The 109,340-nt window shown below is 71.6% G+C and carries 119 protein-coding genes (1 of these 119 running past the window's edge); 77 read left to right on the top strand and 42 right to left on the bottom strand.

Annotated elements, in window-relative coordinates; translation table 11 throughout:
• Positions 1-51 precede the first annotated feature (51 nt).
• Together ACGFI1_RS21620 and ACGFI1_RS21615 are read right to left on the bottom strand one after the other, a co-directional pair.
• The gene (locus ACGFI1_RS21620) at positions 52-393 is read right to left on the bottom strand and encodes a hypothetical protein (protein WP_392787312.1); all 342 of its coding nucleotides are present in this window, start codon (positions 391-393) and stop codon (positions 52-54) included.
• Positions 387-782 carry an ATP-binding protein gene (locus tag ACGFI1_RS21615; RefSeq protein WP_392787310.1) on the bottom strand — a complete coding sequence of 132 codons (396 nt, stop codon included), beginning with the start codon at positions 780-782 and terminating at the stop codon, positions 387-389. Before ACGFI1_RS21615 ends, ACGFI1_RS21620 begins: the two co-directional genes overlap by 7 nt.
• 160 nt (positions 783-942) lie before the next feature.
• Between ACGFI1_RS21615 and ACGFI1_RS21610 the strand changes: the two genes are divergently transcribed.
• Both ACGFI1_RS21610 and ACGFI1_RS21605 read left to right on the top strand, forming a co-directional pair.
• The gene (locus ACGFI1_RS21610) at positions 943-1,758 is read left to right on the top strand and encodes a helix-turn-helix domain-containing protein (RefSeq protein ID WP_392787307.1); all 816 of its coding nucleotides are present in this window, start codon (positions 943-945) and stop codon (positions 1,756-1,758) included.
• A complete protein-coding gene (locus ACGFI1_RS21605) occupies positions 1,749-1,931 on the top strand; it encodes a DUF397 domain-containing protein (protein ID WP_392787305.1) in 183 nt (60 codons plus the stop codon). Before ACGFI1_RS21610 ends, ACGFI1_RS21605 begins: the two co-directional genes overlap by 10 nt.
• Positions 1,932-2,042: 111 nt before the next feature.
• Here ACGFI1_RS21605 and ACGFI1_RS21600 read toward each other — a convergent pair whose 3' ends face one another.
• The 11 genes from ACGFI1_RS21600 to ACGFI1_RS21550 form a co-directional block, all read right to left on the bottom strand.
• The gene (locus ACGFI1_RS21600) at positions 2,043-2,630 is read right to left on the bottom strand and encodes a hypothetical protein (RefSeq protein ID WP_392787303.1); all 588 of its coding nucleotides are present in this window, start codon (positions 2,628-2,630) and stop codon (positions 2,043-2,045) included.
• Positions 2,630-3,745: a helix-turn-helix domain-containing protein gene (locus tag ACGFI1_RS21595; protein ID WP_392787301.1), complete on the bottom strand. Its 1,116-nt coding sequence runs from the start codon at positions 3,743-3,745 to the stop codon at positions 2,630-2,632. The genes ACGFI1_RS21600 and ACGFI1_RS21595 overlap by 1 nt, the downstream gene beginning before the upstream one ends.
• A gap of 170 nt (positions 3,746-3,915) precedes the next feature.
• Entirely contained in the window at positions 3,916-5,058 is a 1,143-nt protein-coding gene (locus tag ACGFI1_RS21590; protein ID WP_392787299.1) for a serine hydrolase domain-containing protein, read from the bottom strand.
• Between the two features lie 32 nt (positions 5,059-5,090).
• Positions 5,091-5,723 carry a hypothetical protein gene (locus tag ACGFI1_RS21585; RefSeq protein ID WP_392787297.1) on the bottom strand — a complete coding sequence of 211 codons (633 nt, stop codon included), beginning with the start codon at positions 5,721-5,723 and terminating at the stop codon, positions 5,091-5,093.
• Between the two features lie 155 nt (positions 5,724-5,878).
• The gene (locus tag ACGFI1_RS21580) at positions 5,879-6,532 is read right to left on the bottom strand and encodes a response regulator (protein WP_392787294.1); all 654 of its coding nucleotides are present in this window, start codon (positions 6,530-6,532) and stop codon (positions 5,879-5,881) included.
• A complete protein-coding gene (locus ACGFI1_RS21575; RefSeq protein WP_392787292.1) occupies positions 6,529-7,701 on the bottom strand; it encodes a sensor histidine kinase in 1,173 nt (390 codons plus the stop codon). Before ACGFI1_RS21575 ends, ACGFI1_RS21580 begins: the two co-directional genes overlap by 4 nt.
• A gap of 36 nt (positions 7,702-7,737) precedes the next feature.
• Positions 7,738-8,184: a DUF6069 family protein gene (locus ACGFI1_RS21570; protein ID WP_392787289.1), complete on the bottom strand. Its 447-nt coding sequence runs from the start codon at positions 8,182-8,184 to the stop codon at positions 7,738-7,740.
• Between the two features lie 86 nt (positions 8,185-8,270).
• The gene (locus ACGFI1_RS21565) at positions 8,271-9,269 is read right to left on the bottom strand and encodes an RNA polymerase subunit sigma-70 (RefSeq protein WP_392787287.1); all 999 of its coding nucleotides are present in this window, start codon (positions 9,267-9,269) and stop codon (positions 8,271-8,273) included.
• A 500-nt stretch (positions 9,270-9,769) separates the two neighbouring features.
• A complete protein-coding gene (locus tag ACGFI1_RS21560) occupies positions 9,770-11,074 on the bottom strand; it encodes an FAD-binding oxidoreductase (RefSeq protein WP_392787285.1) in 1,305 nt (434 codons plus the stop codon).
• Positions 11,071-12,534, bottom strand: coding sequence for an MFS transporter (locus ACGFI1_RS21555; protein WP_392787283.1), 1,464 nt, complete (start codon positions 12,532-12,534; stop codon positions 11,071-11,073). The genes ACGFI1_RS21560 and ACGFI1_RS21555 overlap by 4 nt, the downstream gene beginning before the upstream one ends.
• Positions 12,535-12,572: 38 nt before the next feature.
• Positions 12,573-13,082 carry a nuclear transport factor 2 family protein gene (locus ACGFI1_RS21550; RefSeq protein ID WP_392787280.1) on the bottom strand — a complete coding sequence of 170 codons (510 nt, stop codon included), beginning with the start codon at positions 13,080-13,082 and terminating at the stop codon, positions 12,573-12,575.
• A 122-nt stretch (positions 13,083-13,204) separates the two neighbouring features.
• Here ACGFI1_RS21550 and ACGFI1_RS21545 point away from each other — a divergent pair, with 122 nt between their 5' ends.
• A complete protein-coding gene (locus ACGFI1_RS21545; protein ID WP_392732653.1) occupies positions 13,205-14,095 on the top strand; it encodes a LysR family transcriptional regulator in 891 nt (296 codons plus the stop codon).
• Between the two features lie 154 nt (positions 14,096-14,249).
• Here ACGFI1_RS21545 and ACGFI1_RS21540 read toward each other — a convergent pair whose 3' ends face one another.
• On the bottom strand, positions 14,250-15,452 hold the full coding sequence (locus ACGFI1_RS21540; protein WP_392787278.1) for a CU044_5270 family protein: 1,203 nt from the start codon (positions 15,450-15,452) through the stop codon (positions 14,250-14,252).
• Positions 15,445-16,023 (bottom strand): RNA polymerase sigma factor, encoded by a 579-nt coding sequence (locus ACGFI1_RS21535; RefSeq protein WP_138637349.1) that lies wholly within the window; start codon positions 16,021-16,023, stop codon positions 15,445-15,447. The genes ACGFI1_RS21540 and ACGFI1_RS21535 overlap by 8 nt, the downstream gene beginning before the upstream one ends.
• A 172-nt stretch (positions 16,024-16,195) precedes the next feature.
• Between ACGFI1_RS21535 and ACGFI1_RS21530 the strand changes: the two genes are divergently transcribed.
• From ACGFI1_RS21530 to ACGFI1_RS21380, 31 genes are all read left to right on the top strand, one after another.
• Complete coding sequence (locus tag ACGFI1_RS21530) at positions 16,196-17,176, top strand: aldo/keto reductase (protein WP_386874521.1); 981 nt, start codon at positions 16,196-16,198, stop codon at positions 17,174-17,176.
• Positions 17,177-17,417: 241 nt separating this feature from the next.
• Positions 17,418-18,929 carry a hypothetical protein gene (locus ACGFI1_RS21525; RefSeq protein ID WP_392787276.1) on the top strand — a complete coding sequence of 504 codons (1,512 nt, stop codon included), beginning with the start codon at positions 17,418-17,420 and terminating at the stop codon, positions 18,927-18,929.
• 672 nt (positions 18,930-19,601) lie between these two features.
• Complete coding sequence (rpsL, locus tag ACGFI1_RS21520) at positions 19,602-19,976, top strand: 30S ribosomal protein S12 (protein ID WP_089324469.1); 375 nt, start codon at positions 19,602-19,604, stop codon at positions 19,974-19,976.
• Positions 19,976-20,446, top strand: a complete 471-nt coding sequence (gene rpsG, locus ACGFI1_RS21515; RefSeq protein ID WP_067806994.1) for a 30S ribosomal protein S7 — start codon at positions 19,976-19,978, stop codon at positions 20,444-20,446. Before rpsL ends, rpsG begins: the two co-directional genes overlap by 1 nt.
• A gap of 40 nt (positions 20,447-20,486) precedes the next feature.
• Positions 20,487-22,598, top strand: a complete 2,112-nt coding sequence (fusA, locus tag ACGFI1_RS21510; RefSeq protein ID WP_138636312.1) for an elongation factor G — start codon at positions 20,487-20,489, stop codon at positions 22,596-22,598.
• An 83-nt stretch (positions 22,599-22,681) separates the two neighbouring features.
• Positions 22,682-23,875, top strand: coding sequence for an elongation factor Tu (gene tuf, locus ACGFI1_RS21505; RefSeq protein ID WP_301173918.1), 1,194 nt, complete (start codon positions 22,682-22,684; stop codon positions 23,873-23,875).
• 108 nt (positions 23,876-23,983) lie between these two features.
• Positions 23,984-24,292 carry a 30S ribosomal protein S10 gene (gene rpsJ / locus ACGFI1_RS21500; RefSeq protein ID WP_018657599.1) on the top strand — a complete coding sequence of 103 codons (309 nt, stop codon included), beginning with the start codon at positions 23,984-23,986 and terminating at the stop codon, positions 24,290-24,292.
• A gap of 15 nt (positions 24,293-24,307) precedes the next feature.
• Positions 24,308-24,958, top strand: coding sequence for a 50S ribosomal protein L3 (rplC, locus tag ACGFI1_RS21495; protein WP_138636310.1), 651 nt, complete (start codon positions 24,308-24,310; stop codon positions 24,956-24,958).
• The gene (gene rplD, locus ACGFI1_RS21490; protein ID WP_138636309.1) at positions 24,955-25,557 is read left to right on the top strand and encodes a 50S ribosomal protein L4; all 603 of its coding nucleotides are present in this window, start codon (positions 24,955-24,957) and stop codon (positions 25,555-25,557) included. Before rplC ends, rplD begins: the two co-directional genes overlap by 4 nt.
• Before the next feature lie 12 nt (positions 25,558-25,569).
• Entirely contained in the window at positions 25,570-25,869 is a 300-nt protein-coding gene (rplW, locus tag ACGFI1_RS21485; RefSeq protein WP_089324464.1) for a 50S ribosomal protein L23, read from the top strand.
• Positions 25,870-25,911: 42 nt separating this feature from the next.
• Positions 25,912-26,745 carry a 50S ribosomal protein L2 gene (gene rplB / locus ACGFI1_RS21480; RefSeq protein ID WP_089324463.1) on the top strand — a complete coding sequence of 278 codons (834 nt, stop codon included), beginning with the start codon at positions 25,912-25,914 and terminating at the stop codon, positions 26,743-26,745.
• 12 nt (positions 26,746-26,757) lie between these two features.
• Complete coding sequence (rpsS, locus tag ACGFI1_RS21475; RefSeq protein WP_067807019.1) at positions 26,758-27,039, top strand: 30S ribosomal protein S19; 282 nt, start codon at positions 26,758-26,760, stop codon at positions 27,037-27,039.
• A gap of 35 nt (positions 27,040-27,074) precedes the next feature.
• Positions 27,075-27,458 (top strand): 50S ribosomal protein L22, encoded by a 384-nt coding sequence (gene rplV, locus ACGFI1_RS21470; RefSeq protein ID WP_138636308.1) that lies wholly within the window; start codon positions 27,075-27,077, stop codon positions 27,456-27,458.
• Entirely contained in the window at positions 27,458-28,312 is an 855-nt protein-coding gene (gene rpsC / locus ACGFI1_RS21465; RefSeq protein WP_392787273.1) for a 30S ribosomal protein S3, read from the top strand. The genes rplV and rpsC overlap by 1 nt, the downstream gene beginning before the upstream one ends.
• Positions 28,313-28,319: 7 nt before the next feature.
• Positions 28,320-28,739, top strand: a complete 420-nt coding sequence (gene rplP / locus ACGFI1_RS21460; RefSeq protein WP_089314943.1) for a 50S ribosomal protein L16 — start codon at positions 28,320-28,322, stop codon at positions 28,737-28,739.
• A complete protein-coding gene (rpmC, locus tag ACGFI1_RS21455) occupies positions 28,739-28,984 on the top strand; it encodes a 50S ribosomal protein L29 (RefSeq protein ID WP_089324460.1) in 246 nt (81 codons plus the stop codon). The genes rplP and rpmC overlap by 1 nt, the downstream gene beginning before the upstream one ends.
• Positions 28,981-29,253, top strand: a complete 273-nt coding sequence (gene rpsQ, locus ACGFI1_RS21450; protein ID WP_138636306.1) for a 30S ribosomal protein S17 — start codon at positions 28,981-28,983, stop codon at positions 29,251-29,253. Before rpmC ends, rpsQ begins: the two co-directional genes overlap by 4 nt.
• Positions 29,254-29,351: 98 nt before the next feature.
• The gene (gene rplN, locus ACGFI1_RS21445; protein ID WP_067629407.1) at positions 29,352-29,720 is read left to right on the top strand and encodes a 50S ribosomal protein L14; all 369 of its coding nucleotides are present in this window, start codon (positions 29,352-29,354) and stop codon (positions 29,718-29,720) included.
• A complete protein-coding gene (gene rplX, locus ACGFI1_RS21440) occupies positions 29,720-30,028 on the top strand; it encodes a 50S ribosomal protein L24 (RefSeq protein ID WP_138636305.1) in 309 nt (102 codons plus the stop codon). Before rplN ends, rplX begins: the two co-directional genes overlap by 1 nt.
• Positions 30,029-30,033: 5 nt before the next feature.
• Positions 30,034-30,609 (top strand): 50S ribosomal protein L5, encoded by a 576-nt coding sequence (gene rplE, locus ACGFI1_RS21435; protein WP_138636304.1) that lies wholly within the window; start codon positions 30,034-30,036, stop codon positions 30,607-30,609.
• A gap of 2 nt (positions 30,610-30,611) precedes the next feature.
• Positions 30,612-30,797, top strand: a complete 186-nt coding sequence (locus ACGFI1_RS21430; protein ID WP_138636303.1) for a type Z 30S ribosomal protein S14 — start codon at positions 30,612-30,614, stop codon at positions 30,795-30,797.
• A gap of 145 nt (positions 30,798-30,942) precedes the next feature.
• The gene (rpsH, locus tag ACGFI1_RS21425) at positions 30,943-31,341 is read left to right on the top strand and encodes a 30S ribosomal protein S8 (protein ID WP_138636302.1); all 399 of its coding nucleotides are present in this window, start codon (positions 30,943-30,945) and stop codon (positions 31,339-31,341) included.
• A gap of 16 nt (positions 31,342-31,357) precedes the next feature.
• On the top strand, positions 31,358-31,894 hold the full coding sequence (gene rplF / locus ACGFI1_RS21420; RefSeq protein WP_138636301.1) for a 50S ribosomal protein L6: 537 nt from the start codon (positions 31,358-31,360) through the stop codon (positions 31,892-31,894).
• A 2-nt stretch (positions 31,895-31,896) separates the two neighbouring features.
• On the top strand, positions 31,897-32,283 hold the full coding sequence (rplR, locus tag ACGFI1_RS21415) for a 50S ribosomal protein L18 (protein WP_138636300.1): 387 nt from the start codon (positions 31,897-31,899) through the stop codon (positions 32,281-32,283).
• A 34-nt stretch (positions 32,284-32,317) separates the two neighbouring features.
• Complete coding sequence (gene rpsE, locus ACGFI1_RS21410) at positions 32,318-32,938, top strand: 30S ribosomal protein S5 (RefSeq protein ID WP_386874519.1); 621 nt, start codon at positions 32,318-32,320, stop codon at positions 32,936-32,938.
• The gene (gene rpmD / locus ACGFI1_RS21405) at positions 32,935-33,117 is read left to right on the top strand and encodes a 50S ribosomal protein L30 (RefSeq protein ID WP_089324452.1); all 183 of its coding nucleotides are present in this window, start codon (positions 32,935-32,937) and stop codon (positions 33,115-33,117) included. The genes rpsE and rpmD overlap by 4 nt, the downstream gene beginning before the upstream one ends.
• A 1-nt stretch (position 33,118) precedes the next feature.
• Complete coding sequence (gene rplO, locus ACGFI1_RS21400) at positions 33,119-33,595, top strand: 50S ribosomal protein L15 (protein WP_138636299.1); 477 nt, start codon at positions 33,119-33,121, stop codon at positions 33,593-33,595.
• Positions 33,596-33,822: 227 nt separating this feature from the next.
• Complete coding sequence (gene secY, locus ACGFI1_RS21395) at positions 33,823-35,118, top strand: preprotein translocase subunit SecY (protein ID WP_138636314.1); 1,296 nt, start codon at positions 33,823-33,825, stop codon at positions 35,116-35,118.
• Positions 35,118-35,768 (top strand): adenylate kinase, encoded by a 651-nt coding sequence (locus tag ACGFI1_RS21390; RefSeq protein ID WP_386874517.1) that lies wholly within the window; start codon positions 35,118-35,120, stop codon positions 35,766-35,768. The genes secY and ACGFI1_RS21390 overlap by 1 nt, the downstream gene beginning before the upstream one ends.
• Before the next feature lie 67 nt (positions 35,769-35,835).
• Entirely contained in the window at positions 35,836-36,675 is an 840-nt protein-coding gene (gene map, locus ACGFI1_RS21385) for a type I methionyl aminopeptidase (protein ID WP_364546120.1), read from the top strand.
• Between the two features lie 14 nt (positions 36,676-36,689).
• Entirely contained in the window at positions 36,690-37,136 is a 447-nt protein-coding gene (locus ACGFI1_RS21380) for a DUF1707 SHOCT-like domain-containing protein (protein WP_138636296.1), read from the top strand.
• Positions 37,137-37,140: 4 nt separating this feature from the next.
• On the opposite strand, the gene ACGFI1_RS21375 is transcribed toward ACGFI1_RS21380, so the two are convergent.
• Complete coding sequence (locus tag ACGFI1_RS21375) at positions 37,141-37,956, bottom strand: phosphodiesterase (protein ID WP_392787270.1); 816 nt, start codon at positions 37,954-37,956, stop codon at positions 37,141-37,143.
• A 198-nt stretch (positions 37,957-38,154) separates the two neighbouring features.
• On the opposite strand from ACGFI1_RS21375, the gene ACGFI1_RS21370 reads away from it, so the two are divergent.
• Positions 38,155-38,775, top strand: coding sequence for a GNAT family N-acetyltransferase (locus ACGFI1_RS21370; RefSeq protein ID WP_392787267.1), 621 nt, complete (start codon positions 38,155-38,157; stop codon positions 38,773-38,775).
• A 63-nt stretch (positions 38,776-38,838) separates the two neighbouring features.
• On the opposite strand, the gene ACGFI1_RS21365 is transcribed toward ACGFI1_RS21370, so the two are convergent.
• Complete coding sequence (locus ACGFI1_RS21365; protein ID WP_387072226.1) at positions 38,839-39,396, bottom strand: hypothetical protein; 558 nt, start codon at positions 39,394-39,396, stop codon at positions 38,839-38,841.
• A gap of 258 nt (positions 39,397-39,654) precedes the next feature.
• Between ACGFI1_RS21365 and infA the strand changes: the two genes are divergently transcribed.
• The 8 genes from infA (at position 39,655) to truA (ending at position 44,528) form a co-directional block, all read left to right on the top strand.
• Entirely contained in the window at positions 39,655-39,876 is a 222-nt protein-coding gene (infA, locus tag ACGFI1_RS21360) for a translation initiation factor IF-1 (RefSeq protein WP_067629441.1), read from the top strand.
• 66 nt (positions 39,877-39,942) lie between these two features.
• On the top strand, positions 39,943-40,056 hold the full coding sequence (gene rpmJ / locus ACGFI1_RS21355) for a 50S ribosomal protein L36 (protein ID WP_021596712.1): 114 nt from the start codon (positions 39,943-39,945) through the stop codon (positions 40,054-40,056).
• A 182-nt stretch (positions 40,057-40,238) separates the two neighbouring features.
• Positions 40,239-40,619 (top strand): 30S ribosomal protein S13, encoded by a 381-nt coding sequence (gene rpsM / locus ACGFI1_RS21350; protein ID WP_138636292.1) that lies wholly within the window; start codon positions 40,239-40,241, stop codon positions 40,617-40,619.
• Positions 40,620-40,667: 48 nt separating this feature from the next.
• Positions 40,668-41,069, top strand: coding sequence for a 30S ribosomal protein S11 (gene rpsK / locus ACGFI1_RS21345; protein WP_021596710.1), 402 nt, complete (start codon positions 40,668-40,670; stop codon positions 41,067-41,069).
• Between the two features lie 20 nt (positions 41,070-41,089).
• Positions 41,090-41,716, top strand: coding sequence for a 30S ribosomal protein S4 (gene rpsD / locus ACGFI1_RS21340; protein WP_138636291.1), 627 nt, complete (start codon positions 41,090-41,092; stop codon positions 41,714-41,716).
• Between the two features lie 112 nt (positions 41,717-41,828).
• A complete protein-coding gene (locus tag ACGFI1_RS21335) occupies positions 41,829-42,842 on the top strand; it encodes a DNA-directed RNA polymerase subunit alpha (RefSeq protein ID WP_131741171.1) in 1,014 nt (337 codons plus the stop codon).
• Between the two features lie 95 nt (positions 42,843-42,937).
• The gene (gene rplQ / locus ACGFI1_RS21330; RefSeq protein ID WP_392787265.1) at positions 42,938-43,456 is read left to right on the top strand and encodes a 50S ribosomal protein L17; all 519 of its coding nucleotides are present in this window, start codon (positions 42,938-42,940) and stop codon (positions 43,454-43,456) included.
• A gap of 175 nt (positions 43,457-43,631) precedes the next feature.
• The gene (gene truA, locus ACGFI1_RS21325) at positions 43,632-44,528 is read left to right on the top strand and encodes a tRNA pseudouridine(38-40) synthase TruA (RefSeq protein ID WP_392787262.1); all 897 of its coding nucleotides are present in this window, start codon (positions 43,632-43,634) and stop codon (positions 44,526-44,528) included.
• 54 nt (positions 44,529-44,582) lie between these two features.
• On the opposite strand, the gene ACGFI1_RS21320 is transcribed toward truA, so the two are convergent.
• From ACGFI1_RS21320 to ACGFI1_RS21310, 3 genes are all read right to left on the bottom strand, one after another.
• Entirely contained in the window at positions 44,583-46,139 is a 1,557-nt protein-coding gene (locus ACGFI1_RS21320; protein WP_392787259.1) for a hypothetical protein, read from the bottom strand.
• 24 nt (positions 46,140-46,163) lie between these two features.
• The gene (locus ACGFI1_RS21315) at positions 46,164-47,258 is read right to left on the bottom strand and encodes a hypothetical protein (RefSeq protein WP_392787256.1); all 1,095 of its coding nucleotides are present in this window, start codon (positions 47,256-47,258) and stop codon (positions 46,164-46,166) included.
• A 118-nt stretch (positions 47,259-47,376) separates the two neighbouring features.
• Positions 47,377-48,138: a CAP domain-containing protein gene (locus ACGFI1_RS21310; protein WP_392787253.1), complete on the bottom strand. Its 762-nt coding sequence runs from the start codon at positions 48,136-48,138 to the stop codon at positions 47,377-47,379.
• 736 nt (positions 48,139-48,874) lie between these two features.
• Here ACGFI1_RS21310 and rplM point away from each other — a divergent pair.
• The 3 genes from rplM (at position 48,875) to glmM (ending at position 51,439) form a co-directional block, all read left to right on the top strand.
• Positions 48,875-49,327 carry a 50S ribosomal protein L13 gene (gene rplM / locus ACGFI1_RS21305; protein WP_301175482.1) on the top strand — a complete coding sequence of 151 codons (453 nt, stop codon included), beginning with the start codon at positions 48,875-48,877 and terminating at the stop codon, positions 49,325-49,327.
• Between the two features lie 127 nt (positions 49,328-49,454).
• Complete coding sequence (gene rpsI / locus ACGFI1_RS21300) at positions 49,455-49,961, top strand: 30S ribosomal protein S9 (protein WP_089324437.1); 507 nt, start codon at positions 49,455-49,457, stop codon at positions 49,959-49,961.
• Between the two features lie 134 nt (positions 49,962-50,095).
• Complete coding sequence (glmM, locus tag ACGFI1_RS21295) at positions 50,096-51,439, top strand: phosphoglucosamine mutase (protein ID WP_364546143.1); 1,344 nt, start codon at positions 50,096-50,098, stop codon at positions 51,437-51,439.
• Here the strand turns inward: glmM and ACGFI1_RS21290 are convergent.
• Both ACGFI1_RS21290 and ACGFI1_RS21285 read right to left on the bottom strand, forming a co-directional pair.
• Complete coding sequence (locus ACGFI1_RS21290; protein WP_364546146.1) at positions 51,436-51,756, bottom strand: hypothetical protein; 321 nt, start codon at positions 51,754-51,756, stop codon at positions 51,436-51,438. The two genes, glmM and ACGFI1_RS21290, sit on opposite strands and share 4 nt — an antisense overlap.
• Before the next feature lie 50 nt (positions 51,757-51,806).
• The gene (locus ACGFI1_RS21285) at positions 51,807-52,688 is read right to left on the bottom strand and encodes an HNH endonuclease family protein (protein WP_392787251.1); all 882 of its coding nucleotides are present in this window, start codon (positions 52,686-52,688) and stop codon (positions 51,807-51,809) included.
• Positions 52,689-52,811: 123 nt separating this feature from the next.
• Here ACGFI1_RS21285 and ACGFI1_RS21280 point away from each other — a divergent pair, with 123 nt between their 5' ends.
• From ACGFI1_RS21280 to ACGFI1_RS21260, 5 genes are all read left to right on the top strand, one after another.
• On the top strand, positions 52,812-53,768 hold the full coding sequence (locus ACGFI1_RS21280) for a DUF389 domain-containing protein (protein ID WP_386874508.1): 957 nt from the start codon (positions 52,812-52,814) through the stop codon (positions 53,766-53,768).
• Between the two features lie 85 nt (positions 53,769-53,853).
• Complete coding sequence (locus tag ACGFI1_RS21275; protein WP_364546154.1) at positions 53,854-54,822, top strand: ABC transporter ATP-binding protein; 969 nt, start codon at positions 53,854-53,856, stop codon at positions 54,820-54,822.
• Positions 54,819-55,697, top strand: a complete 879-nt coding sequence (locus ACGFI1_RS21270) for an ABC transporter permease (RefSeq protein ID WP_364546157.1) — start codon at positions 54,819-54,821, stop codon at positions 55,695-55,697. The genes ACGFI1_RS21275 and ACGFI1_RS21270 overlap by 4 nt, the downstream gene beginning before the upstream one ends.
• 23 nt (positions 55,698-55,720) lie before the next feature.
• Positions 55,721-56,659: an ABC transporter ATP-binding protein gene (locus tag ACGFI1_RS21265; protein WP_392787247.1), complete on the top strand. Its 939-nt coding sequence runs from the start codon at positions 55,721-55,723 to the stop codon at positions 56,657-56,659.
• The gene (locus ACGFI1_RS21260; protein WP_138637906.1) at positions 56,656-57,372 is read left to right on the top strand and encodes an ABC transporter permease; all 717 of its coding nucleotides are present in this window, start codon (positions 56,656-56,658) and stop codon (positions 57,370-57,372) included. The genes ACGFI1_RS21265 and ACGFI1_RS21260 overlap by 4 nt, the downstream gene beginning before the upstream one ends.
• Positions 57,373-57,396: 24 nt before the next feature.
• Here ACGFI1_RS21260 and ACGFI1_RS21255 read toward each other — a convergent pair whose 3' ends face one another.
• The 5 genes from ACGFI1_RS21255 to ACGFI1_RS21235 form a co-directional block, all read right to left on the bottom strand.
• Positions 57,397-58,029: a response regulator transcription factor gene (locus ACGFI1_RS21255; RefSeq protein WP_364546162.1), complete on the bottom strand. Its 633-nt coding sequence runs from the start codon at positions 58,027-58,029 to the stop codon at positions 57,397-57,399.
• 1 nt (position 58,030) lies between these two features.
• Positions 58,031-59,206 carry a sensor histidine kinase gene (locus tag ACGFI1_RS21250; protein WP_392787243.1) on the bottom strand — a complete coding sequence of 392 codons (1,176 nt, stop codon included), beginning with the start codon at positions 59,204-59,206 and terminating at the stop codon, positions 58,031-58,033.
• Positions 59,207-59,211: 5 nt separating this feature from the next.
• Entirely contained in the window at positions 59,212-61,368 is a 2,157-nt protein-coding gene (locus ACGFI1_RS21245; protein ID WP_392787241.1) for an MMPL family transporter, read from the bottom strand.
• Positions 61,369-61,460: 92 nt separating this feature from the next.
• Positions 61,461-63,680 carry a DUF4132 domain-containing protein gene (locus ACGFI1_RS21240; protein ID WP_392787239.1) on the bottom strand — a complete coding sequence of 740 codons (2,220 nt, stop codon included), beginning with the start codon at positions 63,678-63,680 and terminating at the stop codon, positions 61,461-61,463.
• Between the two features lie 62 nt (positions 63,681-63,742).
• Complete coding sequence (locus ACGFI1_RS21235) at positions 63,743-64,654, bottom strand: LLM class flavin-dependent oxidoreductase (protein ID WP_392787236.1); 912 nt, start codon at positions 64,652-64,654, stop codon at positions 63,743-63,745.
• Positions 64,655-64,705: 51 nt separating this feature from the next.
• Between ACGFI1_RS21235 and ACGFI1_RS21230 the strand changes: the two genes are divergently transcribed.
• Complete coding sequence (locus tag ACGFI1_RS21230; protein WP_386875984.1) at positions 64,706-65,173, top strand: MarR family winged helix-turn-helix transcriptional regulator; 468 nt, start codon at positions 64,706-64,708, stop codon at positions 65,171-65,173.
• 130 nt (positions 65,174-65,303) lie between these two features.
• Entirely contained in the window at positions 65,304-66,668 is a 1,365-nt protein-coding gene (locus ACGFI1_RS21225) for an alkaline phosphatase PhoX (protein WP_392787232.1), read from the top strand.
• A 43-nt stretch (positions 66,669-66,711) separates the two neighbouring features.
• Here ACGFI1_RS21225 and coaA read toward each other — a convergent pair whose 3' ends face one another.
• Positions 66,712-67,653, bottom strand: coding sequence for a type I pantothenate kinase (gene coaA / locus ACGFI1_RS21220; RefSeq protein ID WP_138637914.1), 942 nt, complete (start codon positions 67,651-67,653; stop codon positions 66,712-66,714).
• A 122-nt stretch (positions 67,654-67,775) separates the two neighbouring features.
• On the opposite strand from coaA, the gene glmS reads away from it, so the two are divergent.
• The 3 genes from glmS to ACGFI1_RS21205 all read left to right on the top strand — a co-directional run bounded on the left by glmS (position 67,776) and on the right by ACGFI1_RS21205 (position 71,626).
• Entirely contained in the window at positions 67,776-69,620 is a 1,845-nt protein-coding gene (gene glmS, locus ACGFI1_RS21215) for a glutamine--fructose-6-phosphate transaminase (isomerizing) (RefSeq protein ID WP_138637915.1), read from the top strand.
• A gap of 71 nt (positions 69,621-69,691) precedes the next feature.
• Complete coding sequence (locus ACGFI1_RS21210; protein WP_392787230.1) at positions 69,692-70,648, top strand: ABC transporter ATP-binding protein; 957 nt, start codon at positions 69,692-69,694, stop codon at positions 70,646-70,648.
• Positions 70,649-70,654: 6 nt separating this feature from the next.
• Positions 70,655-71,626 carry an ABC transporter permease gene (locus ACGFI1_RS21205; protein ID WP_392787228.1) on the top strand — a complete coding sequence of 324 codons (972 nt, stop codon included), beginning with the start codon at positions 70,655-70,657 and terminating at the stop codon, positions 71,624-71,626.
• A 94-nt stretch (positions 71,627-71,720) separates the two neighbouring features.
• Here the strand turns inward: ACGFI1_RS21205 and ACGFI1_RS21200 are convergent, their stop codons facing one another.
• The 3 genes from ACGFI1_RS21200 to ACGFI1_RS21190 all read right to left on the bottom strand — a co-directional run bounded on the left by ACGFI1_RS21200 (position 71,721) and on the right by ACGFI1_RS21190 (position 73,310).
• Entirely contained in the window at positions 71,721-71,927 is a 207-nt protein-coding gene (locus ACGFI1_RS21200; RefSeq protein WP_392787226.1) for a DUF397 domain-containing protein, read from the bottom strand.
• Between the two features lie 260 nt (positions 71,928-72,187).
• Positions 72,188-72,559 carry a DUF397 domain-containing protein gene (locus ACGFI1_RS21195; RefSeq protein WP_138637919.1) on the bottom strand — a complete coding sequence of 124 codons (372 nt, stop codon included), beginning with the start codon at positions 72,557-72,559 and terminating at the stop codon, positions 72,188-72,190.
• The gene (locus tag ACGFI1_RS21190; protein ID WP_138637920.1) at positions 72,450-73,310 is read right to left on the bottom strand and encodes a helix-turn-helix domain-containing protein; all 861 of its coding nucleotides are present in this window, start codon (positions 73,308-73,310) and stop codon (positions 72,450-72,452) included. Before ACGFI1_RS21190 ends, ACGFI1_RS21195 begins: the two co-directional genes overlap by 110 nt.
• A gap of 226 nt (positions 73,311-73,536) precedes the next feature.
• Between ACGFI1_RS21190 and ACGFI1_RS21185 the strand changes: the two genes are divergently transcribed.
• The 8 genes from ACGFI1_RS21185 to tsaD all read left to right on the top strand — a co-directional run bounded on the left by ACGFI1_RS21185 (position 73,537) and on the right by tsaD (position 81,269).
• On the top strand, positions 73,537-75,012 hold the full coding sequence (locus ACGFI1_RS21185; RefSeq protein ID WP_392787223.1) for an NAD(P)H-hydrate dehydratase: 1,476 nt from the start codon (positions 73,537-73,539) through the stop codon (positions 75,010-75,012).
• Between the two features lie 60 nt (positions 75,013-75,072).
• A complete protein-coding gene (gene alr / locus ACGFI1_RS21180; RefSeq protein WP_392787220.1) occupies positions 75,073-76,197 on the top strand; it encodes an alanine racemase in 1,125 nt (374 codons plus the stop codon).
• A gap of 11 nt (positions 76,198-76,208) precedes the next feature.
• Complete coding sequence (locus tag ACGFI1_RS21175; RefSeq protein WP_392732621.1) at positions 76,209-77,297, top strand: alpha/beta fold hydrolase; 1,089 nt, start codon at positions 76,209-76,211, stop codon at positions 77,295-77,297.
• Between the two features lie 35 nt (positions 77,298-77,332).
• A complete protein-coding gene (gene tsaE, locus ACGFI1_RS21170) occupies positions 77,333-77,764 on the top strand; it encodes a tRNA (adenosine(37)-N6)-threonylcarbamoyltransferase complex ATPase subunit type 1 TsaE (RefSeq protein WP_138641406.1) in 432 nt (143 codons plus the stop codon).
• 125 nt (positions 77,765-77,889) lie between these two features.
• Positions 77,890-79,032, top strand: coding sequence for a hypothetical protein (locus tag ACGFI1_RS21165; protein WP_392787217.1), 1,143 nt, complete (start codon positions 77,890-77,892; stop codon positions 79,030-79,032).
• A gap of 46 nt (positions 79,033-79,078) precedes the next feature.
• Entirely contained in the window at positions 79,079-79,747 is a 669-nt protein-coding gene (tsaB, locus tag ACGFI1_RS21160; RefSeq protein WP_138641408.1) for a tRNA (adenosine(37)-N6)-threonylcarbamoyltransferase complex dimerization subunit type 1 TsaB, read from the top strand.
• A complete protein-coding gene (gene rimI, locus ACGFI1_RS21155; protein WP_301175475.1) occupies positions 79,744-80,235 on the top strand; it encodes a ribosomal protein S18-alanine N-acetyltransferase in 492 nt (163 codons plus the stop codon). The genes tsaB and rimI overlap by 4 nt, the downstream gene beginning before the upstream one ends.
• Complete coding sequence (gene tsaD, locus ACGFI1_RS21150; RefSeq protein WP_171069437.1) at positions 80,235-81,269, top strand: tRNA (adenosine(37)-N6)-threonylcarbamoyltransferase complex transferase subunit TsaD; 1,035 nt, start codon at positions 80,235-80,237, stop codon at positions 81,267-81,269. Before rimI ends, tsaD begins: the two co-directional genes overlap by 1 nt.
• A 252-nt stretch (positions 81,270-81,521) precedes the next feature.
• On the opposite strand, the gene ACGFI1_RS21145 is transcribed toward tsaD, so the two are convergent.
• From ACGFI1_RS21145 to ACGFI1_RS21135, 3 genes are all read right to left on the bottom strand, one after another.
• On the bottom strand, positions 81,522-82,466 hold the full coding sequence (locus tag ACGFI1_RS21145) for a phosphotransferase family protein (protein WP_392787214.1): 945 nt from the start codon (positions 82,464-82,466) through the stop codon (positions 81,522-81,524).
• Positions 82,467-82,666: 200 nt separating this feature from the next.
• Positions 82,667-84,283 (bottom strand): hypothetical protein, encoded by a 1,617-nt coding sequence (locus ACGFI1_RS21140; RefSeq protein ID WP_387072264.1) that lies wholly within the window; start codon positions 84,281-84,283, stop codon positions 82,667-82,669.
• Between the two features lie 628 nt (positions 84,284-84,911).
• Entirely contained in the window at positions 84,912-86,138 is a 1,227-nt protein-coding gene (locus tag ACGFI1_RS21135) for a class I SAM-dependent methyltransferase (protein ID WP_392787212.1), read from the bottom strand.
• A 235-nt stretch (positions 86,139-86,373) separates the two neighbouring features.
• Between ACGFI1_RS21135 and groES the strand changes: the two genes are divergently transcribed.
• The 4 genes from groES to ACGFI1_RS21115 all read left to right on the top strand — a co-directional run bounded on the left by groES (position 86,374) and on the right by ACGFI1_RS21115 (position 90,207).
• Positions 86,374-86,682 (top strand): co-chaperone GroES, encoded by a 309-nt coding sequence (gene groES / locus ACGFI1_RS21130; protein WP_089324409.1) that lies wholly within the window; start codon positions 86,374-86,376, stop codon positions 86,680-86,682.
• Positions 86,683-86,767: 85 nt separating this feature from the next.
• Positions 86,768-88,396 (top strand): chaperonin GroEL, encoded by a 1,629-nt coding sequence (gene groL / locus ACGFI1_RS21125; RefSeq protein WP_138641517.1) that lies wholly within the window; start codon positions 86,768-86,770, stop codon positions 88,394-88,396.
• A gap of 279 nt (positions 88,397-88,675) precedes the next feature.
• Positions 88,676-89,371 carry a sigma-70 family RNA polymerase sigma factor gene (locus tag ACGFI1_RS21120; protein ID WP_364551043.1) on the top strand — a complete coding sequence of 232 codons (696 nt, stop codon included), beginning with the start codon at positions 88,676-88,678 and terminating at the stop codon, positions 89,369-89,371.
• Positions 89,368-90,207, top strand: a complete 840-nt coding sequence (locus ACGFI1_RS21115; protein WP_392787209.1) for a hypothetical protein — start codon at positions 89,368-89,370, stop codon at positions 90,205-90,207. Before ACGFI1_RS21120 ends, ACGFI1_RS21115 begins: the two co-directional genes overlap by 4 nt.
• A gap of 30 nt (positions 90,208-90,237) precedes the next feature.
• On the opposite strand, the gene ACGFI1_RS21110 is transcribed toward ACGFI1_RS21115, so the two are convergent.
• Positions 90,238-90,627, bottom strand: coding sequence for a DUF5319 domain-containing protein (locus ACGFI1_RS21110; RefSeq protein ID WP_089324405.1), 390 nt, complete (start codon positions 90,625-90,627; stop codon positions 90,238-90,240).
• 244 nt (positions 90,628-90,871) lie between these two features.
• Between ACGFI1_RS21110 and guaB the strand changes: the two genes are divergently transcribed.
• From guaB to glpD, 3 genes are all read left to right on the top strand, one after another.
• Positions 90,872-92,368 (top strand): IMP dehydrogenase, encoded by a 1,497-nt coding sequence (gene guaB, locus ACGFI1_RS21105; protein ID WP_138640125.1) that lies wholly within the window; start codon positions 90,872-90,874, stop codon positions 92,366-92,368.
• A 205-nt stretch (positions 92,369-92,573) separates the two neighbouring features.
• Positions 92,574-93,689 (top strand): GuaB3 family IMP dehydrogenase-related protein, encoded by a 1,116-nt coding sequence (locus tag ACGFI1_RS21100; RefSeq protein ID WP_364551093.1) that lies wholly within the window; start codon positions 92,574-92,576, stop codon positions 93,687-93,689.
• Positions 93,690-93,787: 98 nt separating this feature from the next.
• Complete coding sequence (gene glpD / locus ACGFI1_RS21095; protein ID WP_138640124.1) at positions 93,788-95,527, top strand: glycerol-3-phosphate dehydrogenase; 1,740 nt, start codon at positions 93,788-93,790, stop codon at positions 95,525-95,527.
• 27 nt (positions 95,528-95,554) lie between these two features.
• Here glpD and ACGFI1_RS21090 read toward each other — a convergent pair whose 3' ends face one another.
• Positions 95,555-96,292, bottom strand: a complete 738-nt coding sequence (locus ACGFI1_RS21090) for a helix-turn-helix domain-containing protein (RefSeq protein WP_392787207.1) — start codon at positions 96,290-96,292, stop codon at positions 95,555-95,557.
• Between the two features lie 274 nt (positions 96,293-96,566).
• Here ACGFI1_RS21090 and ACGFI1_RS21085 point away from each other — a divergent pair, with 274 nt between their 5' ends.
• Positions 96,567-98,147 carry a succinic semialdehyde dehydrogenase gene (locus tag ACGFI1_RS21085; protein WP_138640122.1) on the top strand — a complete coding sequence of 527 codons (1,581 nt, stop codon included), beginning with the start codon at positions 96,567-96,569 and terminating at the stop codon, positions 98,145-98,147.
• 10 nt (positions 98,148-98,157) lie between these two features.
• Entirely contained in the window at positions 98,158-99,909 is a 1,752-nt protein-coding gene (locus ACGFI1_RS21080) for an FAD-dependent oxidoreductase (protein ID WP_386876015.1), read from the top strand.
• A 67-nt stretch (positions 99,910-99,976) separates the two neighbouring features.
• Here the strand turns inward: ACGFI1_RS21080 and ACGFI1_RS21075 are convergent, their stop codons facing one another.
• The gene (locus tag ACGFI1_RS21075; RefSeq protein ID WP_392787204.1) at positions 99,977-100,870 is read right to left on the bottom strand and encodes a zinc metalloprotease; all 894 of its coding nucleotides are present in this window, start codon (positions 100,868-100,870) and stop codon (positions 99,977-99,979) included.
• 168 nt (positions 100,871-101,038) lie between these two features.
• Here ACGFI1_RS21075 and ACGFI1_RS21070 point away from each other — a divergent pair, with 168 nt between their 5' ends.
• Positions 101,039-101,767, top strand: coding sequence for a DNA alkylation repair protein (locus ACGFI1_RS21070; protein ID WP_392787202.1), 729 nt, complete (start codon positions 101,039-101,041; stop codon positions 101,765-101,767).
• Positions 101,768-101,791: 24 nt separating this feature from the next.
• Here the strand turns inward: ACGFI1_RS21070 and ACGFI1_RS21065 are convergent, their stop codons facing one another.
• Positions 101,792-102,787 (bottom strand): zinc metalloprotease, encoded by a 996-nt coding sequence (locus ACGFI1_RS21065; RefSeq protein ID WP_392732614.1) that lies wholly within the window; start codon positions 102,785-102,787, stop codon positions 101,792-101,794.
• A 239-nt stretch (positions 102,788-103,026) separates the two neighbouring features.
• Here ACGFI1_RS21065 and guaA point away from each other — a divergent pair, with 239 nt between their 5' ends.
• Positions 103,027-104,595 (top strand): glutamine-hydrolyzing GMP synthase, encoded by a 1,569-nt coding sequence (guaA, locus tag ACGFI1_RS21060; RefSeq protein WP_240807217.1) that lies wholly within the window; start codon positions 103,027-103,029, stop codon positions 104,593-104,595.
• A gap of 70 nt (positions 104,596-104,665) precedes the next feature.
• Here the strand turns inward: guaA and ACGFI1_RS21055 are convergent, their stop codons facing one another.
• The 3 genes from ACGFI1_RS21055 to ACGFI1_RS21045 all read right to left on the bottom strand — a co-directional run bounded on the left by ACGFI1_RS21055 (position 104,666) and on the right by ACGFI1_RS21045 (position 107,021).
• Positions 104,666-105,208 carry a carboxymuconolactone decarboxylase family protein gene (locus tag ACGFI1_RS21055; protein WP_138634509.1) on the bottom strand — a complete coding sequence of 181 codons (543 nt, stop codon included), beginning with the start codon at positions 105,206-105,208 and terminating at the stop codon, positions 104,666-104,668.
• A 70-nt stretch (positions 105,209-105,278) separates the two neighbouring features.
• Positions 105,279-105,839 carry a peroxiredoxin gene (locus tag ACGFI1_RS21050; RefSeq protein WP_138634512.1) on the bottom strand — a complete coding sequence of 187 codons (561 nt, stop codon included), beginning with the start codon at positions 105,837-105,839 and terminating at the stop codon, positions 105,279-105,281.
• A 324-nt stretch (positions 105,840-106,163) separates the two neighbouring features.
• Positions 106,164-107,021, bottom strand: coding sequence for an SDR family oxidoreductase (locus tag ACGFI1_RS21045; protein WP_392787199.1), 858 nt, complete (start codon positions 107,019-107,021; stop codon positions 106,164-106,166).
• Between the two features lie 101 nt (positions 107,022-107,122).
• On the opposite strand from ACGFI1_RS21045, the gene ACGFI1_RS21040 reads away from it, so the two are divergent.
• A complete protein-coding gene (locus tag ACGFI1_RS21040; protein WP_386876026.1) occupies positions 107,123-107,830 on the top strand; it encodes a TetR/AcrR family transcriptional regulator in 708 nt (235 codons plus the stop codon).
• Positions 107,831-107,843: 13 nt separating this feature from the next.
• Here the strand turns inward: ACGFI1_RS21040 and ACGFI1_RS21035 are convergent, their stop codons facing one another.
• Positions 107,844-108,479, bottom strand: a complete 636-nt coding sequence (locus ACGFI1_RS21035) for a TetR/AcrR family transcriptional regulator (RefSeq protein WP_392787197.1) — start codon at positions 108,477-108,479, stop codon at positions 107,844-107,846.
• 71 nt (positions 108,480-108,550) lie between these two features.
• Between ACGFI1_RS21035 and ACGFI1_RS21030 the strand changes: the two genes are divergently transcribed.
• On the top strand, positions 108,551-109,340 hold the 5' portion of the coding sequence (locus ACGFI1_RS21030; RefSeq protein ID WP_392787195.1) for a carotenoid oxygenase family protein. 665 nt of this gene lie beyond the right edge of the window; 790 of the gene's 1,455 nt are visible here — the first part of the coding sequence; its start codon is at positions 108,551-108,553; the stop codon falls past the right edge of the window.

Raw genomic sequence — 109,340 nt, 5'->3', positions numbered from 1 at the left:
CAAGGGGCCCGTCCGGGGGGGACGGGCCCCTTTCCATGTGCGGATCGCGTCCTACCAGGTGGCCGGGTACATCCGGTGCTTGAGCAGCCCGCCGACGACCTCGGCCGCCGCCTTCGCGTCCCCGCACGGGCACAGGTAGCCGCGCCGCCCCCGCCGGGCGTCGTGATAGGCCCACGCGCCATGCGGGACGGCCAGCACGCTCACCACGATCCCGACGCCCTCGCCGCCGTTCGCGTAGACCCAGAGCAGCGGGATCGGCGCGGGCCGGTAGACCTTGATGAAGCGCCAGCCCTGCGGCCGGAGCGCCACAGAGAGTGCGTCGAGGTGCCGGACGGCGGTCGCCCGCCCCAGCCGCGTCCGCCAGTACAGGGCGGACCGTTCCAGACTCAGCACTTCGCCCACGTGATCTTCCCGCCTTCGAGCAGCGGCCGCGTCCCCCACGCCACCGCGAGCCGCGACACCATCAGCAGCCCGCGCCCGCCCAGGGCCGCGTGATCCTCCGGCTGGACCTCCGGCATCCCGTCGCCGCCGTCCCACGCCTCGATGACAGGACGCCCGTCGTCCTCGTCCCGCAGCACCCGGAGGACGATCGGCCCCTTGCCGTGCACCAGCGAGTTCGTGACCAGTTCGGATGCGACGACCCGCGCGTCCGAGTCGTCCGAGATCCCCCACTCCCGGAACCACTCGGCCACGAACCGCCGCGCGAGCGCCGGCGCCTGCTCGTCCGGGTCGAGAACGATCGTCGTCCGCCCCTCATCAGGCGCGACCACTATCGGAGGCATCACCCACCACCTTTGACCGAGTCGTGAATCTTCGACGACAGTCAACCACAGGCGATGTACTCTGCGTTACAAACCACAGTACATGTGAGGCAAGTCAGGTTCCGTGCGCCCGTCCCGCTTGGGTATTGGTTGGGCGCCCTTTGCGAGGGAGGATGAGGACATGGCTCCACAGCGGATGCGCGGGACGGTCTCGCCGACGCTGCTCGCATTCGGACGCCGCTTCCGGCGGCTCCGCGAGGCCAAGGGCTGGACCCAGGACGCCCTGGCCCGCCGCGCGAACGGCGGCCAAGGCGTAAAACCGCAGTACATCGGTGCCATCGAGAACGGCCGCACCCGCTGCACCCGCGACTTCGCCGAGACGATGGACCACCACCTCGACGCGAACGGCGAGCTGCTCAACCTCTACGACGACTTGGTGAAGGACGCCAAGTTCCCCACGTGGTTCGACTGGCACACCGTCGAAGCCGAAGCGGACATGCTCCAGTCCTACCAACCGCTCCTGATTCACGGCCTACTCCAAGTCCCTGCGTACGCTTCTGCGCTTCTCAAGGGCGACAAGGATGCGGTTGAGGCGCGCCTCAACCGACAGAGCATCCTGACCAGGAAGAACCCGCCCCCGCCTGACTTCTCGGTCCTGCAGGACGAGGTCTCACTGCACCGGCTCACCGGCAGTCCAGAGATCATGAAGGAGCAACTGGAGCACGTTCTGCAGCTTGCCGAGGGAGGCATCGTCACCGTGCAGGTGGTCCCGAGTAGAGGAGAACACCTCGGCAACCTGGGCGCCTGTGCTCTCGCTACCATGCCTGACAGGAGCGAAATCGCTCACGTAGACATGACCGTACGTGGGATGACTCTCACCGATGCTGACGATATCGCGGGCGTAAGCAAAGCCCTCCTATCGGTTCGCTCGCTTGCTTTGCCCGTAGACCAGTCACTGCAAATGATTCGTAAGGTGGTAAGGGAACAATGGACCTGACCAAGGCTGCCTGGCGTAAGTCGAGCTACACCGGTCCTAACGGCGGCGACTGCGTGGAACTGGCCTCGGCCACCATGACGGTGGCTGTTCGTGACAGCAAGGACCCGGACGGCCCGAAGCTGCTGGTGACGCGCCGCGCTTTCGCGGCGCTGTTGACCGACTTGAAGCGGTAGGGGAACATGCGGCTGAGCGACGGTCTGTGGAGCGGTCGGCCCCATGCCCTTGCCGAGCAGGTGGTGTTCGCGGGCTCGCCGGGCGGTGGCACACCATCCATTTGAAGCGGATCAGGTTGGGGACAGTTCTTCGGTGGGCGGTGTCTGGGGCGGTTCCATGCCCAAACCGAGGTGCTCGCGCGCCCAGAGCTTGAACTCGCCTGGAGCGAAGGGAAGGCGGTAGTCGCCTTCCAACAGGTGATCGGCCAGCTCTGACACCAGGTCTAGGGTGAGCAGGCCTTCACGGACGCTGGCGCAGAGCAGGCCGAGGGTTCCTTGGTGGGGAACCTGGTGGTCCTTCGCAGCCTTTCGGGCTGCACCGTCATCGATGATGGCCGTGGCGCCATGCGCCTTCGCGTACGCGAGGACCCCTGCCTCGCCGACGTTGCGCCCGTCCGAGCCGACCAATAGGGCGCTGAAGGTGGCGAACTCCTCCAGCTCGGTCGTGAGGTCGCGCTGCTCGATCCATGGAGCGGCGAGTACGGCTCGGAGGTGCGGATGCTGGTGACCGCCGTCCCTTAACTCCCTGACGACCGTGTCGGGGATGACGGCCCGCCGCCTGCCGACAACGGCGCGCAGGCAGCCGAGCCAGCCCTCCTTCGCGAAATGACTGAGCGGGCCGGTGTCGAAGACGAGCACTTCCTGGCCGGTGCCCTCCATCAGACGAACTGCCAGATCTCACCCTCGGAACGCCTGGGGAGCGTAGGCAACGGCTCGTCTCCCCAGGTGTCGAACAGCAGGTCCAGCGCCCGTGCACTTGAGATCGTTTCCTCTCGGTACAACGAGAGGACCGCGCGCTCGTAGACGCGTGGAAGAGCCGGCGAAGCCAGTTCGTCGGCCACGACGAGGTCGTACTCGACGATGTCGGCGCGTGTCGTCCTGGTCTCACGAACCTTCTGCGCATCGGCGCCATCGATGATGGCGAGTTCGGCGAGCCGTCGCGCAAGAGTCGCCATGTCGACGCGGTAGGAACTGGCCATGCGGACCGCTGCTGAGCGGAGCCCGCCGTCGCCTGACGCGAACCGGTGCCAGTCCTCCTCGATGCTCGTCGGCGGTAGCAGGACGGCTCGGGCGAAGCGGTCGAGAAGGCTCTCTCGCCGTTCGGCATCTTGTGCTTCGGCGACGCGCCAGTCGACGGCGTACTCGTCCGCTACCAGGTAGTGGCCCAACTCGTGGGCGAGAGCGAGGCGCCTGCGGCCGACAGGTCTGTCTCCATTGATGATCGCCACCCCGCCGTGGCGGAGCAGGATTGTCGCGGCGTCGGCCGAATCCCTGCCGAGGTCGAACGAGAACGCCAGCAGTCCGATCGCCGCGAATGGCCCGGCCAGGTCTGTGATCGGTCCGCCTGGAGCAGCGCCAAGGAGTGAGCGAGCGTTCGCGGCCAGTTCCTCCGCTTGTTCGCGATCTCGGGGCATCGCTGCTTCCGGTGGGCTCGTGAGAGGCAGACGCCGCGAGCGCTCGGAAACGAACTCCACTGCCCGTGCGACTCGTTCGACCACGAGATCGATTCCGGGGCTTGGCGCGCCCGGATCCTGGGCGTTCCGCCGTGAGACGATCGCCTCCGGCGCGTCCTCCAGGAACCATTCGATACGGGTGCCCAACTCCTCCGCTACCCGCGCCAGCTCCAGCGCCGTCACGCGGCGGCTGCCACCCTCGATCTTGGCCAGGGACGAGCGTGCCAGAGCGAGCCGATCGGCCAGCGCCTCCTGCGTCAAACCGGCTCTGCCGCGCGCCTCGGCGATCCGCCGACCGATCTCCTCCGCGTCCACCGTCATGTGTTCCATAATAGAACATGGCGATGCGGGTGTCCGTGGGCACGGGAAGCCTTTCGTTGGCATAACCAATGTTGGCCGTGCCTGTGAAACATGGTTTTGTTGGTTGCGCCAACGACGTTGAGGGGCCGGGCCACTCGGGGAGTGGCCCGGCCCCTCGGGGGTGGGGACGATTATTGGCAGAGGGCTGTTTGGACGGCGGTCTCCATGTCGTCGCTCTGGGCGTCCGTGCCGCCCGGGTCGACGTTCACCATGACGGTCGCCTGGCGGCCGCTGGTCGTCGCGCCGCCGACGGTCTCGTAGCCGAGGATGTCGCCGCTGTGGCCCCAGTACAGGCCGCCGCAGGGGAGCGAGTGGCTCTCAAGGCCGAGGCCGTAGGCGCGGTGGTCGCCGTCACTCGGGTCGTCGGGGTTGGTCGGGCGGGTCTTCATCATTTCCCGTAGCTGGGCCGGGCGCAGCAGCCTGCCGCGCACGAGGGCGCCGAGGAACCGGTTGAGGTCCGGACCGCTGGAGATCATCGAGCCGCCCGCACCCGCGGCCGAGGGGTTGAACGCGGTGACGTCGAGGAGCGGCGCCGTGGGGCCCGGGCGCGCGTAACCCCGCGGGTGCGGTCCGGAGATCGTGGACGCGTCGGTCGGCACGGAGGTGTCGCGCAGGCCGAGCGGCTTGATGACGCGCCGGCGGATCTCCTCGCCGTAGGTGCGGCCGGTTACCTTCTCGATGAGCATCCCGGCCAGCAGGTAGTTGGTGTTGGAGTAGCGCCAGCCTTCACCGGGCTCGAAGACGCGCGGGTGGGCGAGCGCGAGGTCGACCAGGTCGCGGGTGTCGTGGTGGGCGAGTGGGTCCTTCAGGACCTCCCGGGGGTCGAGGTAGGTGAGGTAGTCGGGGATTCCGCTGGTGTGCTGGAGCAGTTGGCGGACGGTGATGACGCGCCCGTCGTTGCCGTTCCCGCGCACGACGCCGGGCAGGTAGCGCTCGACCGGCGCGTCCAGGATGACCCGGTGCTCTCCCACCAGCTGGAGGACGACCGTGGCCACGAACGGCTTGGTCATGCTGCCGATGCGGAACCTGCTGCCTGCGCGCATGGGCGCACCGCTCGTCACGTCCGCGACGCCGCTGGTCAGAGCGGTGCGGGTGCGGCCGTCCCGGACGTGGAGTAGCGCTCCCGGGCCGCCGTCGACCGTGGTCAGGCGGTGCATCAGTTCCCGCAGCGGAGCCTCGTCGGCGGTGGCGTCGGCTGCTGGTCCGCTCAGCGCGACACCGGCTGCCAGGGACAAGGCGAGTGCGCCGCGCAAGGTGCGCTTCTGCTTGGTCATGTGCTTCTCCTGTGAGCTTCGAAGAGTTCTGGTCAGGCCGTGGCGCGGGCGCCGGCGCCGGCGCGTGCTGGGGAGGACGAGCGCTGGCCGCGGGTGGGCGGGGCGAGGGCGACCCAGATGAGCGCCGCGCCCGCCGGGAGCAGGTCCAGGTTGACCGTGATGGCGACGAATCCGAGGGCGACCAGGACCGGGCTCAGGACGGCCACGGCCTTGCGGCCGGGGGTGGCGACCGCGAACTGGACGAGCAGCGCCACCAGCCCGAGCATGAAGAACACCGGCCCGATCTCGTAGATCGCCTGCGGGAGAACGGCCGGGACGTCGGCGTACCGGTCGGCGAGCATGCTCTTCTCGGCGGGGTCCGCGGCCTCCAGGCCGACGAAGATGTCGATGATCGCGACGCGGACGAACGTGAGCAGCCCGAACGCGGCGACCGCGCTCGTGACGCCCGCCGCGACCCGGCCGGCGGCGCCACCGGCCGTGGTCCGGATGCGGCCGTGCACGCCCGCGATCACCCCCGCGTACAGCAGGAGGGCGCCGAGGAAGAGCAGGTGACCCACGGTCCAGGCGGGTCCTGGCCCGTGCTGCCCGTCGCGGCCGTCGATGAGCCGGACGACCCCGTAGGCGAGCATGAGGGCGGGCGCGAGATGGAAGGCGATCCTGGACATGAGCGGTTCTCCCGGAGTTCGAGATCTGCGTTGTTGTGATCTCGATCTTCGCGAGAGACCGGTGGCCGGCGGATCGCCGCCGCGAGCGGTCTTCGGACATCGGTCGCGCGGGGGAGGACCGGGGCCCGGCTCCCTCGTGTGAGGGAGGCGTCCGGTCAGGAGGGCTCGATCAGCCGGGTCTCGTACGCGACGATCACTGCCTGGACGCGGTCGCGGATGCCGAGCTTGGACAGGACGTTGCTCACGTGCGTCTTCACCGTGTGCTCGCTGACGACCATCGCCGCGGCGATCTCCGCGTTCGACAGGCCGCGGCCGAGCAGCCGCAGCGTCTCGCGCTCCCGCTCGGTCAGCACCGACAGGCGGTCGGAGGCGGTGGCGCCCGAGCGCGGGCGGTCGCGGGTGATGTCGGAGATGAGGCGGCGGGTGACGGCGGGCGCGAGCAGCGAATCCCCCGCCGCCACCACCCGCACCGCGTGCACCAGGTCGTCGCGGCGCACGTCCTTCAGCAGGAACCCGCTCGCACCGGCGTAGAGCGCGTCGTAGACGTAGTCGTCCTGGTCGAACGTGGTCAGCATGATCACGCGGGTGGAGGTGTCGGCGCACACGACCTTCGCGGCCTCGATGCCGTCCAGGCCCGGCATGCGGATGTCGAGCAGCGCCACGTCGGGCGCGTGCTCGCGCACGGCGGCGATCGCGGCGGACCCGTCGCCCGCCTCGCCCGCCACCTCGATGTCGGGCTGCGCGTCCAGGATCATGGCGAAGCCGCTGCGGACCAGCTCCTGGTCGTCGGCGAGCACGACCCGGATCACGCGGTCACCGCCGCGTAGGGGAGCCGCGCCAGGACGCGGAACCCGCCGCCCGGCAGGGGACCGGCCTCGGCCGTCCCGCCGCAGGCGGCGACGCGCTCCCGGATGCCGATGAGGCCGCTGCCCCCGCGCCGCCATCCCGCGTCGGCGCCGCCACCGCCCTGCCCGTCGTCGGTCACCGTGATCTCCAGTTCGTGGTCGGTCCAGCGGAGCCGGACCTCGGCCTCCCGCGCGTTGGCGTGCTTCACCGTATTGGTGAGCGCCTCCTGGACGATGCGGTAGGCCGCCAGATCGGCGTCGGCGGGGAGCGCGCGGCTCGCGCCCTCCACCGTGAGCCGCACCCGGACCTGCGTGCGGTCGACGTGCTCGACCAGCTCCGGCAGCGCGCCGATGGTGGGCTGCGGCGCGCGGACGCCGTGGTCCTGCTCCTCCTTGAGGACGCCCAGCGTGCGGCGCAGCTGGGCCATCGCGTCCCGGCCCGCGTCGGCGATGGCGTCGAAGACACGTTCCGCCCGGTCGGGATCAGTGCGGACCACGACCGGACCGGCCTCGGCCTGCACGACCATGATGCTGACGGCGTGCGCGAGCACGTCGTGCATGTCGCGGGCGATGCGGGACCGCTCCTCCGCCGCCGCCCGCGCCGCCTCGGCCTCGCGTTCGCGTTCGAGCTGCGCCGAGCGCTCCACCAGCGCGTCCGACCGCTCCCGCGCGGTCCGTGCGAGCGTGCCCAGCAGGAACGCCGTCATGGGCAGGAGCAGCGTGAACATGAACTCGGCCGCGTCGTTGTCCTTGATGAGCAGCGCGCCGGGCGGGATCGTCGCCACGAGCACGGCGATGAAGCCCCAGCGCTGCCAGCGGTACCGCCCGAGGTCGGCGAGCGTGTAGACGGCCACCAGCGCGCCGTACTGCAACGCCTGGCCGGGCCGGTCGTACAGCGACACGGCCATGGCGAAGGACGCCACGACCAGCGCGACCGCGAACGGCGCCCGCCGCCGCCACACCAGCGGCACGACCGTGCCGAGGTTGACCACCACGCCGAGCGGCGACACCTCCGGCGCCGTGGCGAACGGCACGAACACCGGCACCGCGACGGCGGCGGCGACCAGCACGTCCACGAGACGGCCGGCCCCCGCGCGCGGGGAGAGACCGAAACCACGGAGCCGATCGGACATTCCCCCAGTATCGCGGCCGGACCGGGCATGATCGCCTCAGTCGTGCGAGGGATATCCCGTCCGGCGACCGGGGACGCGGAGGCCGCGCGCCAGCGCGGGGATCATCACCGCCGCGGGGACGAGATGCAGCACCAGAAGGGTCACGGTGGTGGCGGTGCCCGCCCCCGAGACGAGGGGCGGGACCAACGAGATCGCCGTCAGCGATACCGCCGTCCACACGAACCGCGCGGCGGGACGAGCGCTCCAGCGGAGGAGGGCGGCGGCGATGGCGATGCCCACGACCGAGAAGAAGCCGGTCACCACGGCGAATCCGGGCAGCGGGATCTGCTCGCCGCCGTCGGGGATCTCGAAGTCGACGCCGGCGGCCTGAGCGAGTGCGGCGGCGAGGGTGGTGGCCGCCATCGCCGCGAGCGCGGCGACGAGGCCGGTACCGGTGAGTCTGCGGAATCGGTGGGGCGATGCGGGGGCTGCGATGACGTTCATGCCGTCCTCCAACGGGCGGTGCCTGGCACAGTGCGGGGCGGAGCGCACCCCGCGCCGTGCGACGGCGGGGGCTGCGCAGGGCGGAGCTACTCCGTGCCGTCGGCCGGCAGGCGCTTGGGCAGCCCGAGGCGCGGGAACTGGTCGGCGTGGAACGTCGTGATCTCGGTGATCGCGCCGCCGGTGATGCGCAGGACGTCGACCGTGAGCGGCAGGTAGGCGCCCTCACGCTCCCGCCACTGGTAGAAGCCGAGGGCGGGCTGCCGGTTCACGGAGGTGGGGACGGCGCGCAGGCCCGTCATGCCCACGAAGCCGTCCTCGACCCAGTCGTTCACCACCGCGTCGCGGCCGACCTGCAGGCCCGGAGTGGGCGGCATCGAGCACCGGACGTCGTCGCGCAGCAGGGCGGCGAGCGCGTCGATGTCGGTGGCCACGCTGGCTTCGGTGAAGCGGCGCACCACCTCGCGCGTCCCGGTGTCCTCCTCGCCGCCGGTCCAGTCCTGCCGCTCGGCGGGCAGGTGCTCCCGCATGCCGGCGCGGGCCCGCTGCAGCGCGCTGTTCACGGAGTTGACCGAGTCGCCGAGCAGCTCCGCGACGTCCTTCGCCGGCCAGCCGACCACGTCCCGCAGGATCAGCGCGGCCCGCGGCCGCGGTGCCAGGTGCTGGACCGCGACCAGGTAGGCCAGCTCGATCGTCTCCCGCGCGAGCGCGACGGCCTCCGGCTCGTCCGCGTCGCCTGCGGGCACCTCGTCCAGCAGCCGGTCCGGGTAGGGCTGCAACCACGGCACCTCACCGCCGGTCGCGGGTTCCGGGCGGCGCTTGGCGAGCAGGTCCAGGCAGGCGTTGGTGGCGATCCGGTACAGCCAGGCCCGGAACGTCGACCGCCCCTCGAAGGTCTCGCGCCGCCGCCAGGCGCGCAGGAACGTCTCCTGCACGGTGTCCTCGGCGTCCTCGAACGACCCGAGCATCCGGTAGCAGTGCACGTGCAGCTCCCGCCGGTGCCGCTCCGCCAGCCCCGTGAACGCCGGCTCGTCGACCTCGCCCAGACCGCTCACGCTCAGCTCCTCCAGCCACGTGTCCGCCCTCATCGCGTCATCCTTCCCCTCGTCGTGTTCCGTCACAGGTATGACGGGGGCGGGCGCGACAACTCATCACTCGTACGCTGAGCCCGCTCATGCCCGGCCGCAGAGCACCGTCCAAGGGATGTCGAGCGCGGAGCAAATGCCGGTGGGAACGCGTGCCTCGGGTGACGGAAGCCCTCCGGAGGAAGGGGCCCCACCACGGCGAAGCCGCGCGAGCGCCAGAGGGTGACGGCTCGCGCGTTGGTCTCCACGACGCCGTTCTACTGGATGGCCCGGAACCCGTCGGCCCGTGCCTGTTCGAGCACGTGATCGCAGAGCGCCGATCCCGCGCCCCGCCCCGAGGCGCGCCGGATCCACCATGAAGCTCGCACTGGCGATGTGGGCGGCTCCCCCGCGATGGTTGCGGACGCCGTTGGCGGTGCCGAGGACCTTCCCGTCGGAGCGGTCATGCGTTTCCCCTCCTTCCTCGTCATGACGTGGGTGTCGCCTGGTGGCAGGTCGGGCGGTCAGAACGTGACGGGGTAGTTGCTGCGGATCGTGTGGTGCGGATCGTGGCCGTGCTTGACGGCGCGCAGCCGGGCCAGGGCGTCGGGTGCGAAGGCGTCGGCGGCGGTCTCTCCCGGAGTCAGGAAGGTGTAGGGCTTGCGTCCGCTGATCGCGGGCGCGAGACCCTGGACGAGGTCGCGCTGCCGTGCCCGGATGGCAGCGCGGGACTCGGGTGAGGTCGGCACGCCGAACAGGTAGAGGGCGTACGGCTCGGTGAGGGGCCCGTGCGGGCTGTCGGAGGGGCGGGTGAGGGCGCCGCCGAGATGGCGGACCTGCACGCTCATCAGCGGGTCGATGGGCTCCGCCAGCAGGGCCTTGGCCGTCTGGTCGTCCATCGTGGTGAGCAGCTCTCCCCGCGAGATCCCGGCTCCGGGCTCGGTCGGCTCGGCCGTGATGGAACCGAGTTCGGCGACCGGCAGGGGTCCGCGGCCGTCGGACAGTGTCGCGCCGAGCCGCTCCAGCGGGCGCAGCAGGTCCCTGCCCTCGGCTGGATCGCCCAGGTAGGTCGCGTCCACGGCGGCCATCGGTGTGGTCCCGGGGAAGCTCAGCAGGTCGAACCAGACGGTGAGGGCGTCCGGTGCCGTGGCGGTGATCTCCCGGTAGGCGTCCAGGACGTCGGCGGCCCGGTCGGCGGGCCACAGCATCCGCCCGCCGTAGAGTTCGGGCGCGGGGTGCAGGTCGAACTCCAGTGCGGTGACGACCGCGTGGTCGCCGCCCCCGCCGCGCAGGGCCCACAACAGCTCGGAGCCGGCCGTCGCGCGGAAGCGCTCGCCGTCGGCGGTCACGCCCTCGAACGCGGTGACGCTGTCGGCCGCCCAGCCGTAGGCCCGGGAGAACCAGCTGAGCCCGCCGCCGAGGGTGTAGCCGGTCACGCTCACCACGGGGGAACTGCCGGGCAGCCCCGTCAGGCCGTGCTCGCCGGCGACCCGCTGGACCTCGCCCCAGCGCACGCCCGCTCCGACCCGCGCGGTCCGGGCGGCGGGATCGACCGACACCTCGTCCAGGTGCCGGGTGCGCAGCAGGAGCGCACCGTCCAGGTCGCCGGTGGCGCCGTGCCCGCTGGGCTGGGCCGACACCCGCAGCCCGCGGGCGCCGGCGTACCGGACCAGCGCGGCGACGTCGTCGGCGTCCACCGCCTCGACCACCGCGGGCACATCCTGCTCGACGGCCAGGTTCCACGGGCGGCGGGCCGGGTCGAAGCCGCCGTCTCCGGGAAGCAGCACCCGGCCGCGGACGAGTTCGCGCAGTTCGCTGAGAGCGTTCACAGCGGTGTCTTCTCCAAGGTCGTTTCGGTGGCCGGTGAGGATTCGGCCGGGGAGGTGGAGGCGTGCTCGCGGGCGGGGGTGAAGCCGAGCGCGGCCAGGGTGGTCAGGGCGATGCCCGCCGCGGCGACGAGCATCGCCGTCCGCAGGCCGTCGGCGGTGGCCGCGCGCAGCGCCGGGCCGGTGAGCCCGTCGGTGCCGGCGTTGGCGACGGCCACCAGGACGGCCAGGCCGACGGCGCCGCCGATCTGCTGGGTGGTGGAGACGACCCCGGAGGCGACGCCCTGCTGGTCGGCGGGGGTCTGGGAGGTCGCCGCGCCGAACATCAGGGTGTAACCGGCGCCCTGTCCGACCCCGAGGACCACCAGCCCCGGGACCAGCGCGAGGTAGGACGCCCCGGTGGCCAGCGTCATCGCGAGGACGACCGTTCCGGCCAGGCCGACGAGCAGACTGCCGATCATGGTGGGCCGCACGCCGCGCGCGGTGGCGAGCCGTCCGGCCAGCTGCGATCCGGCGACGATCGCGGCCATCGGGACCAGGAAGGCCAGACCGGTGCGCAGCGCGCTGTAGTCGTGCACCGCCTGGAAGTAGACGGTCAGGAAGTACAGCAGGGTCCCGAAGGTGCCCATGTACAGGAAGGTGACCAGCGCTCCCGCGCCCAGGTCCCGGCCGCGCAGCAGCCCCGGCGGCAGCAGCGGATCATTGCCGCGCCGCTCGATGGCCACGAACGCCGCCAGCAGCAGCCCCCCGGTCACCGCCGCGACGACCACCAGCGGGGACGTCCAGCCCGATTCGGGGCCCTGCACCAGCGCGACTACCAGCAGCGTGGTCCCGGCGGTGGCGGTCAGCGCCCCGGCCGCGTCGAACCGGCGCCTCGCGCCCCCGCGTTGCCGGGGCCGGGTGGGGATCAGCGGCAGCGCGGCCAGTGCGGCCGCGCCGGCGAGGGGCACGTTGACGAAGAAGACCGCCGTCCAACCGAACGCGTCGGTGAGCACCCCGCCCAGCAGCGATCCCAGGATCATGCCGCTGCCGCCGGCGGTGCCCCACACCGCGAAGGCGCGGTTGCGTTCCCGGCCCGGCGCGAATCCGGTGCTGATCAGTGTCAGGGTCGCGGGGAAGAGCAGCGCCCCGCCCAGGCCCTGGGCGGCCCGCGCCGCCACCAGCGGCCAGGCCGCCTCGGCCAAGCCGCCGACCAGTGAGGCCACCGCGTACAGACCGAGGCCGGTCACGAACATCCGCCGCGGGCCGAGCAGATCGCTGGCGCGGCCGCCCAGCAGCAGGAATCCGCCGAAGGCCACCGCGTAGGCGCTGACCACCCACTGGAGGGTCTGCGCCGAGAAACCGAGGCCGTCGCCGATCTCCGGCAGCGCCACATAGACGATGTTGTAGTCGAGGGAAATGATCAGTTGGGCGAACGCGAGCAGGGCCAGCGCGGGCCCGGGACGCGGGAAGGTCGTCGACATGGGGATTCTTCCTTGGCGGGGTACAGGGACGTGGACGGTCAGGCGGCGAAGATCGCGGCGGGGTCGCCGGTGTACCAGGCGTTGTCGATGCGCAGCCGGCGGATCACCCAGCGGTCGCCGTCGCGGACCAGGTCGACGGCGTAGGGGTTCTTCAGCAGGGCGAAGGTGCCCCGGTCGGCGGCGAGCAGGTGCTGGGCCTCCACCAGCGCGGTCAGGCGCGCGGTGTCGCCGTCGACCACGATGCGCGGGTTGGTGACCTGGTGGGTGGTGTCCACCCGTCCGGTGAACAGGCCCAGGATCGTGGTGACGATCGTGTCGCGTCCCACCATCAGCGGCGGCCGGCCGCCCCACTTCGCCGCAGCGGGAGCGAAGTCCAACTCGGCGTCGGCGGTGAACGAGGAGCCGAACAGCTCCGCGTCCTTCAGGTCCTGCCCCAGCCCGAACCGGTACAGCGCGTCGACGATCTCGGTGCGGTCGCGCAGCTCCGCCACGGTCTTCTCGTGCTCGGTGGCGGGGGCGGACAGGGCGTGGGCGTCGGTGACGTACATAGCGGGCTCCCGTGCAGGTCAGGTTGTCGGTGAACTGCTCCAACCCTTGCCGGGCACCGACGCCTGATCAACGCCGCCCTGTGCAATGATCGTGAAGTCTGGATTCACGATGCGGGGTGGGGATGCTGGAACGACACGAGCTAGACGCCTTTCTCACCCTGGCCGAGGAACTGCACTTCGGGCGGACCGCCGAGCGGCTGCACATCTCCACCACCCGGGTCAGCCAGACCATCGCCAAGCTGGAGCGCCGCGTCGGGGTGCCGCTGTTCAACCGCACCAGCCGCCGCGTCGAGCTGACCGCGGTCGGCCGGCGGCTGGAGGCGGAGATCCGGCCCGCCTGGACCGAGATCGGCGCCGCGCTCCAGCGCGCCATCGACGCCGGCCGCGGCCTCACCGGCACCCTGCACGTCGCCTTCGTCGGCGCCGCCGGAGGCCAGCTCTGCGTCGGAGTGACCGAGGAGTTCGGCAGGCGGGAACCCGGCTGCGAGGTCCGGCTGCGCGAGGCGCAGATGTCCGACGTCTTCCCCTGGCTCCGCGACGGCGAGGTCGACATGATCCTGGCCCCCCTGCCCGTGGACGAGCCCGGCATCGCTCGCAGCCCTGTGCTCGTCCGTGAGGCGCGGCTGCTGGCCGTCCCCTCAGATCATCCCTTCGCCCGCCGGGAGTCGGTGTCCCAGGAGGATCTGGCCCGGGTGCGGCTTTTCCGACGTCCCGAAACCGTGCCGGAGACCCTGCAGCGGAGCTTCACCCCGCGCGCCACCCCGGCCGGACACCCGATCGAACACGCCCCCGGGACCTCGACGTTGAATGAGACCCTCACTCTCGTCGGCGCGGGCCAGGGCTGCTTCGTCGTTGGTGCGCAGGTCCGGCGCTATTACGCTCGCCCCGACGTGTCCTACATCCTCTTCAACGACGCTCCGCCCATGGAATGGGCCCTGTGGTGGCGTGCGGACGCCGCCACCGCCCGCGTCCGCGCCTTCAGCAAGGCCGCCGTCACGCTGCTTCGCGGTTGACCCGGGCCCTCTTCGGCCGCGCGTGACCCACTCAATCGGTTTCGGACGTCTGTTGGAAGGGGCGGACCCGAGCAGGCGGGCCGGCCGCAACCGCTCGACAAGGGAGAAGGCGCGAAGGGCCCGTCCCGGGTGGGACGGGCCCTTCAGGCAGGGGTCAGCGCGGGGGCTGGGCGTTGGTCCATTCGGCGACCTCGAACGCCTGGTACGCGGCCAGCTCGCCGGGCTTGTGGAAGCGGTCGGGCATGTTCTCCGCCTTCAAGGAGCGCGGCTTGCCGTTGTCGCCCGGGGGGAGCGGCCGGCTGCCGTGCGGCGGGGTCGCGACCAGGTCGCGGATCGCCAGCAGGGAACCGGTGCCCGGGGCGACGATGAACTGGCGCCGGTAGGTGCCGAGCTGCTTCGGCGCCGTGAACAGGCCGAGCGGCGCGGTCGTCTTCAGCGGCAGCGACACCGCCGTCCCGGGCCGGCCGAGCGGGTCGGTCGCCGGGCCCTCGGCCTTGACGCCGGGCAGGCCCGCCAGCATCCGGAACACCGCCGCGCGCACCGCGGGCGGCGCGGGCGCGGTGGACAGCAGCGTCCCGGCCACATCGCTCAGCGCCCGGATCCGCTCCTGCCCCCGCAGGGCGCGGATCGGCTCCTCCTTCTCACCGTCCTTGGAGACGGCGTGCCAGTGCCCCTTGAGGTTCAGCAGCACCTTCTCCAGTTCCTCCGGGCTCGTGGGCAGCTCGGCGATCTGGCGCGGCGTCATGCCGTAGAACCGTTCGACGGACTCCGGCCACGGCATACGGCCGCTGGTGCGCTCCGACATGTCCAGGCGGAACCCGGCGTCTCCTCCTTCCGGGTTCGGAATGGTGACCCATTCGGGCGAACCCGCCGCCCGCCACTTCTCCTTGTCCTGCGCGGTGAGGGGGACGTCGGGCATGTCGATGTGGGTGAGGCGGCTGCGCCCGGCGGCGTCGATCCACGTCTCATTGCCCTGCCGCGAATCCACCTTGTAGTGGTTCGACGCGCTCTTGCCGACCGCGTAGACGTCGCCCATGACTGTCTTGGTGTGCCAGTAGCGCCCATTGGGCGCCTTCTGCGCGTTGGTCGCGGCCACCAGCAGGGCGTTGCCGGGGGTGATGACCGTGGTCCCGTGCCGGCCGGGTGTTGGGTCCTCTCCGGGCTGCAGGACGACGGCGGTGACCGCCCCGGCGGTGACGGCGGCGGTCGCCGCGACCGCGATCAGCGGCATCTTCAGGCCGCGCCGGGGCCGCTCCCGGGCGCCGCTGCGCCAGTCGGTGCGCAGGGCGAGGCGCTCCGGGCTCTCCTCCTCCGCCAGCGCCGTCCGCATGCCCCGCAGGGCGTCGAGCTCATCCATGGGTCTCCTCCTGGGGAAGGGCCTTGCGGAGCTTCTTCCGGGCCCGGTGGATCTTGGCCTTGACGGTGCCGAGCGGCAGGTCGAGCGTCGTCGCGATCTCGGCGTAGGACAGCTCGGCCCACGCCAGCAGCAGGACGGCGTGGCGCTCCTGCGCGTTCAGCGACGCGAGCGCCTTGGCGAGGCCCGGACCGAGCGCGGCGGCCGACGCGCGGTCGCTCGCCACGTCGGCGACGCCGTCCTCGGCGGGGTCGGTCCCGGTCCGGGCGAACGCCCGGTACATGCGGGTCTCCTGGCGGTGGTGCCGGGCGATCAGGTTGGCGGCGATGCCCCACAGCCAGGCGCCGAACTCCCGGCGCCCGTCGAACCTCGCCCGCTGCCGGAACGCGGTCGCGAACGCCTCCGACACCAGGTCGTCCGCGAGGGCCGGCCCCAGCCGCCGCTTTATATAGGCGTGCAGCCGCGGCGCGTGGCGGCGGAACAACTCGCCGAACGCCTCCGGGTCGTCCAGCGATGCGGCGACGATCCGGGAATCGTCGAGCTGTTCGCCCTCGGCACGGCTCACCGCGTGCATGCGCGTGTCTCCATGGAGTGCCTCTCCGGGCCTAGAGGATGCTGACACCCTCCTCTATCCCGAAGCCCCCGCCCCGGTTGCGGCCGTCGCGGGACGGGCGCGGAAGTCGGCCGGCGGGGGTGGTGATGTGCCGGGCGGCGCGGCACCGTGGAGGGGTTGAGAGGAGTTGCCCATGGAACAGGTACGGCTCGGCACCACCGGACTGAAGGTCTCGCGGATCTGCCTCGGGATGATGAGCTACGGCGACCCCGCGGTGCGCAAGTGGGCGCTCGGCGAGGACGAGGCGGAGCCGATCGTCCGGCGGGCCGTCGACGGCGGGGTCACCTTCTTCGACACCGCCGACGTCTACTCGCTGGGCGTGAGCGAGGAGATCACCGGGCGCCTGCTCCCGAAGCTCTTCGCCCGGCGCGACGACTACGTCCTGGCCACCAAGGTCTGCATGCCCATGGGGGACGGGCCCAACGACCGCGGGCTGTCCCGCAAGCACATCATGGCCGGCATCGACGCCTCGCTCAGGCGGCTGGGCACCGACTACGTCGACCTCTACCAGATCCACCGCTGGGACTACGAGACGCCCATAGAGGAGACCATGGAGGCCCTGCACGACGTGGTGCGGGCGGGCAAGGCGCGCTACATCGGTGCGTCCAGCATGTACGCGTGGCAGTTCGCCAAGGCCCAGCACACCGCCGAGACGCACGGCTGGACGAGATTCGTCTCAATGCAGAGCCACTACAACCTCCTCTATAGAGAGGAGGAGCGGGAGATGAATCCGCTCTGCGTCGACCAGGGGGTGGGCCTCATCCCGTGGAGCCCGCTGGCGCGCGGCATGCTCGCCGGGAACCGGGAGCGGGGCGGCGAGCGCAAGACCGTCCGGTCACGGAACGACGCCTTCGGCGACGGCCTCTACACCGACGACGACTTCGACGTCGTCGACGCCGTCCGCGAGGTCGCGGGGGAGCGGGGCGTCCCGGCCGCGCGGGTGGCGCTCGCGTGGCTGCTCGGACGGCCCGGGGTGACCGCGCCGATCGTGGGAGCGACGAAACTCACTCACATGGACGACGCGATCGCCGCGGAGCGCCTCGAACTGGACGAGAAGGAAGTGGCGCGACTGGAGGCCCCGTACCGTCCGCACGCGGTCTCCGGGCACTCCTGACGAGGCGGGACGAACCCGCCCCCGGGCCGGGAACTGCCCGGGGGCGGTCGGCGTCTATCAGGGGTGGTGATTTGCGATCCTGCGGGCGATCGGGGCAGGCTGTGGACGAGAACGCCCACGCATGGCAAGACCGCCACGTGGTGACATGGGTGAAGGTTCGGAGGCGGCGACAAGCGCCGCCCGCCTCCGGGCCCCCGGGAGCTGAGGAGCCCCGGACCGACGGCGCTGAAGGAGCCCGACGATGACCGAGAACGACGGCACGCAGGGACCGCAGAGGCCGTTGCCGGAGGACGAGGGGCAGCAGGCGCAGGAGCGGCAGGAGCCGCCCGCCCGCCCGCTCGGGGACCGCACCGTGGTGTTCGGCGCCCCGCAGCTCGGCGGCCAGCCCGGCGCGCCCGCGCCGCCGCCCGAGCCGCGCGAGGAGGAGCGGCCCGCGCCGCCTCCGCCGCCGCCCACCATGGTGGAGCAGCCGATGCCGCAGTTCGGCGAGCAGCCTCCGCCGCCGCCCCCGCAGCCCTACGGCGCCCCGCAGGAGCAGCCGCAGTACGGGCAGCCGCCCGCCTACGGTTCGCCCGGCGGCCCCGGTGGCCCCGGCGGCTTCACGCCCCCGCAGGACCCGCAGCAGTACGTCCCGCCGGGTGAGCAGCAGCAGTACGGCCAGCCGCAGCCCGGCTACGGGCAGCAGCCTCCGCAGCAGCAGTCCGGGTACCCGCAGCAGCCGTACGGGCAGCAGCAGTACGGCCAGCCCGGCCAGTTCGCGCCGCCCGAGCCGCCCGCCGCCCCGCCCGCGCCCGCCGAGCAGTCGCTCCCGCAGCCCGAGCAGCCGCAGGAGGGCATCGGCGACCGCACGGTGATCGTCCCCGGTCCCGGCACCGGCGCGCCCGAGCCCGAGCAGCCGCAGCGGCCCGCGATCGACGACCAGGCGACGCTGCACTGGTCGCCCGGCACCGACGTCCCGGTCGCCACCGGTCCCGAGCGGCGGCAGGAGCCGCCGGCCGAGCCGTGGCAGGCGCCCGCGCCGCCGTCGACGCCGGAGCCCTGGTCGCCGGAGGCGCCGCAGCCGGGACAGGGCCGCGAGCAGGCCGACCACGAGCGGACGATGATGGTGCCGCCGCCCGAGTCCGGCTTCGGCGCCGGCTCGACGACGTCCGGCCCCTCGCCCTCGGTGGACGACCTGTACCGGCCGCCCGGTGAGAGCGGCGTCGAGGACGCGCGCCCCACCGAGGCGTTCGACCCGTCCGCCCCGTCGCAGGGCCGGCACGCCGCCGCCCCCGAGGCGGGCGGCCTCGGCGACGCCACCCGGCTCGACATCGGCCAGCAGCAGTGGGGCCAGCAGCAGCCGCAGCAGCCCCAGCAGCAGGCGCAGCAGCAGTTCGGGCAGCAGCAGTACGGCCAGCCCGAACAGCAGCAGGGCTACGGCCAGCAGCAGCCGGGCGAGCAGCAGCGCGGGTTCGGGCAGCCCGAGCAGTACGGCCAGCCGTACCAGCAGCAGGGCTACGGGCAGCAGGGCCAGCAGTTCGGCCAGCCCGGCGAGCAGCAGCAGTACGGCCAGCAGGGCTTCGGCCAGCCCGAGCAGCAGGGGTACGGCCAGCAGGGCCAGTTCGGGCAGCCGGGCCAGTACGGCCAGCAGCCCGGCGGCTACGGCGCCGGCGCCGAGGAGGGCAAGGGCGGCAAGAACATGCTCTGGCTCATCGTCGGTGGCGTCGCCGTCGTGGTGATCCTCGTCGTCCTGGTGGTCGCCTTCGTCATCTAGCGGCGGCACCGGCGCGGGTATGACGCGCGTCACAGAGCGGTAGGGGGCGGCCTCCGTCCGAGACTCCCAGTGGACCCACTGAGAGGCCCGGACGGAGGCCGTCTCGCTGCCGCTGACGGCCGTCCGCCATGCGCCGGTCCTCACCGCGGGCCGCGCCGCCGCAGGCCGGCGGCCGAGGCGTAAAAGTTGGCCCATGTCTTCCCCGCGGCGGGAACGTGGGACACAATGCCGACAGACGCCCACCCCGGACGGACGCCTCCGGGTGGGGGAACATCCGTCGGTATTTCGTCGTTTACCGTCCCAGGGAGAAGGCTCCCTACCTGTCCCGCGGCTTGCGTCGCAGGGGCGCGCGCGGTAGTGCGCGCTCGCTTTGCACTTTGGTCTGTGGATAGGTAACCTCTTCACTTGCGCCCGCTCTGCGGGCCACTGTGCGTGCGCGTCGGCGAGGCCGGTCGGCCAGCCCCAGCGCCGCATCTACTCCCCGGCTTGATTCGGCCCTTTCAGGGGCCGGGCGGTCTGTGTCGGTTTCGCGCGGGTGTATTTCCGTGAGGCGGCGACACGCCCGACCGCGTGGGTCGGAGAGGTCGGGAAACCGGCAGGTCACAGCCTCGCCTGAGGTGGTGATTGCAGCAATAAGACTTACCGGCTCGGTACGAGGAAGACGGAGACGCGGTGCCCACGATCCAGCAGCTGGTCCGAAAGGGCCGCCAGGACAAGGTGACCAAGAACAAGACGCCCGCGCTCAAGGGCAGCCCCCAGCGCCGGGGCGTCTGCACGCGCGTCTACACGACGACGCCCAAGAAGCCGAACTCCGCGCTTCGCAAGGTCGCCCGTGTCCGCCTGACCAGCGGGATCGAGGTCACTGCCTACATCCCCGGCGTCGGTCACAACCTGCAGGAGCACTCGATCGTGCTCGTGCGCGGCGGCCGTGTGAAGGACCTCCCGGGCGTTCGGTACAAGATCATCCGCGGGGCCCTCGACACCCAGGGCGTCCGGAACCGCAAGCAAGGGCGCAGCCACTACGGCGCGAAGAAGGAGAAGAGCTGATGCCGCGCAAGGGCCCTGCTGGCAAGCGCCAGCTGATCGCTGACCCGGTGTACAACTCGCCGCTGGTCACCGCGCTCATCAACAAGGTTCTCCTGGACGGCAAGCGCTCGATCGCGCAGAGCATCGTGTACGACGCCCTTGAGGGCGCGCGCGAGAAGACCGGCAACGACCCGGTCGTCACGCTGAAGCGCGCGCTCGACAATGTCAAGCCCACCCTGGAGGTCCGCAGCCGCCGCGTCGGTGGCGCGACCTACCAGGTCCCCGTCGAGGTGCGGCCGGCCCGCAGCACCACCCTGGCCCTGCGCTGGCTGGTGCTCTACGCCCGGCAGCGCCGCGAGAAGACCATGACCGAGCGGCTGATGAACGAGCTGCTCGACGCGAGCAACGGTCTTGGCGCGTCTGTCAAGAAGCGCGAGGACACGCACAAGATGGCGGAGTCCAACAAGGCCTTCGCCCACTACCGCTGGTAACCCCGGCGATCTGCAACGACGAGACGACGCGAGGACGACAGTGGCTACCAAAACCGGTGTAGACCTGGCCAAGGTCCGCAACATCGGGATCATGGCCCATATCGACGCGGGCAAGACCACGACGACCGAGCGCATCCTGTTCTACACGGGGATGAGCTACAAGATCGGCGAGACCCACGACGGCGCGGCCACCATGGACTGGATGGAGCAGGAGCAGGAGCGGGGGATCACCATCACCTCCGCCGCCACCACCTGCCACTGGGCCGTGAACGACGACGATCACACGATCAACATCATCGACACCCCCGGGCACGTCGACTTCACCGTTGAGGTGGAGCGCAACCTGCGGGTGCTCGACGGTGCGGTCGCGGTGTTCGACGGTGTCGCCGGCGTGGAACCGCAGTCGGAGACCGTGTGGCGCCAGGCCGACCGGTACGACGTGCCCCGCATGTGCTTCGTCAACAAGATGGACCGGGTCGGCGCGGAGTTCCACCGCTGCCTCGACATGATCGAGAACCGGCTCAACGCGACCCCGCTCGCGCTGCAGCTGCCGATCGGCGCCGAGGCCGACTTCAAGGGCGTCATCGACCTCGTCAACATGAAGGCCCTCGTGTGGAACGAGGAGGCCAAGCTCGGCGAGATGTACGACACGGTCGACATCCCCGAGACGCACGCCGAGGCGGCGCGCGAGTGGCACGACAAGCTGGTCGAGACCCTCGCCGAGAACGATGACGAGATCATGGAGCTGTACCTGGAGGGCAACGAGCCCTCGGTCGAGCAGCTCCACGACGGCATCCGCCGCGCGACGGTCGCCGCCAAGCTCACCCCGGTGATGTGCGGCACCGCGTTCAAGAACAAGGGCGTGCAGCCGCTGCTGGACGCGATCGTCCGCTACCTGCCCTCCCCGCTCGACGTCGAGGCCATCGAGGGCCACGCCGTCCGGGACGAGGAGAAGGTGCTCGTGCGCAAGCCGAGCGAGGACGAGCCGTTCTCCGCGCTCGCGTTCAAGATCATGAGCGACCCGCACCTGGGCAAGCTCACCTTCGTGCGCGTGTACTCCGGCGTCATGGAGTCCGGTGCCAGCGTCATGAACTCCGTCAAGGAGCGCAAGGAGCGCATCGGCAAGATCTACCGGATGCACGCCAACAAGCGCACCGAGATCGAGCGCGCCGGCGCCGGCGACATCGTCGCGGTGATGGGTCTCAAGCAGACCACCACCGGCGAGACGCTGTGCGACGACAAGGACCCGATCGTCCTGGAGTCGATGAACTTCCCGGCGCCGGTCATCCACGTCGCGATCGAGCCGAAGACCAAGGCCGACCAGCAGAAGCTGGGCACCGCGATCCAGCGGCTCGCCGAAGAGGACCCGTCCTTCCAGGTCCGCACCGAGGAGGAGACCGGGCAGACCGTCATCTCCGGCATGGGCGAGCTCCACCTGGAGATCCTCGTCGACCGGATGAAGCGGGAGTTCAAGGTCGACGCCAACGTCGGCAAGCCGCAGGTCGCCTACCGGGAGACGATCACCCGCAAGGTCGAGAAGGTCGAGTACACCCACAAGAAGCAGACCGGTGGCTCGGGCCAGTTCGGCCGCGTGATCATCGACCTGGAGCCGCTGGGCGGCGGGTCCGACGGCTACGAGTTCGAGAACAAGGTCACCGGCGGCCGCATCCCGCGGGAGTACATCCCGTCGGTCGACGCGGGCTGCCAGGAGGCCGCCGAGTTCGGTGTCCTCGCCGGCTACCCGATGGTGGGCGTGAAGGTCACCCTGCAGGACGGCGCCTACCACGAGGTCGACTCCTCGGAGATGGCGTTCAAGGTCGCCGGTTCCATGGCGTTCAAGGAGGCCGCCCGCAAGGCGTCCCCCACGCTGCTGGAGCCGATGATGGCGGTCGAGGTCACCACGCCCGAGGAGAACATGGGCGACGTGATCGGCGACCTCAACAGCCGCCGCGGTCAGGTCCAGTCCATGGACGAGCGGCACGGCATGCGCGTCATCAAGGCGCTCGTGCCTCTGTCGGAGATGTTCGGCTACGTGGGTGATCTGCGCAGCAAGACCCAGGGCCGGGCTGTTTTCACGATGCAGTTCGACTCCTACGCGGAGGTTCCCTCGAACGTCGCGCAGGAGATCATCGCCAAGGCGCGGGGCGAGTAAGCACCCCGGCCTGCCCACAGATCACCAGGACGTACATCGAAGCGGTCGTCTAGACGGCCGAGGATCGCAACAAGGAGCAACCAGTGGCGAAGGCCAAGTTCGAGCGGACGAAGCCGCACGTGAACATCGGCACCATTGGACACATCGACCACGGTAAGACCACGCTTACCGCGGCGATCACCAAGGTGCTCCACGACAAGTACCCGGACCTCAACCCCTTCACGCCGTTCGAGGACATCGACAAGGCGCCGGAGGAGCGCGAGCGCGGCATCACGATCTCGATCTCGCACGTCGAGTACCAGACCGAGGCCCGCCACTACGCGCACGTCGACTGCCCGGGTCACGCCGACTACATCAAGAACATGATCACCGGTGCGGCGCAGATGGACGGCGCCATCCTGGTGGTGGCCGCCACCGACGGCCCGATGCCGCAGACCAAGGAGCACGTGCTCCTGGCCCGCCAGGTCGGCGTGCCCTACATCGTCGTCGCGCTGAACAAGTGCGACATGGTGGACGACGAGGAGATCCTGGAGCTCGTCGAGCTCGAGGTCCGCGAGCTGCTGTCGGAGTACGAGTTCCCCGGTGACGACGTCCCGGTCATCCGCGTCTCCGCCTACCAGGCGCTGCAGGGCGACGAGAAGTGGGCCGAGTCCATCGTCGAGCTCATGACCGCCGTCGACGAGAACGTGCCGGAGCCGGTGCGCGACACCGACAAGCCGTTCCTGATGCCGATCGAGGACGTCTTCTCGATCACCGGCCGCGGCACCGTCGTGACCGGCCGCATCGAGCGCGGTGTCGTCAACGTCAACGAGACCGTCGACATCATCGGCATCAAGCCCGAGTCCACCTCGACCACCGTCACCGGTGTCGAGATGTTCCGCAAGCTGCTCGACCAGGGCCAGGCGGGCGACAACGTCGGCCTGCTCCTGCGCGGCATCAAGCGCGAGGACGTCGAGCGCGGCCAGTGCGTCATCAAGCCGGGCACCAACACCCCGCACACCGAGTTCGAGGCGCAGGTCTACATCCTGTCCAAGGACGAGGGCGGCCGCCACACGCCGTTCTTCAACAACTACCGTCCGCAGTTCTACTTCCGGACCACGGACGTCACCGGCGTGGTGAACCTCCCCGAGGGCACCGAGATGGTCATGCCGGGCGACAACACCGAGATGCGCGTCGAGCTGATCCAGCCCGTCGCCATGGAGGAGGGCCTGAAGTTCGCCATCCGCGAGGGTGGCCGGACGGTGGGCGCCGGTCGCGTCACCAAGGTCATCAAGTAACACCTCTCGTCACGCGGCGGCCCGGCCGCTGGGACTCCCCAAGCCGGGCCGCCGCGTCACGACTCTGAAGTAAACAGCGGCACTACAGCAAAGGACACCGAGGCCACCATGGCGGGACAGAAGATCCGCATCCGGCTCAAGGCCTACGACCACGAGGTCATCGACACCTCCGCGAAGAAGATCGTTGAGACGGTGACGCGGACGGGCGCCAAGGTCGCGGGCCCGGTGCCGCTGCCGACCGAGAAGAACGTGTACTGCGTCATCCGCTCGCCGCACAAGTACAAGGACAGCCGCGAGCACTTCGAGATGCGCACGCACAAGCGGTTGATCGACATCATCGACCCGACGCCCAAGACGGTCGACTCGCTGATGCGGCTCGACCTTCCGGCCGGCGTTGACATCGAGATCAAGCTCTAAGGGACGCACCGAGAGATGAGTACGCAGAGGAAGGGCGTCCTGGGCGAGAAGCTCGGCATGACCCAGGTCTTCGACGATGAGGGCCGGATCGTTCCGGTGACCGTCGTCCAGGCCGGGCCGTGTGTCGTCACCCAGCTCAAGACCCAGGAGAAGGACGGCTACGCCGCCGTCCAGATCGGGTACGGGCAGATCGACCCGCGCAAGGTGAACAAGCCGAGCACGGGTCACTTCGAGAAGGCCGGCGTCACGCCGCGCCGTTTCCTCGTCGAACTGCGGGCTGACGACACCACCGAGTACGAACTCGGCCAGGAGATCACCGCCAGCGTCTTCGAGGCCGGCCAGAAGATCGACGTTACCGGCACGAGCAAGGGCAAGGGCACCGCCGGTGTCATGAAGCGCCACGGGTTCAAGGGCCTCGGCGCCTCGCACGGCACCCAGCGCAAGCACCGCTCGCCGGGCTCGATCGGCGGCTGCGCGACCCCGGGTCGCGTCTTCAAGGGCCTCCGCATGGCGGGACGGCACGGCAACGCCCGTACCACCGTGCAGAACCTGACCGTCCACGCCATCGACGCGGAGAAGAACCTGCTGCTCATCAAGGGCGCGGTTCCCGGTCCCAACGGCGGCGTGGTGCTGGTCCGCGACGCAGTGAAGGGGACGGGCAAGTGACCTCCAAGCTCGACATCGACCTGCCCGCCGAGGTCTTCGACGCGAAGACCAGCGTGCCGCTGATCCACCAGGTCGTGGTGGCGCAGCTGGCCGCGGCGCGCCAGGGCACGCACGCCACCAAGACCCGCGGCGACGTCCGCGGCGGCGGCAAGAAGCCGTACCGGCAGAAGGGCACCGGCCGCGCCCGCCAGGGCTCGACCCGCGCGCCCCAGTTCGCCGGCGGCGGCACCGTGCACGGCCCGCAGCCGCGGGACTACGCGCAGAAGACGCCCAAGAAGATGAAGGCCGCCGCGCTGCGCGGCGCCCTGTCCGACCGCGCCCGGTACGGCCGGGTGCACGTCGTGGACGGGCTCATCGAGGGCGACACCCCGAAGACGAAGACGGCGCTGAAGGCCCTGCGCGAGGTCACCGAGGCCAAGCGCGTCCTCCTGGTCCTGGACCGCGAGGACGAGCTGACCTGGAAGAGCCTGCGCAACGAGCCGAGCGTGCACGTGCTCGTCTCCGACCAGCTCAACACCTACGACGTGCTGGTGAACGATGACGTCGTCTTCACGAAGGCGGCGTACGACGAGTTCATCTCGCGCGCGGCGAAGAAGTAAGGAGGGTCGCACATGAACAAGATCGCTGACCCCCGCGACGTCATCATCGCGCCGGTCGTCTCGGAGAAGAGCTACGGGCTGCTGGACGAGAACAAGTACACGTTCGTCGTCCGCCCGGACGCCAACAAGACGCAGATCAAGCAGGCCGTCGAGGCGGTGTTCGGCGTCAAGGTGACGAACGTGAACACGCTCAACCGCCCGGGCAAGCGCAAGCGGACCCGGTTCGGCTACGGCAAGCGCAAGGACACCAAGCGCGCCATCGTCAGCCTGGCTGAGGGCGAGCGGATCGACATCTTCGGCGGCCCGGCCTAAGCAGGCCGAGGTCCCGAAGCAGACAAGGGATGAACGAAAAAGATGGGCATCCGTAACTACAAGCCGACGACTCCGGGGCGTCGCGGCTCCAGCGTGGCCGACTTCGTCGAGATCACGCGCGACGAGCCGGAGAAGTCGCTGCTGCGTCCGCTCCCCAAGAAGGGCGGCCGCAACAACCACGGCCGCATCACGACCCGGCACCAGGGCGGCGGGCACAAGCGCGCCTACCGCCTGATCGACTTCCGCCGGCACGACAAGGACGGCGTGCCGGCCAAGGTCGCGCACATCGAGTACGACCCGAACCGCACCGCGCGGATCGCGCTGCTGCACTACGTGGACGGCGAGAAGCGCTACATCCTCGCCCCCCGCGGCCTCAAGCAGGGCGACCGGGTGGAGAACGGGCCGGGCGCGGACATCAAGCCGGGCAACTGCCTGCCGCTGCGCAACATCCCGACCGGTACGGTCGTGCACGCCATCGAGCTCCGCCCCGGCGGCGGCGCCAAGATCGCCCGCAGCGCGGGCGCCGGCGTCCAGCTGCTGGCCAAGGAGGGCAAGTACGCCACGCTGCGCATGCCCTCCGGCGAGATGCGGATGGTGGACGTGCGCTGCCGCGCGACGGTCGGCGAGGTCGGCAACGCCGAGCAGTCGAACATCAACTGGGGCAAGGCCGGCCGCATGCGGTGGAAGGGCAAGCGCCCGACCGTCCGCGGTGTCGCCATGAACCCGATCGACCACCCGCACGGCGGTGGTGAGGGCAAGACCTCCGGTGGCCGCCACCCGGTGAACCCCGCCGGCAAGAAGGAAGGCCGCACTCGCCAGGCGAACAAGTCGAGCGACCGGCTGATCGTCCGTCGTCGCAGCAAGAAGAAGCGGTAGGAGTCGCTCGTCATGCCACGTAGCCTTAAGAAGGGCCCGTTCGTGGACGACCACCTGATGAAGAAGGTGGACGTCCAGAACGAGAAGGGCACCAAGAACGTCATCAAGACGTGGTCGCGGCGCTCCATGATCGTGCCGGACATGATCGGTCACACGATCGCCGTGCACGACGGCCGCAAGCACGTCCCGGTGTTCATCACCGACGCCATGGTGGGGCACAAGCTCGGCGAGTTCGCGCCGACGCGCACGTTCCGCAGCCACGTCAAGGAAGACCGCCGCAGCCGCCGAGGCTGAGCAGGCAGAGCAGAATCGTACGGAGAGGAACAGCGATGGAAGCCAGGGCCCAGGCGCGGTACATCCGCGTCACGCCCAGGAAGGCCCGCCGCGTGGTGGACCTCATCCGCGGCCTGCCTGCCGCGGAGGCTCAGGCGGTGCTGCGGTTCGCCCCCCAGGCTGCGAGTGAGCCGGTGGGCAAGGTGCTGGCGAGTGCCATCGCCAACGCCGAGCACAACTTCAAGCTCGACTCGGACACGCTCGTCGTGAGCCGTGCGTGGGTGGACGAGGGGCCGACGCTCAAGCGTTTCCGCCCCCGTGCCCAGGGCCGGGCTTACCGCATCAACAAGCGCACGAGCCACATCACGGTGGTCGTGGAGTCGCGGGACGACGCGGTTTCCGCGTCGGGCGGCGGTAAGAAGACGAGGAGGGCCCGGTAGTGGGTCAGAAGATCAACCCGCACGGGTTCCGGCTCGGCATCACCACCGACCACAAGTCCGTGTGGTTCGCCGACAAGCTCTACAAGGACTACGTCAAGGAAGACGTCCAGATCCGGCGCATGCTGCAGAAGGGCATGGACCGGGCGGGCATCTCCAAGGTGGAGATCGAGCGGACCCGTGACCGCGTCGAGGTCAACATCCACACCGCCCGGCCGGGCATCGTCATCGGCCGCCGCGGCGCGGAGGCCGAGCGGCTGCGCGGCGACCTGGAGAAGCTGACCGGCAAGCAGGTCCGGCTGAACATCCTCGAGGTGAAGAACCCCGAGATCGACGCGCAGCTCGTCGCGCAGGGCGTGGCCGAGCAGCTGTCCAGCCGGGTCGCGTTCCGCCGCGCCATGCGCAAGGCGATCCAGTCCGCGATGAAGTCCGGCGCCAAGGGCATCAAGGTGCAGTGCGGCGGCCGTCTCGGCGGCGCCGAGATGTCGCGGTCGGAGTTCTACCGCGAGGGCCAGGTCCCGCTGCACACGCTGCGCGCCGACATCGACTACGGCTTCTACGAGGCCCGGACGACGTTCGGCCGCATCGGCGTCAAGGTGTGGATCTACAAGGGCGAGGCCGCGCAGACCCGCGCCGAGCGCGAGCAGCAGGCCGCGCAGCAGCGCGCGGCCGGCGGCGGTGGCGGCCGTGAGCGTCGCGGCGAGCGCCGTGGCGGCGGCGGTCGCGGTGGCCGTGGCGGCCGTGGCGGCGCCGGTGGCGAGCGCGGCGGCGCCCGCGGCGGCGAGCAGAAGCAGCAGCAGGTTTCCGAGCAGCCGGCCCCGGCGGCCGAGGCTGCTCCGCAGGGTGAGGGGAGCTGAGTAACCGATGCTGATCCCTCGCAAGGTCAAGCACCGCAAGCAGCACCACCCGAAGCGCCGTGGCATGGCCAAGGGCGGCACGAGGGTGACGTTCGGCGAGTACGGGATCCAGGCCGTCGAGTCCGCGTACGTGACGAACCGGCAGATCGAGGCCGCGCGAATCGCGATGACGCGCCACATCAAGCGCGGCGGCAAGGTCTGGATCAACATCTTCCCGGACCGTCCGCTGACCAAGAAGCCCGCCGAGACCCGCATGGGCTCCGGTAAGGGCTCCGTGGAGTGGTGGGTGGCCAACGTGAAGCCGGGCCGCGTGCTGTTCGAGATCTCCTACCCGAACGAGCAGGTGGCTCGGGAGGCCCTCACCCGCGCGATCCACAAGCTTCCCATGAAGTGCAAGATCGTTAAGCGAGAGGTGGGTGAGTCCTGATGGCCAAGGGTCTTACCGCCGACGACCTGCGGACCGAGCCCGAGGACGTCCTGGTCACCAAGCTCAAGGAGGCCAAGGAGGAGCTGTTCAACCTCCGCTTCCAGGCCGCGACCGGCCAGCTTGAGAGCCACGGGCGGCTGCGCACCGTCAAGCGCGAGATCGCCCGCATCTACACCGTGATGCGGGAGCGCGAGCTCGGCATCGTCACGGTCGCCGAGGACGACGCCGCGGAGGGCAACGAATGACCGAGCAGCAGACGGAGCAGCGGACCACCCGCAAGGTCCTTGAGGGCCTCGTGGTCAGCGACAAGATGGACAAGACCGTGGTCGTGTCCGTCGAGGACCGCGTGACCCACCGCAGGTACCACAAGGTGATCCGCCGCACGAAGAACTACAAGGCGCACGACGAGGGCAACGAGTGCGGCGTGGGCGACCGCGTCCGGCTCATGGAGACCCGTCCGCTGTCGGCCACCAAGCGGTGGCGCGTGGTGGAGATCCTCGAGAAGGCCAAGTAGGCCCGCGGGGCGCGAGTCCCGCACTTGTACATGACTGGTTCCACCAGGCTGGCCGGACGAGATCCGGTGCAGAACCGGTGTGACGAACAGGAGTTGACGTGATCCAGCAGGAGTCGCGACTCAAGGTCGCCGACAACACGGGTGCGAAGGAGATCCTTTGCATCCGGGTTCTCGGCGGCTCGGGTCGGCGCTACGCGGGAGTCGGCGACATCATCGTCGCGACGGTGAAGGACGCCCTTCCCGGCGCGGGCGTGAAGAAGGGTGACGTCGTCAAGGCGGTCGTCGTGCGCACCCGCAAGGAGCGCCGGCGCCCGGACGGCTCCTACATCCGCTTCGACGAGAACGCCGCCGTCCTGATCCGGGACGGCGGCGACCCCCGCGGCACCCGTATCTTCGGCCCGGTGGGCCGTGAACTGCGCGAGAAGAAGTTCATGCGCATCATCTCGCTCGCGCCGGAGGTGCTCTGATGAAGATCCGCAAGGGCGACGAGGTCATCGTCCTCGCCGGCAAGGACAAGGGCGCGACGGGCAAGGTCCTGCGCGTCGACCCGCGCGCCGAGCGCGTCGTCGTCGAGGGCGTCAACCTCATCACCAAGAACATCAAGGCCGACCAGCAGCGCGCCGGCAAGGAGAGCGGCCGCGTCACGGTGGAGGCGCCGCTGCACGCCAGCAACGTCGCCATCGTCGAGGACGGCAAGCCGGTACGGGTCGGTTACCGCACCAACGACGACGGCACGAAGGTTCGGATCTCGCGCCGTAGCGGTAAGGAGATCTGAGACCGATGACCGAGACCGTCACCGAGCGTCCCGTGCCGACGCCGAGGCTCAAGGTCCGCTACCGCGAGGAGATCGCGGGGCAGATGCGCGAGCAGTTCGGCTACGCCAACGTCATGCAGATCCCCACGCTGACCAAGATCGTGGTCAACATGGGCGTCGGCGACGCGGCCAAGGACGCCAAGCTGATCGAGGGCGCGATCCGCGACCTGTCGGTGATCACCGGCCAGAAGCCGGCGGTCAACCGGGCCCGCAAGTCCATCGCGCAGTTCAAGCTGCGCGAGGGCATGCCGATCGGCGCGCACGCCACGCTGCGCGGCGACCGGATGTGGGAGTTCCTGGACCGGCTGCTCGCCACCGCGCTGCCCCGCATCCGCGACTTCCGCGGCCTGTCGCCGAAGCAGTTCGACGGCAACGGCAACTACACCTTCGGGCTGACCGAGCAGGTCATGTTCCACGAGGTCGACCCGGACAAGGTCGACCGGCAGCGGGGCATGGACATCACGGTCGTGACGACCGCGAAGACCGACGACGAGGGCCGGGCGCTGCTCAAGCTCCTGGGCTTCCCCTTCAAGGAGAGCTGAGCATGGCGAAGAAGTCGCTGATCGCCAAGGCGGCGCGGAAGCCGAAGTTCGAGGTGCGCGCGTACACTCGTTGCTCGCGCTGCGGGCGTCCGCGCTCCGTCTACCGGAAGTTCGGCCTCTGCCGGGTGTGCTTCCGGGAGATGGCCCACCGCGGCGAGCTGCCCGGCATCACGAAGTCCAGCTGGTGACCGCATCCCCCGGGGCCCCGGCCCCGGGGGCGGACGCCGGCCTGTAATGACCAACCGGGCGCCCGAGAGGGCGTCCACGACCGCGCCAAAGGTCCACGGGCCGCATCAACCCGAGGAAACCGTGGCGAGGGAGGGCCTGTAGGCCATGACGATGACCGACCCGATCGCAGACATGCTGACGCGTCTGCGTAACGCGAATTCGGCGTACCACGACTCAGTGGCGATGCCGTACTCGAAGATCAAGGCGCACATCGCCGAGATCCTCCAGCAGGAGGGCTACATCTCGGGCTGGAACGTGCAGGACGCCAAGGTGGGCAAGGAGCTCGTGATCGAGCTCAAGTTCGGCCCCACCCGGGAGCGTTCGATCGCCGGCATCAAGCGCGTCTCGAAGCCGGGTCTGCGCGTGTACGCGAAGAAGGACAACCTGCCGAGGGTCCTGGGCGGACTGGGCGTCGCGATCATCTCGACGTCCTCCGGCCTGATGACCGACCGGCAGGCGGGCAAGCGCGGCGTGGGCGGGGAAGTCCTCGCCTACGTCTGGTGAGGGGAGGTACCGAACAATGTCTCGTATTGGACGTCTTCCCATCACCGTGCCCAGCGGTGTCGAGGTGAGCCTCGACGGCCGGGAGGTCACCGTCAAGGGGCCGAAGGGCACGCTGTCGCACACCGTCGCCGAGCCCATCGAGGTCAGCCAGGAGGACGGCAAGATCGTCGTCACCCGGCCGAACGATGTGAACAAGGTGCGCGGGCTGCACGGGCTGACCCGGACGCTGATCAACAACATGGTCGTCGGGGTGACCGACGGCTACAAGAAGACCCTGGTCATCCAGGGCGTCGGCTACCGGGTGGTGGCCAAGGGGCAGAACGTCGAGTTCTCCCTCGGCTACAGCCACCCGATCCCGTTCGAGGCCCCGGACGGCATCAAGTTCACGGTGGAGAAGCCGACGCAGCTGACCGTCGAGGGCATCGACAAGCAGCTCGTCGGCGAGATCGCCGCCCGCATCCGCAAGCTGCGCAAGCCGGACCCGTACAAGGGCAAGGGCGTGCGCTACGAAGGTGAGCAGATCCGCCGCAAGGTCGGAAAGGCTGGTAAGTAGTCATGGCAGGCACCAAGACCCTGGCCGCGAAGGCCACGTCGGCGCGGGCCAAGTCCCGCAAGCGCCGGCACCTGCGGGTCCGGAAGAAGGTCGTGGGCAGCGCCGCGCGGCCTCGCCTGGTCGTGACCCGCTCCAGCCGGCACGTGTTCGTCCAGGTCATCGACGACGACAAGGGCCACACGCTGGCCAGCGCGTCGACGATGGAGGCCGACCTGCGCGCCGACTCCGGCGACAAGACGGCCAAGTCCCGCAAGGTCGGCGAGCTCGTCGCCCGCCGGGCCCAGGACGCCGGCGTCCACTCGGTCGTGTTCGACCGCGGTGGGCACAAGTACCACGGCCGCATCGCCGCAGTGGCGGACGGTGCGCGCGAGGGGGGCCTGGAGCTCTGATGGCCCTGAACAAGGTGAACGAGAGGAACCACTGATGGCAGCGCAGAGGCGTGGTGGCGGTCAGGGTGGCGACCGTCGCGACCGCCGCGACGACCGCCGCGGTGGCGCCGACAAGGGCCAGTCGTACATCGAGAAGGTCGTGGCGATCAACCGTGTCGCCAAGGTCGTCAAGGGCGGGCGTCGCTTCAGCTTCACCGCCCTGGTGATCGTCGGTGACGGCAACGGCACCGTCGGCGTCGGCTACGGCAAGGCCAAGGAGGTGCCCGCGGCGATCGCCAAGGGCGTCGAAGAGGCCAAGAAGCACTTCTTCAAGGTGCCGCGGATCCAGGGCACCATCCCGCACCTGGTGCAGGCGCGGGACGCGGCGGGCGAGGTCCTGCTGCGTCCGGCCAGCCCCGGTACCGGCGTCATCGCCGGTGGCCCGGTGCGCGCCGTCCTGGAGGCCGCCGGCATCCACGACGTGCTGAGCAAGTCGCTGGGCAGCGACAACGCCATCAACATCGTGCACGCCACGATCGCGGGGCTGAAGTCGCTGAAGCGTCCGGAGGAGATCGCGGCCAAGCGCGGCCTGCCGATCGAGGACGTCGCCCCGGCGGCCATGCTGCGCGCCCGCGCGGCGGGCAGCGAGCCCAGGGCGGAGGCCGCGTCGTCATGACGAACCTGAAGATCACGCAGACCAAGTCCGTGATCAGCGAGAAGCAGAACCAGCGTGACACGCTGCGCACCCTCGGCCTGAAGAAGATCGGGCAGAGCGTGGTCCGCGAGGACCGCCCCGAGGTGCTCGGCATGATCCGGACGGTGGCGCACCTGGTCACCGTCGAGGAGGTCGACTGACATGGCGGCTGATCTCGGTAAGGACACCTCCGAGGGAACCCCGCTCAAGGTCCACGACCTGCGTCCGGCCCCCGGCGCCAACAAGGCCAAGACCCGCAAGGGCCGCGGCGAGGCGTCCAAGGGCAAGACCGCGGGCCGCGGCACCAAGGGCACGAAGGCCCGCAGCACCGTCCCCGTCGGGTTCGAGGGCGGCCAGATGCCGCTGATCCGCCGGGTGCCGAAGCTGAAGGGCTTCAAGAACCCGAACCGGGTCGAGTTCCAGGTCGTGAACCTGGACAAGCTCGCCGCGCTCTACCCCGAGGGCGGCGAGGTCACGGCGGAGGACCTGGCGGCCAAGGGCGCGGTGCGCGGCGGCCGTCCGGTCAAGGTCCTCGGCACGGGCGAGATCTCCGTCGCGGTCCAGGTGAAGGCGCACGCCTTCTCCGGCACCGCGAAGGAGAAGATCGCCGCCGCCGGTGGGTCCACCGACGAGCTGTAAGAAGGACGACGTCCGATGCCGGGGCCGTACTCGCCGAGCACCCGGGGCCGTGAAGGCTCCGGGAAAGGCGGGGCGGCCCCGGTGTCATCTGCTGTTAGAGTCCTACGGGCGAAGGCGACTCGCGTGAGATTGCGCACTTACGCGTCTCCTCGGGTATCCTCCGCCCGTTCTCATGCTGTAGCCGGCCCCTCGGTGGCCGTGAACCCGCCAGTCACGCAGGAGGAATGGTGCTGACCGCGTTCGCTCGGGCTTTCCGTACGCCTGACCTGCGTAAAAAACTTCTGTTCACGTTGTTCATGATCTTGGTGTTCCGGATCGGTTCGATCCTGCCGACGCCGAACGTGAACGTGAAGGTGCTGAAGGACACCGCGGACGCGGCCAAGGAGAGCAACCAGCTCTACGGCCTCGTCGACCTGTTCAGCGGCGGCGCGCTGCTGAAGCTGTCGATCTTCGCGCTGGGCATCATGCCGTACATCACGGCGAGCATCATCCTGCAGCTGCTGGTGGTCGTGATTCCGCGGCTGGAGGCCCTGAAGAAAGAGGGCCAGGCCGGCACGACGAAGATCACACAGTACACCCGCTACCTGACGGTCGGGCTGGCGATCCTCCAGGCCACCGGCATCGTGGCGATGGCGAGCACCGGGCAGCTGTTCCAGGGCGTGTCCGGCAGCGGCGACATCCTCTACGACACCGGCCTCTTCCCGATCATCACGATGGTGATCTGCATGGTGGCGGGCACCACGGTCATCATGTGGCTGGGCGAGCTGATGACCGACCGCGGCGTCGGCAACGGCATGTCCGTCCTGATCTTCACCCAGGTCGTGGCCGTCTTCCCCGGCCAGTTCTGGGGCATCTACAAGGCCAAGAACGGCTTCGTCTTCGCGATCGTGATCCTGGTCGGCCTCGCCATCATGGCGGGCGTCGTGTTCGTCGAGCAGGCGCAGCGGCGCATCCCCGTCCAGTACGCCAAGCGGATGGTGGGCCGGCGCATGTACGGCGGGACGTCGACCTACATCCCGCTGAAGGTGAACCAGGCCGGCATCATCCCGATCATCTTCGCGTCCTCGCTGCTCTACCTGCCGATCCTGGCGACGCAGCTGTGGCCCAACACCAAGTGGCTGCAGAAGGTCCAGCCCTACCTGCAGCAGGACAACGCCTGGCACATGGGCTTCTACTTCGTCTTGATCATCTTCTTCACCTACTTCTACGTGGCGATTACGTTCAACCCCACTGAAGTGGCCGACAACATGAAGAAGTATGGTGGATTCATCCCAGGTATCCGTCCTGGTCGGCCGACCGCCGAATACCTCGACTTCGTGCTGACCCGGATCACCGCGCCGGGTGCGCTGTACCTGGGGCTCGTGTCCCTGATCCCGATGGTGGCGTTCGCACTCCTGAACGCGACCCAGGACTTCCCCTTCGGTGGCGCGAGCATCCTCATCGTCGTCGGCGTCGGACTGGATACCGTGAAGCAGATCGAGAGTCAGCTGCAGCAGCGCAACTACGAGGGCTTCCTCCGGTAGTGCGTATCGTGCTGGTGGGCCCCCCGGGAGCGGGCAAGGGGACGCAGGCCCAGTTCATCGCATCTCATCTGTCGGTCCCGAAGATCTCGACAGGTGACATCTTCCGCGCCAACGTCAGCGGCGGGACCGAACTCGGCCTGCAGGCCAAGCAGTACATGGACCGCGGCGACCTCGTCCCCGACGAGGTCACGATCGCGATGGTCCGCGACCGGCTCGGCGAGGACGACGCCCGCGACGGGTTCCTGCTGGACGGGTTCCCGCGCAACGTCCCGCAGGCGGAGACGCTCAAGAAGATCCTCGCCGAGTGGGACGCGCGCCTCGACATCGTCCTGGAGCTCGTCGTCGACGAGGACGAGGTCGTCCGGCGGCTGTCGGGCCGGCGCACCTGCGACCGGTGCGGCCGGATCTGGCACGTCGACTTCGACGACAAGCAGGACGACATCTGCGACGACTGCGGCGGTCATCTGTTCCAGCGGGACGACGACAAGGAAGAGGTCGTCATGCACCGCCTGGAGGTGTACCGGCACGACACGGCGCCGCTGGTGCAGTTCTACGCCGACGAGAACATCCTCGTCGGCATCGACGCCACGGGCCCGGTCGAAGAGGTCACGAAGCGCGCTCTGGCCGCGCTGCGCCCGCTGGAGAAGTGACGGGCGGGCGCGGAGCCTCCGGTTCCGCGCCCCGCCCGGCGGCGGCCGAACCGGTGCAGGGGGAATGATGTTCAGACGGCGTAGGCCCACCATCCAGATGAAGACCCCGGAGCAGGTCGAGCTGATGCGGGCGGCGGGCCTGCTCGTCGGCCGGACGCTGGAGCTGCTGCGCGGCGCGGTCAAGCCGGGGATCACCACCCTGGACCTCGACGCGCTCGCCGAGGAGCACATCCGCGACAACGGCGGCGTCCCGTCCTTCAAGGGCTACCACGGCTTCACCGGGACGATCTGCGCCTCGGTCAACGAGGAGATCGTCCACGGCATCCCGCGCGCCGGCAAGACGCTGCGCGACGGCGACGTCATCTCGATCGACTGCGGCGCGATCGTCGAGGGCTGGCACGGCGACGCGGCGATCACCGTGCCGGTCGGCGAGATCACCGACGAGCTGCGGCGGCTGCTGGAGGTCACCGAGACGTCCCTGTGGCACGGTCTGGCGGCCGGGAGGGCCGGGGCCCGCCTCACGGACATGTCGCACGCGATCGAGGCTCACATTCGCTCTCAGGGCCGCTACGGCATCGTTGAGGGCTACGGGGGGCACGGCATCGGCACCGAGATGCACATGGACCCGCTGATCCCCAACCACGGCGAGGCCGGGCACGGGCCCGTCCTGGAGCCGGGCATGTGCTTCGCGGTCGAGCCGATGGTGAACCTCGGCACCAAGGAGACCCGCGAGCTGGACGACGGCTGGACGGTCGTGACCACCGACGGGCGGTACTCGGCGCACTTCGAGCACACGTTCGCGGTCACCGCGGACGGCCCGCGGGTGCTGACCGCCCTCGATGAGGGCCGCGCATGGTTCCAGAAGCTCGGCTCGGACGCGCAGAATGGGACTGACAGCTCGTCCTGAGAAGCGGAGGAACGATGGCGCCGAACCCTGACGTCCGGGCGTCGGACGCCGACCGCGACCGGGTGGCCGCGAGCCTGCGGGAGCACTGCGCCCTCGGCCGGATCACGATGGACGAGCTCCAGGAGCGGCTGGAGAGCGTCTACGCGTCCAAGACCTTCGGGGAGCTGCAGGAGGTCACGGCCGACCTGCCGGAGGAGGACCTCTACCAGCTGCCCGTCCCGGCCACCCAGCCCAAGAGCACCGCCACCGCGGCGCGGCCCGCCTCCGGCGATCTGGAGCTGCGGGGCGCGCTCGCGATGTGGGGCGCGTGGGCCACCGTCAGTGCGATCAACCTCACCATCTGGCTGATCGTGCTGGTGACCTACGGCGCGGTCTACCCGTGGTGGATCTGGGTGGCGGGCCCGTGGGGCGCGATCCTGCTGATGCGCACGATCTTCGGGGGCCGCTCCGGGCACGGCTGACGGGTCACTCCACGTCCATCAGCGGCCGGTAGTTGCCGGTCGGGGCGAAGTGCGTGGTGGCGGTGCCGTCCGCGCCGATGAGGTGGAGCGCGAACCCGGCGGGCTCGCCGGTGACGGCGGCGCGGCCCTGCTTGGTGAGGTCGAGGAACAGCTGCCGGTAGGTGCTCGGGCAGGTGGTGCTGACCCGTCCCGCGAGCGACCCGACCGACGCCCGGTGGACGTGACCGGAGATCACCCGCACCACCTGCGGGTGCCGGGACAGCACCGCAGCGAACCCGGCCGGGTCGACGAACCGCAGGTCGTCGATGAACCGCATCCCGATCGGGTACGCGGGGTGGTGGGTGGCGACGACCGTCGGCGTGTCGGGCGCCTCCCGCAGCACCCCGTCGAGCCAGCGGAGCCTGTCCTCGCTCATGTGCCCGTGGGAGTGGCCGTCGACGGTGGTGTCGCAGCAGACCAGCCGTACGCCCGCGACGTCCACGGCGTACTGCAGGGGCGCCCGCGGGCCGGTACCGGTCGCGGCGACCGCCGGGTGGTCGGCGAACGCCTTCCGCATCGCGTCGCGGTCGTCGTGGTTGCCGCACATCGGGTAGACGGCCATCGGCAGCGGCGACAGCAGCGCGTGCAGCCGCGCGTACTCGGCGGGCCGCCCGCCGTCGGCGAGGTCGCCGGTGAGGACCACCGCGTCCGGACGGGCCGGCAGCGAGAGCAGGCTCGACACGGCGGCCCGCAGGGCGCGCACGGGGCCCGAGCCGTCGTCCACCTCGCCGTCGCGCCCGGCCACCAGATGGATATCGCTCAGCTGCGCGATGATCGCCATCGATCCACTCCCCTTGCCCTGAAGACATCGCTGGGCCCGTCTCCGCACCACCCCCGGGCCGCGCCCCCCGGACGATCTTCGCCCTCGTCCGCCCGCACTGTCGACTCCGCCCCGTGAACAACGACATTACGGGCGTCTTCCACCGCCCGCCTCCACCCGCTACCTTGCTCGGCGGTAGATCACACCGGAGGTACGGCCATGGTGACGCGGCAGCGGCCCGCCTTACGCGTCCGCGGCTGCTCCGGCGGCCGCCACGAGATCCTGACCCCCCGGCTCTTCTTCCGCACCGCGACATTGTCGGACGCGCGGCGCATAGCGGCCTCGGCCAGCGATGCCGCGGCACAGCGGTGGCTCGGCTGGACCCCGGAGATGCTGATCCCCGAGGGGGAGCGCGCCCGCCTCCTCGCCACCCCCGCAGGCCGGGGCCGCGGCCGCTTCGGGCTGCCGAACCCGGGCCTCCGCCTCGACATGGTCGCCATCGACCCCGACCGGGGCACGCTCGCCGGGTCGTTCACCCTGACCCCGCTGTCCGGCGACGGCTGCGAGCTGGGCGGCCACCTCGCCCCCGGCTACCGGGGCCGCGGCCTCGGCGCCGAGCTGTTCACCGCCGGCCTCGCGCTGGCCCACCGCCACCTCGGCTACCGCGAGGTCCGCGCGGGCGCCGAGCCCGAGAACATCGCGAGCGTCCGCTCCCTGTGGCGGGCCGGCTTCGACCCGGCTCCCGGCCCGGAGACACACCGCCTCTCCGACGGCCGCGTGATCCCGTCCCGCTGGTTCGCGAACGTGGAACCGGCCCCCACCCGCTGCCGCTCCTGGTGAAACCCGCCCGCGTCACTCAAGCGGTTCCATTGCGGGGCTGAGCCCCACTGGCAGAGCCGTCGCTCAGGCGACGTGCGGGATGACCAGCGAGAGGGCCGTGGTGACCTCTTCGGCAGGCGGCGCCACGTCGGGGACGACGTCGCGGAGGGCCAGCCAGCCGTTGATGGCCTGGACCGTGGGCTTCGCCTCGACGAGCTGCGGGTCGTCCAGGCCGTACCAGGCGGCGACCTTCGACCAGCGCCACAGGCGGTGGCCGGCGGTCGACATCTCCGAGGGGGGGAAGCCGGTGGCGCCGCGGGCGCCGGTGATCGCGTGCCGGACCGAGTCCAGCGAGCGGCCGACGCGCTCGGCGATGTCGCGGATCGTCAGCAGCGGGTCGGCCTCGACCTGGAGGACGTGCAGGCCGGGCGCGCTCTCCTCGACGTGCTCGACCACCTCCATGATCGACGCGGCGAGGGTGGCGCCGGACCACGAGCAGGACGCGTTGCCGGGGCGCTGCGCGTGCTGCGGCTCGCTGATGATCGAGACCGTGACCGCGCCGTGGGTGCGGTCGAAGAGCGGATCCAGTTCGTCCTCGTACAGGGGACGGCTGAGGATCAGCGCGAAGTCATAGCTCGGCATGCTGATCCTCCTCTGACGTCTCTCTCCTGAAAGGTACAACGCGCACGCGATGTATGCTTGTGTCGGGAGCAGTCTCCGGACTCGTGGCGTGCGTCGATTTCGCGTTGTGCGTCCGGTTGACGTAGACTCCTTTGTCGGTCCGTCGCCGACCGCCTGATTCCCCGTTTCCGACGCTCGCGCGTCGTGGTGGGTTGCGGTCGATTCTCCACCGGAGACCCGGGCCGCGTCCAATGAGCCGATCAGCGAAGCGCGGAGGACATGCCCAAGAAAGAAGGGGCCATCGAGATCGAGGGCACCGTCATCGAGTCCCTCCCGAACGCCATGTTCCGGGTGGAGCTCGAGAACGGGCACAAGGTGCTCGCCCACATCAGCGGCAAGATGCGGATGCACTACATCCGGATCCTGCCGGACGACCGCGTCGTTGTGGAGCTGAGCCCCTACGACCTCACGCGCGGTCGGATCGTCTACCGCTACAAGTAACACCCACTGGGGTTGCCTTCCCTGTGTGTGGCGGCACAGGGGTGACCCTTATCTCTAGGAGACCCAGTGAAGGTCAAGCCGAGCGTCAAGAAGATCTGCAACAAGTGCCGCGTCATCCGCCGGCACGGCCGGGTCATGGTCATCTGCTCCGACCCGCGCCACAAGCAGCGTCAGGGCTGACGCCCACAACAGACAAGCGCACCGCAGCCTTCACACGTCGCCGTACGTACCCATGATCGGGTCGTACGGCACCGGCGTGTGAGGACCACCCTCGGACCGTCGGAGGCCGAGGCCGCCACCCGGGCAGGGTGTGTGCGGACGCGGTGCGTCCATACCTCCGCACTATGAAGGGAACTGCCCACATGGCACGCCTCCTCGGCGTCGACCTCCCGCGCGAAAAGCGCTTGGAGGTCGCTCTCACCTACATCTTCGGCATCGGCCGGACGCGGGCGCTGGAGACCCTGGCGGGTACCGGCGTCAGCGGCGATCTGCGGGTGCACCAGCTCGGCGACGACGAGCTGATCAAGCTCCGCGACTGGATCGAGGCGAACTACAAGATCGAGGGTGACCTTCGCCGCGAGGTCCAGGCGGACATCCGCCGCAAGATCGAGATCGGGTGCTACCAGGGCATCCGGCACCGCCGCGGGCTTCCGGTCCACGGTCAGCGCACGCAGACCAACGCGCGCACCCGCAAGGGCAAGAAGAAGACCGTGGCCGGCAAGAAGAAGGCCGGCAAGAAGTAGTCCGGAGTCGGTCCTCCGGATCGATGACCTCAAGAGTAGAGAGAGCACATGCCTCCTAAGAGCCGTGTCGGCGCCAAGAAGGTGCGCCGCAAGGAAAAGAAGAACGTCGCTCACGGGCACGCCCACATCAAGAGCACGTTCAACAACACGATCGTCTCGATCACCGACCCCAACGGGAACGTGATCTCCTGGGCCTCCTCGGGCCACGTCGGTTTCAAGGGCTCGCGCAAGTCCACCCCGTTCGCCGCGCAGCAGGCCGCCGAGGCCGCCGCCCGGCGCGCGATGGAGCACGGCATGCGCAAGGTCGACGTCTTCGTGAAGGGCCCGGGCTCGGGCCGCGAGACCGCCATCCGCTCGCTGCAGGCGACCGGCCTCGAGGTGGGCTCGATCCAGGACGTCACGCCCGTTCCGCACAACGGCTGCCGCCCGCCCAAGCGCCGCCGGGTCTGAGGCAGGGGAGATCTAGAAAAATGGCTCGTTACACCGGTGCGGACTGCAAGCTCTGCCGCCGCGAGAAGATGAAGCTGTTCCTCAAGGGCAGCAAGTGCATGGGCCCGAAGTGCCCGATCGAGATCCGTCCCTACCCGCCGGGTGAGCACGGTCGCGGTCGGCCCAAGGAGACCGAGTACCTGCTGCAGCTTCGCGAGAAGCAGAAGGCGCGGCGCATCTACGGCGTCCTGGAGCGGCAGTTCCACAACTACTACGTCGAGGCGAACCGCCAGCAGGGCAAGACGGGTGACAACCTGCTCGCCCTCCTGGAGCGCCGGCTCGACAACGTCGTCTACCGGGGCGGCTTCGCCAAGTCCCGCGACATGGCCCGCCAGCTCATCCGGCACGGCCACATCCGGGTCAACGGCAAGAAGGTCAACATCCCGTCGGCCCTCGTGAACGAGGCCGACATCATCGACGTCAAGCCCAAGTCGATGGAGACGACGCCGTTCCAGGTCGCCAAGGCCGAGATCGGCGAGCGCCCCGTCCCGGCGTGGCTCGGCGTCGACGGCGAGAAGATGCGGATCCTCGTGCACTCGCTGCCCGTCCGCCAGCAGATCGAAGCTCCCGTCCAGGAGCAGCTGATCGTCGAGCTCTACTCCAAGTAAGAACCGGGTAGGGCTCAACGACCGCCGGGGTCCCGGACGGGGCCCCGGCGGATCGGGAACACTCGAGAACGCGGTCGTCAAATAGCGGGCACCGCGGAAAGAAGGCACCACCATGCTCATCGCTCAGCGTCCCACTCTCACCGAAGAGCAGGTCGACGAGTACCGGTCGCGGTTCACCATCGAGCCGCTGGAGCCGGGCTTCGGCTACACCATCGGCAACTCGCTGCGTCGTACGCTGCTCTCCTCGATTCCCGGTGCGGCCGTCACCAGCATCCGGATCGAGGGCGTCCTCCACGAGTTCTCCACCGTCCCCGGGGTCAAGGAGGATGTCACCGACATCATCCTGAACCTGAAGGAGCTCGTCGTCTCCTCCGAGCACGACGAGCCCGTGGTCATGTACCTGCGCAAGCAGGGCCCGGGCGAGGTGACCGCGGCCGACATCGCGCCGCCGGCGGGCGTCGAAGTCCACAACCCGGACCTGCACATCGCCACGCTGAACAACAAGGCCAAGCTGGAGATGGAGCTGACGGTCGAGCGCGGCCGCGGCTACGTCTCCGCCGCGCAGAACAAGCAGCCGGGCCAGGAGATCGGCCGGATCCCGATCGACTCCATCTACTCGCCCGTGCTGAAGGTCACCTACAAGGTCGAGGCGACCCGAGTCGAGCAGCGCACCGACTTCGACCGCCTCATCCTGGACGTGGAGACCAAGCAGGCGATGCTGCCGCGCGACGCGGTCGCCTCCGCCGGCAAGACCCTCGTCGAGCTGTTCGGCCTGGCCCGGGAGCTCAACGTCGAGGCCGAGGGCATCGACATGGGCCCGTCCCCGACGGACGCCGCGCTCGCCGCGGACCTGGCCCTGCCGATCGAGGAGCTGAACCTCACGGTCCGCTCCTACAACTGCCTGAAGCGCGAGGGCATCCACTCGGTGGGCGAGCTCGTGGCCCGCTCCGAGCAGGACCTGCTCGACATCCGCAACTTCGGCGCCAAGTCGATCGAAGAGGTCAAGCAGAAGCTCAACGACATGGGCCTGTCGCTGAAGGACTCCCCGCCCGGGTTCGACCCGAGCGCGGCGGCCGACAACTACGGCGACGACGACCAGAGCTACGCCGAGACCGAGCAGTACTAGAAACCCGATTCCGGACGGCCGGGGGCGCGTTCCCCGGCCGTACCGGATCCAGCTGACACCGGTACCTGACACGGCCGGTGCAGGAAGGAAGCACGATGCCTCAGCCCACGAAGGGCGCCCGCCTCGGCGGGAGCGCCGCGCACCAGAAGCTGATCCTGGCGAACCTGGCGACGGCGCTGTTCGAGCACGGCCGCATCACCACCACCGAGGCCAAGGCCCGGCGGGTGCGTCCGCTGGCGGAGAAGCTGATCACCAAGGCCAAGAAGGGCGACCTGCACAACCGTCGCCTGGTGGCCCGCACGATCCGCGACAAGGGCGTCGTCCACGCGCTCTTCACCGAGATCGCGCCGAGCTTCGAGACCCGGCCCGGCGGCTACACCCGCATCACCAAGATCGGTCCGCGCAAGGGCGACAACGCGCCCATGGCGGTCATCGAGCTGGTGCGGGAGCCGATGCCGGCCGCCACCGGCAAGGCGGCGCCGAAGGTCGCCGAGGAGGAGCTGCCCGCCGAGGGCGAGGTCACCCTCAGCAAGGCCGCCGAGCCCGAGCCCGAGCCCGAGGCCAAGGCCGCGGACGAGGCGGCGGACGCCAAGGCGGAGGACGGCAAGGAGTAGTTCGCCGCGCGAACTGGCCGAGCGTTTGCTCGACATTCGTCCAGGGCCCACCGTCCACAGCGGGCGGTGGGCCCTGTTCTTTGCCAGACTCGACACATGGTCAGGTCAGGGGAGCGGCGGCGCGCACACGCAAAGGATCGGAACAGCCACGTTGCAGAAGGATCAATCGGCTGACATGACCGCACTGGTACGACTCCGGCTCGACATCGGTTACGACGGGTCGGACTTCGCGGGCTGGGCGCGGCAGCCGAACCAGCGGACCGTGCAGGGCGTCATCGAGGACGCGCTGGCGCGGATGCTGCGGCTCGATCCGCCCCCCATGCTCACCGTCGCCGGCCGCACCGACGCGGGCGTCCACGCGAGCGGCCAGGTCGCGCACCTGGTGGTGCCGGTGGCGGCGTACTCGGCGATCAACGGGACGATGCCGCGCCGCCTCGCGGGGCTGCTCCCGCCGGACGTGCGGGTGTGGCGGGTGTCGATCGCGCCGGAGGGGTTCGACGCCCGGTTCTCCGCGCTGTCGCGCCGCTACGTGTACCGGGTGTGCGACAACCCCGTGGGGGTGGACCCGCTGCGTCGCCACGACGTGCTGTGGCATCCGCGCCCGCTCAACCTGGCCCGGATGAACGACGCCGCGCGGCGGCTGGTGGGGGAGGCCGACTTCGCCGCGTACTGCCGCAAGCGGGAGGGCGCGACGACGATCCGGGAGCTGCTGCGCTACGAGTGGGTCCGCGACGACCGCGACCCGCATCTGGCGCTCGCGACCGTGGAGGCCGACGCGTTCTGCCACTCGATGGTGCGGGCGCTCGTCGGCGCGCTGCTGATGGTGGGGGACGGGCGGCGCGAGGTGGAGTGGCCCGCCGAGGTGCTCGCCGCCCGCGTCCGCGACTCCGGTGTGAACGTGGCGCCCGCGCACGGGCTGTCGCTGGAGGAGATCCGCTACCCCGGCGACGACAGCCTGGCCAGGCGCGCGCAGGAGACCCGGCGGGTCCGGACGCTCAACGCGACCGCCGCCGCCAACGCCAACGCCGCCGAGCCGCAGCAGCCCGCCTCGTCCGAGCAGGGGACGGCCTAGACGCGACACGGCCGCGGGCCCCGGGGCGGGGGCGCGCGGCCGCGAGGGGGCCGGTCAGCCGCGGGCGCGGGCCATGATCGGGCGCAGGTCGTAGTCGAGGAACTGCTGGGCGGCCTGCTTGATCACCGGGTCGCCGGGCTCGGCCTTCTTGCCGTTCGCCCACTGGACGTAGGCGTAGGCCACGTACCGGCCGCGGACGGTCGCGGCCGCGTAGCCGCCGGCGCGGTCGATGTCCGGGGAGTGCTTGCCGGCCATGCCGCGGAACCACTCGTACGTGCCGGGGTCGCCGGCCCTGCTCACCGCGAGCGCGGCGTCCTTCGTCGGCATCACCGCGATCCCGGACGTGACGGCGAGCTTGTTCGCCCGGTCGATGAACGTCGCGCGGATGATCTTGCGGCATTGCTGCTGCTGCAGGGTGCGGAGCATCGCGCCCCGGGCGGCGTACTTGACGTCGCGGTTGAGGGACCAGCGGTCGCGGGTGTAGGTCCGCCCGCCCAGTTTGACGACCACCTGCGGGAACACGTCGCGGAACGTGAGGTCCTCGGGGTCGGTCTTCTCGTCGGCGATGTTCGCCGGGCCGGTCGCGGGGGACGGCTGCGCCGGGGCGGCCGACGACGGCGCCGGGACCGCGGACGGCTCGGCCGCCTTGCGGGCGCCGTCCTCGCTGCTCGGCTCCGTCCCGCCCAAGGTGAACAGCGCGATGCCGGCCGCGAGGACGACTGCCGCCCCGGCGCCGATCAGCACGGTGCGGCGCTTGTTCCTGCCACCGGCGGCGCCGGTGCCGGGCGCGCCCTGGGGCGGCCGGCCGGGCGGCGGCGGTGTGTCGAGCGGGACGCCGCCCTCGGTGTGGTAGACCGGCGCGATCACGGGGATCTGGCCGTCGGCGACCGTGGCGCCGTCCGCGGTCTCGGTGTGCGGGAACGGTCCGCTGCCGGTGGGCGGCACCACGCCGCGCGGCAGGATCGCGTCGGGCACCAGCACGGCCGTCTGCGCGGACGACGCGCTCTCGGCCTCCTTCGCCTTCTCGAAGGCGGAGAGCGACGCGGGACCGTCCTCCGCGGCCTCGTTCACGGCGGGGTTGTCCACGGGGGTGTCGTCCTTCGGGGTGTCGTCCTCGGGGGCGGCGCCCTCCGGACGGACGGCCTGGAAGCCGTCGGGGTCGGTGTCGTCGGTCGAGACGGGGGGCTTGACGAGCGGCTCGGCGGGAACGGCGCCGCGGGAGTCGACCGGCGGGACTCCCGGGCCGGCGACGAGCGTCCCCGGCGAGATGCCGACTGGGGCCGGCTCGGCGGTGGAGGCCGGGTCTGTGGAGGCCGGGTCCGCGGGGGCCGGGTCGGCGGGGGCGGCCTCGGGGGGAGCGGGGTCGGGGGGAGCGGGCTTGGCTGCGGCCTCGGCTGCGGGGTCGGCGGCCGCGGGCTCGGGCTCGGCGTCGGCCTCCGATTCGGCGGCCCACCAGGGCGCCTGCAGGCCGAACGCGGGCAGCCGGAGCGGGGCGGTACCGGTGGCGGTCTCGCCGTCGCCCCCGCCGAAGCTGGGCGGCGCCGAGTCGGCGGGGACGCCGGACGTCCCCGCCGACTCGGCGGTCTCCCGAGTGTCTTCAGGTCCGGACATAAGCAGTGAGGGTATTCGCAGGGGTCACTTTTGGAGGGGCTTGCCTTCGGTTTCCCTGTAATGCAGGGCGAGGGCGAGGTTGCTGCCCTTGACCATCTGGGTGCCGAAGACCTGGACGGCCGCATGGTACTTGCTCGCGATCTTCTTGCCGTCCGGCCGCTGCACCCACGTCATGATGACGTAGTGGCCGCGGGCCTGCGAGGTGCCGAACGCCTCGCCCTTGCCGTTGGTCTTGGACACGCCCTTGCCTGGCAGAGCCTGCAAGAAGGCGTCCTTGTTGCCGGCGGCCTTCACCGCCGCCTTGGCGGCGGACTCGCTCTCGAGGTTGAACACGCCGACGGTGCCGATGAGGGAGCCACTGGTGAGCGCGTAGGTGGCCCGCAGCGCCTGGGTGCAGTCGCCCTTCTTGAGGGCCTTCTCCAGGGTCGTGCCGCCGACGACGCCGGTGCAGCCCTTCTTCGCGCTCACGGCCGTCCGCACGTACTTGTGGTCGCCGGCCGTGAACTTCGCCTTGCCGAAGACCTCCTTGAGGGTCAGCGGCTTCGGGTCGGTGGTGCGGGTCTTCAGCTTCACCGGCGCGAGGACGGGCTCGGCCGGGGACGGCTCAGGCTGCGCCTGCGTGGGCGCGGGCTGCGTCGGGGCCGCCTTCGCCGGCTCGGCGTCGTCGTCCTTCAGCAGCGAGGAGAGCCCGACGCCGCCGCCGATGAGCAGGATCCCGGCGACCGCCGAGCCGCCGATGATCAGCGGCAGGTTGCGGCGCCGCTCGGGCGGGGTCGGCCCGCCGCCGGACGGACCGGGCGGGCCGGGCGGCCCCGGCGGCATCCCTTCCGGGGGGCCGTAGGAGTCGTCGGCGCCGAACGCGCCGCCCGCCACGGGCCGGTCGTCCCACGGCGCGGCGGGCTGCTCGTCCCAGGAGGCGGAGGGCCGCTCGTCCCAGGACGCGGTCGGCGCGTCGTTCCACGCTGCGGTGTCGTCGTCCACCCGTTCGCGCGGTGCGAAGGGGGCCTCGTCGTTGTCGTGGCCGTACGGCGGCGCTCCGGCTCCGGGTCCGTACGGCGCGTGCGGCGGCTGCCGAGGGGGCCAGTCGCCGGGTTTGCCTTGATCGCCCGGATAACCCATGGGTTGGACCTTACCGTTCCTCATTCAGGGGTCTTCACGTTCGGACACCCACCATGACATGGGGGCGAACCGGACGCCGGTGATTCCCCGAAGGTCGCGTCCCGGAGGAGCGGGCGGGTCACTTCCAGCCGAAGTCCTGCGTCCACAGCGGGCCGCCGGGGCCGGACGCCCGGCCGACGCCGATCGCGCGCAGGCCGCAGTTCAGGATGTTGGCCCGGTGGCCGGGGCTGTTCATCCAGCCCTTCACGACGGCGGCGGCGGTCGGGTACCCCTTGGCGATGTTCTCCGCGCCGGGGCTCGTGTAGCCGGCGTCCTCCATCCGCTTCCACGGGCTGTCGCCGTTGCGCGAGGTGTGGTCGAAGTAGCCGTTGGCCGCCATGTCCGCGGAGTGCTTGCGAGCCGCCGTGACGAGCCGCTGGTCGACGCGCAGCGGGCGGCAGCCCTCCTTGGCGCGCTCGGCGTTGGTCAGGGACACGACGGCGGCCTCGGAGGAGGGCGATCCGCCGGACGAGCCGCCCGTGGAGCCGCCCCCGCCGCCGGACGCCTGCGTCGGCGGCGCGTCGGGCTCGGGCGCCGCCGCGGACTTCGACGGCTCGGCCGACGCGGTCGTGCGCGGGTGGATCGGCTTCAGCGGCGGCGTCGGCTCCGCGACCGCCGTGGTCGGCGCGGTGGTGGGCGCGCCCGTCGCGCCGCTCTTCGGCTTTCCGGACGCGGCGGCGGTCGTCGGGAGGTCGCTCTGCGGGCCCGGCATGGTCTCGGTGGGCTCGCGGGTCTCCGGGCCGGCCGCGGTGGTCCGGTCCGAGCGCAGCTCGGGCAGGACGAGCCGGTCGATCGCGACGCCGATGCCGATGGCGAGCCCGGACGCGGTGACGACCGCCATCAGCCCGGTCGCGCTCCTCAGCCGGGACCGGCCGCGCTTGCCGCCTCGGCCCCGCCCGCCGTGGCCCTGTCCGCGTCCGCCCTGGCCCTGGCCGCCCTGGGGGCGCGCGCCGTCCGTCCGGCGGCCGCCCGGCGGGGGCCCAGAGGGGGACGTGCCGCGCCGCCGCCCGCCGGCGACGAGCTCGTCGCGGGGCGGGGAGACGCGGAAGCGGGACGTGCAGCCGCCCTGCCCGTCATGCCTGGGCTGGTGGCCTCCGGCGGGGTCGCCGGGTCTGCGGGGAGTGGACAGCGGGGGCTCCCGGGTGCGGGCCGGCGCGAGCCGGCGTGGACTCGGTTGCCCGGCACCTTATCCCGATATACACCCCGAGTTACGGAGATCCGTTAAGAAAGATCAAAAGTGCTACCCATGGTCACCGTGACGCTCCCCACGGTCGGCGTCTGAAGGCCGCTCTGTCCTGCGGATTGCGCCGCTTACCCGTCGCTCGTGTATCCTGCCTATTTGTTGTGTGCGTGACGCCTGCCCTCCGGGTGGGGCGACGCCGCAGCGAGCCGGTGCGTCTCGGAGTGTTCGCGTCAACTGCCGCGGACGTGTGGGGGCCCCGGCCTCCCGGAGCGCCGGGTCGGATGATCCTCTGATCGGCGCGAGCAGGATTTCCGCTGACATGTGGCGCTCGCCCGCGAGGGGGAGCGGAGGATCGAAACCGCTGAAAGTCGACGAGAAACGAAGGCTGACGACCGTGCGCACGTACACCCCTAAGCCCGCTGACGTCCAGCGTCAGTGGTACGTCATCGACGCGACCGATGTCGTGCTGGGCCGTCTCGCCAGTCAGGTCGCGCAGCTGCTTCGGGGCAAGCACAAGCCGATCTACGCGCCGCACCTCGACACCGGTGACTTCGTGGTCATCGTGAACGCCGACAAGGTGTCGCTGTCGGGCAACAAGGCGGAGCGCAAGAAGGCCTACCGGCACTCGGGCTACCCGGGCGGGCTCCGCTCGGTCACCTACACCGAGCTGCTGGCCAAGCACCCCGAGCGGGCGGTCGAGAAGGCGATCAAGGGCATGCTGCCCAAGAACTCCCTCGGCCGGAAGATGTTCGGCAAGGTGAAGGTCTACGCCGGGCCGGACCACCCGCACCAGGCGCAGAAGCCGGTCCCGTTCGAGATCACCCAGATCAGCCAGCCCGCGAAGTGACACCCGCGCCCGTCCAGGGCGCACGCAGAGACATCGCGCGCAGAGACATCGCACGCAGGCACATGAGGCCGCCGGGGCACCCGATGGACGGGCCAGCCGCCCTGGCTAGAACACCCCAAGGAGAACCGTGGACGACACCACCGGCGCCGAGGGCGTCGAGCTCGACTCGTACGAGGACGCGCCGTCCGAGTACAGCACCGAGACCCCCGAGGCGCCCGGCGAGGGCTACCTCGGCCAGCCGGTCGCGACCGGCCCCGCAGCCGGCACCGGCCGCCGCAAGCAGGCCATCGCGCGGGTCCGCATCGTCCCCGGCAGCGGCCAGTGGAAGATCAACGGCCGCACCCTGGACCAGTACTTCCCGAACAAGGTGCACCAGCAGATCGTGAACGAGCCGTTCGTGCTGCTGGGCCTGGAGGGCCAGTTCGACGTGCTCGCGCGCGTCAACGGCGGCGGCACCACCGGCCAGGCCGGTGCGCTGCGCCTCGGCATCTCCCGCGCGCTGCAGTTCGCGAACATCGAGCACCGCCCGGCGCTGAAGAAGGCCGGCTTCCTCACCCGCGACGCGCGGGTGCCGGAGCGCAAGAAGGCCGGTCTCAAGAAGGCCCGCAAGGCTCCGCAGTACAGCAAGCGTTGATCGACGGTACGAGCCGTCGCACCCCGTGCTCCCACGCGGCAGGTCCGCGTGGGGGTCGCGGCGGGTGCGGCGGCTCGTCCGCTTTTCCGGGGTCATCCAGTCCGGGGTCATCCAGTCTCATCGGGAGTTGAACTGTGGCTCGTCTGTTCGGGACCGACGGCGTGCGGGGGCTCGCCAACCGCGATCTGACCGCTCCGCTGGCCATGGACCTGTCCGTCGCGGCGGCGCGGGTGCTGGGCGAGCAGGGCGCGTTCAAAGGACATCGCCCGCTCGCCGTGGTCGGCCGCGACCCGCGGGCCTCCGGTGAGTTCCTGGAGGCGGCCGTCGTGGCGGGCCTCGCCAGCGCCGGGGTGGACGTGCTGCGCCTCGGCGTCCTGCCGACCCCCGCGGTGGCGTACCTGACGCACGCGCTGGACGCCGACCTCGGCGTGATGCTGTCGGCGTCGCACAACCCGGCGCCCGACAACGGGATCAAGTTCTTCGACCGCAGCGGCTACAAGCTCCCCGACGAGATCGAGGACCGGATCGAGGCGCGGCTCGGCGAGGCGTGGGAGCCGCCGACCGGCGCGGGCGTCGGCCGGGTCCGGGAGGCGCACGGCGCCGTCGAGCAGTACGTCGCGCACCTGGTCTCGACGGTCGCGGTGTCGCTGGACGGCCTGCGCGTCGTGGTCGACTGCGCGAACGGCGCGTCCTCCGACGTGGCCCCGGAGGCGCTGCGCCGCGCCGGTGCCGAGGTCTTCACGATCGGGACGGCGCCGGACGGCCTGAACATCAATTCGAGCTGCGGTTCGACGCACCTGGAGGCCCTGCAGAAGGCCGTCCGGGAGCACGGCGCGGACGTCGGCATCGCGAACGACGGCGACGCCGACCGCTGCCTGGCCGTGACGGCGTCCGGCGAGGTCGTGGACGGCGACCAGATCATGGCGATCCTCGCGCTCGACCTGCGCGAGGCGGGCGCGCTGCCGTCCGACACCGTCGTCGCGACCGTGATGTCGAACCTCGGCTTCAAGCTCGCGATGCGCGAGGCCGGGATCACCGTGGTGGAGACCGCGGTCGGCGACCGGTACGTGCTGGAGGCGATGAAGGAGGGCGGCTTCGGCTTCGGCGGCGAGCAGTCCGGCCACGTCATCATGCTGGACCACGCCACGACCGGCGACGGCGTCCTGACCGGCCTGCACCTGGTCGCCGCGATGGCCCGGCGGGGCCGCCCGCTGGACGAGCTGGCCAAGGTGATGACCCGGCTGCCGCAGGTGCTCATCAACGTCAAGGACGTCGACAAGGCCCGCGCGAAGACGGCGCCGGAGCTGGCCCAGGCGGTCGCGGCCGCCGAGGCGGACCTCGGCGAGACGGGCCGCGTGCTGATCCGGCCGAGCGGCACCGAGCCGATGGTCCGGGTGATGGTCGAGGCGGCGTCGCACGACCAGGCGCAGGCGGTCGCCGAGCACCTCGCCGGTGTCGTGAAGACCGTCCTGGGCTAGCGCTCGTCGATCTCCAGGCGCCCCACCTTGAGGTGACGGATCTCCACGGTGCCGGCTTCGAGGTGGGCGATGACGGCGCGCTTCACGACGAGCTTGCCGATCGCGACGGCGCCGATCGCGAGCGCGCCGAGCGCCATCGAGCCGATCGCGATCGAGCCGAGCCCGTTGCCGAGCCGCACCGTGAGGCCGGTCGCGGACGCCCCGGTCACCTCGGCGCCGGTGGCGCGGGCGCCGACGCCGCGCTCGGTGCGGACGCGGGGCGGTGCGCCGTTCGTCTCGGTCTCGCCGTCCTGCCTGTCGTCGGGTTCGTTGCTCATCGGACGAGCATATTCGGCCGTCCGGCGGCCTCCGCGCCGGCGCCCGGCGGTCAGCCGCCGCACAGGCCGAGCATGACCTCCTTGTCGGGGGCGGTGACCGGCAGGTCGTACTTCAGTGCCACCTGGGCGAAGCGGACGCCGTAGGAGCAGCGGACGACCTTGTTCGGCGGCAGCCAGGACGCCGGGCCGGAGTCGCTCTTGGCGCCGTTGAGCGGGCCGTCCACCGGGACGAGGTTCAGCGGGTCGTTGGCGAGGGACTCGCGCTTGCCCTTGGACCAGCGCGACGCGCCCATCTGCCAGCCGTACGACAGCGGGATCACGTGGTCGATCTGGACGGCGGTCGCGCGCGCCTTCTTCCACTTGATCGTCTTGCCGGAGTACGGGTCGGCCAGCGTGAGGGAGATGATCACGCAGTCGGACCCGGACCGGTAGCGGACCTCGGTGCCGTCGCGCTTCAGCAGGTCGTTGCGGGTGTCGCAGCCGTTGCGCGCGAACGGGACGCCGGGCGCGTTGTCCATCCACGCGTAGCCGAACTTCTCGCGCTCGTAGCCGGTCTTCGGCCCGCGCCCCTTGGTGACGACCTTCGCGATGAGCGTGCGCGCCTCGGCCCGGTCACCGGCGGCGGTGATGGCGGCGAGGCCCGGCTTGGTGCCGTCGGGGTTGTCGAGCGGGCTGGTCGCGTGCCCGTCGCTCTGGGCGGGCGCACCGCCGCCGGGGGAGGCGGACGGGTCGCCGGCGCTCAGGGTCGCCTCGCAGCCGGTCGCCGCCGCGAGGCCGATCGCGAGCGCGCCCGCGACCAGCAGCCCGCGGCCCGGTTCGCTCCTCCGCCCGTGCCGCATCGGGTCGTGCCGCATCGGGTCGTGCCGCATCCGGTCATGCCGCATCCGGTCACGCCGCTTCTGGTCACGCCGCATCCGGTCGCGCAGCGCCATGCCGTCACCGCCCTGGGGGTTGGCTGTCCTTATTTTTCGCCAAAAGTAATGCAAATAACCGATCAAACCGTATGGCCTGGCGTCACGGTCACACGGGCCCGCCGTTTACGGCACCATTGGCCCGTGCTGCACCTCAGAGCGATCGTCCCGGCGGACCGCACCGACGCCGTCTGCCGGGCGCTGGACGCATGCGCCGGGGCCACCAACGTGGTCGTGATCGACGGCGCGGCCCGGTCGCCGCGCGGCGACCTGGTGACCGCCGACATCGCCCGCGAGTCCGCCAACGAGGTGCTGGACGCCCTGCGCGCCCTGAGCGTCGACCGGGACGGCTCCATCGCGCTCGACAAGGTCGACCTGACGCTGTCGGAGACCGCCGAGGCGGCCATGGAGCGGGCCCCCGGGCACGGCGACGACGCCGTCGTGTGGGAGGAGCTGGACCGGCAGGTCAGCGAGGGCACGGCGCTGACCTGGTCGTTCGTCGCGTTCCTCGCGCTGGCCACGCAGCTCGCCGGGATCGCCGCGCTGATCGACTCGCCGGTGCTGGTGGTCGGCGCGATGGTCCTCGGTCCGGAGTTCGGCGCGGTCGCGGCGATCTGCTACGGGCTCGTCCGGTGGCAGCCGGTGCACATCCTGCAGGCCGTCCGGGCGCTGGTCGTCGGGTTCACCGTCGCCATCGCGATCACCTACGTGTGCGCGCTGGTCAGCCGGTGGATCGGAGTGATCGAACTGGACCGGCTGCCCGCCGAGCGCCCGCTCACCGCGTTCATCTACAGCCCGGACCGCTGGTCGTTCATCGTCGCGCTGCTCGCCGGCGGCGCCGGGGTGCTGTCGCTCACCGCGGGCAAGTCGTCGGCACTGGTCGGCGTCTTCATCTCCGTCACCACCGTGCCGGCCGCCGGGAACCTCGCGGTCGCGATGGCGCTCAAGCACGGCAGCGAGATCACCGGGTCGCTGCTGCAGCTCGCCGTCAACTTCGCCGGGATGATCATCGCGGGGGCGCTGACGCTGCTCGTCCAGAAGGCGCTGTGGGGGATGGTCCTGCGGAACGGGAGACGACCGGCCATCGGGCGGCGGACTTAGGTCGACGCCGCATCGGACGAAAGGCTGCCCCTGCATCGCCCTTGAGGGTGACGTGTCCCACCTTGACAGCCGCTAGGTTCGAAGCATGCCGATCATTGCCACCCAGGGCCTGACGATGAGGTTCCCCCGGGTGACCGCCTTGGACGACCTCTCCGTGGCCGTCGAACCGGGCGTCGTCGGGCTGGTGGGCGCGAACGGCGCCGGCAAGTCGACGCTCATCAAGATCCTGCTCGGGCTGCTGCCGCCGACCTCCGGCACCGCGACCGTGCTGGGGCTCGACATCGCGCGCGAGGGCCTGCGGATCCGGGAGAGCGTCGGGTTCATGCCCGAGTACGACTGCCTGCCGCCGGACGTGTCCGCGACCGAGTTCGTCGTGCACATGGCCCGGATGTGCGGACTGCCCGCGACCGCGGCCCGCGAACGCGCCGCCGACACGCTCCGGCACGTCGGCCTCTACGAGGAGCGGTACCGTCCCATCGGCGGCTACTCCACCGGGATGCGCCAGCGGGTGAAGCTCGCGCAGGCCCTCGTCCACGACCCGAAGCTCGTGTTCCTGGACGAGCCGACCAACGGCCTCGACCCGGCCGGGCGCGACGAGATGCTCGACCTGATCCGGCGCATCGGCGCCGAGTTCGGGATCAGCGTCCTCGTCACCTCGCACCTGCTGGGCGAGCTGGAGCGGGTCTGCGACCACGTCGTCATCATCGACGGCGGGAAGCTGCTGCGGTCCCAGGCCGTCGAGGCGTACACCTCCGCGAGCGGGGTGCTGACCGTCGAGGTCGACGAGGGGCGCGACGTGCTCGGGCAGCACCTGTACGACCAGGGCGTGTCCGTCCACCCGGAGGGCCGGTTCCTCATCGTCGACATCGCCGGCGAGGCGACCTACGACCTGGTCCGCGACGGCGTCGCCGACCTCGGGCTGCGGCTGATCCGGATGGAGCAGCGCCGCCACCACATCGAGGAGGTCTTCCAGACCGGGCCGCCCGCGCCGCCCGCCCCCGCCGGAACCGTCCAGCCGCCCGCCGGACCCGTCCAGCAGGGAGCCCCCCGATGAGCACGAGCACCATCCACGACATCGGCTACCGCCACTACGAGGGCCGCCGCAACGGCCGCGCGTACGTGCTGCGGTCGCTGTACGTGCACAACCTGCGCGCCGCGTTCGGGCTCGGCCGGCCCGCGCGGGCCAAGGTCATGCCGTTCCTGCTGGCGGGGATCATGCTGCTGCCGGCCGCCGGGTCGGTCGCGGCGTTCGCGTTCAGCAAGGAGCCGGACGCGCTGTTCCGCTACGCGTCCTACGCCAACATCATGCAGGTCATCGTGGCGATCTTCCTGGCCACGCAGGCGCCGGTGCTGGCCTCCCGCGAGGTGCGGTTCCACGTCATCCCGCTGTACTTCTCCCGGCCGGTCGGCCATCTCGACTTCGTGCTGGCGAAGGGCGCCGCGCTGACGACCGCGCTGCTGGCGCTGATGGCGGTGCCCGTCACCGTGCTGTACGTCGGCGGGCTGATCACCAAGATGCCCGACTCCGGCGACCAGCTGCTGAACTACCTCGGCGCCCTCGTCGGCTGCGTGCTGTACGCGCTGGTGCTGGCGGCGATCGGGATGGTCGTCGCGGCGTTCACGCCGCGGCGCGGGTTCGGCGTCGCCGCGGTCATCGCCGTCTACATGATCAGCGCCGCGTTCGTCGGCGCCGTGCAGGGCATCGCCGAGGCGCGGACCAACTTCACCCTGCAGGGCTGGATCGGGCTGCTCACCCCGTTCAACCTGGTGGACATCGTCCAGGTGAGGCTGCTCGGCGCGGAGTCGTCCTCGCCCGGCATCGCGCCCGGCGTCACCGGCGGCGTCGTCGCGCTCGCCCTGTGCGCCCTCATCGTCGTCGGCTCGATCGCGGTCCTGTACCGCCGGTTCAGGAAGGCGGGCCTCTCATGAATGAGCGAAGCGAAGCGGGGGGTGTGGGGGGTCGTCCCCCCACAGGAAGCAAGAGCGAGCTGATCCTGGAGAACGTGTCCCGCTGGTACGGGAACGTCGTCGCCGTCAACGGCGTGTCGATGAGGGTCGGTCCCGGCGTGACCGGGTTGCTCGGCCCGAACGGCGCCGGCAAGTCGACGCTGATCCACATGATGGGCGGGTTCCTCGCGCCGTCGTCGGGGAGCGTCACGCTGGACGGGGCGCCGATCTGGCGGAACCCGTCCGCCTACCGCAGCCTCGGGCTCGTCCCCGAGCGCGAGTCGGCGTACGACTTCCTCACCGGCGAGCAGTTCATCAACGCGATGGCGAAGCTGCACAAGCTGCCCGACCCGGACGCCGCCGCCCGCCGCGCCATCGGCCTCGTCGAGATGGAGTACGCGGCCGGGCGCCCGATCGGCAACTACTCCAAGGGCATGAAGCAGCGCATCAAGATGGCGTCGGCGCTGGTGCACGACCCGCCCGTGCTGCTGCTGGACGAGCCGTTCAACGGCATGGACCCGCGCCAGCGCCTCCAGCTGATGGACCTCATCCAGCGGATGGCCGACGAGGGCCGCACGATCCTGTTCTCCTCGCACATCCTGGAGGAGGTCGAGCGGCTCGCCAGCCATATCGAGGTGATCGTCGCGGGCCGGCACGCCGCGTCCGGCGACTTCCGCAAGATCCGCCGGCTGATGACCGACCGGCCGCACATCTTCCTCGTCCGCTCGTCCGACGACCGCCGGCTGGCCGCCGCGGTCATCGCGGACGGCTCGGCGCGCAGCGTCCAGCTCACCGACAAGGGCCTGCGGGTGGAGGCGGTCGACTTCCAGCGCTTCACGCTGCTGCTGCCGCAGGTCGCCCGCGACGCGGACGTGCGCCTCTGGGAGGTCTCCCCGGCCGACGAGTCCCTCGAAAGCGTCTTCTCCTACCTGGTGGCCCGATGAACCCGACCATTGCGATGATCACGTTCCGGGCGATGCTCGGGCGCAAGCGGGCGCTGCTCCTGCTGGGGCTGCCGCTCATGATGCTGATCCTGGCGGTCGTGCTCCGCGCGACCGGGCAGAACGACCTGGACGTCTCCGCGGGCGTGCTGCAGCAGTTCGGGCTCGCGACGCTGCTGCCGCTGCTCGCGCTGATCGCGGGCACCGGGGTGATCGGGCCGGAGATCGACGACGGCCAGATCATGTACGTGCTGACCAAGCCGATCCCGCGCGAGGTGATCGTGCTGACGAAGCTCGTCGTGGCGATCGTCCTGGTGACGGCGTTCGCGACGGTCCCGACGCTGCTGACGGGGCTGGTGCTCAGCGGGACGACGGCGCAGCTGACGCCGGCGTTCGCGGTCGGCGTGCTGATCGGCGGGGTGGCCTACAGCGCGGTGTTCGTCGCGCTCGCGGTCGCCAGCCGCAACGCCGTCACGATCGGCCTGCTGTACGCGCTGGTCTGGGAGTCGCTGCTCGGCAGCTTCGCGCCGGGCGCGAAGTCGGCGTCCATCCAGCAGTGGTGCCTGTCGGTCACGGACGCGCTGACCGGGGCGTCCCCGGTCACCTCGACGGTCGATCTGCCGGTCGCGATCGCGCTGCTGGTGGCGGTAACGGCGGCGGCGACGCTGCTGGCGACGTTCCGCCTGCGCACCCTCGCGGTGGCGAGCGCCGACTAGCGAGCGCCGACTAGCGGGCGCCGACTAGCGCGTGTCGCCGAGGAGGCCGCGTTCCATGGCGACGACGACGGCGCGGGTGCGGTCGCCGACGTCGAGCTTCGCGAAGACGCGCAGGAGGTGGGTCTTGACCGTCGCCTCGGCGATGACGAGCCGCCTGCCGATCTCGGCGTTGGACAGGCCGTCGGCGACCGCCCGCAGCACGTCGATCTCCCGGGCGGTCAGCGCGGCGGGCTCGGGGCGGCGCATCCGGGCGACCAGTTTCTCCGCGACGCGCGGGGCGAGGACCGTCTCGCCCCGCGCGGCGGCGCGGATGGCGTCGACGAGCTGGTCGCGGGTGGTGTCCTTCAGCAGGTAGCCGATGGCGCCGGCCTCGATCGCCCGCTCGATCTCGGTGTCGGTGTCGTAGGTGGTGAGGACGAGCACGCGGGTGCCGAACCGGCCGATCCCGGCGGTGGCGGCGACGCCGTCGAGCACGGGCATCCGCAGGTCGAGGAGGGCGACGTCGGGCCGCAGCCGCTCGGCGAGCTCGATCGCCTCGCGGCCGTCGCCGGCCTCGCCGACGATCTCGATGGTGGGTTCGGCGGCCAGCAGCGCGACGACGCCCGCGCGCATGACGGTGTGGTCGTCCACCACGATGATCCGCAGGGTGCCGGTCATGTCATGCCTTCAGGGGGATCATGGCGAAGACGCGGGTGCCGTCGCCGGGTGAGCTGGTGACGGTCAGCTCGCCGCCGAGTTCGGCGAGCCGGCGGCGCATGCCGTCCAGGCCGAACCCCCGGGCCGCGCCGACCGCGAACCCGCGCCCGTCGTCGGTGATCTCCAGTTCGACGCCGTGCGGGCGCCGTTCCAGGACGATCCCGACCGCGGACGCGGCGGCGTGCTTGCGGACGTTGGCGAGCGACTCCTGGGTGCAGCGCAGCAGCGCGATCCGGGTCGTCTGGTCGCAGTCGACGTCCGGGAGGTCGGCGGTGACGGCGAGCCCGGTGTCCTCGGCGAACCGGTCGAGGGTGCGGCGCAGCGTCCGGGCGATGGACGCGGGGGCCACCTCGGCTTGTGCCGCCGCCCCGACGAGGACGCGCGCCTCGGCGAGGTTCTCCCGGGCGGTCCGCTCGATGGAGGCCAGCTGACGGGCGCTCCCGGCCGGGTCGGTGCCGAGGCCGTCACGCGCGGCCTCCGCCAGCACCACGATGGACGCCAGCCCCTGCGCGAGCGTGTCGTGGATCTCCCGGGCGAGGCGTTCCCGCTCGTCGGCGGCGCCCTGCCGGCGCTGCGCCTCGGCGAGCCGCCGCTCGGCGTCCGCGAGGTCGGCGGCGAGGGCGCGGGCGCGCTCGTCGTGCCGCCCGACGACCCGGTGCATCCACAGCCCGAACAGGACGCTCGCCGCGTATCCGATGAGCGCGGCGACCGCGTTGCCGGTGAGCAGCGGCCCGTCGGGGGCCGACCGGGCGGCGTCGCCCGCGACCGCGGCCGCGGCGGCGGCGCCGCTGAGGACGACCGCGCGCCGCGGGCTGCCCGCGAAGATCCAGAAGTGCGGGAGCGACGCGATGAGCAGGGACGCGGCGCCGCCCATCTCGTAGGAGACGGCGCCGATCCCGGCGGCGAGCACGCCGAGGAACGCGGTCCGGCGGAGGACGGGGTCGCCGGGGAACGTCCCGGTGACGGGGTAGCAGAGGGCGAGCACCGACAGCAGCGCCAGCGTGGCTGACCGCGTCCCCTCGGGCTGGTCCCACACGGCGATGCCGGGCGGGACGAGCCCGAGGACCACCCAGGCGGTGACGTACCAGCGGCGGATCGCGCGCACCTGGGGGCGTTCACCGGGCTGCGGCATCGGCATGCCGGTCAGCCTATGGCCTGCGGGATCTTCTCGGCGCCGCCGTCCCGGGCCCGCCGCACGCTCCGCGCGGGCCACCAGCAGCGGTCGCCGAGCAGCAGCATCAGCGCGGGCAGCACCATGATGCGGATGACGGCGGCGTCCAGCAGGACGGCCACCGCGAGCGCGAAGCCCATCTGCTTCATCTCCATGATGTGCAGCGGGACGAAGCTGGCGAACACCGTCACCATCACGAACGCGGCGCTGGTCACGACGCTCGCCGAGCCGCCGATCCCGTCCAGCACGGCCTGCCGGGTCGGGACGCCGCGCAGCACCGCCTCCCGGATCCGGCTGATCACGAAGACCTGGTAGTCCATCGACAGGCCGAACAGGATCACGAGCAGCAGCAGCGGGACGCGGGAGCCGATCGAGCCGGTGGAGGTGAAGCCGAGCAGTCCCTCCGCCCACGTGCCCTGGAACACGGCGGTCAGCAGGCCGAGCGCCGCCCCCGCCGACAGCAGGTTCAGCAGGACGCCGACCAGGCCGAGGACGACCGAGCGGAACGCCCACACCGTCATCGCGAACGTGACCAGCAGCAGGGCGCCGATGATGATCGGCAGCTTGCGCTCCTGGTGCTCGGGGTAGTCGGCGTAGCGGGCGACGTCGCCGGTCACGGCGGTCTCGGCGTCCAGGCGCCCGGTCGTCGCCGGGACGTACTCGTCCCGCACCCGGTCCAGGGACCGCTGCGCCTCGGGGCTGCTGGCGTGGTGGGGCACCGGGAGTTCGAGGACGCTGATCCGCCCGTCCGGCGAGGTGCGCAGCTCGGACGTCCCGGCGAGCAGCGGGTCGCGCTCGGCGCGCCGCGCCAGGTCGGCCAGGGCCGCCCGCGCCTCGCCGGTGTGCCCCGCGCCGGCCTTCACGACGATCTGGTGGGTGGCCTTCAGTTCGGGGAAGGCCGCGTTCAGCCGGTCGTACACGCGCATCGCGGCGATCTCGCGGGGATGGCTGTCGCGGCCCATGTCGGTCAGGTCGAGGGTCAGCAGCGGCGCGGCCAGCGCGAGCATCGCCAGCGCCGACACGGCCAGCGTCGCGGCGGGGTGTCGGCCCGTGGGGCGCAGCATCGCCCTGGTGATCCGGCCGGTGCCGATCTTCGGCGCCTTCGGCGTACGGCCGCGCCGGACCGCCCGCCGCTCCGCCCAGGCGCCGAGCTTCGCCAGCACGGCGGGCAGGACGGTCAGCGAGCTGACCACCGCGACCAGCGTGACCACGATCGCGGCGGTCGCGATGGAGGAGAAGATGACGTCGTCCGCCAGGTACAGCGTCGCGCTGGACACGGCGACCGCCAGCCCCGACACCACCACGGCGCGCCCCGACGTGGCGGCGGCGAGTTCCACCGTCGCCCGCGCGTCGAGCCGGCCGCCTGAGCGCGCCCGCTCCTCCCGCTCCCGCTTCAGGTAGAACAGCGTGTAGTCGACGCCGACGGCCATGCCGATCAGCAGGATGATGCTCGCGCCGATCCCGGCGTCCGGGAACGCGTGCGAGGCGAGCATCGACAGGCCGATCGCCGCCGCGATCGAGGACAGCGCGAGCACCACCGGCACGACGGCGACCGCGAAGGAGCCGAACACCGCCAGCAGCGTGACCAGCGTGATCGGCACGGCGATCACCTCGGTGCGGGCGAGGTCGTCGCTGCGCAGCTCGCCGACGCCCTTGCTGATGGACGGGCCGCCGGTCTCCTCCACCTTCACTCCGGGATGGGCGGCCCGCACCGCCGCCGTCTGCGCGAGCAGCGGGTCGACGTGGTCCTTGCCTTCGAGTTCGGGGCCCTTCAGGGCCACGTCGACCCGGACCGCCGTCCCGTCGGCCGAGCGCACCGGCGCCGACACCGACGCGACCTCGGGGAGCGCCCTCATCCGCGCGGCGGCGTCCTGCGCCGCCGCGTCGGCCGCCGGCCCCCGGCCGGTGATCAGGACGTGCTCGACGGGCCGCTGCTGGAGCCCGCCCTCGGTGGCCAGGGCCTCGGCCCGTCCGGCCTCGCCGATCCAGAAGTCCTCGGTCGTCGCGGCGTGCCCGCCGACCGAGGCTCCGACGCCGAGGCACAGCGCCACGAACAGGAACCAGGCCGCGATGCCGCGCCAGGGGTGCCCGGCGCTCCACCGGGCCATGCGCACAGGGAAATTCGTCATGCGGAAAAGCCTGGTCGCGGAGCCCTTGCCCGCATGAGCCTCGACCGGTTGAACCTTCCGTCCACCGATCGGTGGACGGAAGGGCCGGCCGGTCAGCCGGTGAGGCGCGTCAGTTCGGCGAGCGTCTCCGAGATCGTGACCGGGTCGAGTTCACCGAATGCGAGCTGCTCGCCGGAGTAGGGGCCCGTCATGAGCATGACCCGCTCGATCGTCTGCTCGGCGAACTCCTCTGGGGAGATGACCCGGATGCCCGGCTCGAACGCGACCATGACGTGCGGGCCTACGGGCGTCATGAGGTTCACCTGGCGGCGGAACCCGCCGGTCTCCTTCTCGCCCAGCTTCCAGCCGCGGGACGTCATGTCGATGAACCTGCCGAAATGGGCGGTGGCGCCCTCGAAGCGGGTGAGGCGGCTTGAGGTGCGCTCGTCGTCCACAAGGGTGTGGACGGGCCGTCCGAGCTGCGGGAACGGCTGCAGGATCTCGTAGTCGGCGAAGACCTCCGCCCACGCCGCGACGGTCTTCTCCCCGAGCAGGACGGGATGCGGGAGCGTCACGCGGGCGTCCGGTGCCGGGTCGAACGCGTCGTCGTGGACGTCGGCGAGCGTGCCGTCCTCCGCGACCCGGAAGGCGGTCCCGCCCGCCGACCACACCAGCCGCCAGACGATGTGCCGCATCAGCGGGTGCCCGGCGAGGAGGGAGCCGAACTCCTCGGGCGACCAGGACCGTCCGGCCGACATCGCCGCCTCCAGCCGCCTGATCTGGTCGGCGGCGGTGGCGCGGGCCTCCTTCTTCAGCTCGGAGAACCGCGCGTAGGCGGCCGGCGCGAGCGTCTCGTCGTCCTTGGCGCCCGGCTTCGGGAGCGTCTTGCGCGGCTTGCCGTCCTCGTCGGTCACGAAGGGCTTGAGCTGCTCGTCGAACCCGACGCGGAACCGGCGCCGCCCGTAGTCGAGGACGAGCGAGCCGTCGGCGTCCAGGCCGAGGTCGGGGACGAGCCGGTCCGCGAGCTGCTCGGGCGACAGCTTGCGCTCGCGGGCGGCGGCGTTCAGCCGGCCCTGCGCCCGGGGCCGCAGGTGCTTGGCGTCGGCGCCTCGGCGGGCGATGCGGTCCAGGTGGCGGAGCTTTTCGTCGGCGGGCGCGTCGATCTCCATGAGCACGTCGAGCGCCGAGAGGCCCTTGAACGTCCAGGTGTAGTAGTTGTCCCAGCGGGCCATCCGGGCGGCCAGCCGCGCGGCGGTCCCGGCGTCGCCGAGCCGCCGCAGCGCGTACTGGACGCCCGGCGCGGCCCACAGCCCGCCGCCGCGCTGGTTCTCGTGGAGCGCCCAGGCGAACTCGGCGAGGGACGCGGGGTCGCAGAGCTCGATGACCTGCTCGCAGCCCGGGTACGGGTCCTTCGGCGTGGAGATCAGCAGCATGGTCACGAAGTGCCGGGCGGCCGCCACCGGCAGGGCCCGCTCCCGGCCGCGCAGCAGCAGCCGGGGGAGCTGCTCGCGGACCCGCTCCTCGTCCCATTCCGGCAGCTCGCCGGGGTACTGGTCGAGCGGATCGACGCCCAGCGCCGCGATCGCGGCGGCGGCCTCCTCGCCGTACGTCCGCGCCGCCTCCGTGAGGCAGTCGGCGCCGTGCTCCCGGGCGATCAGCGCGAGGCCCTGCTCGGCCTTCGTGCGCTTGGGCCCGGGTTTGCGCAGCGCCTCCGGGACGACGAACGGGGCCGCGGCCGGGCCGTGCCAGCCGAACCAGAGCCGCGCCGCCTCGTCGAACTGGCCGAGCGCGTTGATCATCAGTTGCGCGGTGGCGTCGTCCACGAACGGGACGAGCGCCTCCGCGCACGACAGGTGGGCCTTGGCGGCGTGCAGGATCAGCGGGTGGGCGGTGAGGCCGCGCCGGGCGGCGAAGTGCCGGAGCGGGACCCGGTACACCCAGCCGGCCCAGTCGCCGTGGTAGCGCACGTCGGCGAGGAGTTCGTCGGCGAGGTCGCCGGGACCGTCCATGACCAGCCGGTAGTACCGGCGGGCGCGGTCCCCGCCGCGCGGGTCCTCCAGCGCGGCGCCGCTGCGGTAGTGCTCGGCCACCGCGGCCCAGTCGGTGTCCGCCGGGAGCGGCTCGTAGGCCCGCTGGAAGCCGTCCGCCGCCTTCAGCCACTCATCGCGCACCCCGGGCGGCCACGACTCGGCGGCCGGGGTCTTGGGGCGCTTCAGGCCCTTGAGGACGACCGGCTCCGTGCTCCGGGGCGTCCGGCGGGTCCACGGCGGTTCGACGAGCAGGCGGGGGAGGTCGCTCTCGGCGGCGTCCTCGACGCGGGGAGTGTCGGTCATCGCTCAATGATCGTGGCGACGACGGACATTTCCGATCACCAGTCCGCGACGGCGTGCCGCGCTCAGCCGGCCGCTTTGCGCAGTTCGGGCAGGACCTCTCGGGCCAGCCGCTCGACCTGTTCGTCCTGGCCGGGGCCGGTGGGCATGAAGTTGAGGGTGGTGAAGCCCATCTCGATGAACCCGAGGAGCGTCTCGACGACGTGGCCGGGCGGGCCGCCGACCATGCCCGGGTCGTCTCCGGCCCGCGCGTCGATCCGGACGCCGACGTTGTAGGCGCAGGTGATCTCCGCGGGGTCGCGCCCGGCGTCCGCCGCGGCGGCGAGGACGCGTGCGCGCATGGCCCTGGCCTGTTCGGGCGGGGCGAAGCCGAGGGACGGGATCCACCCGTCCGCCACCCGCCCGGTCAGGTCGAGCGCGCGCGGGCCGAACGTGCCGAGCCAGATCGGGATGCGCCGTTCGGGCTTGGGCTCCAGATGCGCCTCGGTGGTCCGGTGCAGGCGGCCGTGGAAGGTGAACGCCCGCTCCGACCACAGCCCGCGGGTGATGCGGACGGCCTCGGCCAGGCCGTCGACCTTGTCGCGGGCGGTGGGGACGGGCATGCCGAACGCCCGGAACTCCTCGTCGGAGTAGCCGCCGCCCAGCCCGAGGACGAGCCGTCCGCCGGAGAGGCGGTCGAAGGTCTCGGCCATCTTCGCGACCAGCGCGGGGTTGCGGTACGGGACGCCGAGGACGCGGGTCGCGACGCCGATCGTGGACGTCGCCGCCGCGATCCACGACAGCATCGTCCAGGTCTCCATGGTCGGGTGCTCGGTGCACGGGTGGTCCGAGGCGGACACGAAGTCGAAGCCGAGTTCCTCGGCCCGGCGGGCGTCGGCGACGGGGTCGCTACCCGGCTCCGCCGAGGTCGAGATGTTCAGGCCGTAGTGCAGGGAGGACGCGGCGGAAGGGGCCGGTGCCGACGATCTATTTGACATGTCAAGGAAGTTAGTCGCGATGTATGTGACATGTCAACTAAGCTGGCGGCCATGGACGAACCCCGCTGGCTCACCCCCGCCGAGGACCGCGCGTGGCGCGGCTACCGGCGCCTGTCCCTGCTGCTCGACCAGCAGGTCGCCCGGGACCTCGCCGCCGACTCGGGCCTGTCGGAGGCCGACTACGACGTGCTGTCGAACCTCTCGGAGACCCCCGGCGCCCGGCTGCGGCTCACCGAGCTCGCCGCGCACATGCGCTGGTCGCCGAGCCGCCTGTCGCACCATGTGACCCGGATGCAGCAGCGCGGCCTCGTGACCCGGCACACCAGCCCCGAGGACGGCCGCGCCGCCGTCATCGTGCTGACCGGCGAGGGCCGCCGGACGATCGAGGAGGCCGCCCCCCACCACGTCGAGTCGGTGCGGCGCCACTTCATCGACCTGCTGACCCCCGAGCAGGTCGCGGCGTTCGCCACCCTCAGCGAAACGGTCGTCGCCCACTTGGCGGAGATCGAGCCCCGCTGAACGGTGCCCGGCCCCGGCGGCGGCGCCGTGCCTGACACGCCCTGTCGAGGTGTGCCATATCCGGCCGGTGTGACGCGTGTTACAACGGGCTGGAGGGTTTTGATCGTTCCAGACCAGGGAGTGTGCACCCATGTCAGTCACGCGCCGCCGGCTCCTGGCGGGGACGGGCGCGGTGGGGGCGGGGATCGCCTTCACCGGCGCCGTGGAGCAGCTGTTCGCCGGGAGCGCCGCCGCCGCGCCGGTCGGCCGCCACGACGGCTACGGGCCGCTCGTGCCCGATCCGAAGGGCCTGCTCGACCTGCCGCGCGGGTTCCGGTACACCGTCCTGTCGCGGGAGGGCGAGCCGCTGCGCTCGGGCGAGGGCGCGGTGCCGAGCCACTGCGACGGCATGGCCGCCTTCCCCGGACGCGGCCGGACGTGGCTCGTCCGCAACCACGAGAACCGACCGGACGCCGAGCACCGGGTGCCGCCGGTCGAGGGCGTCACCTACGACCCCGAGGGCCTCGGCGGCTGCACCGCGCTGGAGGTCGACGGCGCCGGGCGGGTGCGCACCGAGCGCGTCGCCATCGCCGGGACGGCCGTCAACTGCGCGGGCGGCCCGACCCCGTGGCACACCTGGCTGACCTGCGAGGAGACCGAGGACAAGGCCGGCACCAACGGCTACACCAAGGACCACGGGTTCATCTTCGAGGTCGACCCGTACCGGCAGGGCAGGACCGTTCCGGAGCCGCTGACCGCGATGGGGCGGTTCCAGCACGAGGCCATCGCCGTCGACCCGCGCGACGGCACCGTCTACGAGACCGAGGACGCGTTCGAGAAGCCGTTCGGGCTGTTCTACCGGTTCCTCCCGAAGGAGGCGCGCGGCGGTTTCGGCAGCCTGCGGGCCGGTGGACGGCTGGAGGCGCTGCACGTCCCCGACGTCCCGGACCTGTCGGTCGTGCAGGAGCCCGGCACCGTGTTCGAGCACGTCGAGTGGAAGAAGGTCCCCGACCCGCTGGCGAAGGAGACGCCGATCCGGTTCCAGGACTTCGGGCCCGGCGGCATCACCCACGCGCAGAAGCTGGAGGGCTGCTACTGGGGCGGCGACCGCGTCTATTTCGTGTCGAGCTTCGCCAAGACGGCGGACGGGTCGCGCGCCGACCACTTCGGGCAGGTGTGGTCGTACGAGCCGCGCCACCGGCGGCTCACCCTGGTGATCGTGTTCGGGCCCGGCACCGACGTGCAGAAGCCCGGCGAGTCGCCCGACAACATCTGCCTGGCGCCGCAGGGTGGGCTGATGGTGTGCGAGGACGGCAACGGCGCGCAGCACGTGTTCGGCGTGTCCCGCCGCCGGAAGGTCTACGCGATGGCCCGGAACCGGCAGAACATCGGCACCGAGGACGAGCCCGAGTGGGGCGAGTTCGCCGGGGTCACCTTCTCCCCGGACGGGCGGACGATGTTCGTCAACGTCTACACGCCGGGCACGACGTTCGCCGTCACCGGCCCCTGGCGCTAGCGGCGGGCCGGATAGGGCCGGATAGGGGCCGGGATAGGGCCGCTCAGATGCGGCGCAGGCGGACGCGCTGGACGGCGTGGTCGCGGTCCTTGTGCAGGACGAGCGTGGCGCGCGCGCGTGTCGGCAGGATGTTGGAGACGAGGTTGATCTCGTTGACGTCCCGCCACACGCGCTGCGCGAACGCGGCGGTCTCGTCCTCGTCCAGTTCGTGCGCGTACTTGTGGAAGTAGGAGCGCGGGTCGGTGAAGGCGGTGCGGCGCAGCGCGAACAGCCGGTCGATGTACCACTGCCGGATGTCCTCGACCCGCGCGTCCACATAGATGGAGAAGTCGAAGAAGTCGGACACGCCGAGGGTGCCGGGCGGCGCCGGCTGGAGCACGTTCAGCCCCTCGACGATCAGGATGTCGGGCCGCCGGACGGTCTGCGCCGCGTCCGGCACGATGTCGTACTCCAGGTGCGAGTACACCGGGATCGTCACTTCGGCCGCGCCCGCCTTGATCTCCGAGACGAACCGGACGAGCGCCCGCCGGTCGTAGGACTCGGGGAACCCCTTGCGGTCCATGATCCCGCGCTCGGACAGCACGGCGTTCGGGTGCAGGAAGCTGTCGGTCGTCACCAGCTCCACCGTCGGGTGCTCCGGCCAGCGGGCCAGCAGCGTGCGCAGCAGCCGGGACGTCGTCGACTTGCCCACCGCGACGCTGCCCGCCACGCCGATGATGAACGGGGTCGGCGGCACCTCGCCGCCGAGGAACCCGCTGACGGTGTCGCGGAGCCGCCAGTCGCCGAGGAAGAACAGGTTGAGCAGCCGGGACAGCGGCAGGTAGACCTCCTCGACCTCGGTGATGTCGATCGGGTCCTTCAGGCCGCGCAGGGCGTCCAGCTCACCGGGCGTGAGCGGCAGCGGGGTGCTCTCGCGCAGGCCCCGCCAGGCGCCGCGGGAGAGTTCCACGTAGGGGCTCGGCACGCTGTCCCATCCGCTCGTCATGGCTGAACATTAACCGGGCTGGTCAGCCGGTCACCGGGTTTTCACCGGCGGTTCACGTTAGCGGAGCGGCCCGGGCCGTCCGCGGGTAGGTCCCTGGCAGGACACCGAATAGAGTTGCCGCCATGTGCGGAATCGTGGGGTACGTAGGGGGCCGGCCGGCGCTCGACGTCGTCGTCGAGGGCCTGGCTCGGCTGGAGTACCGCGGCTACGACTCGGCCGGGGTGGCCGTGCTGGCCGACGGGAAGCTGGCGACGGCGAAGCGGGCGGGCAAGCTCGGGAACCTCCGGGCCGCCCTGGAGGAGGAGCCGCCGCCCTCGGGGACGCTGGGCATGGGGCACACCCGGTGGGCGACCCACGGGCCGCCGAACGACCGGAACGCCCACCCGCACGTGGACTGCACCGGCTCCGTCGCGGTCATCCACAACGGGATCATCGAGAACTTCGCCGCGCTGCGCGCCGAGTTGGAGGAGGCCGGGCACGGCCTGGCGTCCGACACCGACACCGAGGCCGTCGCGCACCTGCTGGAGGACGAGCTGAAGTCCGGCGGCGGCCTCGCCGACGCCATGCGCCGCGTCTGCGGCCGGCTGGAGGGCGCGTTCACGCTGGTCGCCGTGCACACCGGCAACCCGGACCTGGTCGTCGGGGCGCGCCGCAACTCGCCGCTCGTCGTCGGCGTCGGCGACGGGGAGAACTTCCTCGCCAGCGACGTCGCGGCGTTCATCGCGCACACCCGCGACGCGATCGAGCTGGGCCAGGACCAGATCGTCGAGCTGCGCGCCGACGGGGTCACCGTCACCGACTTCGAGGGCCGTCCCGCCGAGATCAAGGAGTACCACGTCGACTGGGACGTGTCGGCCGCGGAAAAAGGCGGCTACGACTACTTCATGCTCAAGGAGATCGCCGAGCAGCCGCGCGCCGTCGCCGACACGCTGCTCGGCCGGATCGGCTCCGACGGGCGGCTGCACCTGGACGAGATGCGCATCTCCGACCAGGAGCTGCGCGAGGTCGACAAGATCATCATCGTCGCGTGCGGGACGTCCTACCACGCGGGCCTGATCGCCAAGTACGCCATCGAGCACTGGGCCGGGCTGCCCTGCGAGGTGGAGCTGGCCAGCGAGTTCCGCTACCGGGACCCGATCCTGTCGCCGTCCACGCTGGTCATCGCGATCTCCCAGTCGGGCGAGACGATGGACGCGCTGATGGCCGTCCGGCACGCCCGCGAGCAGAAGGCCAAGCTGCTCGGCATCTGCAACGTCAACGGCTCGACGCTGCCGCGCGAGTGCGACGGCGTCCTCTACACGCACGCCGGGCCGGAGGTCGCGGTCGCGTCCACCAAGGCGTTCCTGACCCAGCTCGTCGCCGTCTACCTCATCGCGCTGTACCTCGCGCAGGTGCGGGGCACCAAGTGGGGCGACGAGGTGTTCGCCATGGTGCAGCTCCTGGAGCGGATGCCGGAGAAGGTCGACAAGGTCCTGGAGACCATGGAGCCGGTCCGCGAGCTGGCCCGGTCGCTGTCGGGCGAGCACTGCGTGCTGTTCCTCGGCCGCCACGTCGGTTTCCCCGTCGCCCTGGAGGGCGCGCTGAAGCTGAAGGAACTCGCCTACATGCACGCCGAGGGCTTCGCCGCCGGCGAGCTGAAGCACGGCCCGATCGCGCTGATCGAGGAGAACCTGCCGGTGGTGGTCGTGGTGCCGCCGCGCGCGCGGGACGTGCTGCACGACAAGATCGTGTCGAACATCCAGGAGATCCGCGCCCGGGGCGCCCGGACGATCGTCATCGCGGAGGAGGGCGACGAGTCGGTGGAGCCGTACGCGGACACGCTGATCCGCGTCCCGGCCGTCCCGACGCTGCTGCAGCCGCTGGTCACGACCGTGCCGCTGCAGGTCTTCGCCTGCGAGCTGGCCACCGCCAAGGGCCACGACGTCGACCAGCCGCGCAACCTCGCCAAGTCCGTCACGGTGGAGTAGACCCGCCGGAACCCGCTGATTCCGGGCCGCGTCCAAGCGAGATCGGACCGGCCCGGCGGCGGAGGTGGCGGGTGGCGGAAGACGGCGGCCTCGGTGGCGCCCTTGGCGTCGAGGCGCACGGTGTCACACGGCGGTTCGGGCCGGTGGAGGCGCTCCGCGGCCTCGACATCACCGTCCCGTACGGGCAGGTCACGGCGCTCGTCGGCGCGAACGGCGCGGGCAAGACGACCCTGCTGCTGATCCTCGCGACGCTCCTCGCGCCCGACGCGGGCACGGTGCGGATCGCGGGGCACGACGCGCTGACCCACCCCGCGCGGGCACGCGACGCGCTCGGCTGGATGCCCGACGTCTTCGGCGTGTACGACCAGCTCACGGTGGACGAGTACCTGGCGTTCTTCGCGGACGCCTACGGGCTGCCGAAGGCGGAGCGGCAGCGCCGGGTCAAGGCGCTGCTCACCCTCGTCCGCTTGGACGACCATGTCGGGCGGCCGGTGCACGCGCTGTCGCGCGGGCAGAAGCAGCGGCTCGGGATGGCGCGCGCCCTCGTGCACCGCCCGCGCGTCCTGCTGCTGGACGAGCCCGCCTCCGGCCTCGACCCGCGCTCGCGCGTCGAACTGCGCGACCTGCTGCGCTCCCTGGCGGCGGAGGGCGTCGCGGTGCTGGTGTCCAGCCACATCCTCGGCGAGCTGGAGGAGATCGCCGACCGGGTCGTCCTGGTCGACCACGGCCGGACGGTCGGCGAGCACACGATGGCGGAGCTCGCCGGCACGTCGTCGCGCGTCCGGTGGCGCGTCCGCTCGCTCGACCCCGGACCGCTGGCCGCGGCCCTGGCCGACCGGCCCGGCGGGCTGCCGGCGCTGCGGACCACCGAACTGCCGGGCGGCGCCGAGGTCGGCCCGCTCACCGAGGCCGAGGCGGCGGCGCTGCTGGCCGAGCTGGTCAAGGCCGGGGTGCCCGTCTGCGGGCTCGCCCCCGCGGGCGGCGCGCTCGAATCGGCCTACCTGGCGATGACCGAGACCCGGAGGTGACCGGCGATGACCGCGCGCGGAATCGGCCTGGTGGCACGGCAGGAGATCAGGACCCGGCTGCGGACGGGCCGGTGGAAGGCGCTGCTCGCGGCCTGGTTCCTGACCGTCAACGGGCTCGGCCTGCTGTTCCGGCTGGCGCTGGAGGCCGGCGGGGGCTCGGCCGATGACCGGCCCGGGATCCCGATGTTCGGCGGGGTCCTGCTCGGGGTGCTGGTGCTGACGCTGCTGGTCACGCCCGCGCTCAGCGGCCAGTCGATCAACGGCGACCGGGAGCGCGGGACGCTCGCCACCCTCCAGGTCACCCGGCTCACGCCCGGCGAGATCGCGCTCGGCAAGCTCGCCGCCGCGTGGGGGACGGGCCTGGCCGCCCTCCTGCTCACGCTGCCGGTCCTGCTGCTCCCGGTCGCCGAAGGGGTGATCAGCCCGCTGCGGGCGCAGGCCGTCCTCAGCGTGACGGCCCTGCTCATCGGCGTGGTCTGCGCGATCAGCCAGGCGTGGTCGGCGGTCCTCGCGCGCAGCATCACCTCGGTGCTGATGTCCTACATCACGGTGTTCGTGCTCCTCGCCGGGACGCCGCTGCTGTACTCGATCGCCCTCCAGTTCACCGGCGAGCACCGGACAACCCCGCACGACGGCTACACCGTCGAGCACAGCGAGCGCGTCTGGTGGCTGCTGTCCCCGAACCCGGTCGTCGTGCTCGCCGACGCGGCGCCGCGGCTGCCCGAGCGCAGGATCGTCGTGGGCGACCAGGTGTTCAGCCGGCCGCCGTCGGCCGACCCGCTGGGCGAGCTGAGCCGCAGCGTGCGCGACACCCGCAAGGGCAAGGGCCCCCACCGGCACGACCCGGACGCCGAGGCGGCGGTGTGGCCGTGGGGGCTGGCCTTCGACCTCGCGCTCGCGGCGGGCGCCGTCGCCCTGACCACCGCCCGGCTGCGGACGCCCCTTTTCCGCGTGCCGAGGGGCGTCCGAGTGGCGTGACGAATGCCACTCGCCCGATCATCTCGCCAAACGTGAAATGAAATTCTCCGGCCGGTTGGAATTCTCAGCGGAGATGCAAGTTGCAGAGTTTCTTTCAGGGGCGGTCGTAGCGGCCGTCCCGGACGTCCTCGGTGAACCTGCGCCATTCACCGGGGCCGAACCTGAGGAGCGTCACGGTGTCCTCGGTGTCGCGCACGGATATCGCCTCGCCGTCAAGACGGGCGACCTCGACGCAGCCGTTGCTGGCGCCGCATCGGGTGCTTCTCCTCCACTGGGCGGGGGGTGTCCCACGGAAACTCATTCCGGCTCCCTGCATCGAAAGTTGCATTGTTCGCGGCCGCGCTCCCGGTACATCAAGCACACGGTAACAAGATCGCAAAAAACGCCTGATCACGGACGGGTGGCGCGGTACCCGTGTGACCGGCGCGGCGAGGTAGGACCAGAGTTTCGGGTGGGGTGGCGACAGGCCGGGTCTAGCGTGGACCCGGCCCGTGCGGCATGGCCCTCCGCCGGCCCTCGTGAGGCGGCGGAAGCGGGCCTCAGCGGCGGCTCAGCGCCGCCTCATCGGCCCAGATCGAATTCGCCCTTCTTGGCTCGTTCGAGGAAGTCCTGCCACTCTCCGGACGAGAATGACAGGACCGGGCTCTGCGTACCGTGCTTGGCGTCGCGCGCCCCGATGGAATGGGACGAACCGGCCAGTGCGGCGATCTCGACGCACGTGTTGCTCGCCCCGCAGTGGGCGCTTCTCCTCCATTGCGGAGCAGGAGTGGCGAAAGGGGACACTCGGTGCCTTTCACAAGGATTGAGCCCCTTAGCGGACCCGTCACCAGGCGTCTTTGGCCGCGGCGATGCGCCGCCGGGATTCGTCGGCGTCCAGCGCCTGGCCCGCCAGGCTTGAATAGGCGAGCCTGTACATATAGGTAACAGCCTCATCCGCAAAGTGGCTGATTGTCAGGGATTCCACGTGCACGATATCAGGGAAAACGATGTCATGCACCGGTGAGAATTCCAGAAGGATAAACGATTCAGCCAACACCGAGTGTGCGATACCCAAGGGCAGGATCTGCACGGTCACGTTCGGCGACTCGGTCATCCGGCACAGATGTTCGAGTTGCTCGCGCATGACCTTCCGGTCGCCGATCAGGCGCTGCAGAACCGACTCGTCCAGCACCACCGAGAGTTCCAGCGGATGCGGGCCGTCCAGCAGCGCGCGGCGCCGCATTCGCACGTCCACCCGGCGTTCCAGTTCCTGCGGCGGCAGCGTGGCGAGGTCGCTCCAGCCGCCGATGACGTGCCGCGCGTAGTCCTCGGTCTGCAGCAGGCCGGGAAAGACGGTGCTGCCCCATTCCTTGGCCGCGGTGGCCTCGGACTCCAGGGCGATGAAATCCGCGAGCGAGCTCGGCAGGTCGCGGTACTCCTCCCACCAGCCGCGCTGCGCCGCGTCGTGCGCCAGCGAGATGAGGTCGGCATGCCGGGGGCCGTCGATCTCGTACAGCTCCAGCAGCCGCCGCACGTCGCCGATCTTCGCGCCGGTCCGCGCGTTCTCCAGCCGGCTCACTTTGGCGGTGGACCAGGCGAGCCGCTCGGCTACCTCGTCCCCGGTGAGACCCCTGCGCTCGCGCAGCCTCCGGAGCTCGGCGGCCAGCCGGCGCTGCCGGACGGAGGGACCTCGGGAAGTGCTCATCTACTCGGGCCTCTCCAGTCCCGGCGGACTGATCAGGGCGCATTCTGCCGCACCTGAACGCCGCAGTGCGAATACATCGGAGCGGATGGGGGAGATTCTACGGCCGATGATTCTTTTGCGCACATGACACCGAAAGTTGCAGCGCAAGGTACAAATGGCCGGTGCGCGGGGTTGGGACGCGCCCTCCGTGGCACCCTGTCCGTATGACCGAGCGGGGGAGCCGGGGATGAGGTACGCGCACGAGGTCGGCAAGGTCCGGGCGGCGGAGCGGGCCCTGATGGCCCGCGTCCCCGACGGCGCCCTCATGCAGCGCGCCGCCGCCGGCCTCGCCTCGGTCTGCGCCCGCCTCCTGCCCGCCGTGTACGGCTCCCGCATCGTCCTGCTGATCGGCGGCGGCGACAACGGCGGCGACGCCCTCTACGCCGGCGCGCGCCTCGCCCGGCGCGGCGCCCGCGTCCACGCCGTGCAGGCCGGTTCCAAGATCCACGAAGCCGGGCTGGCCGACCTCCTCGCCGCCGGCGGCCGCCTCCTGCCCACCGGCGCGGAGGCCGCCATCGCCGGCGCCGACCTGGTCATCGACGGCCTCACCGGCATCGGCGGCACCGGCGGCCTCCGCGACCCGCACGCCCGCTACGCCGCGCTCGCCGCCGAGTCCGCCGCCCTCGTCGTCGCCTGCGACGTGCCGAGCGGCGTGGACGCGAGCACCGGCCGCGTCGACGGCGCCGCCGTCCACGCCGACGTCACCGTCACCTTCGGCACGTACAAGCCGGGCCTTCTCATCGACCCCGGAGCGTCCCACTGCGGAGTGGTCGAACTGGTCGACATCGGGCTCGGCCCCGACCTGCCCGACCCGGACGTCGTCGCGCCGCGCCCGGCCGACGTCCAGCCGCCCGAGCCGGGCGCCGAGTCCGACAAGTACCGGCGCGGCGTCGTCGGCGTCCTCGCGGGCGGCGACGAGTTCACCGGCGCCGCCGTCCTGTGCACCGGCGGCGCCGTCCACGGCGGCGCGGGCATGGTCCGCTTCGCCTCCGTCGCGCACCCGGTCGAACTCGTCCGGCACCGCTGGCCCGAGGCCGTCACCACGGTCATCGACCCCGGCCGCCACGACGCCAAGGTCCTGGAGCGCATCGGCCGCGTCCAGTCCTGGGTCGTCGGCCCCGGCCTCGGCACGGACGACGCCGCCGAGTCCCTCCTCGAAGCGGTCCTGTCCACCGACCTGCCCGTCCTCGTCGACGCCGACGGCCTCACCGTCCTGTCCCGCCGCCGCGACCTGCTGGCCCGCGCCGCGCCGACCGTCCTCACCCCGCACGCGGGCGAGCTGTCCCGCCTGATCGCCGCCGACCGCGCCGCCATCGAGGCCGCCCGCCTCGACCACGTCCGCCGCGCCGCCGCCGAACTCTCCGCGACCGTCCTGCTCAAGGGCTCGACGACGCTGATCGCAGAGGCCGACCGCCCAGTCAGGGTCAACCCCACAGGCACCCCCCGCCTAGCCACCGCCGGCACGGGCGACGTCCTGTCCGGCCTGATAGGCGCCCTCCTGGCCGGCGGCCTCCCCGCCCTGGACGCCGCCACGGCAGGCGCCTACCTCCACGGCCTGGCCGCCCGCCTGGCCGCGGCCCCCACCCCAGGCGCCGAATCCCCCATAAGCGCCCACGACGTCATCAACTCCCTCCCCGCCGCCTTCCGCACCATCACCCGGTAACCACACACCACCTGTGCGACGGTGCGCGGACATGGGGTCTTGAGCGGCACACTTAGAGTCATGAGGGTTCCTGCGGAGGCGCGTGTTGATCTGGGCGCCATCGGCGACAACGTCGGGCTGCTGCGCGAGCGGGCGCGGGGGGCCGAGGTCATGGCGATGGTGAAGGCCGAGGCGTACGGGCACGGGCTGGTCGAGGCGGCGGGGGCGGCGCTCGCGGGCGGTGCGTCGTGGCTCGGGGTCGCGAAGCTGGCCGAGGCGCTGCGGCTGCGGGACGCCGGTGTCACGGTCCGGACGCTGGTGTGCATCGGGGTGCCCGGCGAGCCGTACGCGGAGGCCGTCGCGAAGGACGTCGACCTCACCGTGGGGGCGGTCTGGCTGCTGGACGAGGTCGTCCGGGCGGCGGAGCGGGCCGGGCGGCAGGCGCGGATCCATCTGAAGGCCGACACGGGCATGACCCGGGGCGGGGCGAGCGGTGCGGACTGGGAGGCGCTGGTCGACGCGGCGCTGAAGGCGGAGGCCGCCGGGCAGGTGCGGGTCGTCGGGGTCATGTCGCACTTCGCCTGCGCGGACGAGCCCGGCCATCCGTCGATCGCGGCGCAGCTCGGCGCGTTCACCGAGATGGCGGCGCACGCGGAGAAGGCGGGCGCGCGGTTCGAGGTCCGGCACATCGCCAATTCGGCGGCGGCGCTGACCCTGCCGGAGGCGCGGTTCGACCTCGTCCGTCCCGGGATCGCGACCTACGGGCTGACGCCGGTGCCCCGGCTCGGGACGTTCGGGCTGCGCCCGGCGATGACGCTGGTGGCGGACGCGGCCCTGGTCAAGCGGGTCCCAGCAGGCCGCGGAGTGTCGTACGGTCACACCTACACCACGCGAGCGGCCGCCAACCTGGCCGTGGTGCCCGTCGGGTACGGCGACGGGATCCCCCGGAACGGGTCCAATCTCCTGGAGGTCCTCGCGGGTGGGCGCCGCAGGACGATCGCCGGGCGGGTCTGCATGGACCAGTTCGTCATCGACCTCGGCGACGACCGGCTGACGGCGGGTGACGAGGTCATCCTGTTCGGGCCGGGCGACCGCGGCGAGCCGACCGCGCAGGAGTGGGCGGACGCCTTGGGCACGATCTCCTATGAGATCGTCACCCGCATCGGGTCCCGGGTGCCGAGGGCGTATCCGGGACGGGCGCTGTAGGGGGCGCGTGCATGGACGGCAGGAGCAGACGCAGGATCGGCCTGGCCGGGGTCGTCGCGGGCGCCGGCGCGGCGGGCGTGGGCGCGGCCGTCGGGCTGCGGCGCTTCGCGGTGGGCCGGGTGCGGCTGCGGCCCGACCCGGACGCCGGTGAGCCGTTCGGCGAGCTGCGCGGGCGGGAGCTGACGGTCGAGGCCGCGGACGGCGTCCCGCTGCACGTCGAGGTGGACGGTCCCGACGACGCCGGCCCCACCGTCGTGTTCTGCCACGGCTACACCCTCAACCAGGACTCGTGGCACTACCAGCGCCGCGACCTGCGCGGTCTGGTGCGGATGGTCTTCTGGGACCAGCGCAGCCACGGCCGGTCGGGGCGCAGCGCGCCGGTGCGGGCGACGATCGAGCAGACCGGCGACGACCTGCTCGCGGTGCTGGAGGCGACGACGGGCCCGGAGGAGCGCGTCGTCCTCGTCGGGCACTCCATGGGCGGCATGTCGATCATGGCGCTGGCGGAGCGGCATCCGGAGGTGTTCGAGCGGCGGGTCGCGGGCGTGGCGCTGGTCAACACCTCGTGCGGCGAGCTGGCGGAGATGACGCTCGGGCTGCCGCTGGTGCTGGCGAAGGCCGTCCGGCCGCTGGCGCCCGGGGCGCTGCGCGGTCTCGGCCGCCGCGCGGAGCTGGTGGAGCGGGCCCGCGGGCTCGGCGCCGACCTGGCGTTCGTCGTCACGCGGAAGATGGCGTTCGCCGACAAGTACGTCAGCCCGTCCGTCGTCGACTTCTTGGAGCAGATGATCAGGGCGACGCCGATCGACGTGATCGCGGAGTTCTATCCGGCGCTGATGGGCCACGACAAGACGAGCTGCCTCGGCGTCCTCGGCCGGGTGCCGGTGCTGGTGCTGGCCGCCGGGCGGGACCGGCTGACCCCGGCCGAGCACTCCCGCCGCATCGCGGCGGAGCTGCCGGACGCGGAGCTGGTGGAGGTGGAGGAGGCCGGGCACGTGCTGCCGCTGGAGTACCCCGGCGTGGTGACCGGCGGGCTGCGGCGGCTGATCGCCCGGGTCCGCCCCGAGGAACGTCCCGAGCAGGAGGAGGAGCGAACCGCGTGAAAGCGTTCACCGTCACCGTCCCGACCGCGACGGACATGCACGAACTGGGGCTGCGCCTCGCCGCGCGGCTCCGGGCGGGCGACCTGCTCGTGATGACGGGCCATCTCGGCGCGGGCAAGACGACGCTCACGCAGGGGATCGGCGAGGGGCTGAAGGTGCGGGGGCCGATCACCTCGCCCACGTTCGTCATCGCGCGGGTGCATCCCTCGCTCGCCGGCGGCCCGTCGCTGGTGCACGTGGACGCCTACCGACTGGGCGGTTTCGCGGAACTCGACGATCTGGATCTTGATGCGTCGATGACGGAATCGGTGACGATCGTGGAATGGGGAGAAGGGCTCGCGGAGGGCCTTGCCGAGGACCGGCTGGAAGTGATCATTTCGCGCGGTGACGGGCCCGGTGAGGAACGCGAAGTAAGGATCGTCGGGGTCGGTCATCGCTGGTCCGACCTGGAACTCGACGCCGGATGACCGGCTGAGGGCAACTTCTCCGTTTTTTGCCAACCGGGGTGGTCCACTTTACGGCCACATGTCGTACTCTTTGCCGGAACAAGCCTCACTTACGACATATCGATTCTCAACGGGAGTGGGAACCGGTGAGTGGTAGCCATCGCAGCGGTAGTGACCGCGACAGCTACCGCGGTTCGGGCGGTGGCCAGGGGCCAGGCGGCGGTTACCGGCCGGACGGCGGTGGATACGGCACGGGCGGCTACGCCGCGTCCGGCTCCGGTTCCGGCGGCCATGAGTCCGGCGGCTACGGGTCCGGCGGCTACGGGCCGGGGCGAACGGGTAGCGGTCCCTACCAGAGCGACAGCGGCCCCTACCAGCGCGAAACCGGCCCCTACCAGACCGGGAGCGGCGGCTACCCGTCCGAAACCGGCGGCTACCGTTCCGACACCGGCGGGTACCGGACGGCGGGCGGCGGCGGAGCAGGCGGCCGGCGCGACACCGGCGGCTACCGCTCCGGCAGCGGCGGGTACCGCTCCGACACCGGCGGATACCGCTCGGCCAGCGGCGGGTACCGCACCGGCAGCCACCGGGTGGCGCGCGACGGCCGCGGCGGACGGCGCTGGGCCGCGATCCTCGGCGGCGTCGGCGCCGGCATCGCCGTCTGCGTCCTCGCGGTGGTCGTCGTCCTGACCGGCGTCGGCGCGAGCGGCGACAAGGAGGGCGGCCAGATCGTCGGCAGCGGCGCCACCGAGAGCTCCCCGACGGCGAAGGGCGAGCGCAGCGTCGTCCCCGACGCCTGCACGATCGTCGCCCAGGACCTCATCGACCGGCTCGCGCCGGGCTCCGAGCGCACCCAGGCCGACAACTACCAGAGCAACGAGCGGCAGAACCAGTGCGTGTGGGGCGCCTACGCGGGCGACACCAAGCGCCAGCTCACCGTCGAGCTCCGCGCGATCGCGGGCGACGCGGGCCGGACGCCCACGGACGCCGCGAGCAGGACGCTCATCTCCGAGCGCACCGCCGACGAGTCCGGCAAGGCGCTGCTGCCCGGGCAGAAGCTTACCGACAAGACCCGGACCAAGGACGTCGGTGACGACGGCTACATCGTCTACAGCGTGGACAAGGGACAGGGGTCCGGCGAGGCCGTCGGCAACATCCGGCTCGCGAACGTCCTCGTCACGATCCACTACGCGGGATCCGACGACGGCGACCCGCTCTCGTCCGGGGCGGCCACCGACGGGGCCACCGAGGTCGCCAAGACCGTGATCCAGGCCCTCGAACAGGGCTGACCGTCCGAGGCCACGGCCCGCCGCCTGACCGGTAGGCTTACAACCCGTGCTGGTCTTGGCTTTCGATACCGCGACCGCCGCGGTCACCGTGGCGCTGTACGAGTGGATTCCGGGTGAGGGCGCCGTACCGCGCGGCACCGCCGAGGCCGTCGACCGGCGCAGACACACCGAACTGCTCACACCGTCCATCGCGCAGGTGATGGCGGAGGCCGGAGCGGTCCCCGAAGACCTCAGCGCGATCGCCGTCGGCGTCGGGCCCGGCCCCTACACGGGGCTGCGCGTCGGGCTGGTCACCGCCCGCGCCATGGGGGAGGCCCTGAGCGTCCCCGTGCACGGGGTCTGCACGCTGGACATCATCGCCTGGGCCACCGGACGGGACGAACCGTTCGTCGTCGCCACCGACGCCCGCCGCAAAGAGGTCTACTGGGCGCGGTACGACTCGGCACGCGCGCGCGCCACCGAACCCGCCGTAGGCCCGCCGTCGGACGTCCCCGAGGGGCTGCCCGTCGTCGGCGAGGGCGCCGCCCTCTACCCCGACGTCCTGGGTGAATCCGGCCATGAGCCCCTGCTGCCGTCCGCCGGCGCCCTCGCGGAGCTGACCGTCGCCCGCCTGGCCGGGCTCAAGGTCCCCGAACTCCTCCCGCCGGAGCCGCTCTACCTGCGCCGCCCCGACGCGAAGGAGCCGGGGCCCCGCAAGAAGGTGACCCCGGCATGACCGGTGTCGTCCTGCGGCCGATGACCGACGCCGACCTGCCGGCCGTCCACCGGCTGGAGGAGGCCCTGTTCCCCGAGGACGCCTGGAGCGAGGAGATGCTCCGCGGCGAACTCGCCGAGCAGCCGCGCACCCGCCACTACGTCGTCGCGGAGGAGCCCGGCGGCGAGATCGTCGGGTACGCGGGCCTCGCCGCCGCGGGCGGGCAGGCCGACGTGCAGACCATCGGGGTGCGCGCCGACCGGCGCAAGGACGGCATCGGCGCGGCGCTGCTCACCGCGCTGCTGAACGAGGCCGTCCGCCGCAACAGCGAGGCGGTGTTCCTGGAGGTCCGCGCCGACAACGACGCCGCGCACCGCCTCTACGAGCGGTTCGGCTTCGTCAAGGTCGGCCTCCGCAAGCGCTACTACCAGCCCTCCGACGTGGACGCGATCGTGATGAGCCGCCCGCTCACCCGCCGTCCGCCCATGGGCTTCAACCGGGAGAACTGATGATTCGGGACGAGCCGCTGGTGCTCGGCATCGAGACCTCCTGCGACGAGACCGGGGTCGGGATCGTTCGCGGGCACACGCTGCTGGCGGACGCCATCGCCTCCAGCGTCGACCAGCACGCCCGGTTCGGCGGCGTCGTGCCGGAGGTCGCCTCGCGCGCCCACCTGGAGGCGATGGGGCCGACCGTCGAGCGCGCGCTCGCCGACGCCGGCGTCACGTTCGCCGACGTGGACGCGTTCGCCGTCACCGCCGGTCCGGGCCTGCCGGGCGCGCTGATGGTCGGCGTCGCCGCCGCGAAGGCGTACGCGCTGTCGCTGGGCAAGCCGCTGTACGGCGTCAACCACCTCGCCGCGCACGTCTGCGTCGACCAGCTCGAACACGGCCCGCTGCCGAAGCCGTGCGTGGCGCTGCTGGTGTCGGGCGGCCACTCCTCGATCCTGCTCGTCCCGGACGTGACGGACGAGGTCCACTCGCTCGGCAGCACGGTCGACGACGCGGCGGGTGAGGCGTTCGACAAGGTCGCGCGGGTCCTCGACCTCGGCTTCCCCGGCGGCCCGGTGATCGACCGCATGGCCCGCGAGGGCGACCCCGCCGCGATCGCGTTCCCGCGCGGCAAGTACAAGGACGGCACCTACGACTTCTCGTTCTCCGGCCTGAAGACGGCGGTGGCCCGCTGGGTCGAGGCCAAGGAGCGGGCGGGCGAGCCCGTCCCGATCGCGGACGTGGCCGCGTCCTTCCAGGAGGCCGTGGTCGACGTCCTGACGCAGAAGGCGCTGAAGGTCTGCAAGGACAACGGCGTCCGCGACCTGCTGATCGGCGGCGGCGTCGCCGCGAACTCCCGCCTGCGCGCCCTGGCCGCCGAACGCTGCGAGGCCGCGGGCGTCCGCCTCCGCGTCCCCCGCCCGAAACTCTGCACCGACAACGGCGCGATGGTCGCCGCCCTGGGCTCGGAACTCGTCGCCTCAGGCCGCCACCCGTCCGACCTGGAACTACCGGCAGACTCCAGCCTCCCCATCGAAACCATCACGCTGTAACACCCAGGGGGGCGACGTTTGCCCAGGGGGGCGACCCCCTGGAACCCCCGTCGCGACGCAGGCGATCCTCACGCCGTCGTTGAGGTCTGTCGTGCCTGTGCGGGTGTGCGTGGCGTCGCTGCGGTCGTCTGCGTCGGCGGGTCGGGCGGCCTCCGGGCGCTAGGGCGCCCTACGGCCGCCCGACCCGTGGCCGCCCAACCCGTGGCTGCCCGCCCTGTGGTCGCCGGTTGAGGTTTCAGGGTGCTCTTCTCTTCAACATTCTGGGAGGAGATTGGCCAGGTAGTCCTCGTAGAGGGGGACTTGGGCCTCGTCCAGGACGCGGTCGTCGTCTTCGGGGAGGAGGTCGAGGAGGCTGCGGACGTCCCAGTACGGGTCGTGGGCGTGGCCGCCGGAGACCTGGTCGAAGGTGGCGCGGAAGCGGTCGGCGACGGACGGGCCGTAGCGGAGGGCCAGGCCGCGGCGCATGCGGGCGATGTCGACGGAGACGGGGCCGGACGAGGCGTCCGACCAGTCGACGACGCCGGTGAGCTTGCCGTAGGACCACAGCGTGTTGTCGGCGTGGTAGTCGCGGTGGATGAACCGGGCGGGCGCTTCGGGGGCGGGCCGGGCCGCGACCTCGAAGGCGCGTTGCCACAGGCTGGGGCGGAGCGCGTGCTTGGGCGGGCGGCGCACGTCGAGCCGGTTGTAGGGGATGTACGGGGGCATCGTGGACGCGCCGTTCAGGGCGTGCACCGACAGCAGCGCGGCGGCCAGCTGGATGAGGTATTCGGGCAGGTCGTCGGGGGACGGCCGGGGCGGGTGGCCGCTGAGCCGGGTGATGAGCAGGGCGGGGACGTCGCAGTAGGCGCCGGCGGGGTCGGCGGCGACGAGCTCCGGGGTGGGGATCTCGCAGCCGGCGAGGAGGGCGAGCGCGGCGATCTCGCGTTCGGGGGAGAAGTCGGCGTCGCCGTAGCGGCGGGCGGCGCGGCCGTCGGCGGGGCGGCCCGTCCAGCGGCGCAGGACGAGGCGGTGGGCGCTGCCGGAGCCGCTCTCCACGAGCAGGGCGTGGTTGGCGTGCGCGGTCCCGCCGGCGAGCGGCCGCACCATGCGGACCTCGGCGCCGCGGCCGAGGCACTCCTCGACCCAGCGCAGGGTGGGGTGGCCGGGCGGGGCTCCGGTCGGCAGGCAGGCAGCCGGTGTGCGAGTCACCTGATCCATGAAAACGGATTCCGAAGGGTATTGGGAGTGATTTTGCGAAGACGGAACGTAACAAATTGCACGTCAGCGGGGTCGGGTGCGGGAGTATCTCCGGTCGTCGCGGGCGTTTGCCGGACAAACACCGCGGATTCCGTCCGGTATCCGAATGCGGCTCGGGTGGGGCCCGCGGCCGGGCCCCACCCGATGGTTCCGATCGCCGGTCAGTCCTTCGGCTCGCGGCGGGGCCGGAGCAGGGCCTCGGCGAGCGCGAGCATCGTCTCCTCCAGCGTGGACAGCCGCTTCAGCACGTCCTCGTGCACCGCGTTGACCTGCTTGGAGACCTCGTCGTGGACGCCGTCGACCTTGCGGCCCACCTCGTCCTCGACGTGCAGGAAGCGCTTGGCGAACTCGGCCTGCGCGGCGTCGGCGCGGCGGCCGGCCTCGTCCTGCATGCTCTCCACGCGCCGCGCGAACTCGGCGTGCACGCCGCCGACCTGCCGCGCGACGTCCTCCTGCATGTTGCCGACCTGCTTGGCGACGTCGTCGTGGATGCTGCCGACCTGGCGGGTGACGTCCTCGTGGATGTCGCCGATCCGCTTGCCGAAGTCGTCGTGGACGCCGCTGACCTGCTTGGTGACGTCCGCGTGCACCGACTCCACCCGGCGGGAGACGATGTCGACCTGCGCGGTGAACTCCTCCAGCGCGACGTCGACCCGCTTGGCGACCTCCTCGTGGATGTTCTCGATGCGCTTGCGGACGTCCTCGTGCACGTCCTCGAAGCGGCGGGAGAACTCGTCCATCCGCTTGGCGACGTCGCTGTAGGCGGTCTCGGCGATCTGCGACATGGTCGCCTTGACCTCGTCGCGGTCCGGCCGGGCGCGCAGCTCCTCGATCAGCGGGTCGACCGCCTCGGCGAGGTGCTTCTCCAGCGCGTCGAACCGGTCGCCGTACTCGGCCGCCGGACGCTGCGCGATCTCGGCCAGCAGCCGGTGCACCTCGGCGATCTCCAGCGTGGCGGGGAGCCGGCCGATCCGCTCGCCGATCCCGTCGAGCCGGCCGTCGAGGCTCTCGAACCGGCCGTCCAGGCCCTCCAGCTTGCCCGACAGCCCCTCCAGCCGGCCGTCGACGCCGTCCAGCCGCCCGTCCAGCCCGTCGAGCCGGCCGCCGACGCCCTCGACCCGGCCGTTGACCGCCTCCAGCCCCTGCTCCATCCGCTCGGCCATCTCGCCGAGCGCCTGGTCGACCCGGGCCGTGACCCCGTTGATCGAGTGCTCCAGCCGCTCGGACCGGTGGCCCAGCTCGGCGAGCGACTTGTCCAGCCGGTTGAACCGGACGGACGCGGCCTCCATGCTGCCCTGGAGCTTGTCGAGCCGCTTGGTCATCTCGTCCATGCGCTGGGACGCCTGCTGCGTGGCGTCCGTGATGTGCTGCGCGGAGTCGAGGACGGCCTGGATGCGGGTCAGGCCCTCGTCGACGTTCTCGGCGACGACGCCGACGTCGGCCCACAGCGCCGGCAGTTCGGCGACGGGCTTGACCCGCTCGCCGAACGACTCGATGTGCTCGGCCAGTCCTTCGGCCCATTCCGGGGGCTTGCCGGACAGTTCGTCGACCTGCCCGCGGACGCTCTCGAGCTGCCCGGTCAGCCCGGTGAGCTCCCGCTCGCGGACCTCGCGGAGCAGCCACTCCATGCCTTCCAGCCGCTGGCGAATCTCGTCCAGGACCTGACCCTGTGAGCGCTGTTCATAGACGTGGTCCTGCGCCGCACGGGCGAGCAACTCCCGCATCCGATCCGAGACCGGTTGACCTCCCGTCTGCAGGAAGTTGTGATTCGTTTCCACCCGATGCTCCTTCGTGTGCCGGCGCGACGAAATGACGCACGGCAAATGAATCTCTGAGGTGGCCACTGTAGTGCGTGTGAGGGACCGCTAAAACGGGTAGCAGAGAAGATTGCGAGTTCTGCGGAATGCGCCTGTTATCCGGCTGGGGCGGAAAGTAAGAAATAGCCGGGAGCGGGGTTGATCACCGCTACGCGGCAATCGCCTTGATCGTCATGATGCGGCGGGGATGCGCGGTGGCCGGGGACGGTGCCGTGTCCGTACATCTCGTACAACATCGGCAGTTCCCGAACCGGGCGCGGCGGCGGCACGCCGGTGCGCGGCCGCGGCCGCGAGGCGGCGCAGGGCGGATTCAAGCCCTATTTCGGAGGGTATTCCGCGGCGCCGAAGTCCCGGCCGGTGAACCCGTCCCGGTGTTTTCGGGCGCGTCGGTCCCGGCGCGCCGATTCGGGGCCGGAGCCGCCGCGTTGCCGGGCGCCCGCAATCCCTGGTGGACGCGATGCCGGAAAACGCCGATGATTTGCACCGCCGTGGCGCGTCGCCCGGCCCCGCTTGGCGTTGCCCGGCCGCGCGGAAGATCTTTGGGCACGGTTGCCGGGCGGCCCCGCTCCGGGCGGGTCAGCCCGCCGGGTCAGCCCGCCGGGGGAGCGGGCGCGGCGGGGCGGGCGAGCAGGGCGACCGGATCGCGGCCGACCCGGGTGACCACCAGCGTCGCCTGCGCGGCGCCGTGCCCCGGCCGGCGCCCGGCGAAGCCGAGGTCGCGGCGCAGCCGGTCGACGTCGACGGCCGAGCCGCGCTTCTTGACCGTCAGCACCCCGACCTCGCGGCGGCGCAGCTCGGCGCGCAGGCGCTTCACCGAGAACGGCATGACGTCCTCGATCTCGTAGGCGGACGCGAACGGCGTCGGGAACAGCCGGTCGGACGTGATGTACGCGATCTGCGGATCGGCCAGCCCGCCGCCGACCAGTTCTGCCACCTCGCCCACCAGATGGGCGCGTATCACCGCTCCGTCGGGCTCGTATAGGTAACGGCCCCATGGGCGGACATCGGGGCCGTCCGATACTTGCGGGGTCAATGTCCAGACCTGCGGGTCGGTGTCGGACGACAGCAGCGTGGCCCGGCGGCCGACGTCCCCTGCGAGCGACCCCAGCCAGAGGGCCGCCTCCTTGACGTCGCCGTGGACCGACACCCACTCGGCTTCTGCGCCGTCCGGGAGGGCTTCATGCGGGATGCCGGGCGCCACCTTGACGCACGCTCCAGGGACCTTCTGCGCTCTGTCCAGGACGACGTCGAGCGGCGGCTCGTAGGAGCGCGGGTCGAAGACCCTGCCCCGTGCAGTGCGCCGCCCGGGGTCGGCGAACACCGCGTCGAAGCCGTCCAGAGCGGCCTCAGTCGCGTCGCCGACGCGCACGGACGCGTCGAGGCCGAATTCGGTCACGTTCGCCTGCGCCACCTCGGCCGTCAACGGGTCGAGTTCCACGCCTTCGCCGGTGAGGCCCGCGCGCGCCCGCGCGATGAGGTCGGCCCCTATCCCGCAGCCCATGTCCAGCACACGCGCGCCGTCCAGCCGGTCGGCGAACCGTCGCGCTCTGTGCGCCGCCACACTCGCACGGGTGGACTGCTCAAGGCCCGCCTGCGTGAAGTACATGCGGTCGGCGTCCGGGCCGAACTTGGCCCGTGCCCGCTCCCGGAGCCGCACCTGCGTGAGCGCCGCTGCGACCAGCGCGGGATCGTGTCGTTCGCGCAGCCGCGTCGCCGTGGCGAGCAATCCGTCCTCGCCGACGTCCGCCGCCGCCGCCTCGCCGAGGAGTGCCTGGCCGGAGGGGGTGCGCAGGGCCCGGAACGACGCGATGTCCATGGAGCGAAGTTAGCGTCAGGTGAACGGCGCCCGGTGCCTCCGTGTCCGTGTTGACGGGCTCCCGAGCACGGAATAGTCTCCATGACTGGCACTCTCGTACTGAGAGTGCCAACAACAGCGACAAGGTCGGTCTGGCACCCGCGACGGCAGGCCGGTCCAGGGTCGCCTCTTCTGTCACATGTGCTGGCCGGTCATCCGTGGCCGGCCGAGGACCAATCGAAGGGGAGGTCAGATCGTGACGACCGCCACCAAGGTTGTTCTCAAGCCGCTTGAGGACCGCATCGTCGTCCAGCCGCTTGAGGCCGAGACCACCACCGCGTCGGGCCTGGTGATCCCGGACACCGCCAAGGAGAAGCCCCAGGAGGGCACCGTCCTTGCCGTTGGCCCGGGTCGCGTCGACGACAAGGGCGAGCGCGTCCCGGTCGACGTCAAGGTCGGCGAGGTCGTGCTCTACAGCAAGTACGGCGGCACCGAGGTCAAGTACAACGGCGAGGAGTACCTCGTCCTCTCGGCCCGCGACGTGCTCGCGGTCATCGAGAAGTAATCACCGAGACGTGATGCACCCGCCCCGGTCGGCGCCGCCTTCGGCGGGGCTGCCGGGGCGGATCGCGTAATAGAGGAGTATCCGCATGGCGAAGATCCTGGAGTTCGAGGAGGACGCTCGCCGGGCTCTTGAGCGCGGCGTCAACGCTCTCGCGGACGCCGTCAAGGTGACGATCGGCCCGCGCGGCCGCAACGTCGTCATCGACAAGAAGTTCGGCGCGCCGACCATCACCAACGACGGCGTCACCATCGCCCGCGAGGTGGAGCTGGAGGACCCCTACGAGAACCTCGGGGCCCAGCTCGCCAAGGAAGTGGCGACCAAGACCAACGACATCGCGGGCGACGGCACCACCACGGCGACCGTCCTCGCGCAGGCGCTGGTCCGGGAGGGCACCCGCAACGTGGCCGCCGGCGCGTCCCCGCTCGCGCTCAAGCGCGGCATCGACGCCGCCGCCCAGCACGTGTCCGACCAGCTGCTGAAGTCGGCCCGCGAGATCGTCGAGAAGGACGAGATCGCGCACGTCGCGACCATCTCCGCGCAGGACCCGCAGATCGGCGAGCTGATCGCGGAGGCGTTCGAGAAGGTCGGCAAGGACGGCGTCATCACCGTCGAGGAGGCCCACACCATGGGCCTCGAGCTGGAGTTCACCGAGGGCCTCCAGTTCGACAAGGGCTACCTGTCGCCGCACATGGTCACCGACCACGAGCGCATGGAGGCCGTCCTGGAGGACGCCTACGTGCTCATCGTGGACGGCAAGATCTCCAACGTGCAGGAGTTCCTGCCGCTGGCCGAGAAGGTCGCGCAGACCAAGAAGCCGCTGCTCGTGGTGGCCGAGGACGTCGAGGGCGAGGCCCTGGCGCTGCTCGTCGCCAACAAGATCCGCGGCACCTTCACCTCCGTCGCGGTCAAGGCGCCGGGCTTCGGCGACCGCCGCAAGGCGATGCTGGGCGACATGGCCACCCTGACCGGCGGCCAGGTCGTCAGCGAGGCCATCGGCCTCAAGCTCGACTCCATCGGCCTGGAGGACCTCGGCCGCGCCCGCCGGATCACCGTCACCAAGGACGCCACCACCATCGTCGACGGTGAGGGCTCCGCGGACGAGATCACCGCGCGCGTCAACCAGATCAAGGTCGAGATCGAGAACTCCGACTCCGACTGGGACCGCGAGAAGCTGCAGGAGCGGCTGGCCAAGCTGGCCGGCGGGGTCTGCGTGCTGCGGGTCGGCGCCGCCACCGAGGTGGAGCTGAAGGAGAAGAAGCACCGCCTGGAGGACGCCATCTCGGCGACCCGCGCGGCGATCGAGGAGGGCATCGTCTCCGGCGGCGGCAGCGCGCTGGTGCACGTGGCCAAGGAGGGCTTCGACACCCTCGGCCTGTCCGGCGACGAGGCCACCGGCGCCGAGGCGGTCCGCCGCGCGCTCAACGAGCCGCTGCGCTGGATCTCCGAGAACGCCGGCCAGGAGGGCTACGTCGTCGTCTCCAAGGTGCAGGCGCTGCAGGCCGGCCACGGCTACAACGCCGCGACCGGCGAGTACGGCGACCTGATCGCCCAGGGCGTCATCGACCCGGTGAAGGTCACCCGCTCCGCGGTCACCAACGCCGCCTCGATCGCGGGCATGCTGCTCACCACCGAGGCGCTCGTGGTCGACAAGCCGGAGGAGGCCGAGGAGGCCGCCGGCGGCGGTCACGGCCACGGCCACGGGCACGGCCACTGACCCATCCCGCGTCCCGGCCGGGGCCGTCCGCCCCGGCCGCGTGGGAGAGGCCGCGCCGGTCCGACCGGCTCCGCGACCCCCGTCCACCCGGTGGACGGGGGTCGCTGGCATGTACCCGAATGGGAAGTTCTTTATCCGGTGGGCGGTTTGATCTTTCGTGACGCGTGGCAATGAAATGATCGCATGACGTAATATTCCCAGGTTCGTTCCAGCACTGTGACCATTCCGTTGTCAACGACGGGGCAGACACGCCCGGCGGCGCTGGGCATCATGCTTGACGTGACCGAGGGATGCTTCGCCGGGACCATGACCGCGCGCGCTGCCGAACCCTCGGGAGGTCCGGCCCCGCCACCGCCCCGTGACGCCGCCCGCGACACCGGCCGCGGGACGCGGGCGCTGCGCGCGGCGGATGCCGCCGACGGCGACCTCAAGGAGCTGACGAACCTCGCCGTCCAGGGCGACCCGGGCGCCATCGAGGTCCTCATCGCCGAGGTGCGCCCCATGATCGTCCGGTACTGCCGGGCCCGGCTCGGCCGGGTGTCCGGGCAGTACCACATCGCCGACGACGTGGCCCAGGAGGTCTGCATCGCCGTGCTGTCGGCCCTGCCCCGCTACCGGGACATGGGCCGCCCCTTCGCCTCGTTCGTCTTCGGCATCGCCGCGCACAAGATCGCGGACGCGATGCGCAGCGCGGTGCGCGCCGCCGTGCCCACCGAGGACCTGCCGGACGGCCCCGACGACCGGCCCGGGCCGGAGGAGACGGTGGTCCGCTACATCGAGGCGCAGCGCGCCCGCGACCTGCTCACGCGGCTGCCCGAGCACCAGCGCGAACTGGTGCTGCTGCGCGTCGTCGCGGGGCTGTCGGCCGAGGAGACCGGCAACGTGCTCGGCATGTCCGCCGGCGCCGTGCGGGTCGCGCAGCACCGCGCCCTGGCCCGGCTCCGGGCGATGGCGAGAGAGGAGTCGATCGCTTGACGGAGCGAGGCCCCCTCACCGGCATCGGGGGCGCCCCGAATCCGGCCGAGCCCTCGCACTCCGGTGATGCCCCGGCCCCGGCACCGGCCCACGCCCGCGCCCCGGCCGGTCCGCCGGCCGCGGACCTGGCGGCCGTCCGCCGCACCGACGCCCTCATCGAGTCGCTGGCGGCGCGGCGCCCGCCCGTGACCGCCGCCCCGCACCCGGCGCCACCCGCGTGCGCGGGCGACGAGCCCGACCCGGCGGTGCGGCTGCTGCACGCGCTGATCATCGACGTGGACGAGCAGAGCGCCGACCCCGCCCCGCCGGCGCCGCCCGCGCCGTCCGGGCCCGGCCCGCGCCGCCGCGGGTCCCGCACGATCGTCGCGCTCGGCGTGGCGGGCGCCGTCCTCGCCAGCACCGGCGTCGCGGCTGCGGGCGGCGGCGCCGACCGCTCCACGGGCGCCGCGCCGGCGCCGCGCGCGTCCGAGCACGCCGCCCCGGCCGCCATGCCCGCCGCGGGCGACGCCGACGCCGCGACCCGCGCCCGCCCGCAGGAGCCGTCCGCCGCGCCGGCGCCCGTGCCGGAACCGACGAGGACGGGCAGGCCGTCCCGCGGCGGGGAGCGCGAGGACATCACGCGCCTCAAGCGCCGCCTGGACGACCTCTTCCCGCCCCGGCGGCACCACGAGCGCCGCCCGGAGGGCCCGGTCAGGATCACGCGCGCGGCTCCGTCCGACCGCCCGGAGGCCGCGCCGGGCGACGACCCCGTCCTCGATCTGGACGACCTGGCCGCGCTGCGGCGGGAGGCGGAGCGCCGGACCGACCGCTACCGGGCACCGCGCTGGGACGACTGATCCCGGCCGGCGGCCGGGCCCCGGCGGGCGCTAGTTCTCGTCGCGGCCCTCTTCGCTGTCGATCACGCCGTCGACGTAGCCGCGGGCGTACTCCCAGCTGACGTAGTCGACGGGATCGGGGGACAGGGCGGGCTCGTGGACGCGGGGGAGCCCGGCGTCCAGCAGGTGGCGCAGGTTGCCGTGCAGCAGTTCCCAGTCGATGTAGTGGAGCTTGCCGCAGTCGCCGCAGTCGACGGTGAGGCCGCGCACGCCGAGCGGCTCCAGCAGTGCACGGAAGACCTCCAGGTCGGCGAGGTCGGCCAGCACGTCCTCCCGCTCCGTCACGCTGAGCGGAGCGGCCTCGTCTCCGGGGTCGCCGAGCGCCGCCGCCGGATCCTCCGGGTCTCCGGCGAACGGGTCGAGCGGTGCGTCGTCGTGCACACTCCCACGCTACTGCCGGAGCCCCCGAAAGGTGCACCCCCCGGTCTCCTCTGTGCGCGAACAATTACGCGGAGTGTCCGCCGGGCGGGGGAATGCTCAGGGGCGTCCGGCGTGTTTCCTGATGTCATCAAGGCCACGCGGCCGCAGCGTGCAAGAGCCCGCGCCGGTGCGGGTGAACGCCCTACCATGGGGACAGGGTCCTTGTGACCTGGCCCGATGCCGCAACCGATACGGGAAGGTTGTCATGAACCCCGCCGCCGAGCCCGACAAGTTCCTTCCGCAGGGCCTGACCTTCGACGATGTGCTCCTGCTCCCGGGCTATTCCGACCTCCAGCCCGGCGAGGCCGACACCACGACCAGGCTGACCCGCGAGATCTCGCTGCGGATCCCGCTCGTCTCGGCGGCGATGGACACGGTGACCGAGGCGCGGACGGCGATCGCCATGGCCCGGCAGGGCGGCATCGGCGTGCTGCACCGCAACATGTCGATCGAGGACCAGGCCGAGGAGGCCGACCGGGTCAAGCGGTCCGAGTCCGGGATGATCACCAACCCGGTCACCTGCCTGCCGGACGCGACGCTCGCCGACGTCGAGGAGCTGTGCGCCCGCTACCGGATCTCCGGCGTGCCGGTGACCGACGTGCGCGGCGTGCTGGTCGGCATCGTGACCAACCGCGACATGCGCTTCGAGTCGGACCTGTCCCGCCCGGTCCGCGAGGTGATGACCCCGATGCCGCTGGTGACGGCGCCGGTCGGGGTGGCGCGGGACGAGGCGTTCCGGCTGCTGGCGGGCAACAAGGTCGAGAAGCTCCCGCTGGTGGACGCCGACGGCCGGCTCAAGGGCCTCATCACCACCAAGGACTTCACCAAGAGCGAGCAGTACCCGGACGCCACCAAGGACGGCGACGGCCGGCTGCTCGTCGCCGCCGCCGTGGGCGTCGGCGAGGACGCGATCCGCCGCGCGAAGGCGCTCATCGAGGCGGGCACCGACGTCATCATCGTGGACACCGCGCACGGCCACTCCAAGGGCGTCGCCGACACGATCGCCTCGATCAAGGGCAACTCGGGCGTGCAGGTCGTCGGCGGCAACGTCGCGACCGAGGCCGGCGCGCAGGTCCTGGTGGACGCGGGCGCCGACGCGATCAAGGTCGGGGTCGGGCCCGGCTCCATCTGCACCACCCGCATCGTCGCCGGCGTCGGCGTGCCGCAGATCACCGCGATCTCCGGGGCGGCCCGCGCGGCGCGGCCGGCCGGCGTCCCGGTGATCGGGGACGGCGGCCTGCAGTACTCCGGCGACATCGCGAAGGCGCTGGTCGCGGGCGCCGACACCGTGATGCTCGGCAGCCTGCTCGCCGGGGTCGAGGAGTCCCCGGGCGAGCTGATCTTCGTGCACGGCAAGCAGTACAAGTCCTACCGCGGGATGGGGTCGCTCGGCGCGATGCGCAACCGCGAGCGCGGCGCGTCCTACTCCAAGGACCGCTACGCCCAGGCCGACGTCAGCGCCGAGGAGAAGCTGATTCCCGAGGGCGTCGAGGGCCAGGTGCCCTACCGCGGCCCGCTCGCCAACGTCGCGCACCAGCTCGTCGGCGGCCTGCACCAGTCGATGTGGTACGCGGGCACCCGGACGATCCCCGAGCTGCAGGAACGCGGCCAGCTGATGCGGATCAGCGCCGCCGGGCTGCGGGAGAGCCACCCCCACGACATCCAGATGACCGTCGAGGCCCCGAATTACCAAGGCCGATAGAATCCCCAGGGTAGGAACCCCAACCTGCAACAACCGAAACGTCGCGATCGCGTGCGAAGCCGGGTTCGAGCTTGCGAGAACCTGATCGCGCAGCGAGCCCCCTGGGCGAGTCGGAGCGATGCAGCGATCGCCGCGTCGCCCGCCGAGGGAAGGTGCTCCGGCACCTGACGCCGAGGGCGATGAAAGGAACAGAGTGGCTGCTGAGGTGGAGATCGGCCGGGGCAAGAGCGGCCGCCGGGCGTACGCCTTCGACGACATCGGCATCGTGCCGTCCCGCCGGACGCGCGACCCCGAGGAGGTCAGCGTCGCCTGGCAGATCGACGCCTACCGGTTCGAGATGCCGCTGGTCGTCGCGCCGATGGACAGCGTCGTCAGCCCGGCCACCGCGATCGCCGTCGGCCGGCTCGGCGGCCTCGCCGTGCTCGACCTCGAAGGGCTGTGGACGCGGTACGACAACCCCGAGCCGCTGCTCGCCGAGATCGCCTCGCTGGACGACGTCCGCGCCACCCAGCGGCTCCAGGAGATCTACACCGAGCCGATCAAGGAGGAGCTGATCGGCCGCCGGATCGAGGAGGTCCGGGAGGCGGGCGTCACCGTCGCGGCGCGGCTGTCCCCGCAGCGCACCGCCCAGTTCCACAAGGCCGTGATCGACGCGGGCGTCGACCTGTTCGTGATCCGCGGCACGACGGTGTCCGCCGAGCACGTGTCCGGCCGCGCCGAGCCGCTGAACCTCAAGCAGTTCATCTACGACCTCGACGTCCCGGTGATCGTCGGCGGCTGCTCCACCTACACGGCCGCGCTGCACCTGATGCGGACCGGCGCGGCGGGGGTGCTCGTCGGGTTCGGCGGCGGCTCCGGGCACACCACGCGGACCGTCCTCGGCGTCGCCGTCCCGATGGCGACCGCGGTCGCGGACGTGGCCGCCGCCCGCCGCGACTACATGGACGAGTCCGGCGGCCGGTACGTGCACGTCATCGCCGACGGCGGCATGGTCAACAGCGGCGACATCGCCAAGGCGTTCGCCTGCGGCTCCGACGCGGTGATGGTCGGCTCCCCGTTCGCCCGCTCCACCGAGGCCCCGGGCCGCGGCTACCACTGGGGCAGCGAGGCGCACCACGGCGATGTCCCGCGCGGCACCCGCCTCGATCTCGGGACGATCGGGACGATGGAGCAGATCCTGCACGGCCCGTCCCATGTCGCGGACGGCTCGATGAACCTCATCGGGGCGCTGCGCCGCGCGATGGCGACCGCCGGTTACACGGAGTTGAAGGAGTTCCAGCGGGTACAGGTCGTGGTGGCTCCCCGCCGGTCCACCGACTGAGAGCGAACCCACGCCTCGTGCGGAAATTTCCGGGGTGGGCCCATCCTTACTCTTGGGTAGGTACTGCTCGGAAACCGAACGCTGTGGGGGGATAAGCGATGACGGCATCACCGGTGACGGGCCTCGGAAGCTCCCGGCTGGGCCCGGCCGAACGGGCCGCGGCGCTCGATCGGATGGCCCGCGAGGAGTTCGATGTGGTCGTCGTGGGCGGCGGGATCGTCGGTGCGGGCGCGGCGCTCGACGCGGCGACCCGCGGCCTGTCGGTCGCGGTGGTCGAGGCGCGGGACTTCGCGTCCGGCACCTCGTCGCGCTCCTCGAAGCTGATCCACGGGGGCCTGCGCTACCTGGAGCAGTACAACTTCGACCTCGTCCGGGAGGCGCTGACCGAGCGCAGCCTGCTGCTGCAGCAGATCGCGCCGCACCTGGTGAAGCCCGTCCCGTTCCTGCTGCCGACGACCCACCGCGTGTGGGAGCGGGCGTACCTCGGCGCGGGCGTGGCCCTGTACGACGCGCTCGCGTTCCAGATGGGCAGCACGCGCGGCGTCCCGCACCACCGGCACCTGACCCGGCGCGGGGCGCTGCGGCTGGCGCCGTCCCTGCGCAAGGACTCGTTCACCGGCGCGATCCAGTACTGGGACGCGCAGGTCGACGACGCGCGCTTCGTGATGACGGCGCTGCGGACGGCCGCGCAGTACGGCGCCCAGATCGCGTCCCGCACCCAGTGCCTCGGCTTCCTGCGGGAGGGCGAGCGCGTCACCGGCCTGCGGATCCGCGACCTGGAGGGCAACACGACCAGCGAGGTCCGCGCGAAGCAGGTCGTGAACGCCACCGGCGTCTGGACGGACGACATCCAGGAGCTCGTCGGCGGCCGCGGCCAGATCCACGTGAAGGCGTCCAAGGGCATCCACCTGGTCGTCCCGAAGGACCGCATCCACTCCTCGACGGGCATCATCCTGCGCACGGAGAAGTCCGTGCTGTTCGTGATCCCGTGGGGCCGGCACTGGATCATCGGCACGACCGACACCGCGTGGGACCTCGACCGCGCGCACCCGGCCGCGTCCAAGGCCGACATCGACTACGTCCTCGACCACGTCAACTCGGTGCTGTCCACGCCGCTCACGCACGACGACGTGGAGGGCGTCTACGCGGGCCTGCGCCCCCTCCTCACGGGGGAGACCGAGGAGACGTCGAAGCTGTCCCGCGAGCACGTGGTCGCGCACCCGGTGCCCGGCCTCGTCCTCGTGGCGGGCGGCAAGTACACCACGTACCGGGTGATGGCCAAGGACGCCATAGACGCCGTCGCCCACGGCCTGGACGGCAAGGTCGCCGAGTCCTGCACGGACCGCATCCCGCTCGTCGGCGGCGACGGCTTCCAGGCCATGTGGAACGCGCGCCACCGGCTGGCGTCCCGCTCGGGCCTGCACGTCGCCCGCATCGAGCACCTCCTGCGCCGCTACGGCACCCTGCTGGACGACCTGCTCGGCCTGATCTCCGACAAGCCGGACCTGGCCAAGCCGCTCACCGGCGCCGACGACTACCTGCGCGCCGAGGTCGTCTACGCCGCCACCCACGAGGGGGCTCGGCACCTCAACGACGTCCTCGCCCGCCGCACCCGCATCTCGATCGAGACGTGGGACCGGGGCGTCGGCGTCGCCCAGGAGGCCGCCGACCTGCTGGCCCCAGTGCTCGGCTGGTCCAAGAAGCAGCGCGACCGGGAGATCGAGTACTACCGCAAGCGGGTGGAGGCCGAGCGCGCCTCCCAGACGCAGGAGGGCGACCAGGAGGCCGACGCGCACCGGCGCGGCGCCCCGGACATCGTGCCGATAGCGACTCCGTGATCCCGCTCGCCCCGGCCGGCGCCGCGCTCAGGCGGGCCGGTCGGGGCGGGGCGCCTGCACCAGGGTCTTGCCGGTGGCGTAGAGGTCGGCGGGGACGCGGGCCGGGTCCAGCAGGTGCTGGAAGGCCAGCCCGAAGTCGAGGGCCATGGTGAGGGCGGCGCGGTCGGCGGGGCCGATGCGGTCGGCACCGCCCTCCCCGGCACCGCCCTCTCCGGCGGTGCCTTCGGCCGGCGCGCCGGCGTCGGCGGGTTCGAGTTCGCGGGCGAGCCGGTCGCGGCGCTCGGCGTACCAGTCGGCGATGCGCCAGCCGGCGGCGTAGTCGCGCATGCCGTAGAGCCAGAACTCGACGAGCAGCAGGGCGAGGCGGCGGGGGCGGTCGTCGGCGGTGCCGCGGCGGGGCGGGCGGCCGGTGACGGCGGCCTCCCGGGCGGCGTCGCGGGCGGCGTCCCGCTCGGCGGCGCGGAGCTCGTCGCAGACCTCCGGGCCGGTGCGGTCGCTGGTGATGCGCTCCATCAGGGCCAGCAGCAGGTCGGTCTTGCCCGCGAAGTTGGAGTAGACGGCGCCCTTGGTGAGGCCCGCGGCCGCCGCGATGTCGTCCAGCGAGGCGCCGTGGATGCCGCGTTCGGCCCAGAGCCGCTCGGCGGCGGCCAGCAGGGCGGTGCGGGTCTGCTCGCGCCGGTCGCGGCGCGGGCGCGGTCCGCCGCCGGACGGCGGCCGGCCGGTCGCCCCCGCCGCTGGCCGCTGGTCGCCGTGGGCGTCCGTCATTCGCTGTTCCCCTCCGTGTCGAGACCCGCGCGCCCCCGGGCGCGCCGTCCGTCCCTCCGTCCGCGGTACGCGCGCCCGAGATTCTCTCCTTCGGGGATACACCGGCGGAGCATGGTCAGTCTCCCGGTTGCGCAAGTCCGGGCGGTTGGAACGCTCCGTTCGGCGCGGCTTGTCAGGTGGGGACGAACGTAACGCGATCAGGTGGGGCATATCACTCCAAGTAGCGCGTTACTTGCGGGTAGCCAAAATGGGCGGGTGGTCATACGCTGCCTGCATGGCATCCCCGACGGTCCCTGCCAAAGGCGCGGCAGAGCACACGCTCCCCCAGACCCTGATCGACCGGCTGGCCTCCCACGTCGCCTCGGACGGCTCCGAGACCGCGACGATCCCCAGTCCGTTCACCGGTGAGCCCCTCGCGACCGTCCCGATCTCCGGTGCCGACGACGTCCGCAAGGCCTACGCGCGCGCCCGGGAGGCGCAGCGGGCCTGGGCGGCGCTGCCGGCCGGCGAGCGGGTCAAGCCGTTCCTGCGGCTGGCGGACGCGCTGGTCGCCCGGCGCGCGGAGATCCTCGACGTCATCCAGCTGGAGACGGGCAAGGCGCGCCGCCACGCGCTGGAGGAGTTCCTCGACGTGGCGCTGTGCTCGCTGTACTACGCCCGGCGGGCGCCGGGGCTGCTGAAGCCGAAGCGCCGGCAGGGCATGATGCCGGGGCTGACGCGGGTGCGGGAACTGCGGCACCCGAAGGGCGTCGTGGCGCTGATCGCCCCCTGGAACTACCCCTTCGCGCTGGGCGCCAGCGACATCGCGCCCGCGCTGATGGCGGGCAACGCGGTGATCCACAAGCCGGACACCCAGACCTGCCTGTCCAGCCTGTGGGTGCTGGACCTGCTGGTCTCGCTCGGGCTGCCCCGCGACCTCTGGCAGATCGTCGTCGGCGACCCCGCGGAGATCGGCGACCCGCTGCTGGAGGAGGCCGACTACGTCTCCTTCACCGGCTCGACGCGCGGCGGCAAGGCGATCGCGGCCAAGGTCGCGCCCCGGCTGATCGGCTACTCGCTGGAGCTCGGCGGCAAGAACCCGATGATCGTCATGGCGGACGCCGACGTGGAGCGGGCCGCGCGCGGCGCCGTCCGCGCCTGCTTCACCAACGCCGGGCAGCTGTGCATCTCGATCGAGCGGATGTACGTCCACGAGGACGTCTACGACCGGTTCGTGCCCCGGTTCGTCGAGCTGGTCAAGGGCATGAAGCTCGGCACCGGCCTCGACTTCGAGGCCGAGATGGGCTCGCTGACCCACCGGCGCCAGCTGGACGCGGTGACCCGGCACGTCGACCAGGCCGTTGAGGAGGGCGCCACCGTCCTCGCCGGCGGCAAGGCGCGTCCCGACGTCGGCCCGCTGTTCTACGAGCCGACCGTCCTCGCGGACGTCAGCGGCGACATGGACCTGTGCGCGAACGAGACGTTCGGGCCCGTCGTCGCCGTCTACAAGTACCGGGACGAGGACGAGGTCGTCGCCCGCGCCAACGACACCGACTACGGGCTGAACGCGTCGGTGTGGACGAAGTCCCCGGCGCGGGCTCGCCGGCTGGCCGCCCGCATCCAGGCGGGGACGGTCAACATCAACGACGGCTACGGCGCCGCGTACGCCTCCTACGACTCGCCGATGGGCGGGATGAAGCAGTCGGGCGTGGGACGCCGCCACGGGGCCGAGGGCCTGCTGAAGTTCACCGAGGTGCAGACCGTCGCGAGCCAGCACCTCATGGACCTCGAACCGCCCGCCGGCATCGGCTACGACACGTTCGCCGACTACATGGCGAACGGCATCAGGCTCATGAAGAAGCTGCGGATCAAGTAGGGAAGCGCCCGTGAAGCATGACTTCGACGTGCTGGTGGTCGGGTCGGGGTTCGGCGGCAGCGTCGCCGCGCTGCGGCTGACCGAGAAGGGGTACAAGGTCGGCGTGATCGAGGCGGGGCGCCGCTTCGACACGAACCCGGCCGGCGCCCCCGGGGCCCGGTACCCGCAGCTGCCCAAGACCAACTGGCGGATCGCCCGCTACCTGTGGGCGCCGGCGCTCGGCCTCACCGGCATGCAGCGGATGCACCTCATCCGGGGCGCGAAGTCGAGCCGCGTGATGGTGCTCGCGGGCGCGGGCGTGGGCGGCGGGTCGCTGAACTACGCCAACACGCTGTACGTCCCGCCGGAGCCGTTCTTCAAGGACCGGCAGTGGGCGCACATCACCGACTGGCAGGACGAGCTGGCGCCCTACTACGAGCAGGCCAAGCGCATGCTGGGCGTCGTCCAGAACCCCACGACGACCGAGGCCGACAAGGTCATGAAGCGGGTCGCCGACCGGATGGGCAAAGGCGACACGTTCGTCAAGACCCCGGTCGGCGTCTACTTCGGGCGCGGCGCCGGGATCGAGAGCGCCGACCCGTACTTCGGCGGGGCGGGCCCGCGCCGCCGCGGCTGCCTGGAGTGCGGCGAGTGCATGGTCGGCTGCCGCCACGGCGCGAAGAACATGCTCACGGAGAACTACCTCTACCTGGCGGAGAAGGCCGGCGCGCGGGTGATGCCGCTGAGCCGCGTCACGTCCGTCCGGCCGCTGCCCGGCGGGGGGTACGAGGTCGCGATCGTGCGGACCGGCTCGTTCGGCCGCGACCGCAAGACGTTCACGACCGGGCAGGTCGTGTTCGCCGCCGGCACCTACGGGACGCAGAAGCTGCTGCACAAGCTCAAGGCGACGGGCGCGCTGCCGCGCCTGTCGGACCGGCTCGGCGCCCTGACCCGCACGAACTCCGAGGCGATCCTCGGCGGCGGGCGCGGCAACGGGAAGCCGGGGCCCGACTTCTCCGAGGGCGTCGCGATCACGTCGTCGTTCCACCCGGCCCCGGACACGCACGTCGAGCCCGTCCGGTACGGGCGGGGCTCCAACCTGCTCGCCGGGCTGCAGACCCTCCTCGTCGACGGGGACCGGCCGGGCGAGCGGCACACGCCCCGCCTGCGGAAGTTCGCCCGCGAGGTGGTGCGGCGCCCCCGCGACCTGATCCAGCTGTTCGACGTGCGGCACTGGTCGGAGCGGACGGTGATCGCGCTGGTCATGCAGACCCGCGACAACTCGATCACGCTGCGCCCGAAGAAGGGGCCGTTCGGCTGGGACGTCCGCGCGTCCGCCGGGCACGGCGAGCCGAACCCGACGTGGATCCCGGAGGGCCACGAGGCGACGCGGCTGATCGCCGAGGAGATCGGCGGCATCGCGGGCGGCACGTGGGGCGACCTGTTCGACGTCCCGATGACCGCGCACTTCCTCGGCGGCTGCCCCATCGGCGACTCCGCCGACTCCGGCGTCATCGACGCCTACCACCGCGTCTACGGGCACCCCGGCCTGCACATCGTGGACGGCTCCGCCGTCTCGGCCAACCTGGGCGTGAACCCGTCGCTGACCATCACGGCCCAGGCCGAGCGCGCGATGTCGTTCTGGCCTAACCGGGCCGAGGACGACCCGCGTCCGGCCCTGGGCGAGGCTTACCGCCGCATAGGGCCCGTCCTGCCGAAGAACCCGGCCGTCCCGGCCACGGCTCCGGCGGCCTTGAAGCTGCCCATCGTCGACATCACCTGATCCCTTCACCAGAGGGTGAGAGCCCACCGCGAGCAGTGCTCGCGGTGGGCTCGCAGGGGTGTTCAGGTCAGGCGCGGTAGGCGGCCCACTGGGACTGCATGCGCGCGTTCTGGCCCGGCGTGAACTCGTACATGCACGAGTCGTAGCTGTAGTCCATGAAGTTGTGGATCGGGTCTGCGCCCGGAGACGAGCAGGTGTCGCGGCCGGTCGGGCAGCCTGAGGCGGGGCTCTGCTCGGCGGGGGTGTCGGAGACGCGGTCTCCCTGGCCGCCGCATCCGCCCTGGAACGTGTGGTAGAGCCCCATCCAGTGGCCCACCTCGTGGGTGGCGGTGTCGCCCTCGTTGTAGTTGCCCAGGGAACCGCCCGGCAGGCTCTGGTAGTGGATGACGACGCCGTCCATCGACGGCTGGGAGCGGTAGCTGCTCGGGAACGTCGCCCAGCCGAGGAGGCTGGAGCCGAGGTCGGCGGTGTAGACGTTGAGGTCCTGCGCGTTGCCCGTGTGCAGGGCGTTCTTCATCTGGCTCTCGTAGCCCTCCGGGTTGGAGAACCAGGCCGCGTTGTTCGTGCGCCTGATCTCCGCCAGCGTGAACGTGACGCCGCTGCCCGAATAGGCGTTGTTGAGGACGTCGAGCTGCCGGCCCAGGACCGTGTCCGAGACGTTGCCCGCGCTGCCGTAGACGACCTGGAAGTGCACCCTGACCGTGATGGCCGCGGCCGTGTGCGCCTTCTTGAGCTTGCCGACGCGGTTCTGGAAGTCCTTCTCCATCGCGGCGACCTTGGCCGCGCTCGGCTGGTTCCGTTCGGTGGCGTGGGCCCCGGCGCGGACGCGGGCCTGCGCGGGCTGCTCCACGCAGGCGTTGGACGCGGTGGACGGGGCGGCGAGGGTGGCGGGGGCGGCGGGCGCGTACGCCGTGAAGGCGGCGGCCAGGCCGAGGACGGTGGCGATTCCGGCGCGTTTCATGGAACTCCTTGGGGGCGGCGCGAGCGGGGGAGCGCGCGCGGGGGGAGCGGAGTCATCGCTGCAACAAGGGTGAATGCGAACAAACATCACGTCTTTGGCAAACCTGGACGAATCGGAATGGATAACGCTGAATACGGCGCCGTAGCGCGGCGGCGTAGCGTGTCCCGCATGGACGTGGAGGCCGAGGCGGCGCGGGTCCTGGCGGAGTTGCGCGCCCAGGGCGATCCGGCGCGCGCGCAGAGCGAGAAGAGCTATCTGAAGAGCGAGTTCGTCCACATCGGCGTGACCGTGCCCGCGCTTCGCAAAGTGGCCGTTTCTGCGGTCAAGGGCAAGCCCACGCGGGAAGAGGTGCTTTCCCTGGCTCGGCTCCTCTGGGACGTCACCGACGAAGGACGTCCCGTCCATGAGGCCCGTATGGCGGCGATCGACGTGCTCGTCAAGCGGGCGGCCCTACTGGAGCCTTCCGACATGGGGGTGGCCGAAGCGCTCATCCGCGACTCGGCGAGCTGGGTGTACGTCGACCATCTCGCGGAGAAGGTCGTCGGCGGCCTGGTCGTGCGCTACCCGGACCTGGCGGCGGCACTGGACGCGTGGGTCGCCGACCCCTACGTGTGGATACGGCGTACGGCCGTCCTGGCGCTGCTACCGGGCGTCCGGACGGGAGACCCGGATCTGGAGCGAATCAGCCGGTACGGGGACGCGCTGCTGGGCGAGCGCGAGTTCTTCATCAGGAAGGCCCTGGGATGGGTCCTCCGGGAGCTTTCCAAGAAGGACCCGTCCTGGGTGGTGAAGTGGGTGGAGCCCCGCCTGGACGCCATTTCGGGCGTGACGCTGCGCGAGGCCGTCCGGCGGCTCCCCGCGGAGGAGGCCGCCCGGCTGCGCGGGCGGCCGTCCTGAACGCGGCGGGACGCGCTGGGCGTGTCAGGCGCGCTGGGCGCGCTCGGCGCGGTAGGCCGTCCACACCTTGTGCATGCGGGCGCCCTGGCCCGCGGTGAAGGACGTCATGCACGTGTCGTAGCTGTAGTCCATGTAGTTGTGCACCGGGTCGGCGCCGGCGGACGGGCAGGTGTCCTTGCCGGTCGGGCAGCCGTTCGACGGTTCGCGCTCGGCCGGGGTGTCGGCGACCCGGTCGCCCTGGCCGCCGCAGCCGTCCTGGAACGTGTGGTACAGCCCCAGCCAGTGCCCCACCTCGTGGGTGGCGCTGAAGCCCTTGTTGAAGTGCTCGATGGCCCCGCCCGGCATGCTGCCGTAGTGGATGGTCACGCCGTCCATCTGGGGGTCGGTCTTGTACTTCCACGGGAACGTCGACCAGCCGAGCAGGTCGCCGCCGATGTAGGTGCTGTAGAGGTTCAGCGTGCCCTTGCCGCCCTGGTGCAGCATCGGCTTGTACGTGCCCTCGTAGCGCTCCGGGTCCTGGAACCACGCGGCGCTGTCGGAGCGGCTGATCCCGCGGAGCGCGAAGGAGATGCGCGTGTCCGCGCCGCCGTTCCGTCCTCCGTAGGAGGCGTTCATGGTGGCGATCTGGCGGTTGATCGCGGCGGTGGAGACGTTGCCGCGCTGCCCGTCGTGGATCACGTGGAAGAACACCGGAATCGTGATCTGCGGCGCCGAGCGGAGGTCGCCGGCGTCCGACTGGCCGCCGGTCTCGTCCACCGGGCCGAGGCCGAGCCGGTCCAGGAGGCGGTTGAGGCGCTGCTCCACGGTGGCGGCCTGCGCGGGCGTCAGGTCGTTGCGCTCGCGGCCGTGGGAGCCCGACCGCAGGCGCGCCTGCGGGTGCGCGCAGTCGTCCGCGCCGGCGCGCACGGGCGCGGCGGAGGGCGGCCCGGACGGCGTGGCCGGCCCTACCGGCGCGGCCGGCAAGGACGGCGCCGCCGGGACGAGCGCGGCGAGCAGGGCGGTGGCGGCGAGCAGCTTCACGGCACTCCTAGGGAGGTCGCTTGCGGACGGGAGCCATGCAGGCGTGCGCGATCGACTACAGGGCGTCATTAACTCGTATCAGAACGCAGCGCCCCGATGAGTGTGATCAAGGTAAATGGATGCCGACCGTTATCGGTGAATCGCACCATGTGACGACCGGGCGGGGGGTGCGGGGCATAGGCGCAGGCAGCGGGCCCGTAGACTGGAAGCCCCTTCCGGCCGTGCGAAAGGCTTAGTTGGTGGCCGCAGACCAGTCCTTTGACACCGTTCTCGTCGTCGACTTCGGCGCGCAGTACGCGCAGCTGATCGCGCGGCGCGTCCGCGAGTGCCATGTGTTCAGCGAGATCGTCCCGTCCACCATGCCGGCGGCGGAGATGCTGGCCAAGCGGCCGAAGGCGATCATCCTGTCCGGCGGCCCCGCGTCGGTGTACGCGGAGGGCGCGCCGGTGGCGCCCGAGGGGCTGTTCGAGATCGGCGTCCCGACGCTCGGCATCTGCTACGGCCACCAGGTGATGGCGCAGGCCCTCGGCGGGACGGTGGAGAACTCCAACATCGCCGAGTACGGCGGCGCGACCGTGGCCGTCACGTCCCCGGGCATGCTGTTCGCGGGGCTGCCGCACGAGCAGGCGGTGTGGATGTCCCACCGCGACTTCGTCAGCAGCGCCCCGGCGGGCTTCACGGTGACGGCGAGCACCGACGTCACGCCGGTCGCCGGCATGGAGGACCGGGACCGCGGCTTCTTCGGCGTCCAGTTCCATCCGGAGGTTCTGCACACCGAGCACGGAATGGAGATCCTGCGCCGCTTCCTGTACGAAGGCGCCGGATGCCGTCCGAACTGGACGATGGTCAACATCGCCGAGGAGTCGATCGAGGCCGTCCGGCAGCAGGTCGGCGACCGCCGGGCGATCTGCGCGCTGTCGGGCGGGGTGGACTCCGCCGTCGCCGCCGCCCTCGTCCAGCGGGCCATCGGCGACCAGCTGACCTGCGTGTTCGTCGACCACGGGCTGCTGCGCAAGGGCGAGCCCGAGCAGGTCGAGAAGGACTTCGTCGCCGTCACCGGGGTGAACCTGCACGTCGTCGACGCCCAGGAGCGCTTCCTCGCCGCGCTCGACGGCGTCACCGACCCCGAGCAGAAGCGCAAGATCATCGGACGCGAGTTCATCCGGGTCTTCGAGGAGGCCGCGCGCGAGATCGTCGGCGAGGACGCCGACGAGCCGGTCGAGTTCCTCGTCCAGGGAACCCTTTACCCGGACGTGGTCGAGTCGGGCGGCGGCACCGGCGCCGCGAACATCAAGTCGCACCACAACGTCGGCGGGCTCCCCGAAGACCTGCAGTTCGCGCTGATCGAGCCGCTGCGCTCGCTGTTCAAGGACGAGGTGCGCGCGCTGGGCGAGCAGCTCGGCCTGCCGACCGAGATCGTCTGGCGCCAGCCGTTCCCCGGCCCCGGCCTCGGCATCCGCATCATCGGCGCCGTCACCCGCGAGCGCCTCGACATCCTCCGCGACGCCGACGCCATCGCCCGCGAGGAGCTGACCCGCGCCGGCCTCGACCGCGACATCTGGCAGTTCCCCGTGGTGCTGCTGGCCGACGTCCGCTCGGTCGGCGTGCAGGGCGACAGCCGCACCTACGGCCACCCGATCGTGCTGCGTCCGGTGACCAGCGAGGACGCCATGACGGCCGACTGGGCGAAGCTGCCCTACGACCTGCTGCAGCGGATCTCCACCCGCATCACCAACGAGGTCCGCGAGATCAACCGCGTCACGGTCGACATCACGTCCAAGCCCCCGGGCACCATCGAGTGGGAGTGAGCGGCCGGGCGTGACCCGAACGGCCGAAGGCCCGGACGGCGCACCGTCCGGGCCTTCCGCATGTGCCGGGTCAGACGGTCGCGGGGGCCAGCGCGGCCTCGGCGTCCAGGGTCGCGGCCGTCGCGTTGACGACGGCGGCGATCCGCAGCGCCTCCTGGACGAGCTCGCGGGACAGGCCGGCCTCGCGGACGACCTTCTCGTGCGACTCCAGGCAGCGCCCGCACCCGTTGATCGCGGACACGGCGAGGCACCACAGCTCGAAGTCGACCTTGTCGACGCCCGGCCGGCCGATGATCGACATCCGCAGCTTGGCGGGCAGCGTCGCGTACGTCTCGTCCCCGATGAGGTGGGTGGCGCGGTAGTACACGTTGTTCATCGCCATGATCGACGCGGCGCCCTTGGCCGCCTCGAACGCCTCGGCGGTCAAGTAGTCGCCCGCCTCCTCGGCCAGCTCGCGGATGACGACGGCGCTCCGGGTGGCGAGGGCGCAGGCCAGGACCGTCCCCCACAGCTGCTGCTCGGTGAGCTGCGAGGTGGAGGTCAGCGAGCCCAGGTTGAGCTTGGTGTCCTTGGCGTAGCCCGGGAGGGCGCCCTTCAGCGCGTCAACGCTCATGATCAAGTGTCCTTTCCATGCGAACGGCCGGCCGCGCGACGCGGCCGGCCGTCGAACGAACGAGGGGGGATCAGGCGCCGGCGCCGGCCAGCAGCTTGGTCGCGTCGAGGGTGTCCTCGCCCTTGTTCCAGTTGCAGGGGCACAGCTCGTCGCTCTGCAGCGCGTCGAGGACCCGCAGGACCTCCTTGACGTTGCGGCCGACGGACCCGGCGGTCACCATCGCGAACTGGATCTCGTTGTTCGGGTCGACGATGAACGTCGCGCGCTGCGCCACGCCGTCCGCGGTGAGGATGCCGAGGGCCTCGCTCAGCTCGCGCTTGAGGTCGGACATCATCGGGAACGGGATCTCGCGCAGGTCCGGGTGGTCCTTGCGCCACGCGAAGTGGACGAACTCGTTGTCGACGGACGCGCCGAGCACCTGGGCGTCGCGGTCGGCGAAGTCCTCGTTGAGGCGGCCGAACTCGGCGATCTCGGTCGGACACACGAAGGTGAAGTCCTTCGGCCAGAAGAAGACGACGCGCCACTTGCCCTCGTAGGACTTGTGGTTGATCGTCTCGAACGCGTTCTCGGCGTCCAGCGAGACGCAGGCGGTGAGCTCGTACTCGGGGAACTGGTCACCGACAGTAAGCACGCATGCTCCTTCGTCATGAGAAAGGGTCGCCTCCGCATGAGGAGGCGCAGGAGGGCCGCGGGGTTTCCGCCTCGGCGGCCGATGTCACTCAGAGTGCCGCCGCTCGATCAAAAAGAGAAATCGATAAATCCCACGAATGCGATAGGCATCGCCTATCAATCCCGAGCGCACCGCGGTGACCAGCGGAGATGTCGCACCCGGAAAACGCCGCCCGGACGAGCGGTAGACGTAAATCACACAGACTCGCCACAAATCGGGCTTAACACTGCGTAGCGCGCAAGTTTAGGGCGTTCGGCTTTCCGCGCACAACAGGTGATTAATGACTCAGCCCGCAAGGGCCGCCTGGAGGACGTCCCGGAGCCGTGTCGTCGGGCGGTCCAGGAGGCGGGCGAGGGTGGGGTCGACCTCGGCGAACTCGCCCCGGTGGCTCGCGGCGAACATGGCGACCAGCATGTCCGCGGCGAAGTCGGGGACGCCGTGCGCGCTGAGGCTCGCCCGGTACTCGGCGTCCGGGACGACCACGTGCTTGATCGGACGCCCCGTGATCTCGGTCGCCAGGGCCGCGACGTCGGACATGCGGAGGGCCTCGCCCGCCGTCAGTGCCGGGGTCGGGCCGTCGAAGGCCTCCCCGGCCAGGATGGCGGCGGTCGCCTCGGCCAGGTCGGCGTGGGCCGTCCAGGAGACCGGGCCGTCCTCCGGCACGGCCAGTTCGCCGGTCCGCAGCGCGGCGCCCAGGACGGCCGCCGTCGTGGACGCGTAGAAGCCGTTGCGCAGCGCGGTGAAGGGGACGCCCGAAGCGCGCAGCGCCTCCTCCGTGGCCGCGTGGTCGGGCATGGGCGGGAAGACGGACGACGGGTTCGCGCCCATGTGGCTGGTGTAGAGGATCCGGCGGGCGCCGGCCGCCTTGGCCGCGCCGATCGCGGTGCGGTGCAGGTCCAGCAGCTCCTCGCCGATGCTGTCGGCGGAGACGATCAGGACTTGCGACGCCCCCTCGAACGCGCGGGCCAGGCTCGCGGGATCGGCGAAGTCGCCCCGCCGGACGCGGACGCCCCGCTCCGCGAGGTCTCGGGCCTTCTCCGGGGCCCGGACGCTCGCTCCGACCTGGTCCGCGGGAACGCGTTCCAGCAGCCGCTCGATGGTCGCGCGGCCGAGCATTCCGGTGGCGCCCGTAACGATGATCACAGCGTTCCCCCTGGGTCTCCGACGCTTGAATCAGTGCTAACGCAATAACGTTATCACCGTTACGAGGTCAGTGCTAACAGTGCTCTGTTATCGTCATTAGCATGCAGGTCGATGACGTGGCGGCCGGGGACGGGCCGCGGGAGCGCATCCTCGCGGCCACCGCCGAACTCCTCGCGGCGGGCGGGCGCGAGGCCGTCTCGACGCGCGCGATCGGGGCCGCGGCCGGCGTCCGGGCGCCGACCATCTACCGGCTCTTCGGCGACAAGCAGGGCCTGCTCGACGCCGTCGCCGCCGAGGGCTTCGCGGCCTACCTGAGCGGCAAGAGCGCCCCGGAGGCCGGCGCCGACCCGGTGGACGACCTGCGCGCCGGATGGGACGAGCACCTGGAGTTCGGCCTGGCCAACCCGGCCCTCTACCTGCTGATGTGCGAGCCGCGCCCCGGCGCGGTGCCGCCGGCGGCGGTCGCCGGGATCGAGATCCTCACCGCCCGCGTCCGGCGGATCGCCGAGGCCGGCCGGCTGCGCGTCGGCGAGGACCGCGCCGTCCGGCTCGTCCACGCGGCGGGGTCCGGCACGACCATCGCGCTGATCGCGATGCCCGAGGGCGAGCGCGACCTGGAGTTGTCGGTGCTGGCCCGCGAGGCGGTCATCGCGGCGATCACGACGGACGCGCCGGCGCCGGCGGAGTCCGGCCCGGTGGGCGCCGCGGTCGCCCTGCGCGCCGCCCTTCCGCAGGTCGCCGCGCTGAGCGAGGGGGAGCGCGGCCTCATGCGGGAATGGCTCGACCGCATCGCCGACCCGCCCCGCTGACGGCGCCCCGTGGTCAGCGGGCGCGGGCGGCGGCGTGGGTCGCGAGGGCCTCGGCCGCGTCGGCGAACATGTCGGCCAGGTCGGACGGGGTGGCGTCGAGTTCGCCGTCCAGCCAGGCGATGAGGTTCTCGCTCCAGCCCGCCACGAGCATCGTGGCGGTGAAGCGCATCTGCGCGTCGGCGGCGGAGGGGACGTCGTAGAACGTCCGCGCGTAGTCGATGACCTGGCGGGTGTTGCGGCGGAGCGCGGCGCGCTGGCGCGCGCGCAGGACGGGGCTTGCGGGCGCCTCGATCAGCGCCACGCGGACCTTGCGGGGGTCGGCGGCGCCGACCGCGAGGGCCTCCACGGCGGCGGAGCGGACGGTCGCGCGGAGCCCGGCGCCGGACCCGGCGGCGGCGACGCCGCGGGCGGCGGCCTCGGTGATCTCGGTGACGATGCGGTCGTAGACCTCGGTCAGCAGCGCGTCCAGGTCGGTGAAGTTCTCGTAGAAGTAGCGCGGGTTGAGGCCGGCGCGCGCGCAGACCGCGCGTACTGAGGTTGCGGGCAGGCCCTCGGTGCCGAGCAGGTCGAGCGCGGCCTCCAGGAGCGCCGCGCGGCGGTCGGCGCGGCGGCGCTCGGCGGTGACGCCGCCGTAGGTGCGGGAACTCACCCCGCAATCTTGACACAGCCGTTGCCAGATCCTACGTTTCTGGAAACGGATGTAGCCAGATGGAGGCCGCCATGGCCCTGACCACCGCTCCGGACATGGGGAAGATCTTCACCCCGCTGATGCACGAGCACGACTACGCCGTCGACGAGATCGACGGGGAGCTCCCGTCCGGGCTCACCGGGACGCTGTACCGGATCGGCCCCGGGAAGTGGGAGGTCGGGCGCACCCTGATGCACCACCTGTTCGACGGCGACGGGATGGTGGCGCAGTTCGCCTTCGACGGGCGCTCGGTGCGGTTCCGCAACCGCTACGTGCGGACGCCGCAGTTCCGGGACGGCATGGTCGCCGGGCGGGCCCGCAAGCCCGGCGTCGGGACGGCCCTCCCCGGCGGTTTCTGGACGAACTTCGCGAAGTCGAAGGGCCCCGCCAACGCCGCCAACACCGGGATCGCGGTGCACGCCGAGCGGCTGCTGGCCCTCTGGGAGGGCGGGCCGCCGTACCGGCTCGACCCCGACACCCTGGAGACCCTCGGCGTCGACGACTTCCGCGGCCGCCTCCGGGGCATGCTCAAGGCGTTCTCCGCCCACCCCAAGTGGGACCCGGCGACCGGGGAGATGTTCAACTTCGGCCAGGAGTTCGTGCCGTTCCCCTCGCTGAACTGCTGGAAGGTCGACCGGCGGGGCCGGATGCGCCGGCTCGCCACGGTGCGGATGCTGGACCTGCCCTGGAACCACGACGTGGCGCTGACCGCGCGGCACATGGTCTTCGTCCTGGACCCGTACATGTTCGACGTGCGCACGATGCTGCGCGGCGGGCCCATCTTCGACGCGATCCGGCACCGTCCGGAGAAGGGCACCCGCT

It is taken from the genome of Actinomadura geliboluensis (assembly GCF_043197915.1).
Taxonomy (GTDB): Bacteria; Actinomycetota; Actinomycetes; order Streptosporangiales; family Streptosporangiaceae; genus Spirillospora; species Spirillospora geliboluensis.
Note: the sequence above shows the minus strand (reverse complement) of the source record. Positions and strands in the feature narration are given on the sequence as shown.

Coding starts and splice junctions, on each gene's coding strand:
- ACGFI1_RS21040 (WP_386876026.1), top strand. CDS start 107,123: ATGCAGGTCGATGACGTGGCGGCCGGGGACGGGCCGCGGGAGCGCATC.
- ACGFI1_RS21590 (WP_392787299.1), bottom strand. CDS start 5,058: ATGACCAAGCAGAAGCGCACCTTGCGCGGCGCACTCGCCTTGTCCCTG.
- ACGFI1_RS21285 (WP_392787251.1), bottom strand. CDS start 52,688: ATGGCGCTGCGCGACCGGATGCGGCGTGACCAGAAGCGGCGTGACCGG.
- rpsH (WP_138636302.1), top strand. CDS start 30,943: ATGACGATGACCGACCCGATCGCAGACATGCTGACGCGTCTGCGTAAC.
- infA (WP_067629441.1), top strand. CDS start 39,655: ATGCCCAAGAAAGAAGGGGCCATCGAGATCGAGGGCACCGTCATCGAG.
- rplP (WP_089314943.1), top strand. CDS start 28,320: ATGCTGATCCCTCGCAAGGTCAAGCACCGCAAGCAGCACCACCCGAAG.
- ACGFI1_RS21565 (WP_392787287.1), bottom strand. CDS start 9,269: ATGAGGGCGGACACGTGGCTGGAGGAGCTGAGCGTGAGCGGTCTGGGC.
- ACGFI1_RS21595 (WP_392787301.1), bottom strand. CDS start 3,745: ATGACGGTGGACGCGGAGGAGATCGGTCGGCGGATCGCCGAGGCGCGC.
- rplW (WP_089324464.1), top strand. CDS start 25,570: ATGAACAAGATCGCTGACCCCCGCGACGTCATCATCGCGCCGGTCGTC.
- rpsD (WP_138636291.1), top strand. CDS start 41,090: ATGGCTCGTTACACCGGTGCGGACTGCAAGCTCTGCCGCCGCGAGAAG.
- ACGFI1_RS21605 (WP_392787305.1), top strand. CDS start 1,749: ATGGACCTGACCAAGGCTGCCTGGCGTAAGTCGAGCTACACCGGTCCT.
- rplQ (WP_392787265.1), top strand. CDS start 42,938: ATGCCTCAGCCCACGAAGGGCGCCCGCCTCGGCGGGAGCGCCGCGCAC.
- rpsE (WP_386874519.1), top strand. CDS start 32,318: ATGGCAGCGCAGAGGCGTGGTGGCGGTCAGGGTGGCGACCGTCGCGAC.
- ACGFI1_RS21570 (WP_392787289.1), bottom strand. CDS start 8,184: ATGAACGTCATCGCAGCCCCCGCATCGCCCCACCGATTCCGCAGACTC.
- ACGFI1_RS21585 (WP_392787297.1), bottom strand. CDS start 5,723: ATGTCCAGGATCGCCTTCCATCTCGCGCCCGCCCTCATGCTCGCCTAC.
- ACGFI1_RS21270 (WP_364546157.1), top strand. CDS start 54,819: ATGAGCACGAGCACCATCCACGACATCGGCTACCGCCACTACGAGGGC.
- ACGFI1_RS21255 (WP_364546162.1), bottom strand. CDS start 58,029: ATGACCGGCACCCTGCGGATCATCGTGGTGGACGACCACACCGTCATG.
- ACGFI1_RS21315 (WP_392787256.1), bottom strand. CDS start 47,258: ATGGGTTATCCGGGCGATCAAGGCAAACCCGGCGACTGGCCCCCTCGG.
- ACGFI1_RS21320 (WP_392787259.1), bottom strand. CDS start 46,139: ATGTCCGGACCTGAAGACACTCGGGAGACCGCCGAGTCGGCGGGGACG.
- coaA (WP_138637914.1), bottom strand. CDS start 67,653: ATGACGAGCGGATGGGACAGCGTGCCGAGCCCCTACGTGGAACTCTCC.
- ACGFI1_RS21600 (WP_392787303.1), bottom strand. CDS start 2,630: ATGGAGGGCACCGGCCAGGAAGTGCTCGTCTTCGACACCGGCCCGCTC.
- ACGFI1_RS21310 (WP_392787253.1), bottom strand. CDS start 48,138: ATGGCGGTCGTCACCGCGTCCGGGCTCGCCATCGGCATCGGCGTCGCG.
- ACGFI1_RS21615 (WP_392787310.1), bottom strand. CDS start 782: ATGCCTCCGATAGTGGTCGCGCCTGATGAGGGGCGGACGACGATCGTT.
- rplC (WP_138636310.1), top strand. CDS start 24,308: ATGAGTACGCAGAGGAAGGGCGTCCTGGGCGAGAAGCTCGGCATGACC.
- ACGFI1_RS21195 (WP_138637919.1), bottom strand. CDS start 72,559: ATGAGGCTGTTACCTATATGTACAGGCTCGCCTATTCAAGCCTGGCGG.
- ACGFI1_RS21090 (WP_392787207.1), bottom strand. CDS start 96,292: ATGACGGACGCCCACGGCGACCAGCGGCCAGCGGCGGGGGCGACCGGC.
- ACGFI1_RS21135 (WP_392787212.1), bottom strand. CDS start 86,138: ATGGACATCGCGTCGTTCCGGGCCCTGCGCACCCCCTCCGGCCAGGCA.
- ACGFI1_RS21260 (WP_138637906.1), top strand. CDS start 56,656: ATGAACCCGACCATTGCGATGATCACGTTCCGGGCGATGCTCGGGCGC.
- ACGFI1_RS21200 (WP_392787226.1), bottom strand. CDS start 71,927: ATGAGTTTCCGTGGGACACCCCCCGCCCAGTGGAGGAGAAGCACCCGA.
- ACGFI1_RS21365 (WP_387072226.1), bottom strand. CDS start 39,396: ATGCCGAGCTATGACTTCGCGCTGATCCTCAGCCGTCCCCTGTACGAG.
- ACGFI1_RS21290 (WP_364546146.1), bottom strand. CDS start 51,756: ATGAGCAACGAACCCGACGACAGGCAGGACGGCGAGACCGAGACGAAC.
- rpsM (WP_138636292.1), top strand. CDS start 40,239: ATGGCACGCCTCCTCGGCGTCGACCTCCCGCGCGAAAAGCGCTTGGAG.
- rpsQ (WP_138636306.1), top strand. CDS start 28,981: ATGACCGAGCAGCAGACGGAGCAGCGGACCACCCGCAAGGTCCTTGAG.
- rplX (WP_138636305.1), top strand. CDS start 29,720: ATGAAGATCCGCAAGGGCGACGAGGTCATCGTCCTCGCCGGCAAGGAC.
- ACGFI1_RS21555 (WP_392787283.1), bottom strand. CDS start 12,534: ATGTCGACGACCTTCCCGCGTCCCGGGCCCGCGCTGGCCCTGCTCGCG.
- ACGFI1_RS21550 (WP_392787280.1), bottom strand. CDS start 13,082: ATGTACGTCACCGACGCCCACGCCCTGTCCGCCCCCGCCACCGAGCAC.
- rplO (WP_138636299.1), top strand. CDS start 33,119: ATGGCGGCTGATCTCGGTAAGGACACCTCCGAGGGAACCCCGCTCAAG.
- ACGFI1_RS21055 (WP_138634509.1), bottom strand. CDS start 105,208: ATGAGCGTTGACGCGCTGAAGGGCGCCCTCCCGGGCTACGCCAAGGAC.
- ACGFI1_RS21230 (WP_386875984.1), top strand. CDS start 64,706: ATGGACGAACCCCGCTGGCTCACCCCCGCCGAGGACCGCGCGTGGCGC.
- ACGFI1_RS21245 (WP_392787241.1), bottom strand. CDS start 61,368: ATGACGAATTTCCCTGTGCGCATGGCCCGGTGGAGCGCCGGGCACCCC.
- ACGFI1_RS21205 (WP_392787228.1), top strand. CDS start 70,655: ATGACCGCGCGCGGAATCGGCCTGGTGGCACGGCAGGAGATCAGGACC.
- rplR (WP_138636300.1), top strand. CDS start 31,897: ATGGCAGGCACCAAGACCCTGGCCGCGAAGGCCACGTCGGCGCGGGCC.
- rimI (WP_301175475.1), top strand. CDS start 79,744: ATGACCGGTGTCGTCCTGCGGCCGATGACCGACGCCGACCTGCCGGCC.
- map (WP_364546120.1), top strand. CDS start 35,836: ATGTTCAGACGGCGTAGGCCCACCATCCAGATGAAGACCCCGGAGCAG.
- ACGFI1_RS21145 (WP_392787214.1), bottom strand. CDS start 82,466: ATGGATCAGGTGACTCGCACACCGGCTGCCTGCCTGCCGACCGGAGCC.
- ACGFI1_RS21540 (WP_392787278.1), bottom strand. CDS start 15,452: ATGGATGAGCTCGACGCCCTGCGGGGCATGCGGACGGCGCTGGCGGAG.
- ACGFI1_RS21370 (WP_392787267.1), top strand. CDS start 38,155: ATGGTGACGCGGCAGCGGCCCGCCTTACGCGTCCGCGGCTGCTCCGGC.
- ACGFI1_RS21535 (WP_138637349.1), bottom strand. CDS start 16,023: ATGCACGCGGTGAGCCGTGCCGAGGGCGAACAGCTCGACGATTCCCGG.
- ACGFI1_RS21085 (WP_138640122.1), top strand. CDS start 96,567: ATGGCATCCCCGACGGTCCCTGCCAAAGGCGCGGCAGAGCACACGCTC.
- guaB (WP_138640125.1), top strand. CDS start 90,872: ATGAACCCCGCCGCCGAGCCCGACAAGTTCCTTCCGCAGGGCCTGACC.
- ACGFI1_RS21250 (WP_392787243.1), bottom strand. CDS start 59,206: ATGCCGATGCCGCAGCCCGGTGAACGCCCCCAGGTGCGCGCGATCCGC.
- ACGFI1_RS21175 (WP_392732621.1), top strand. CDS start 76,209: ATGGACGGCAGGAGCAGACGCAGGATCGGCCTGGCCGGGGTCGTCGCG.
- ACGFI1_RS21240 (WP_392787239.1), bottom strand. CDS start 63,680: ATGACCGACACTCCCCGCGTCGAGGACGCCGCCGAGAGCGACCTCCCC.
- rplB (WP_089324463.1), top strand. CDS start 25,912: ATGGGCATCCGTAACTACAAGCCGACGACTCCGGGGCGTCGCGGCTCC.
- ACGFI1_RS21575 (WP_392787292.1), bottom strand. CDS start 7,701: ATGTCCGATCGGCTCCGTGGTTTCGGTCTCTCCCCGCGCGCGGGGGCC.
- ACGFI1_RS21185 (WP_392787223.1), top strand. CDS start 73,537: ATGAGGTACGCGCACGAGGTCGGCAAGGTCCGGGCGGCGGAGCGGGCC.
- rpsS (WP_067807019.1), top strand. CDS start 26,758: ATGCCACGTAGCCTTAAGAAGGGCCCGTTCGTGGACGACCACCTGATG.
- ACGFI1_RS21275 (WP_364546154.1), top strand. CDS start 53,854: ATGCCGATCATTGCCACCCAGGGCCTGACGATGAGGTTCCCCCGGGTG.
- ACGFI1_RS21610 (WP_392787307.1), top strand. CDS start 943: ATGGCTCCACAGCGGATGCGCGGGACGGTCTCGCCGACGCTGCTCGCA.
- tsaD (WP_171069437.1), top strand. CDS start 80,235: ATGATTCGGGACGAGCCGCTGGTGCTCGGCATCGAGACCTCCTGCGAC.
- ACGFI1_RS21530 (WP_386874521.1), top strand. CDS start 16,196: ATGGAACAGGTACGGCTCGGCACCACCGGACTGAAGGTCTCGCGGATC.
- ACGFI1_RS21070 (WP_392787202.1), top strand. CDS start 101,039: ATGGACGTGGAGGCCGAGGCGGCGCGGGTCCTGGCGGAGTTGCGCGCC.
- alr (WP_392787220.1), top strand. CDS start 75,073: ATGAGGGTTCCTGCGGAGGCGCGTGTTGATCTGGGCGCCATCGGCGAC.
- ACGFI1_RS21545 (WP_392732653.1), top strand. CDS start 13,205: ATGCTGGAACGACACGAGCTAGACGCCTTTCTCACCCTGGCCGAGGAA.
- ACGFI1_RS21430 (WP_138636303.1), top strand. CDS start 30,612: ATGGCGAAGAAGTCGCTGATCGCCAAGGCGGCGCGGAAGCCGAAGTTC.
- ACGFI1_RS21225 (WP_392787232.1), top strand. CDS start 65,304: ATGTCAGTCACGCGCCGCCGGCTCCTGGCGGGGACGGGCGCGGTGGGG.
- rpsK (WP_021596710.1), top strand. CDS start 40,668: ATGCCTCCTAAGAGCCGTGTCGGCGCCAAGAAGGTGCGCCGCAAGGAA.
- rplE (WP_138636304.1), top strand. CDS start 30,034: ATGACCGAGACCGTCACCGAGCGTCCCGTGCCGACGCCGAGGCTCAAG.
- rpsG (WP_067806994.1), top strand. CDS start 19,976: ATGCCGCGCAAGGGCCCTGCTGGCAAGCGCCAGCTGATCGCTGACCCG.
- ACGFI1_RS21075 (WP_392787204.1), bottom strand. CDS start 100,870: ATGAAACGCGCCGGAATCGCCACCGTCCTCGGCCTGGCCGCCGCCTTC.
- ACGFI1_RS21525 (WP_392787276.1), top strand. CDS start 17,418: ATGACCGAGAACGACGGCACGCAGGGACCGCAGAGGCCGTTGCCGGAG.
- rplV (WP_138636308.1), top strand. CDS start 27,075: ATGGAAGCCAGGGCCCAGGCGCGGTACATCCGCGTCACGCCCAGGAAG.
- rpsJ (WP_018657599.1), top strand. CDS start 23,984: ATGGCGGGACAGAAGATCCGCATCCGGCTCAAGGCCTACGACCACGAG.
- tsaE (WP_138641406.1), top strand. CDS start 77,333: ATGCACGAACTGGGGCTGCGCCTCGCCGCGCGGCTCCGGGCGGGCGAC.
- ACGFI1_RS21235 (WP_392787236.1), bottom strand. CDS start 64,654: ATGTCAAATAGATCGTCGGCACCGGCCCCTTCCGCCGCGTCCTCCCTG.
- rpmD (WP_089324452.1), top strand. CDS start 32,935: ATGACGAACCTGAAGATCACGCAGACCAAGTCCGTGATCAGCGAGAAG.
- truA (WP_392787262.1), top strand. CDS start 43,632: ATGACCGCACTGGTACGACTCCGGCTCGACATCGGTTACGACGGGTCG.
- ACGFI1_RS21335 (WP_131741171.1), top strand. CDS start 41,829: ATGCTCATCGCTCAGCGTCCCACTCTCACCGAAGAGCAGGTCGACGAG.
- rpmC (WP_089324460.1), top strand. CDS start 28,739: ATGGCCAAGGGTCTTACCGCCGACGACCTGCGGACCGAGCCCGAGGAC.
- glmS (WP_138637915.1), top strand. CDS start 67,776: ATGTGCGGAATCGTGGGGTACGTAGGGGGCCGGCCGGCGCTCGACGTC.
- glpD (WP_138640124.1), top strand. CDS start 93,788: ATGACGGCATCACCGGTGACGGGCCTCGGAAGCTCCCGGCTGGGCCCG.
- rplF (WP_138636301.1), top strand. CDS start 31,358: ATGTCTCGTATTGGACGTCTTCCCATCACCGTGCCCAGCGGTGTCGAG.
- ACGFI1_RS21190 (WP_138637920.1), bottom strand. CDS start 73,310: ATGAGCACTTCCCGAGGTCCCTCCGTCCGGCAGCGCCGGCTGGCCGCC.
- ACGFI1_RS21375 (WP_392787270.1), bottom strand. CDS start 37,956: ATGGCGATCATCGCGCAGCTGAGCGATATCCATCTGGTGGCCGGGCGC.
- ACGFI1_RS21380 (WP_138636296.1), top strand. CDS start 36,690: ATGGCGCCGAACCCTGACGTCCGGGCGTCGGACGCCGACCGCGACCGG.
- groL (WP_138641517.1), top strand. CDS start 86,768: ATGGCGAAGATCCTGGAGTTCGAGGAGGACGCTCGCCGGGCTCTTGAG.